At 70.5% G+C, this 84,223-nt stretch carries 77 protein-coding genes, 2 tRNA genes and 1 pseudogene (1 of these 80 running past the window's edge); 53 read left to right on the top strand and 27 right to left on the bottom strand.

Annotated features, from left to right (window positions below; translation table 11 throughout):
* The first annotated feature begins 1 nt into the window (after position 1).
* From NT132_RS14375 to NT132_RS10605, 6 genes are all read left to right on the top strand, one after another.
* The gene (locus NT132_RS14375) at positions 2-1,285 is read left to right on the top strand and encodes a dihydrodipicolinate synthase family protein (RefSeq protein ID WP_366940395.1); all 1,284 of its coding nucleotides are present in this window, start codon (positions 2-4) and stop codon (positions 1,283-1,285) included.
* 36 nt (positions 1,286-1,321) lie between these two features.
* Positions 1,322-2,335, top strand: coding sequence for an SDR family oxidoreductase (locus NT132_RS10625; protein ID WP_297788315.1), 1,014 nt, complete (start codon positions 1,322-1,324; stop codon positions 2,333-2,335).
* Positions 2,336-2,473: 138 nt separating this feature from the next.
* Positions 2,474-3,271, top strand: a complete 798-nt coding sequence (locus NT132_RS10620; RefSeq protein ID WP_297788311.1) for a sulfite exporter TauE/SafE family protein — start codon at positions 2,474-2,476, stop codon at positions 3,269-3,271.
* Positions 3,272-3,328: 57 nt separating this feature from the next.
* Positions 3,329-3,775, top strand: a complete 447-nt coding sequence (locus NT132_RS10615; RefSeq protein WP_297788308.1) for a MaoC family dehydratase N-terminal domain-containing protein — start codon at positions 3,329-3,331, stop codon at positions 3,773-3,775.
* Positions 3,772-4,176 carry a MaoC/PaaZ C-terminal domain-containing protein gene (locus NT132_RS10610; protein ID WP_297788305.1) on the top strand — a complete coding sequence of 135 codons (405 nt, stop codon included), beginning with the start codon at positions 3,772-3,774 and terminating at the stop codon, positions 4,174-4,176. Before NT132_RS10615 ends, NT132_RS10610 begins: the two co-directional genes overlap by 4 nt.
* Before the next feature lie 3 nt (positions 4,177-4,179).
* Positions 4,180-5,316: a UDP-N-acetylmuramate dehydrogenase gene (locus NT132_RS10605; RefSeq protein ID WP_297788302.1), complete on the top strand. Its 1,137-nt coding sequence runs from the start codon at positions 4,180-4,182 to the stop codon at positions 5,314-5,316.
* A gap of 429 nt (positions 5,317-5,745) precedes the next feature.
* Here the strand turns inward: NT132_RS10605 and NT132_RS10600 are convergent, their stop codons facing one another.
* Positions 5,746-6,945, bottom strand: coding sequence for a pyridoxal phosphate-dependent aminotransferase (locus NT132_RS10600; RefSeq protein WP_297788299.1), 1,200 nt, complete (start codon positions 6,943-6,945; stop codon positions 5,746-5,748).
* Positions 6,946-7,016: 71 nt separating this feature from the next.
* Between NT132_RS10600 and NT132_RS10595 the strand changes: the two genes are divergently transcribed.
* Positions 7,017-7,781 carry a coenzyme F420-0:L-glutamate ligase gene (locus tag NT132_RS10595; protein ID WP_297788296.1) on the top strand — a complete coding sequence of 255 codons (765 nt, stop codon included), beginning with the start codon at positions 7,017-7,019 and terminating at the stop codon, positions 7,779-7,781.
* 107 nt (positions 7,782-7,888) lie between these two features.
* Here the strand turns inward: NT132_RS10595 and NT132_RS10590 are convergent, their stop codons facing one another.
* Positions 7,889-9,484 carry an isocitrate lyase gene (locus NT132_RS10590; RefSeq protein WP_297788293.1) on the bottom strand — a complete coding sequence of 532 codons (1,596 nt, stop codon included), beginning with the start codon at positions 9,482-9,484 and terminating at the stop codon, positions 7,889-7,891.
* 59 nt (positions 9,485-9,543) lie between these two features.
* Positions 9,544-11,220 (bottom strand): malate synthase A, encoded by a 1,677-nt coding sequence (gene aceB, locus NT132_RS10585; RefSeq protein WP_297788287.1) that lies wholly within the window; start codon positions 11,218-11,220, stop codon positions 9,544-9,546.
* 169 nt (positions 11,221-11,389) lie between these two features.
* Here aceB and NT132_RS10580 point away from each other — a divergent pair, with 169 nt between their 5' ends.
* Positions 11,390-12,850, top strand: a complete 1,461-nt coding sequence (locus tag NT132_RS10580) for an XRE family transcriptional regulator (RefSeq protein ID WP_297788283.1) — start codon at positions 11,390-11,392, stop codon at positions 12,848-12,850.
* Positions 12,851-13,013: 163 nt separating this feature from the next.
* Here the strand turns inward: NT132_RS10580 and NT132_RS10575 are convergent, their stop codons facing one another.
* The gene (locus tag NT132_RS10575; RefSeq protein WP_297788280.1) at positions 13,014-13,508 is read right to left on the bottom strand and encodes a cupin domain-containing protein; all 495 of its coding nucleotides are present in this window, start codon (positions 13,506-13,508) and stop codon (positions 13,014-13,016) included.
* A gap of 190 nt (positions 13,509-13,698) precedes the next feature.
* Between NT132_RS10575 and NT132_RS10570 the strand changes: the two genes are divergently transcribed.
* Positions 13,699-14,976 (top strand): M18 family aminopeptidase, encoded by a 1,278-nt coding sequence (locus NT132_RS10570; RefSeq protein ID WP_297788274.1) that lies wholly within the window; start codon positions 13,699-13,701, stop codon positions 14,974-14,976.
* A 112-nt stretch (positions 14,977-15,088) separates the two neighbouring features.
* Here the strand turns inward: NT132_RS10570 and NT132_RS10565 are convergent, their stop codons facing one another.
* Both NT132_RS10565 and NT132_RS10560 read right to left on the bottom strand, forming a co-directional pair.
* Positions 15,089-16,465 carry an FAD-binding oxidoreductase gene (locus NT132_RS10565; RefSeq protein ID WP_297788267.1) on the bottom strand — a complete coding sequence of 459 codons (1,377 nt, stop codon included), beginning with the start codon at positions 16,463-16,465 and terminating at the stop codon, positions 15,089-15,091.
* Positions 16,462-17,997: a PucR family transcriptional regulator gene (locus tag NT132_RS10560; RefSeq protein ID WP_297788264.1), complete on the bottom strand. Its 1,536-nt coding sequence runs from the start codon at positions 17,995-17,997 to the stop codon at positions 16,462-16,464. The genes NT132_RS10565 and NT132_RS10560 overlap by 4 nt, the downstream gene beginning before the upstream one ends.
* A 117-nt stretch (positions 17,998-18,114) precedes the next feature.
* Here NT132_RS10560 and gabT point away from each other — a divergent pair, with 117 nt between their 5' ends.
* From gabT to rplA, 13 genes are all read left to right on the top strand, one after another.
* The gene (gene gabT / locus NT132_RS10555) at positions 18,115-19,470 is read left to right on the top strand and encodes a 4-aminobutyrate--2-oxoglutarate transaminase (RefSeq protein ID WP_297788251.1); all 1,356 of its coding nucleotides are present in this window, start codon (positions 18,115-18,117) and stop codon (positions 19,468-19,470) included.
* A 158-nt stretch (positions 19,471-19,628) separates the two neighbouring features.
* Complete coding sequence (locus NT132_RS10550) at positions 19,629-20,990, top strand: NAD(P)/FAD-dependent oxidoreductase (protein WP_297788248.1); 1,362 nt, start codon at positions 19,629-19,631, stop codon at positions 20,988-20,990.
* Positions 20,987-21,865, top strand: a complete 879-nt coding sequence (locus tag NT132_RS10545) for a universal stress protein (RefSeq protein WP_297788245.1) — start codon at positions 20,987-20,989, stop codon at positions 21,863-21,865. Before NT132_RS10550 ends, NT132_RS10545 begins: the two co-directional genes overlap by 4 nt.
* Position 21,866: 1 nt before the next feature.
* Positions 21,867-23,420 carry an APC family permease gene (locus NT132_RS10540; protein WP_297788242.1) on the top strand — a complete coding sequence of 518 codons (1,554 nt, stop codon included), beginning with the start codon at positions 21,867-21,869 and terminating at the stop codon, positions 23,418-23,420.
* 24 nt (positions 23,421-23,444) lie between these two features.
* Positions 23,445-24,809: an NAD-dependent succinate-semialdehyde dehydrogenase gene (locus tag NT132_RS10535; RefSeq protein WP_297788239.1), complete on the top strand. Its 1,365-nt coding sequence runs from the start codon at positions 23,445-23,447 to the stop codon at positions 24,807-24,809.
* 43 nt (positions 24,810-24,852) lie between these two features.
* Positions 24,853-25,296 carry a pyridoxamine 5'-phosphate oxidase family protein gene (locus NT132_RS10530; RefSeq protein WP_297788237.1) on the top strand — a complete coding sequence of 148 codons (444 nt, stop codon included), beginning with the start codon at positions 24,853-24,855 and terminating at the stop codon, positions 25,294-25,296.
* Positions 25,297-25,323: 27 nt separating this feature from the next.
* A complete protein-coding gene (locus tag NT132_RS10525) occupies positions 25,324-26,229 on the top strand; it encodes a hypothetical protein (protein ID WP_297788236.1) in 906 nt (301 codons plus the stop codon).
* The gene (locus NT132_RS10520) at positions 26,226-26,681 is read left to right on the top strand and encodes a hypothetical protein (protein ID WP_297788234.1); all 456 of its coding nucleotides are present in this window, start codon (positions 26,226-26,228) and stop codon (positions 26,679-26,681) included. The genes NT132_RS10525 and NT132_RS10520 overlap by 4 nt, the downstream gene beginning before the upstream one ends.
* A 141-nt stretch (positions 26,682-26,822) precedes the next feature.
* Positions 26,823-26,895: transfer RNA gene (locus tag NT132_RS10515), tRNA-Trp, on the top strand.
* Positions 26,896-26,940: 45 nt separating this feature from the next.
* Positions 26,941-27,213: a preprotein translocase subunit SecE gene (gene secE / locus NT132_RS10510; protein WP_297788231.1), complete on the top strand. Its 273-nt coding sequence runs from the start codon at positions 26,941-26,943 to the stop codon at positions 27,211-27,213.
* 45 nt (positions 27,214-27,258) lie between these two features.
* Positions 27,259-28,356, top strand: coding sequence for a transcription termination/antitermination protein NusG (gene nusG / locus NT132_RS10505; RefSeq protein WP_297788223.1), 1,098 nt, complete (start codon positions 27,259-27,261; stop codon positions 28,354-28,356).
* A 99-nt stretch (positions 28,357-28,455) separates the two neighbouring features.
* Entirely contained in the window at positions 28,456-28,887 is a 432-nt protein-coding gene (gene rplK / locus NT132_RS10500; RefSeq protein WP_297788221.1) for a 50S ribosomal protein L11, read from the top strand.
* Between the two features lie 13 nt (positions 28,888-28,900).
* Positions 28,901-29,593 carry a 50S ribosomal protein L1 gene (rplA, locus tag NT132_RS10495; RefSeq protein WP_297788215.1) on the top strand — a complete coding sequence of 231 codons (693 nt, stop codon included), beginning with the start codon at positions 28,901-28,903 and terminating at the stop codon, positions 29,591-29,593.
* Positions 29,594-29,726: 133 nt separating this feature from the next.
* Here the strand turns inward: rplA and NT132_RS10490 are convergent, their stop codons facing one another.
* Together NT132_RS10490 and NT132_RS10485 are read right to left on the bottom strand one after the other, a co-directional pair.
* The gene (locus NT132_RS10490; protein ID WP_297788212.1) at positions 29,727-29,948 is read right to left on the bottom strand and encodes an acylphosphatase; all 222 of its coding nucleotides are present in this window, start codon (positions 29,946-29,948) and stop codon (positions 29,727-29,729) included.
* A gap of 40 nt (positions 29,949-29,988) precedes the next feature.
* Entirely contained in the window at positions 29,989-30,645 is a 657-nt protein-coding gene (locus tag NT132_RS10485) for a LysE/ArgO family amino acid transporter (RefSeq protein ID WP_297788205.1), read from the bottom strand.
* Positions 30,646-30,713: 68 nt separating this feature from the next.
* On the opposite strand from NT132_RS10485, the gene NT132_RS10480 reads away from it, so the two are divergent.
* The gene (locus NT132_RS10480; protein ID WP_297788202.1) at positions 30,714-31,622 is read left to right on the top strand and encodes a LysR family transcriptional regulator ArgP; all 909 of its coding nucleotides are present in this window, start codon (positions 30,714-30,716) and stop codon (positions 31,620-31,622) included.
* Here the strand turns inward: NT132_RS10480 and NT132_RS10475 are convergent.
* The 4 genes from NT132_RS10475 to NT132_RS10460 form a co-directional block, all read right to left on the bottom strand.
* Positions 31,609-32,565, bottom strand: coding sequence for an NADP-dependent oxidoreductase (locus tag NT132_RS10475; protein ID WP_297788358.1), 957 nt, complete (start codon positions 32,563-32,565; stop codon positions 31,609-31,611). The two genes, NT132_RS10480 and NT132_RS10475, sit on opposite strands and share 14 nt — an antisense overlap.
* Before the next feature lie 174 nt (positions 32,566-32,739).
* On the bottom strand, positions 32,740-33,258 hold the full coding sequence (locus NT132_RS10470; RefSeq protein ID WP_297788200.1) for a MarR family transcriptional regulator: 519 nt from the start codon (positions 33,256-33,258) through the stop codon (positions 32,740-32,742).
* Complete coding sequence (locus NT132_RS10465) at positions 33,255-34,946, bottom strand: MDR family MFS transporter (RefSeq protein WP_297788193.1); 1,692 nt, start codon at positions 34,944-34,946, stop codon at positions 33,255-33,257. The genes NT132_RS10470 and NT132_RS10465 overlap by 4 nt, the downstream gene beginning before the upstream one ends.
* Positions 34,947-35,108: 162 nt before the next feature.
* Positions 35,109-35,816: a YqaJ viral recombinase family protein gene (locus NT132_RS10460; RefSeq protein ID WP_297788184.1), complete on the bottom strand. Its 708-nt coding sequence runs from the start codon at positions 35,814-35,816 to the stop codon at positions 35,109-35,111.
* 452 nt (positions 35,817-36,268) lie between these two features.
* Between NT132_RS10460 and rplJ the strand changes: the two genes are divergently transcribed.
* The 3 genes from rplJ (at position 36,269) to NT132_RS10445 (ending at position 42,322) form a co-directional block, all read left to right on the top strand.
* Complete coding sequence (gene rplJ, locus NT132_RS10455; RefSeq protein ID WP_297788179.1) at positions 36,269-36,757, top strand: 50S ribosomal protein L10; 489 nt, start codon at positions 36,269-36,271, stop codon at positions 36,755-36,757.
* 50 nt (positions 36,758-36,807) lie between these two features.
* The gene (gene rplL / locus NT132_RS10450; RefSeq protein ID WP_297788171.1) at positions 36,808-37,188 is read left to right on the top strand and encodes a 50S ribosomal protein L7/L12; all 381 of its coding nucleotides are present in this window, start codon (positions 36,808-36,810) and stop codon (positions 37,186-37,188) included.
* A gap of 193 nt (positions 37,189-37,381) precedes the next feature.
* Positions 37,382-42,322 carry an ExeM/NucH family extracellular endonuclease gene (locus NT132_RS10445; RefSeq protein WP_297788169.1) on the top strand — a complete coding sequence of 1,647 codons (4,941 nt, stop codon included), beginning with the start codon at positions 37,382-37,384 and terminating at the stop codon, positions 42,320-42,322.
* A 50-nt stretch (positions 42,323-42,372) separates the two neighbouring features.
* On the opposite strand, the gene NT132_RS10440 is transcribed toward NT132_RS10445, so the two are convergent.
* Entirely contained in the window at positions 42,373-43,404 is a 1,032-nt protein-coding gene (locus NT132_RS10440; protein ID WP_297788355.1) for a LacI family DNA-binding transcriptional regulator, read from the bottom strand.
* A 277-nt stretch (positions 43,405-43,681) separates the two neighbouring features.
* On the opposite strand from NT132_RS10440, the gene NT132_RS10435 reads away from it, so the two are divergent.
* The 9 genes from NT132_RS10435 to NT132_RS10395 all read left to right on the top strand — a co-directional run bounded on the left by NT132_RS10435 (position 43,682) and on the right by NT132_RS10395 (position 54,766).
* On the top strand, positions 43,682-45,004 hold the full coding sequence (locus NT132_RS10435) for an ABC transporter substrate-binding protein (RefSeq protein WP_297788167.1): 1,323 nt from the start codon (positions 43,682-43,684) through the stop codon (positions 45,002-45,004).
* Positions 45,005-45,088: 84 nt separating this feature from the next.
* Positions 45,089-46,429: a carbohydrate ABC transporter permease gene (locus NT132_RS10430; RefSeq protein ID WP_297788165.1), complete on the top strand. Its 1,341-nt coding sequence runs from the start codon at positions 45,089-45,091 to the stop codon at positions 46,427-46,429.
* Positions 46,429-47,400 carry a carbohydrate ABC transporter permease gene (locus NT132_RS10425; protein ID WP_297788162.1) on the top strand — a complete coding sequence of 324 codons (972 nt, stop codon included), beginning with the start codon at positions 46,429-46,431 and terminating at the stop codon, positions 47,398-47,400. Before NT132_RS10430 ends, NT132_RS10425 begins: the two co-directional genes overlap by 1 nt.
* A gap of 347 nt (positions 47,401-47,747) precedes the next feature.
* Positions 47,748-48,977 carry a multidrug effflux MFS transporter gene (locus NT132_RS10420; protein ID WP_297788352.1) on the top strand — a complete coding sequence of 410 codons (1,230 nt, stop codon included), beginning with the start codon at positions 47,748-47,750 and terminating at the stop codon, positions 48,975-48,977.
* Between the two features lie 35 nt (positions 48,978-49,012).
* Complete coding sequence (locus NT132_RS10415; RefSeq protein ID WP_297788160.1) at positions 49,013-49,666, top strand: phosphatase PAP2 family protein; 654 nt, start codon at positions 49,013-49,015, stop codon at positions 49,664-49,666.
* A 114-nt stretch (positions 49,667-49,780) separates the two neighbouring features.
* A complete protein-coding gene (locus NT132_RS10410) occupies positions 49,781-52,210 on the top strand; it encodes an FdhF/YdeP family oxidoreductase (protein WP_297788158.1) in 2,430 nt (809 codons plus the stop codon).
* Positions 52,211-52,283: 73 nt separating this feature from the next.
* On the top strand, positions 52,284-53,858 hold the full coding sequence (locus NT132_RS10405; protein ID WP_297788156.1) for an SDR family oxidoreductase: 1,575 nt from the start codon (positions 52,284-52,286) through the stop codon (positions 53,856-53,858).
* Between the two features lie 9 nt (positions 53,859-53,867).
* Complete coding sequence (locus tag NT132_RS10400; RefSeq protein WP_297788149.1) at positions 53,868-54,341, top strand: MogA/MoaB family molybdenum cofactor biosynthesis protein; 474 nt, start codon at positions 53,868-53,870, stop codon at positions 54,339-54,341.
* Positions 54,341-54,766, top strand: a complete 426-nt coding sequence (locus NT132_RS10395) for a molybdenum cofactor biosynthesis protein MoaE (RefSeq protein WP_297788147.1) — start codon at positions 54,341-54,343, stop codon at positions 54,764-54,766. Before NT132_RS10400 ends, NT132_RS10395 begins: the two co-directional genes overlap by 1 nt.
* Positions 54,767-54,883: 117 nt before the next feature.
* Here the strand turns inward: NT132_RS10395 and NT132_RS10390 are convergent, their stop codons facing one another.
* From NT132_RS10390 to NT132_RS10365, 6 genes are all read right to left on the bottom strand, one after another.
* The gene (locus NT132_RS10390; protein ID WP_297788145.1) at positions 54,884-55,117 is read right to left on the bottom strand and encodes a MoaD/ThiS family protein; all 234 of its coding nucleotides are present in this window, start codon (positions 55,115-55,117) and stop codon (positions 54,884-54,886) included.
* The gene (locus NT132_RS10385) at positions 55,117-55,380 is read right to left on the bottom strand and encodes a DUF6457 domain-containing protein (protein WP_297788142.1); all 264 of its coding nucleotides are present in this window, start codon (positions 55,378-55,380) and stop codon (positions 55,117-55,119) included. The genes NT132_RS10390 and NT132_RS10385 overlap by 1 nt, the downstream gene beginning before the upstream one ends.
* Entirely contained in the window at positions 55,377-56,012 is a 636-nt protein-coding gene (locus tag NT132_RS10380; RefSeq protein ID WP_297788140.1) for an NTP transferase domain-containing protein, read from the bottom strand. The genes NT132_RS10385 and NT132_RS10380 overlap by 4 nt, the downstream gene beginning before the upstream one ends.
* Positions 56,013-56,118: 106 nt before the next feature.
* The gene (moaC, locus tag NT132_RS10375; RefSeq protein ID WP_297788139.1) at positions 56,119-56,595 is read right to left on the bottom strand and encodes a cyclic pyranopterin monophosphate synthase MoaC; all 477 of its coding nucleotides are present in this window, start codon (positions 56,593-56,595) and stop codon (positions 56,119-56,121) included.
* Positions 56,592-57,830, bottom strand: a complete 1,239-nt coding sequence (gene glp / locus NT132_RS10370) for a gephyrin-like molybdotransferase Glp (RefSeq protein WP_297788138.1) — start codon at positions 57,828-57,830, stop codon at positions 56,592-56,594. The genes moaC and glp overlap by 4 nt, the downstream gene beginning before the upstream one ends.
* A complete protein-coding gene (locus NT132_RS10365; protein WP_297788137.1) occupies positions 57,827-58,954 on the bottom strand; it encodes a ThiF family adenylyltransferase in 1,128 nt (375 codons plus the stop codon). The genes glp and NT132_RS10365 overlap by 4 nt, the downstream gene beginning before the upstream one ends.
* Positions 58,955-59,064: 110 nt before the next feature.
* Between NT132_RS10365 and NT132_RS10360 the strand changes: the two genes are divergently transcribed.
* The 5 genes from NT132_RS10360 to NT132_RS10340 all read left to right on the top strand — a co-directional run bounded on the left by NT132_RS10360 (position 59,065) and on the right by NT132_RS10340 (position 62,850).
* Positions 59,065-59,457: a TOBE domain-containing protein gene (locus tag NT132_RS10360; protein WP_297788135.1), complete on the top strand. Its 393-nt coding sequence runs from the start codon at positions 59,065-59,067 to the stop codon at positions 59,455-59,457.
* Positions 59,458-59,460: 3 nt separating this feature from the next.
* Entirely contained in the window at positions 59,461-60,255 is a 795-nt protein-coding gene (modA, locus tag NT132_RS10355; RefSeq protein ID WP_366940397.1) for a molybdate ABC transporter substrate-binding protein, read from the top strand.
* 14 nt (positions 60,256-60,269) lie between these two features.
* A complete protein-coding gene (locus NT132_RS10350; protein ID WP_297788346.1) occupies positions 60,270-61,061 on the top strand; it encodes an ABC transporter permease in 792 nt (263 codons plus the stop codon).
* Entirely contained in the window at positions 61,058-62,140 is a 1,083-nt protein-coding gene (locus NT132_RS10345; protein ID WP_297788133.1) for a sulfate/molybdate ABC transporter ATP-binding protein, read from the top strand. Before NT132_RS10350 ends, NT132_RS10345 begins: the two co-directional genes overlap by 4 nt.
* A 113-nt stretch (positions 62,141-62,253) precedes the next feature.
* Positions 62,254-62,850: an N-acetyltransferase gene (locus tag NT132_RS10340; RefSeq protein WP_297788132.1), complete on the top strand. Its 597-nt coding sequence runs from the start codon at positions 62,254-62,256 to the stop codon at positions 62,848-62,850.
* Positions 62,851-63,343: 493 nt separating this feature from the next.
* Here the strand turns inward: NT132_RS10340 and cydC are convergent, their stop codons facing one another.
* From cydC to NT132_RS10320, 4 genes are all read right to left on the bottom strand, one after another.
* Positions 63,344-65,047: a thiol reductant ABC exporter subunit CydC gene (cydC, locus tag NT132_RS10335; protein ID WP_297788130.1), complete on the bottom strand. Its 1,704-nt coding sequence runs from the start codon at positions 65,045-65,047 to the stop codon at positions 63,344-63,346.
* The gene (gene cydD, locus NT132_RS10330) at positions 65,044-66,831 is read right to left on the bottom strand and encodes a thiol reductant ABC exporter subunit CydD (RefSeq protein ID WP_297788128.1); all 1,788 of its coding nucleotides are present in this window, start codon (positions 66,829-66,831) and stop codon (positions 65,044-65,046) included. Before cydD ends, cydC begins: the two co-directional genes overlap by 4 nt.
* Before the next feature lie 224 nt (positions 66,832-67,055).
* A complete protein-coding gene (cydB, locus tag NT132_RS10325) occupies positions 67,056-68,087 on the bottom strand; it encodes a cytochrome d ubiquinol oxidase subunit II (RefSeq protein ID WP_297788126.1) in 1,032 nt (343 codons plus the stop codon).
* Between the two features lie 11 nt (positions 68,088-68,098).
* Positions 68,099-69,544 carry a cytochrome ubiquinol oxidase subunit I gene (locus tag NT132_RS10320; RefSeq protein ID WP_297788124.1) on the bottom strand — a complete coding sequence of 482 codons (1,446 nt, stop codon included), beginning with the start codon at positions 69,542-69,544 and terminating at the stop codon, positions 68,099-68,101.
* Positions 69,545-69,751: 207 nt separating this feature from the next.
* Here NT132_RS10320 and moaA point away from each other — a divergent pair, with 207 nt between their 5' ends.
* Positions 69,752-70,795, top strand: coding sequence for a GTP 3',8-cyclase MoaA (moaA, locus tag NT132_RS10315; protein WP_297788343.1), 1,044 nt, complete (start codon positions 69,752-69,754; stop codon positions 70,793-70,795).
* 1 nt (position 70,796) lies between these two features.
* The gene (gene fdhD, locus NT132_RS10310; RefSeq protein ID WP_297788122.1) at positions 70,797-71,648 is read left to right on the top strand and encodes a formate dehydrogenase accessory sulfurtransferase FdhD; all 852 of its coding nucleotides are present in this window, start codon (positions 70,797-70,799) and stop codon (positions 71,646-71,648) included.
* Positions 71,649-71,652: 4 nt separating this feature from the next.
* Here the strand turns inward: fdhD and NT132_RS10305 are convergent, their stop codons facing one another.
* Positions 71,653-72,264: a helix-turn-helix domain-containing protein gene (locus NT132_RS10305; RefSeq protein WP_297788120.1), complete on the bottom strand. Its 612-nt coding sequence runs from the start codon at positions 72,262-72,264 to the stop codon at positions 71,653-71,655.
* A 76-nt stretch (positions 72,265-72,340) separates the two neighbouring features.
* Here NT132_RS10305 and NT132_RS10300 point away from each other — a divergent pair, with 76 nt between their 5' ends.
* The 4 genes from NT132_RS10300 (at position 72,341) to gnd (ending at position 75,509) form a co-directional block, all read left to right on the top strand.
* Entirely contained in the window at positions 72,341-73,258 is a 918-nt protein-coding gene (locus NT132_RS10300; protein ID WP_297788118.1) for a diacylglycerol kinase family protein, read from the top strand.
* 10 nt (positions 73,259-73,268) lie between these two features.
* Complete coding sequence (locus NT132_RS10295; RefSeq protein ID WP_297788116.1) at positions 73,269-74,003, top strand: DUF1361 domain-containing protein; 735 nt, start codon at positions 73,269-73,271, stop codon at positions 74,001-74,003.
* A gap of 115 nt (positions 74,004-74,118) precedes the next feature.
* Complete coding sequence (locus NT132_RS10290) at positions 74,119-74,379, top strand: DUF6458 family protein (RefSeq protein ID WP_297788114.1); 261 nt, start codon at positions 74,119-74,121, stop codon at positions 74,377-74,379.
* A 74-nt stretch (positions 74,380-74,453) separates the two neighbouring features.
* Entirely contained in the window at positions 74,454-75,509 is a 1,056-nt protein-coding gene (gene gnd, locus NT132_RS10285; RefSeq protein WP_297788112.1) for a phosphogluconate dehydrogenase (NAD(+)-dependent, decarboxylating), read from the top strand.
* A gap of 16 nt (positions 75,510-75,525) precedes the next feature.
* Here gnd and NT132_RS10280 read toward each other — a convergent pair whose 3' ends face one another.
* Complete coding sequence (locus tag NT132_RS10280; protein ID WP_297788109.1) at positions 75,526-76,293, bottom strand: SDR family NAD(P)-dependent oxidoreductase; 768 nt, start codon at positions 76,291-76,293, stop codon at positions 75,526-75,528.
* Between the two features lie 101 nt (positions 76,294-76,394).
* On the opposite strand from NT132_RS10280, the gene NT132_RS10275 reads away from it, so the two are divergent.
* Positions 76,395-77,249 carry a helix-turn-helix transcriptional regulator gene (locus NT132_RS10275; protein ID WP_297788107.1) on the top strand — a complete coding sequence of 285 codons (855 nt, stop codon included), beginning with the start codon at positions 76,395-76,397 and terminating at the stop codon, positions 77,247-77,249.
* A 75-nt stretch (positions 77,250-77,324) separates the two neighbouring features.
* On the opposite strand, the pseudogene NT132_RS10270 reads toward NT132_RS10275, so the two are convergent.
* A pseudogene (locus NT132_RS10270) lies at positions 77,325-77,732 on the bottom strand (SulP family inorganic anion transporter); the annotation flags it as partial.
* A 316-nt stretch (positions 77,733-78,048) separates the two neighbouring features.
* Here NT132_RS10270 and NT132_RS10265 point away from each other — a divergent pair.
* The 6 genes from NT132_RS10265 (at position 78,049) to NT132_RS10240 (ending at position 81,993) form a co-directional block, all read left to right on the top strand.
* Positions 78,049-78,642, top strand: a complete 594-nt coding sequence (locus NT132_RS10265) for a PadR family transcriptional regulator (RefSeq protein WP_297788105.1) — start codon at positions 78,049-78,051, stop codon at positions 78,640-78,642.
* Between the two features lie 2 nt (positions 78,643-78,644).
* Positions 78,645-80,366, top strand: coding sequence for an AarF/UbiB family protein (locus NT132_RS10260; protein WP_297788102.1), 1,722 nt, complete (start codon positions 78,645-78,647; stop codon positions 80,364-80,366).
* 80 nt (positions 80,367-80,446) lie between these two features.
* Positions 80,447-81,070, top strand: a complete 624-nt coding sequence (locus tag NT132_RS10255) for a DUF6518 family protein (RefSeq protein WP_297788100.1) — start codon at positions 80,447-80,449, stop codon at positions 81,068-81,070.
* A 39-nt stretch (positions 81,071-81,109) separates the two neighbouring features.
* The gene (locus NT132_RS10250; RefSeq protein ID WP_297788098.1) at positions 81,110-81,454 is read left to right on the top strand and encodes a DUF2200 domain-containing protein; all 345 of its coding nucleotides are present in this window, start codon (positions 81,110-81,112) and stop codon (positions 81,452-81,454) included.
* A gap of 45 nt (positions 81,455-81,499) precedes the next feature.
* Positions 81,500-81,817: a hypothetical protein gene (locus NT132_RS10245; protein ID WP_297788096.1), complete on the top strand. Its 318-nt coding sequence runs from the start codon at positions 81,500-81,502 to the stop codon at positions 81,815-81,817.
* 84 nt (positions 81,818-81,901) lie between these two features.
* A tRNA-Ser gene (locus tag NT132_RS10240) sits at positions 81,902-81,993 on the top strand.
* Positions 81,994-82,044: 51 nt separating this feature from the next.
* Here NT132_RS10240 and NT132_RS10235 read toward each other — a convergent pair.
* Positions 82,045-84,223, bottom strand: partial view of a transglutaminase domain-containing protein gene (locus NT132_RS10235; protein ID WP_297788094.1) — the 3' portion only. Its footprint extends 35 nt past the window's final position; the window shows 2,179 of its 2,214 coding nt (coding positions 36-2,214); the start codon falls outside the window, past its right edge; it ends in the stop codon at positions 82,045-82,047.

The following is an 84,223-nucleotide window of genomic DNA, read 5'->3' as shown; positions in this document are numbered from 1 at the left end:
CCTGTCGCTCGATGAGCGCGGCTTCCGCAGCAACATCCGCCACTGGATTGACGGTCTCAAAATCCGCGGGCTCTTCATCAACGGCAAGCAGGGCGAGTTCTTCTCGATGTCGCTGGATGAGCGCAAGCGGGCCTTCGACATCGCCGTCGATGAGATCGGCACCAGTGCAGGCTCGATCCTGTCCTGCTCGGACCAGAACATGGACACCGTCGTCGAACTGGCGCGCTATGCCGAGGCAATCGGCGCCGACTTCGTTGTCGTGCATGCGCCGGTACTGCATTTCCTGAAGGCGCAGGATGAGACCCTTTACGCCTACTACAAGTACATTTCCGAGCGGGTGAACATCGGCATCGCCATGTGGAGCCATCCGGATTCGGGTTATCTGATGAGCCCGGAGTTGTGCGCGCGGATTGCCGAACTGCCCAACATCGTCGCCATCAAGTACAGTGTGCCGCGCGAGATGTATGTGAAGCTCACGCAGATGGCTGGCGACAGGATCATCGTCTCCACCGCCGGCACCACAAGCCCGCCTTGCGTCATGGCAAAGCCCGCGGCCATCGCCGCGACGAACGCATCCACGTCGCACGCGAACTGCTCGTCGCTGAATGCCTCGAACCCGGTCGCGTCGAGCCTTCGCAGCACGTCGAGGTCGGCGGGTCGCTCGCTCGCCATGAGCGTGCGGAATTCGGCGACCTGCGGGTGGCCACCCTTGCGGGTGCTCATGACCTCGTCGCGGGTGAAGCCGCCGCTGATCGTGGTCAGGAGGAGCAGTGCCCGCCCGGCGGTGACCTCGTCGAATCCGGCGGCGATCATCCGTTCCACGACGATCTCCGCGGGGCGGATCGCGGCGACCGCCGCCGCGGATGCGGTGTGGAAGTGCACCGCCAGCGCACCCGAGGCCAGGAGCGCGCGCCGGGTGCCTTCCGCGAAGGCGCGGCACGCGTCCTGCCAGTGGGCATCCGGATCGATCTCGATGCGGGCGAACTCGCGACCGAAGGCATCGGCAGCGAGGAGTTCGACGAGGCCCTCGCGGCCGTGGACGTGGTGGTTGAGCGCCTTCCGGTCGACGCCGAGCGCGTCCGCCACCTCCTGCATCGTCAGGGTGGCCGGGTCGAGTTCGCGGGCGACCGCGACGATGGCGGCTGCATCCAGCCCCGCGCGCTCGCCACGTCCGCGCTGGCGGGGCGCATGCGTGCGTTCGGATGCGGTCATGGTGGCTCCATTCTGCCCCGAAGACGATTGCCCGGGCGCACCGGAAGGAGTAGAATTTCCCGGACGGGAATAAAGTACTCCCGTCCGGAGAACGCACCAAGGAGTGACGATGTCGGAGAACAAGGTCCTGACCGCCAACAGCACGATCGGCGAGTGGCTCGAGCACCCGGTCGGCGGTGACATCGTCCGCGGTTTCCTCGCTCAGTCCGGCGCGTCCGAGGAGTCCCTCGCACCCGTAAAAGGTCTGCCGCTGCAGCAGCTCGTCGCCCTCAGCCAGGGCCAGCTGCCCCAGGCCGCCATCGACGGCATGGTGATGCAGGCCAACGGCGGCGTCATGCCGGCCGACGATGCTCCCACCGGGTGGGTCGAGACGGCCACCCCGGGTCGCTTCTCCGGCAAGACCGTCATCGTCACCGGTGCCGCCTCCGGCATCGGCCGCGCCACCGCATCCCGCATCGCCCGCGAGGGTGGACGCGTGGTCGCCGTCGACATCTCCGCCGACAAGCTCACCGAGTTCGCCGGGTCGCTCCCCGAGGCGCAGATCGTCACGGTCGCCGGCGACATCACCAAGCAGGACGACATCGACGCCATCGTGGCCGCGGCCGGGGAGCGCATCGACGCCCTCGCGAACGTCGCGGGCATCAACGACGACTTCTCGCCGCTGCACGAGACGAGCGACGCCATGTGGGATCGCGTCATCGGAATCAACCTCACCGGCTCGTTCAAGCTGTCTCGGGCCGTCCTGCCCGCCATGATCGCCGCGGGCGCCGGCTCGATCGTGAACGTCACGAGTGAGGCGGGCCTGCGCGGCAGCGCCTCGGGCAACGCGTACACGACTTCGAAGCACGGCGTGATCGGCATGACCAAGTCCGCCGCCGTCATGTACGGCCCCGCCGGGATCCGCGTGAACGCCGTCGCTCCCGGTGGCGTGGCCACCGGCATCCCGTTCCCGCCGCACGTGTCCGAGGCGGGTCAGGCGCGCCTGCAGCCGTTCCAGGCGCAGATCCCCACGCTCGCCACGGCCGAGCAGCTCGCCGCATCCATCACGTTCCTGCTGTCCGACGACGGCGTGAACATCAACGGTGCGATCCTCGCCTCCGACGGCGGCTGGTCCGCGCAGTAACCCCCCGCGAGACGGTACTGGGCCCCGAGACCCTGGGTAGACCCCACGGTTTCGGGGCCCAGATGCCATTTCGGCGTCAGGGGGCCCGGATGCGGTGGCGAAAAGTGCGCGTAACGCGTGGGCGATAGGCTCGGCCGAGTGACTGACGCTGGACGCACCCGGACCCCTGCCTTCATCCTCACCTGCATCGGCACCGGCCTGCTCGCCGGGCTGCTGTCGGGACTGTTCGGGGTCGGCGGCGGCACGGTCATCGTGCCGCTGCTCGTGATGTTCCTCACCTTCAACCAGCGGCTCGCCGCCGGCACCTCGCTCGCGGCTATCGTCCCCACCGCGGCGGTGGGCGTCATTTCCTACGCACTCAACGGCTCGGTCGACTGGGTCGCCGCGATCCTGCTCGCCATCGGCGGCATCGTGGGCACCCAGATCGGCACCCGTCTCATCCACCACATCTCGCAGACCGCCCTGCGCTGGACCTTCGTCGGCTTCGTGGCCGTCGTGATCGTGAGCCTGTTCATCGTCATCCCCTCCCGCGACGCGGTGCTGACGCTCACCGTGTGGTCGGGCATCGCGCTGGTCGTCGTGGGTCTGCTCACCGGCATCCTGTCCGGGTTGATCGGTGTGGGCGGCGGCGTCGTCGTGGTCCCGGTGCTCATCCTGCTGTTCGGGGCGAGCGACCTCGTCGCGAAGGGCACGTCGCTGCTGTTCATGATCCCGGCGGCCATCTCCGGCACCATCGGCAACCTCCGCCGCAAGAACGTCGACCTCGTCGCCGCCGCGTGCGTCGGCGTCGCCGCCTGCACCACGACCGCGCTGGGTGCGTGGCTCGCGACCCTCATGTCGCCGCTCGTCGCGAACATCCTCTTCGCCGCCTTCATGGTCTTCATCGGCACGCAGATGGCGATCAAGGCCGTCAAGGGCCGCGCCAAGAAGGACTGACGTTTTCCCCGGGCCCCGCCCCGGAGCTCGATCAGCCCCGCTCGGTAGGATGGGAGGATGCCCGTCAACCCCGAGCTGGTCGGCCGCGAATTCGCCCCGACTCCTCCGTACCTCGTCGGCCGGGAGAAGGTGCGCGAGTTCGCCCGCGCCGTCTTCGCCACCGATCCGCAGCACACCGACCCGGCCGCCGCGGCCGAGCTCGGCTACCCGGACGTCGTGGCGCCGCCGACCTTCGCCATGGTGGTGCAAGACGTGGCGCTGCAGCTGCTGCTCGCCGAACCCGACTCCGGCATCACGCTCGAGCGCACGATCCACGCCGAGCAGCGCTTCCGTTACACCCGGCCGATCGTCGCCGGTGACGAGCTCGTCGGACGGATCGCCGTGACGGGCCTCCGCGCGATCGGGACCGGGGCGATGGTCACGAGCGAGACCGAGATCACGGATGCGGCCGGCGCCCACGTCGTCACCGCCACCTCGGTGCTGCTGATCGGGGGAGACGAATGACCGACCTCGAGAAGGGCCAGGTCGTCGCCGAGCGCGACGTCCACCTCACCCGCGAATCGCTCGTCCGGTATGCCGGCGCGTCCGGCGACTTCAACCCCATCCACTACCGCGACGACGTCGCCCAGCGCGTGGGCCTCCCGGGCGTCCTCGCGCACGGCATGCTGACGATGGGGCTGTCCATCGAGACGCTCGTGCCGTGGCTCGGCGATGCCGGCCGCATCCTGGAGTACGGCGTGCGCTTCACCCGTCCCGTCGTCGTCGACCCCGAGGCCGGAGCCGACGTGCACGTGGTGGCCACGGTGGGTGCGGTCGAGGACGACGCGGCCCGCATCGACCTCACCGTCTCGGCGGGCGAGACCACCGTGCTCGGCAAAGCCCAGGTCCGCATCCGCCTCGCCTGATCCATGCCCGACATCGATCCCCTCCCGCTCTCCGAGCTCACGACGCTGCGCACCGGTGCCGCGCCCCGTCGCATGATCGACGCCACCACCCGTGAGGAGCTGATCGACGCGCTCCGCGGGGTGTGGGCCGACGGTGACCCCTGGTTCGTGCTCGGCGGCGGCTCCAATCTGTTCGTGGGCGACGAGCCGTTCGACGGCACAGTCATCCGCATCCTCAGCCGTGGTATCGAACGTGTCCCCGGGGCGCGGCCGGGCACCGCGCGGCTGCGGGTGCAGGCCGGCCACGACTGGGACGACCTGGTGGCGCAGACCGTGGCCGCGGGGCTCGCCGGCATCGAGGCCATGTCCGGCATCCCCGGCACCGTGGGGGCGGCGCCGGTGCAGAACGTCGGCGCCTACGGGCAGGAGATCGCGCAGACCCTCGTCGAGGTGGAGTTGATCGACGAAGCCACCGGCGAGGTCTCGGTCGTCCCCGCCGCCGACCTCGCACTGGGCTTTCGCACCTCGGTGCTCAAGCACCACTACGGCTCGGTCGCGGAACGCCGTGCCGCGATCCTCTCGGTCACGCTGGAGCTCACGCAGGTGGGCCACGGCGAGGTGCCGGTGCGCGGGAGCCAGCTGCGGCGTGCGTTGGGGCTGGACCCGGATGCGGCGGTCTCGCTCGCCTGGATCCGCGACCATGTGCTCGCCACGCGGGCGGCGAAGGGCATGGTGCTCGACTCCGAGGACCATGACACCTGGTCGGCCGGATCGTTCTTCCAGAACGCCATCGTCACCGAGCAGTTCGCCCGCACGCTGCCGGACGCGTGCCCGCGCTGGCCGATGCAGCCCGACGTCGAGTCGGTGCTCGTCATCCCGCTCGACGACTACAACGGCGCCGTGCCCGCCCCCGAGCCGCAGCCGGTGGACGTGAAGGTGAGCGCCGCCTGGCTCATCGAGCAGTCCGGCATCCGCAAGGGATTCTCCCTGCCGCGCTCGCGCGCCGCCGTGTCGAGCAAGCACGCGCTCGCCCTGACGAACCGTGGCCGTGCCCGCGCCGCCGACATCGCGGAGCTCGCACGGTTCATCCAGCAGCGGGTGCAGCAGGAGTTCGGTCTGCTGCTGCAGCCCGAACCCGTGCTCATCGACGTCGACCTCTAACTGAGCCTCGCCGCGTCGGCGCCGTGCGGCCCGGCGCTGGGCGCTGTCGCGATACGGTTCGGCCGTCGCGAATGGCGGGTGCGCGCGAGACATCGCGCTTTTGCGACGGGTGGGCGCCGGGGGTGCTGTCGCGGCACGGTGGCGGGGCGACCGGGCGGGTGCGGGGGCGGAGGCGCTGCGGCACGGTTCGGCCGTCGCGAATGGCGGGTGCGCGCGGGTGGCATTGCGCTTTTGCGACGGGCGAGTGCCGGGGGTGCTGTCGCGTTCCGGTTCGGCCGTCGCGAATGGCGGATGCGCGCGCGAGACATCGCGCTTTTGCGACGGGCGAATCGGCGTCGCGTGGACGCGGCGCTGGAGCGGCCACGGCACCGACGCGACGGGCGAACGGGGCGACGATCCGGATGCGGCGGCGACCCGCCGCATCCGGATTCAGGCGAAGAGGCGCTGCAGGCGCTGGACGCCCTCGAGGAGCGCGTCGTCGCCGAGGGCGTACGACAGGCGCAGGTAGCCGCTGGGGCCGAATGCCTCACCGGGCACCACGGCCACCTCCGCCTTCTCGAGGATGAGGTCGGCGAGTTCGAGCGAGTTCGTCGGGGTGACGCCGTCCCACTCGCGTCCGAGGAGGCCGGTCACGTCGGGGTAGACGTAGAACGCGCCGAGCGGGTTCGGCACGGTGACCCCGGGGATCTTCGCCAGTTCCGTCACGATGAGACGGCGGCGGCGGTCGAACGCCTGCCGCATTTTCTCGGCCTCGACCTGCGGGCCGGTGAGCGCCGCGAGCGCCGCGCGCTGCGCGATGTTGTTGACGTTGCTCGACAGGTGCGACTGCAGGTTGGCGGCGAGCTTGATGGCGTCGGTCGGGCCGACCATCCAGCCCACGCGCCACCCGGTCATGGCGTAGGTCTTCGCGACCCCGTTGACGAGGAGGGTCTGACCGGCGAGCTCCGGCACCGCTTCGACGATCGAGACGGCACGGGCGCCCTCGTAGACGAGGTTCTGGTAGATCTCGTCGGTGATGACCCAGATACCGTGGGCGAGCGCCCATTCGCCGATCTCCTTGGTCTCCTCCGGCGTGTAGACGGCACCGGTCGGGTTCGAGGGGGAGACGAACACGAGCACCGTGGTGCGGTCGGTGCGGGCGGCCTCGAGCTGGTCGACCGTGACCTTGTACTCCTGCTCGGCACCGGCGAACACCTCGACCGGGACGCCGTCGGCGAGCCGGATCGCCTCGGGGTAGGTGGTCCAGTAGGGCGCCGGCAGCAGCACCTCGTCGCCGGGGTTCACCACGGTCTGGAACGCCTGGTACACGGCCTGCTTGCCGCCGTTGGTGACGACGACCTGCGCCGGGGTCACCTCCAGGCCCGAGTCGCGGAGTGTCTTCGCGGCGATCGCCTCGCGCAGCACGGGGAGACCCGCGGCGGGGGTGTAGCGGAAGTTCGCCGGGCTCTTCAGCGCCTCCGCCGCCGCATCCACCACGAACTGGGGCGTCGCGAAGTCGGGCTCCCCGGCCGCGTAGGAGATGACGGCGCGCCCAGCGGCCTGCAGGGCCTTGGCCTTGGCATCGACCTTGAGGGTCGCCGATTCGGCGATGGCGGAGAGCTTGCGGGAGAGGGGGGCGCGTTCGGTCACGGTAAAAGCGTAGTCGCGCGGGCAGCCTCGCGCGGGGCCGTGACGGGGCCGCGCTGTGGAACGATGACAGGATGCGTGGCATCCAGCTGTGGACTCTCGACGGCATTCCCGAGATCCGGCCCGGCGACGACCTGGCTCGGATCATCGGCGATGCGCTCGCGGCGGACGAGGACGGATGCCGGGACGGTGATGTTCTCGTGGTCACGAGCAAGATCGTGTCCAAGGCGGAGGGGCGGATCGTCGCCGCATCCGACCGGGACGACGCCATCACGGCGGAGACGGTGCGCGTCGTCGCCACCCGCGGCACCACCCGCATCGTGGAGAACCGCCTCGGGGTCGTGGGCGCCGCGGCCGGCGTCGACGCCTCGAACACCCCCGAGGGCACCGTGCTGCTGCTGCCGCTGGACCCGGACGCCTCGGCCCGGCTGCTGTGCGCGGCACTGCGAGAGCGGTTCGGCGTGCGGATCGGCGTCATCGTCAGCGACACCCTCGGCCGCGCCTGGCGGCTCGGGCAGACCGACGTCGCGATCGGCGCCGCCGGCCTCACGGTGGTCGACGACCTGCGCGGCACCACGGACACCCAGGGGCGGTCCCTGGCGGTGACCGTGCCCGTGGTTGCGGACGAACTCGCCGGTGCGGCGGACCTGGTCAAGGGCAAGGCCACCGGCCTCCCCGTCGCGGTGGTGCGGGGGATGAGTCGGATCGTGACGGATGCGGTCGACACTCCGGGTGCGCGCACCCTGCCCCGCACGGGTGAGGCCGACATGTTCCGCCTCGGCAGCGACGAGGCGTACGCCCAGGGTTACGCGGCCGGCGCCGCCGCATCCACCCCCTGACCCCGCCCCGTCCGCCAGGGGGAGACACCGAAATGGGTTCTGGGCCCCGAGACGGTGGGTAAACCCCACGGTCTCGGAGCCCAGAACCCGACTCGCGGTCAGCGGACTCAGGTGAACTGATTCATCGTGTTGTCCTTGCCGCCGGCCTTGAGGGCCGCGTCGCCGGCGAAGTACTCCTTGTGGTTGTCGCCGATGTCGCTGCCGGCCATGTTCTGGTGCTTGACCGTGGCGATGCCCTCCCGGATCTCGCGACGCTGGACGCCCTTCACGTATGCCAGCATTCCCTCGTCGCCGAAGTAGCCCTTGGCGAGGTCATCGGTCGACAGGGCCGCCGTGTGGTACGTCGGCAGCGTGATGAGGTGGTGGAAGATCCCGGCGCGCGCCGAGCCGTCCTTCTGGAACGAGCGGATCTTCTCGTCGGCCAGCTGTGCGAGCTCGGTGTCGTCGTAATCGACGTTCATGAGGTCGGCGCGGTCGTAGGCCGAGACGTCCTTGCCCTGCTCCACGAGCAGGTCGTACGCCTGCTGTCGGAAGCTCAGCGTCCAGTTGAACGACGGGCTGTTGTTGTAGACGAGCTTCGCGTTCGGGATCTCCTCGCGGATCGCGTCCACCATGCGGGCGATCTGCTCCACGTGGGGCTTCTCCGTCTCGATCCACAGCAGGTCGGCGCCGTTGCGCAGCGACGTGATGCAGTCGAGCACGCACCGCTCCTCGCCGGTGCCCTGACGGAACTGGTACAGGTTGCTGGCGAGCCGCTTCGGCCGCAGCAGCGTGCCGTCGCGCTTGATGACGACGTCGCCGTTGCCGAGCTCGTCCTGCGTGATCTCTTCGACATCGAGGAACGCGTTGTACTGGTCCCCGAGGTCGCCGGGCTCGGTCGTGACAGCGAGCTTCTGCGTGAGGCCGGCGCCGAGCGAGTCGGTGCGGGCGACGATCACGCCGTTGTCGACGCCGAGCTCGAGGAAGGCGTAGCGCACGGCGTTCAGCTTTGCGATGAAGTCCTCGTGCGGCACGGTGACCTTGCCGTCCTGGTGACCGCACTGCTTCTCATCCGAGACCTGGTTCTCGATCTGGATGGCGCAGGCGCCCGCCTCGATCATCTTCTTGGCGAGCAGGTACGTGGCCTCGGGGTTGCCGAAGCCGGCGTCGATATCGGCGATGATCGGGACCACGTGCGTCTCGTAGGTGTCGATCTGCGACTGGATGAACTCCACCGCGGTCTCGTCGCCGGCGGCGCGCGCGTCGTCGAGCTTCGTGAACAGCAGGTCGAGCTCACGGGCATCCGCCTGGCGGAGGAACGTGTACAGCTCTTCGATGAGTGCCGGCACCGCGGTCTTCTCGTGCATCGACTGGTCGGGGAGGGGCCCGAACTCCGAGCGGAGAGCGGCGACCATCCAGCCCGACAGGTAGAGGTAGCGCTTGTTGGTGGTCTTCAGGTGCTTCTTGATCGAGATGAGCTTCTGCTGCCCGATGAAGCCGTGCCAGACGCCGAGCGACTGCGTGTACACCGACGAGTCGGCGTCGTACTCCGCCATGTCTCGGCGCATGATGTCCGCCGTGTACTGGGCGATCTCCAACCCCGTCCGGAAGCGGTTCTGGGCCCGCATCCGGGCGACGGCCTCGGGTTCGATCGCATCCCAGCTGGGGCCGTTCTGCTCCTTGAGTGCCCGGATGGCGTCGATGTCGTCCTGGTAGTCAGTCATGTTCTCTTCCTTGCTGGTCGTGACGGGTCGGCTCGCGTGAGCCATGACGGGGGTGGCGCCTAGTCGGCCTCGGTGAGGAACTTCGCGTACGCCGGAAGCGTCAGGAACGCCGGGAACTCCCGGCCGAGCGCCACCTCGCGGAAGACCTCCGCCGCGTCGTCGAACCGGTCGCCGTCGCGGCGCTCCACCTCGGCGAGCACCTGCGTGATGAGTCCCTCGATGTAGTCGCGAGTGATCTGATCGCCCTCGGCGGTGGAGTGGTCCTGATGGATCCACTGCCACACCTGGGAGCGCGAGATCTCGGCGGTCGCCGCATCCTCCATCAGGTTGTCGATGGCGACGGCGCCCAGGCCCCGCAGCCACGCCTCGATGTAGCGGAGCGCCACCGACACGTTGTCCCGCACACCCTGTGCGGTCACGGGACGACCGATGTGGACGTCGATTAGGTCGGCCGCGGCCACCTGCACCTCCGGGCGCTGCCGGTCGAGCTGGTTCGGCCGGTCGCCCAGCACCGCGTCGAACTCGGCGCGCGCCACCGGGATCAGGTCGGGGTGGGCGACCCAGGTACCGTCGAAGCCGTCTCCGGCCTCACGCTTCTTGTCGGCGGCGACCTTCTCGAACGCCTGCGCCGTGACCTCCGGGTCGCGCCGGCTAGGAATGAACGCGCTCATCCCGCCGATCGCGAAGGCGCCGCGCTTGTGGCAGGTCTTCACGAGCAGCTCGGTGTAGGCGCGCATGAACGGCACCGTCATCGTGACTTCGCTCCGGTCCGGCAGCACGAACCGTGCGCCGCGGCCGCGGTAGTTCTTGATGATCGAGAAGATGTAGTCCCACCGACCGGCGTTGAGTCCGGCGATGTGGTCGCGCAGCTCGTACAGGATCTCCTCCATCTCGAACGCCGCAGGCAGCGTCTCGATGAGCACCGTCGCGCGGATCGTGCCGTGCGGGATGCTGAGGTACTCCTCACTGAAGGTGAAGATGTCGTCCCACAGCTTCGCCTCCTCGCTCGATTCGAGCTTGGCGATGTAGAAGTAGGGTCCGGCGCCGTTCGCGATCAGCCGCGCGGCGTTGTGGAAGAAGTAGAGCCCGAAGTCGACGAGAGAGCCGGATGCGGCCATGCCACGCCCGGTGCGGTCGACGAACCGGATGTGGTTCTCGGGGAGGTGCCAGCCGCGCGGGCGCATCACGATCGTCGGCGTCTCGGCGGCGCTGACCGCGTACTGCTTGCCCTCGGGGCTGGTGAAGGAGAGCTGCCCGCGGATCGCGTCGAACAACGACAGCTGACCTTCGATGACGTTCTTCCAGGTCGGGCTGGTGGCGTCCTCCTGGTCGGCGAGCCAGACCTTCGCGCCGGAGTTCAGTGCGTTGATCGTCATCTTGGGGTCGGTCGGCCCGGTGATCTCGACGCGGCGGTCCTCCAGACCGGGGCCGGCCCCGGCGACGCGCCAGCTCGGGTCGTTGCGGATGATGGCGGTGTCGGCGCGGAAGCTCGGGTCGTGGCCGTTGCCGATCTCGTAGCGGCGCCGCATCCTGTCCGCCAGCCGGTCGCGTCGACGTGCGTCGAAGCGGTGGTGCAGCTCGGTGAGGAACGTGACCGCGTCGGGGGTCAGGATCTCGTCGTAGCGTTCTCCGAGACGACCGAGGATCTCGATGGTCGGGCGGAACGATGTCGAGATGGCGCCGGTGGTCGGGGTGGAGGTCGTCTCGGGCGCGAGGGCCGTGGCGGTGGGATTCATTGCCCTGTCTTCCTGTGTCGAGGTGGTGGGGGTGAGTCGCCCGGATCTGGCCGGACGACCCTGTCCCGGCGGGTCGTGTCACCCACTCTGCGTGAAGATCTCGGGTCGCTCCGAACATTTGTGAGGAGAAGTTTGCGGAAATTTCTGCTGCTGTGACACAATCGCCGGCATGACGATCGCAGAAGAGCTCGCCGACGACGCCGAAGCCGATGCGCTGACCATCGGCCGCCGCATCCGCCAGCTGCGCACGCAGCGCGGTATGACGCTGGAGGAGCTCGCCGCATCCGTCGACCGGGCACCAAGCCAGCTGTCGATGATCGAGAACGGCAAGCGGGAGCCGAAGCTCACCCTGCTGCGCGCCATCGCGAAGTCGCTCGGCACGTCGATCGACGCGCTGCTGGAGGCGGAGCCGCTGGATGAGCGGGCGTCGCTCGAGATCTCGCTGGAGCGGGCGATGCGCGGCCAGACGTTCCAGGCGCTCGGTATCGAACCGTTCCGGATCGGCAAGGCGATGCCGGATGAGGCGCTGCGCACCATGCTGGCGCTACAGTCCGAGATCGAGCGGCTGCGGGATGAGCGCTCCGCCACGCCGGAGGAAGCGCGGCGCGCCAACGTCGACCTCCGTCACCTCATGCGCGAGCAGAACAACTACTTCGGCGACCTGGAGCAGCACGCCCGGTCGCTTCTGGATGCGGTCGGTCACCCCGGCGGACCGCTCACGCAGCGGACGGCCAGTGACATCGCCGCCCACCTCGGGTTCACGCTGCACTACGTGCCCGATCTGCCGCAGACCACGCGCAGCGTCGCCGACCTGAAGCACGGCCGGCTGTACCTCTCCAGCCGCGTCGCGGCCAAGGGTGACTCCCGCACCGCGGTGCTGCAGGCACTGTCGAGCCGCATCCTCGGTCACCGGGAGCCGACGAGCTATGCGGAGTTCCTGCGTCAGCGGGTCGAGACGAACTACCTCACCGGCGCCCTGCTCATCCCGGAGGCCCACGTCGTCCCCGCGCTGCAGGAGGCGAAGGCGAACCGGGCGATCTCGATCGAGGACCTCCGCGACGGCTACTCCGTCTCGTACGAGACGGCCGCGCACCGGTTCACGAACCTCGCCACCGTGCACCTCGGCATTCCGGTGCACTTCCTCAAGGTGCACGAGTCGGGCACAATCACAAAGGCGTACGAGAACGACGATGTGAACTTCCCCACCGACCGGCTCGGATCCATCGAGGGGCAGATGTGCTGCCGGCGGTGGACGAGCCGGGTGGTGTTCGACGTCGACGACCGGTTCAACCCGTACTACCAGTACACCGACACCGGCAACGGCACCTACTGGTGCACGGCCCGCGTGGAGAACTCCAGCGAGGGTCAGCACTCGGTGAGCGTCGGCGTGCGCTTCGACGACACCAAGTGGTTCCTCGGCCGCGATACCCCGAACCGGGGCGTCTCGAAGCACTCCGTGGAGGTGTGCTGCCGCCGCGCCCCCGCCGACCTCGAAGCGGCCTGGCGGGAGAACGCCTGGCCGAACGTGCGGACGCCGCGGACGCTGCTCGCGACCCTCCCCACCGGCGCCTTCCCCGGCGTCGACACGACCGAGGTGTACGAGTTCCTCTCCGCGCACGCCCCGCGCTGAGTCCTCGACCGGTTTCGCCCGTCGCGAATGGGGGGTGCGGATGCGGCGCACTGGACATCTGCGACGGGTGAACGCGCAGGGCGGCGCGGGGCATGGCGCGAACGCGCAGGGCGGCGCGGGGCATGGCGCGAACGCGCGCATAGCAGGCGCGCGGGGCGCGGGGTCAGGCGTCGCAGTGGCTGAGATCGGTCTCGGCGAGCGGGTCGCCCTCCGGGATGAGGTACGTCACCCACAGCACCACGGGCACATCGCCCTCGTTGCGGCCCTCATGCACGTACCCGGGTCCCTCGATGATCGCGTCGCCCGCCGCATAGATCGCAACGCCGCCCGGGTGGTTGGGTGCGTAATGAGTGAGGGTGCCCTCCTTCACGACGGCGATGAGCTGCCCGTCATGGCAGTGCTTCCCGGTTCCGGCGCCTGGTTCGATGGTGATCTCGCGGAACGTCACCCCGACCCCGTCGGTGCCGGCGTCGACGGCGACCGCCACCGGTCCGTCGATCTCCCCGGCGGCGTGGTCCACCGCGCTGACCGGGCTGGGCGTCGTCGGTGATCCGGTGGGGGAGGCGGTGGGTGCCGACCCCGGGGTGCCGGTGCACGCGCTGAGGGCCAGCGCGGCGGCGAGGACGACCGCGGCGCGCCAGATCGGTCGAACGGTCACGGTTCCCCCACGCTCGCCCCGCCGAGCGCGCGACGTCGCTCCGATCGTGGCGCCTGCGCGCCGCCGCCGCAACCCCGCGGCGAGACTTCACCTGTGTCACGTATCAGCGGGGAATACGGGACACACGTGAAGTCTCGGCGGGAAGGGCCCGACGTACGATCGAAGGGTCAGCCCGAGGAAGAGGTCCGCCGTGCCCGAAGCACTCGCCCATGCCGAGGATCTCGCCGCGTTCGTCGCGGCCTCGCCCTCCAGCTACCACGCGGCGGCGGAGGTCGCTCTGCGGCTGACGGATGCGGGCTTCACCGCGCTGGACGAGCACGAGGCGTGGCCGGCGCCCGCGGGAGGACGGTTCCTCGTGGTGCGCGACGGGGCCGTGCTCGCCTGGGTCGTGCCGGAGCGGGCGACGCCCGCGACGCCGGTGCGCATCTTCGGCGCCCACAGCGACTCGCCCGGGTTCAAGCTCAAGCCGCAGCCGACGACCGGCTCGCTCGGCTGGCTGCAGGCCGGGGTGGAGATCTACGGCGGCCCGCTGCTGAACTCCTGGCTCGACCGCGAACTGCGCCTCGCCGGCCGGTTGGTGCTCGACGACGGCTCGGCCGTGCTCGCCGCGACGGGTCCGCTCCTCCGCCTCCCGCAGCTGGCGATCCACCTCGACCGCGAGGTCAACGACCACCTCGCCCTGAACAAGCAGTCGCAGACGCAGCCGGTGTGGGGGCTGGGGGATGCCGAGTCCGCCGATATCCTCGGCGAGCTCGCGGCGGATGCGGGGGTGGATGCGGCCCGCATCCGCGGCTACGACATCGTCACCGCCGACGCGGCGCCGGGTGTCGTGTTCGGCCGCGACGACGTGTTCCTCGCCGCCGGGCGCCTCGACGACCTCGCCTCGGTGCACGCCGGGGCGGTCGCGCTCGCCGCGGCCGCGGACGGGTACGACGCGGGCCACATCGCGGTGCTTGCCGTGTTCGACCATGAGGAAGTCGGCTCCGGCACCCGGTCGGGTGCGGCAGGACCGTTCCTCGCGGACGTGCTGGAGCGGATCCAGCTCGGGCTCGGCGCCGACCGCGACGCGCAGTTGCGCTCGCAGGCGGCGAGCTGGTGCGTGTCGAGCGATGTCGGCCACGCCGTCCACCCGAACTACGCGGAGAAGCACGACCCGGTGGTGCGCCCTCGCCTCGGGTCCGGTCCCCTCCTCAAGATCAACGCGAACCAGCGCTACGCCACCGATGGTGTGGGCGCCGCCGCCTGGCATGGCTGGTGCGCCGAGGCCGGGGTCGTCTCGCAGGAGTTCGTGTCGAACAACACCGTGCCGTGCGGGTCGACGATCGGCCCGATCACCGCGACTCGGCTCGGCATTCGCACCGTCGACGTCGGCATCCCGATCCTGTCGATGCACTCGGCCCGGGAACTCGCCGGCGTGAGCGATCTGCTCGATCTCGCGCGCGTCGCCGAGGTCTACTTCCGCGGCTGACCCTGCCCTGGGCTCCTGCCCGCCCGCTTCGGGTGGCAGCTCTGGCGGGATGCGGGGGCGTGATGCCGCGAGTCCTGCCACGTGAATGACCCGCGGGCCGCGGGCACGAGCCTCAGTGCCCGGAGATCGCGTCGGCGATCCGGGCCAGGCCCGAGGTGCGGTCGGAGCCGGATGCGGCCTCCGCCCGGTCCGCGGCGCGGTAGGCGGCGTAGATTCCCCGCACGGCGAGCCACCGCAGCGGCTCCATCTCCCAGGTCTTGGCCCGGCGGCCGACCCAGGGCAGGCGCACCCGTTCGGTGTCGTGCCCGAGGATCAGGTCGGCGAGGGTACGGCCGGCGAGATTCGTCGCGGTCACGCCGGTGCCGACGTATCCGCCCGCCCAGCCGAGGCCGGTGCGCGGATCGTGGCCGACGGTCGCGGCCCAATCCCGGGGCACCCCCAGCACCCCCGACCAGGCATGGGCAATCGGCACCTCCCGCGCCACCGGGAAGAAGTCGCGCAGCAGCGTGGTCAACTGCGCCACCGTGCGCGCGGCGGTGACGCCGTCCGCATCCACCCGGGAACCGTACCGATAAGGCACACCGCGTCCGCCGAACGCGATCCGGTCATCCGCCGTGCGCTGCGCGTACATGTACACGTGCGCCATGTCGCCGAGGGTCGCACGGCTGTCCCAGCCGATCTCGTCCCACAGCTCGGCCGGTAGCGGGTCTGTCGCGATCATCGACGAATTCATCGGCAGCCAGGTGCGGTGCTCGCCGCGGAGCCCCGCAGTGAACCCCTCCGTCGCGCGGATGACGTGGGTCGCGCGGACGTCGCCGCGGTCGGTGCGCGCGACACCGGGGGTGATCTCCCGCACCCGCGTCTGCTCGTAGATCGTGACGCCGCGTCGCTCCACTGCCGCCGCGAGCCCTTGGACCAGCCGGGCGGGATGGATGCGGGCGCAGTGCGGGTGCCACAGCCCGCCGAGAGCGCCCGCCACGCGCACCCGCGACGCGGTCTCGTCCGCATCCCACAGTTCCAGGTCGGTGCCGGGCCATGCGGACTCGGATGCGGCGAACGCACGCAGCCGCGCGCGCTGCGAGGGCGTGCGGGCGACCGTGAGCTCGCCGCCCTTGTGCGCTCCGATGTCGATGCCCTCCCGGGCAGCGACCGCGAGCACCTCGTCCACGGTGTCGTTCAGTGCCCGCTGCTGCGCGATCGCCGCGTCCCGGCCGTGCGTCCGGGCGTACCGCTCGCGGCCGCCGGTGACGGAGTTCGTCAGCCAGCCGCCGTTCCGCCCGGACGCGCCGTAGCCGGCGAAGCGCGCCTCCAGCACCGCGATGCGCAGATCGGGTCGAGCCTCGCTCAGGTAGTAGGCCGTCCACAGGCCGGTGTAGCCGGCGCCGACGATGCACACGTCGACGTCGAGGGAGCCGGGGAGCGGCTGCCGCGGCGCGGGCGTACCGCCCAGCTGGCGCCACCAGAACGAGACCTCGCCGTTGACGCTCACACGGTCTCTCCGAGGACCGTCAGTGCGAGCCACAGCCGGGCGCGCTCGGGGAAGGCGGACAGGTCGGTGCCGAGCACGCGCTCGATGGTCGCCAGTCGTGCGCGGAGGGTGTGGCGGTGGACGCCGAGCGCCTGCGCCGCACGGTCGTGCGAGGCGTCCTGATCCAGCCACGTGCGCAGGGTCAGCACGAGCTGCGCGCCGTGCGTCGTGTCGTAGTCGTGCAGCGGGGCGAGCTCCGCCCGAGCGAGGACCCGGGCGTCCTCGCCGGCGAGGGCGCGGACGAGGCCGTCGCTCGTCCGCGCGAACTCGCTCACCCCACCGGAGCCGTGATCGCGAGCGATGCGTGCCTGTCCCGCCGCCGCCGCGAGAGCGTCGTATCCCACCGGGTCGGAGAGGCCTACCGTCAGCGTGAACCGGTCGGCCGCGCGACGGAGCAGCTCGACCCCGGCGGGAGAGGCGACGAGGACGAGCCCTGCCTCGGTGCGTCCGAAGAACAGGAGATCGCCCTGCCTCTCCACCTGGTCCTCCAGCCACTCGGTGACGTCTTCACGGTGCGCGGTGGCCGCATCCGTCATCGCCACGCGCACGGGTGCCGCCGGCAGCCCGCCCCACATCTCGCGGGCGACGCGGCGGGCTGTGGTCACTTCGCCCTCGAGGAGGGATGCGGTCAGGCCCGCGCGGAGCGATCCGCGGGCGCGGAGGAGGCTGCGGCGCTGCTCCAGGGCGAGGCCCGCCATTGCCACGGCCATCGTGACGACGCCGCGGGCCTCCGCATCCAGGTCCGCTGCGCCGATCGCGAGGACGCCCCGCAGGTGTCCGCCGCGGCCGAGCGTCTGCAACTGCATGGCGTGCCCGGCGACATCCGTCGCGGCGCCGGCGCGGGTACCGCGCGCCAGCACGCCGGCGACCTCCGACTCCAGCTCGGTGCGGGCGGCGGTCGGCATCGCACCGGCCGGATGCTGGTGGGTGAGCGTCCCCGCCGCGTCGAACAGTCCCACCCAGGCATCGAGGCGCCGGGAGAGCTCGTCCAGGGTCGCCGACAGCCCGTCATCGCGGAGCGCCGCGAGCGACAGCGCCCGCTGGGCGTCGAGCGCCCAGCTGCGCCGGGCGTACTCCTGTGCCGCCAGCACCTGCGCCGTGGTACGGGCGACGGCGATGAACGGGGTGCGGTAGGGCACCTCGAACAGGGGGAGACCCGCGGCCGCGCACGCGGCGACCAGCCCCTCGGGCACGCCGTCTCGCACCACCTCGGTGCCGAACCCGAGGGCGGCGACGCCGCGGATGCGGAGCCGCGCGACGTAATCCTCATAGGTCGCCGCATCCGCGTCGAGGAACTGCGTCCCCGTCGTCAGCAGCGCCAGGTCCTCCGACAGGAACGGTGTCGGGTCGGCGAGATCCGAGCTGTGCACCCCGCGCAGCCACCGGTCCAGCACGTCGGGGGGTAGCTGCTCCTCCTCGGTCGCGAGGCGCAGCCCCAGCTCGCCGCGACGCAGCAGCGTCCGCAGCGTGGGCTCCTCGACGGGTCTGCTCATAGAGGGATCCTCTCGTGCGGCGCGGGTCGCACCGTTGTCCATCGTGGCGCATCCGGGGGTCCTCGGTATACACGGGGGCGGATGCTGCCGTATCCGTCCCGGCCCTACGCTCGCGGCATGACCCTCACCGACGTGACCTCTGCTCCCCTCGGGGGACCGGCCCTGCCGCAGGAGCGGCGGCTTGTGACCGCGATCCCCGGCCCGCGCTCCGCGGCGCTGCTGGAGCGGAAGGCCGCGGCGGTGTCTGCGGGCGTCGGCCACACAGTGCCGATCGAAGCCGTCGCCGCCGGCGGAGGCGTCGTCGTGGATGCGGACGGCAACTCGCTCATCGACCTCGGGTCGGGGATCGCTGTCACCACGGTCGGCAACGCTCACCCGAAGGTCGTCGCCGCGGTGCAGGCGCAGGTCGCGCAGTTCACCCACACCTGCTTCATGATCTCTCCGTACGAGTCGTACGTCGGCGTGGCCGAGGCGCTCAACCGCCTCACCCCCGGCGACCACGCCAAGAAGTCGGCGCTGTTCAACTCCGGTGCGGAGGCCGTCGAGAACGCGGTGAAGATCGCGCGCAAGCACACCGGCCGGCAGGCCGTGGTCGCATTCGACCACGCCTACCACGGCCGCACGAACCTCACCATGGCGCTCACCGCCAAGGCCATGCCGTACAAGAGCGGCTTCGGCCCCTTCGCCGGCGAGGTGTACCGCGCCCCCGTGTCCTACCCCTTCCGTGACGGCCTCGACGGCCACGCGGCCGCCCGGCAGGCGATCGCCCTGATCGAGAAGCAGATCGGCGCCGGCAACCTCGCCGCCGTCCTCATCGAGCCGATCCAGGGCGAGGGCGGGTTCATCGTTCCCGCCGACGGCTTCCTGCCGGAACTCGTGCGCTGGTGCCGCGAGAACGGCGTCGTGTTCATCGCCGACGAGGTGCAGACCGGGTTCGCCCGCACCGGTGCGATGTTCGCCAGCGAGCTGTTCGGCATCGTGCCCGACCTCATCACCACCGCGAAGGGCATCGCCGGGGGGCTCCCGCTGGCCGCCGTCACCGGCCGCGCCGAGATCATGGATGCCTCGCACGTCGGCGGCCTCGGCGGCACCTACGGCGGCAACCCGATCGCGTGCGCCGCGGCGCTCGCCGCCATCGACGTGTTCGAGAACGAGGGGCTGATCGAGCGGGCGCAGCAGGTCGGCGCCGTACTCACCGAGCGCCTCACCGCACTGCAGACGGGCGACCCCCGCATCGGCGAGGTCCGCGGACGCGGTGCCATGGTCGCGGTCGAGTTCGTCGTCCCCGGCACCACCGAGCCGGATGCAACCCTCGCCGGCGCCGTCGCCCGCGCCGCCATCGCGGAGGGCGTCATCGTCCTCACCTGCGGCACCTACGGCAATGTCATCCGGTTCCTGCCGCCGCTGTCGATCCCCGACGAGTTGCTGCACGAGGGCCTGGACGTCGTGGCCGCCGCGCTGGCGGCGTCATGATCCGCCGAGTCACCCCTCTCGCGCCGACCCACCCCGGTACGCGCGGCATGCATCGGGATGGCTCGTAGGGATAGGGGTGGCCCGGCGGAGAAGCCGGGCGCAGAGTAGGCACAGCAGCAGCGCAGCAGTGACGACGAGGACATGAAGGAGCGAGTGACATGAGCACCGAGATCACGAGGGACGTCGTCATCGTCGGCGCGGGCGCGGCGGGCCTCACCGCCGCGAACGATCTGCGCGCACAGGGACTGTCCGTCGCCGTGCTGGAGGCGCGCGACCGCGTCGGCGGGCGGCTGTGGACCGACGTCATCGACGGCGCCACGCTCGAGATCGGTGGACAGTGGGTCTCGCCCGACCAGGACGCCCTCATCGACACGGTCGCCGACCTGGGCCTGGAGACCTACAGCCGCTATCGCGACGGCGAGAGCGTGTACATCGGACCGGCGGGGGAGCCGAAACGCTTCAGCGGCGATGTCTTCCCGGTGGCGCCGGAGACCGCGGCCGTCATCGAGGAGATCACCGAGCGCCTCGACGCCATGGTCGCCGAGATCGATCCCGACCGTCCCTACGCGCACCCTCGCGCCGCGGAATGGGATGCCGTCTCCTGGGATGCCTGGCTCCGTGCCCAGACCGACGACGACGAGGCGGTCCGCAACCTCGCTTTCGCCACCGGCTCCGCCATGCTCACCAAGCCGACGCACGCGTTCTCGCTACTGCAATCGCTCCTCATGGCCGCATCCGCCGGCTCGTACTCGCACCTGGGGGACGCCGATTTCATCCTCGACAAGCGGGTCGTCGGCGGACTCCAGCAGGTGCCGCAGCTGTTGGCCGAGCGTCTCGGCGACGACGTGCATCTGAACAGCCCGGTCCGCACCCTGGAGTGGGGCGATGACGGCGTCACCGCGCACACCGACGACCTCATTGTCCACGCCCGCTACGTCGTCCTCGCCCTCGCGCCGGTGCTGTACCCGCGCATCTCGTTCGTCCCGCCGCTCCCGCGGCTGCAGCAGCAGATGCACCAGCACCTCTCGATGGGATTCGTCATCAAGGTGCACGCCGTGTATGAGCGGCCGTTCTGGCGGGAACAGGGGCTCTCGGGCACCGCGTTCAGCCCCTACCAGGTCTGCCACGAGGCGTACGACAACACCAACCACGGTGACGAACGCGGCACCCTCGTCGGCTTCGTCTCCGATCTCAATGCCGACGATCTGTTCCGGCTGGATGCGGCGGAGCGCAAGGCCCGCATCCTCGAGTCGCTGGCGCACTACTACGGCCCCGAGGCGCTCGATCCGGTCGTGTATTACGAGAGCGACTGGGGCGCCGAGGAGTGGACCCGCGGGGCGTACGCCGCGAGCTTCGACCTCGGCGGGCTGCACCGGTACGGCGCCGACCTGCGCACTCCGGTGGGCCCCATCCACTTCGCCTGCAGTGACCTGGCCGGCGCCGGATACCAGCACGTGGACGGGGCGATCCGGATGGGTCGCCTGGTCGCCACGAACATCGGCGAAGCCGCCCGCGCATGAACGGCGTCCTGGTCGGGTACACGGCCACCCCGGCCGGGGCGGACGCCCTGGCTCTGGGTGCGCGGCTCGCTCATGCCACCGGCGCGCGGCTCGACATGGTGCTGGTGCTCCCGAGCGATGACCGCAGCGTCATCACGCCGACCGATCCCGGCTACGACCGGCATCTCCGCCACACCGCGGAGGGCTGGCTGCGTGAGGCCGTCGAATCGCTCCGGGATGCGGTGCCCACCCGTGCGCACATCCGGTACGGCGAGTCCTTCGCCGCCGGGCTCGTGGCGGCCGCGGCCGAGTTCGACGCCGGCGTCATCGTCGTCGGTGCCGGCAACGGGGGCCTCCGCGGGCGACACCGCGTCGGCACCGTCGCCTCCGAGCTCCTGCACTCCGCCGACGTCACCGTGCTCCTGGCGCCGGCCGGTGCGCACGACATCCCGGTGGATGCCGGCATCCCGCGCATCACGGCCGCCCTCGGCACCCGCCCCGGCGGGGACGTACTGATCGAAGAAGCCGTCGCGCTGGCCGCGGCCGCGCGCGCCGACCTCCGCCTGGTGTCGCTGGCCACCATCGACCTCCCCGCCGGGGTGGACACCGGGGTCATCCGGCTGACCGGCGTCACGCACGCAGACGCCGTGCTCGCGCAAGCACGGGCGGCGCTGCCGGCCGGGGTGGAGGCGGAGGCGATCGTCGGTACTGGCGAGAGCGTCGAGGATGCGGTGCAGCACCTGGACTGGACCCCCGCCGAGATCGTGATGGTCGGCTCCAGCCGGCTCGCGCAGCCGCGGCGACTCTTCCTCGGCTCGACGGCGGCGAAAATGCTGCACGTCCTGCCGGTCCCCATGGCGGTTGTGCCGCGGACGCGCGGCGGACAGGGAGCATGACATGAGCGCACCCGACCAGCAGGCCGCCTCCGCCGATCCGGTGGTGACCGGCGGACTTTCGCAGAAGGGGCTGTCGGCCGGCACCGTCGGCCTCATCGGCGCCGTCGTCATCGGCATCTCCTGCATCGCTCCGGCGTACACGCTGACGGCTGCCCTCGGCCCCACGGTGTCCGAGGTCGGCGTGCAGGTGCCCGCCATCATCCTCGTCGGGTTCATCCCGATGCTGCTCGTGGCGTTCGGCTATCGCGAGCTGAACAACCGCATGCCCGACTCCGGGACCTCGTTCACCTGGGCCGCCCGCGCCTTCGGGCCGTGGGTCGGGTGGCTGGCCGGATGGGGGCTGATCGCGGCGACCATCCTGGTGCTGTCGAACCTCGCCGGCATCGCCGTCGACTTCCTCTTCCTCCTCATCGCGCAGGTCACCGGCGCCGAGGACATCGCCGGCCTCGCCGCCAATCCGTTCATCAACGTCGTGGTGTGCCTCGCGTTCATGGCGGGTGCGACGTTCGTGTCGTACCGCGACATGCAGACCACGCAGAAGCTGCAGTACGTGCTGGTCGGCTTCCAGGTCGTGGTGCTGGTGATCTTCGCCGTCGCCGCCCTCGTCCAGGCGGCGAACGGCAGCGGGTTCGACCCGACGCCGTTCGACTGGTCCTGGTTCAACCCGTTCGCGGTGTCCTCGTTCAGCGCGGTCGCCGCGGGCCTCTCGCTGTCGATCTTCATCTTCTGGGGGTGGGATGTCACCCTCACGATGAACGAGGAGACGAAGGACCCGGACAAGACGCCGGGACGCGCCGCCACCATCACCGTGGTGATCATCGTCGCGCTGTACCTGCTGCTCGCGGTCGCGCTGATCATGTTCGCGGGGGTCGGGACGGGCGAGTACGGTCTCGGCAACCCCGACATCCAGGACAACGTCTTCTTCCACCTGTCCGGGCAGATTCTCGGGCCGCTCGCCGCGCTCGTCTCGCTCGCCGTGCTGACCAGCTCCGCATCCAGCCTGCAGTCGACCTTCGTGTCGCCCGCGCGCACCCTGCTCGCGATGGGACACTACGGCGCACTGCCGAAGCGGTTCGCGGCCGTCCACCCGCGGTTCTTCACCCCCGGGTTCGCGACGCTCGTGTCGGCGCTCGTCGCGTCGGCGTTCTACGCCGTGATGCGCTTCCTCAGCGAGAACGTGCTCTGGGACACCATCACGGCGCTCGGCATGATGATCTGCTTCTACTACGGGCTGACCGCGTTCGCCTGTGTCTGGTACTTCCGCAAGCAGTGGTTCGACTCGGCGCGGAACGTGTTCTTCACCTTCCTGTTCCCGCTCGTCGGCGGCGCGGTGCTAGCGGTGCTGTTCGTCACCACCCTGATCGACTCGATGGACCCCGACTACGGCAGCGGATCGAACGTCTTCGGCGTCGGCCTCGTCTTCGTGCTGGGCGTCACCGTGATCCTGGTGGGCGTCGTGGTGATGATCTGGCAGTCGATCGTGCGCCCCGACTTCTTCCGCGGCAAGACCCTGTCCCTCGACGCGCCGCCCAGCCGGCGCCATCGGGCACACTGAGACCACTCACACGAAGGAGCACGCATGAGCGAATACGCGGTCGTGAACCCCGCCACCGGTCAGACGGAGGCGACGTACCCGAGCCACACCGACGCCGAACTCGAACAGCGCATCGCCGCGGCGGATGCGGCCTTCCGGACGTGGCGGTCCCTTCCGGTGAGCGAGCGCGCGGCGGGACTGCGCCGGGTCGCCGAGCTCCACCGCGAACGCAAGGACGAGCTGGCGGCGATCATCGTGCGCGAGATGGGCAAGCCCCTCTCGCACGCCGAGGGGGAGGTCGATTTCGCCGCGGACATCACCGAGTTCTACGCCGACCAGGCGGAGAAGATCACCGCCGATCAGCCGGTCGACATCCTCGGCGAGGGCACCGCGGTCGTCCGCAAAGCCCCGCTCGGCGTGCTGCTGGGCATCATGCCGTGGAACTTCCCGTACTACCAGGTCGCCCGGTTCGCTGCCCCGAACCTCATCCTCGGGAACACGATCCTGCTCAAGCACGCCCCGCAGTGCCCGGAGTCGGCCGCCGCCATCGAGCAGATGTACCGGGATGCCGGCCTCCCCGAGGGTGCCTACCTCGACCTGCGCATCAGCAACGAGCAGGCAGCGGCCGTCATCGCCGACCCGCGCGTGCAGGGCGTCTCGGTGACGGGATCCGAGCGTGCCGGCGCCGCGGTGGCCGAGACCGCCGGGCGCAACCTCAAGAAGGTCGCACTGGAGCTCGGTGGCTCCGACCCGTTCATCGTGCTGTCCACCCCGGACCTCGACGCGACCGTGGCTGCGGCCGTCGAGGCACGGCTGGACAACAACGGACAGTCCTGCAATGCGCCCAAGCGCTTCATCGTCGTCGACGACCTCTACGACGCGTTCCTGGAGAAGTTCACCGCCGCGATGACCGGGCAGGTCATGGGTGACCCGTTCGCGGCCGACACCACCCTCGGCCCGCTGTCGTCGGTCGCCGCCGCCGAGCGGCTGGCGGAGCAGGTCGAAACGGCCATCTCGCAGGGAGCCCGTCTCGTCGCCGGCGGCGACCGTGACGGGGCGTTCTTCCCGCCCACCGTGCTCACCGATGTGACCCCGGAGATGGACGTGTACCGGCAGGAGCTGTTCGGCCCCGCCGCGGTGGTCTACCGCGTCTCGGGTGAGGACGAGGCTGTCGCGCTCGCCAACGACACGACCTACGGGCTGGGATCGTACGTGTACACCACCGATCCGGAGCAGGCCGATCGGGTCGCCGACCGGATCGATGCCGGCATGGTTTACATCAACTGCGTGCTCGCGGACTCGCCCGAACTTCCCTTCGGCGGCGTGAAGCGTTCCGGTACGTCTCGCGAGATGGGGCTGCTCGGCGCCGACGAGTTCGTGAACAAGAAACTGGTGCGTACCGCGCCGTAGGGTCGCGCTGGTGCGGGTGCACGTCCCGGAGGAGGATGGGGCTATGAGCGAGTACGGAACGGCATCCGACGCGGTCGAGCGGATGGACGACGCGCAGTGTTGGGAACGGCTGGCCACCCAGGAACTCGGACGCCTCGTGATCCGCGTGGGGGAGGTGCTCGACATCTTCCCGGTGAACTACGTCATCGATGACGGCGGGCTGGTCTTCCGCACCGCCGAGGGGAGCAAGCTGTTCGGGCTGACGGTCAACGACGAGGTGCTCTTCGAAGTCGACGATCACACCGACGACGCGGCGTGGAGCGTGATCGTTCGCGGCACCGCCCACCGTCTGGAGAGCTCGGCGGACGTCGCCGCTGCAGACGCCCTGCCGTTGCGGCCGTGGATCCCGACGGTGAAGTTCAGCTACGTCCGCATCGTTCCCACCTCGCTTTCGGGACGCGCCTTCCACCGCGGACCGGAACCGGACTGGTCTACCCACAGCGCCTGAGACCGTCGCACCGCTATCCTCGGCGTGATGAGCGACGAGGTTCCGGAGACACAGGAGGCGGTGTCTGACGCGCCTCCTGCCGAGTGGGCGGATCCGCCGGCCCGACGCCGTCGACGGCGGTGGCCCTGGTTCCTCGCCCTGGCGATCGTGCTCGTGCTGGCCGCGGTCGCGGGGGGTGTGTGGCTCCTCCACGAGGCTCGCCTCCGCGCCGACGCCGAACGCGCCCTCACGTCGTCGCAGCAGGAGCTGATCGCCACGACGGTCGAGGCGCAAGCCGAGACTGACGCGCAGATCGCGGCGCAGCGGGAGGCGTACCGGACCGACCTCGCCGGCTGGCAGGCCGACCAGGCGGGGGCGCAGGAGTGGGTGCAGTCCAACGACGCGCCCGCGCCCTCCCGCGCGAATCCAGGCGGCACCCGCATCCCGGGCGACGACCCGGATGGGCAGGGGTTCCTGGACTCGATCGGCGCCACCGACGTCCAGGTGTTCTTCGACGCGGGCGGGGAGAACTGCGGCTACAGCAACGGGGGCGACGATCCCTTCAGCTACAGCGCTGGCGGATGCTACGACACCCGCTTCCGCAACTGGCTGTTCCTGGCGTGGGAACCGGGTGGCGAGCGGCTCGTGTGGCCGATCTTCGTCCACGAGGCGATGCACTGGTACCAGTACGCGAACTACTACGCGCTGTTCCTCTCGGCAGAGCGCGGCGGCATCGGGCACGACTCCTACGTCGGCGTGGTGGAGAGCGATGCCAGCTGCCGTGCGGTGGCGGTCTACGGCATCGACCGGGACGACTACGCGGACTCCTCCTCGCCCTGCGACGTCGACGGCTGGTACGAGGGATGGCTGCGAGACCAGCTCGCCGCGCTCGGGGTGCGGGTGAGTGAACCGGTCGCCGCGGACTATGAGGTCCGCGAGGTGATCCGGCCGTGACCCGCACCCTGCCCCGCCTGACCGCGCTCGCCGGATGCGGTGCGCTCGTTTTCGCACTCGCGGCGTGCGCGGGACCCGACCCCGAGGTGGTCACGAAGAGTGCGGAGGCGCTCTTCACCGAACTCGTCGATGCCACCGGGGAGCTGGACGCGCAGACCCTCCGTACCCTCGAGGTCGCCCCGCCGGCAGAGGTCGCCTGTCCCGACCGGGACGAGGCGCTCCAGCGCGCCTATGTCGCGACCGGAACCCTCGCCATCGAGGCGGAGGAGAGCGACGTCGCCGACGTATTCGACACGGTCGGCGACCGGCTGGATGCGGAGCGATGGGACGCCATCGGCACCGACCGGGACCTCACCCAGCGAGCGTGGGCGGACGACGACGGGATCGTCGTCTCGGTCACTGCGGCGGGCTCGATCGTCACGGTCGCCGTGTTCACGCCGTGCCTGGCGTGACCGGCCGCATTCGCGACCGGTCTGCCCATGCCGTACACTGAATCATGCAGTTGAAGTCTGCATTCTTTCGCCGTGCCCGCGTCTGGGCGTCCCCCAACAAGGATCACGGCTGGAGTGCGGGCTCGAGGTCTCCGGACCTCTAGGGCGGTAGCTCAATTGGCAGAGCAGCGGTCTCCAAAACCGCAGGTTGCAGGTTCGATTCCTGTCCGCCCTGCGCGTCAGCGCATGCTGACACACGGTAAGCGATTCAGGTGGGTTCATGGTCCAGGACGCCTCGAAGGGCGAAGTCGTCGCGTCCAGCGGCGGCACGCGGGAGAAGAAGCCGAACTTCTTCGCACGCATCGTCGTCTTCATCCGTCAGGTTTTCGCCGAACTCCGCAAGGTCGTCACACCGACCCGCAAGGAGCTGCTGAAGTTCACGGCGGTCGTACTCGGCTTCGTCGTCGTGATGATGGCCGTGGTCTACGGCCTCGACACACTGTTCGTCTGGTTGACGACGGTGGTCTTCGGCACCCCGGTCGGCACGGCCTGACCCCCGACGCGGCCCCCGCCGCAGTAGGAACGAGAGAGTACGCAAGTGTCTGAGAAGTATCGCGACGACATCGATTGGGCGACCGCCGCCGAGCAGTCCAGTGAGGACGACGAGGCGCAGGAAGGCAGCATCCTCGCTGTCCAGGAGCGCGCGTCGGAGTCTGCGGAGCACCTCGCTGTGCACGTCGAGGACGACGACGAGAACGACGACATCGAAGGCAGTGAGGACATCGACATCGACGACCCGGAGGCCGACGCCATCGTGAACGACGCACTCGAGATCGACCAGGCTGCGGAAGCCGAAGCCGCCGCGGAGGTGCTCACCGACGCCCTCGCCGAGGATGAGGCCGAGCGCGAGGCGGAGGCGGCCGACGAGGTCACCCCCTACGACGGCCCCGACGTGAACGGTGAGCCTGACGCTCCCGTGCTCGACGCCGAGTTCGTCGACGAGGTCGCTACCGCGGCCGATGTCGTCGAGTCGGTTGAGGACGACGAGTCCGCCGAGGACGACGAGGACGCCGACGTCGACCCGTACGAGGCGTTCCGCACCGAACTTCGCGCTCTGCCCGGCAAGTGGTACGTCATCCACTCCTATGCCGGCTTCGAGCGCAAGGTGAAGGCCAACATCGAGCAGCGCAAGTCCACGCTCGAGGTCGAAGAGGACATCTACCAGGTCGAGGTCCCCATGGAGGACGTCGTCGAGATCAAGAACGGCCAGCGCAAGATGGTTACGCGCGTCCGGATCCCCGGCTACGTGCTCGTTCGCATGGAACTCAACGAGGACACCTGGTCGGTCGTGCGTCACACCCCCGGTGTCACCGGGTTCGTGGGTAACGCGCACAACCCCACGCCGCTCCGTTTCGAAGAGGCCTTCAACATGCTGAAGTCTCTCGTGCAGATCACCGAGACGGCCCCCGCCAAGGGCGGCGCCGCCAAGGGCTCGCCCACCCAGGCCCGGGTCATCCCGGCCGAGGTCGACTACGAGATCGGCGAGACCATCACGATCAAGGAGGGCTCGTTCGCGGGTCTTCCCGGCAGCATCAGCGAGATCAAGCCGGAGAGCGGCAAGCTCACCGTCCTCGTGTCGCTGTTCGAACGTGAGACCCCGGTCGAGCTGTCGTTCGACCAGGTCACCAAGCTCTAACAGACTTCCCGGGTCCGCCCGGGAGAACCGCTGTCCGGAAACGCCGGACGTGCGGGAGAACCGGATGCAGCCGCATCCCGTTCGACGAAAGGAAAACACATGGCACCCAAGAAGAAGGTGACCGGCCTGATCAAGCTCCAGATCAAGGCCGGCGCTGCCAACCCGGCGCCGCCGATCGGCCCCGCGCTCGGTCAGCACGGCGTCAACATCATGGAGTTCTGCAAGGCGTACAACGCGGCGACCGAGGCCCAGCGCGGCAACGTCATCCCCGTCGAGATCACCGTCTACGAGGACCGCAGCTTAACGTTCATCCTGAAGACGCCCCCGGCAGCCGAGCTGATCAAGAAGGCGGCTGGCGTCGCCAAGGGTTCGGCGACCCCGCACACCACCAAGGTCGCGAAGCTGACCAAGGCTCAGGTGCGCGAGATCGCCGAGGCCAAGCAGCCTGACCTGAACGCGAACGACATCGAGGCCGCCTCGAAGATCATCGCCGGCACCGCCCGTTCCATGGGCATCACGGTCGAGGACTAAGGGGATAACGAACATGGCTACCAAGTCCAAGGCATACGAAGCAGCGGCCGCCAAGATCGACCGCTCCAGCTTCTACTCCACCTCTGACGCCGTCGCACTGGCGAAGGAGACCGGGTCGAAGAAGTTCGACTCCACCGTCGAGGTCGCGCTGAAGCTCGCCGTCGACCCGCGCAAGGCAGACCAGATGGTGCGCGGCACCGTCATGCTGCCGCACGGTACCGGTAAGACCGCTCGCGTCATCGTGTTCGCGACCGGCCCCGCCGCCGAAGCCGCCATCGCGGCCGGTGCGGACGAGGTCGGTGGCGGCGAGCTCATCGAGCGTGTCGCCGGCGGCTGGACCGACTTCGACGCAGCCGTCTCCACCCCGGAGCTCATGGGCCAGGTCGGTCGCCTCGGTAAGGTCCTCGGACCCCGCGGCCTCATGCCGAACCCGAAGACCGGCACCGTGACCCCCAACCCGGCCAAGGCCGTCGAGGAGATCAAGGGCGGCAAGATCGAGTTCCGCGTCGACAAGCACGCCAACGTGCACTTCATCATCGGCAAGGCCTCGTTCACGGCCGACCAGCTGCTCGAGAACATCACCGCCGCGATCGATGAGGTCGTCCGGTTGAAGCCGTCGAGCGCCAAGGGCCGTTACATCCAGAAGGGTGCGGTGTCGACCACGTTCGGCCCCGGCATCCCGCTGGACGTCAACGCGCTCGCCTGAGCTCGTCTCGCATCGAAGGGCCCCGCCGTCAGGCGGGGCCCTTCCGCGTTCCGCGCCGCCCGGGGTCACCCCGTGGCGCGAATCTCGAAGCCGGCCTCGCCGGTGGGCGCGGCATCCGCCACCTGCGTCTCGGTCACCCGAGCTCCGGGGGGGGGGGAGGGGGGGGGTCCGCTGCCGCCCAGGCGAGGACCGCCTCGACGGCGGCGGTCTCTCCCTCGAGCTCCGCCGCGACCGAGCCGTCGGCGCGGTTGCGCACCCAGCCACTCACCCCCTCGCGGTCGGCGACCCGGCGCAGCGAGTAGCGGTAGCCGACGCCCTGCACGGTGCCGCGCACCGTCACCCTCACGCGTGTCATGGCTCCATCCTGTCCCCGACGCCGGCTGCCGCGCGCCGGCTTAGTGAGGGAGCACCAGCGATATCCCGAGGGCGATCATCATGATCGCGATGGCCGCATCCAGAATGCGCCACGCCCTGGGCGTCGACAGCCAGCGGCTGAGGTAACGAGCACCGGTGGCGAGCCCGAAGAACCAGAGCACGCTTCCGAGAACGGCACCCGCCGCGAACCACCAGCGCAGGTCGCCGTGCGTGGTGGCCACGGCGCCGAGGAGGAACACCGTGTCGAGGTAGACGTGCGGGTTCAGCCAGGTCAGCGCCAGGCACGTGAGCGCGACGGCGGTGCGGCTCCGGCGTGTGCGGGTCGCCGTACCCGAGCCGTTCGCGTGGGGTGCCGTCGGCCGGTCCTCGTCGACGGTGGCCAGGGTCTGCCCCGAGGGTCGCCACGCCCGCCGTGCCGCGAGCAGCCCGTAGGACACGAGGAACACCGCACCCGCCCACCGGACCGCCTCGATGAGCCACGGCGCCGCGGCCAGCAACGCCCCCAACCCCGAGACTCCGACCACGATGAGGATCGCATCGGATGCGGCGCAGATCGCCGCCACCAGCACGACGGACTCCCGCCGCAGGCCCTGGCGCAGCACGAACAGGTTCTGCGCGCCGATGGCGACGATGAGCGAGAGGCCGAGTCCGAGGCCGGCGAGGAGAGAGGCGAGCACCCTTCGACCGTAGGGCTCCAGACAGATTCAGCCCAGTTCAGGATTCTGCATCCACCTAAGCTGTCCTTATGTCGATGCTTCCCGCCGACCTCGCACGGACTCTCGCCGCCGTAGTGGACGAGGGTACGTTGGAGGCGGCCGCGCGCCGGCTGCACGTGACCCCCTCCGCCGTCAGCCAGCGCATCCGGCAGCTCGAGCAACGCGTGGGGCAGGTGCTGCTGGTGCGCAGTAAACCTGCCCGCGTCACCCCGGCGGGTTCGCTCATCGTCCGGCTCGCCCGGCAGACGGCGCTGCTGGAGCAGGACACGCTCACGGCGCTCGGCGGTGCGGTCGGGGCGGAGGAGCGCATCAGCATCCCGATCGCGGTGAACGCGGATTCGCTCAGCACCTGGTTCCTCGGCGGCCTGGCTCCGCTCTCGCGGGATCTGCCGGTGGTCTTCGACCTGCACCGGGACGACCAGGACTTCACCGCGGAGCTCCTGGAGAGTGGCACCGTCATGGCCGCCGTCACCTCGCGCGCGGAACCGGTTGCCGGCTGCCGGGTGCGTCCGCTCGGGGTGATGGTCTACCGCGCGGTCGCCACTCCGGACTACGTGGCGCGGTTCCTCGCGCCAGCGCCGGAGAAGGATCCGGATGCGGACGCGCTCGTGGCCGCGCCGCTCGTCGATTTCGACCGCAAGGACGACCTGCAGTCACGCTGGCTGCGCGATCGGGGCGTCGATCCCGCGAGGCCACCGCGGCACTATGTGCCGGCCTCGCACGACTTCGCCCAGGCCGTCTCGCTCGGCCTCGGCTGGGGGATGCTGCCCGACCTGCAGGCGCGCGAGGCGCTCGAGGAGGGCGCGCTCGTGCCGATCGGGGGAATGTCCATCCGGGTGCCGCTCTACTGGCAGCAGTGGAACCTGCGCTCGGAGACCCTGGATGCGGTCGCCGACGCCATCGCCGCGCGAGCGGCGGTGGCGCTCAGTCCTCGCTGATCTGCAGCACCGTCTTGCCGCGGGTGCGGCCCTGTTCGAGTGCCGCGTGGGCGGCGCCGGCGTCATCCAGCGGGAACACCTCGTGGATGAAGACCTGAATCGACCGCGAGTCGAGCAGGCGCGCGAGAGTCGCCAGCACGTCGCCGTCCGGGATCACCCGGTAGGACGTGGCTCGCACACCCGCCGTCGCCGCCGCATCGAGGAACCCCGGCCAGGAGCCGGTCGGCACGTTGATGTAGAGGCCGCCGGGGCGGATGACCTGCATGGATCGCGTTCCGGTGTCATCGCCCTGGGCGTTGCCGACGAGATCGATGACGACGTCGACGTCCCGGAGGATCTCCTCGAAGCGTTCCGACGTGTGGTCGATGACCTGCGCGGCACCGAGCTCGTGCAACCACGCGGCGTTGTTCGCGGAGGAGGTGGCGATCACGTGCGCACCGAAGTAGGCCGCGAGCTGCACGGCGAAATGGCCGACGCCTCCCGCGCCGGCGTGGATCAGCAACCGCTGGCCCTCATGCGCATGGGCGGTCTCGACCACCAGTCCCCACGCCGTGAGGGCGGCGAGTGGCACACCGGCGGCCTCGACGTGGGAGAGCGCGGCGGGCTTGCGCGTCACCGACTGCGACGGCACGACGACGTACTCCGCGTACGAGCCCCCTGAGCGGGGGAACGGCACCATGCCGTAGACCTCGGTTCCCACCGGCAGCGGGTGCGCCTCGTAGGGGGTGCGGACGACCACGCCGCTGAAATCGAACCCCAGCACGGCCGGAAGGGTGAGGTGCGCGGACACCCCGGCGCCGGCGCGGGTCTTCGCATCGATCGGGTTGACGCCCGCGGCGACCACGCGCACGAGCAGTTCACCCAGCACGGGATGCGGCACGTCGACCTCGGCGCTGTGCAGCACCTCGGGCGCGCCAGTGCGGTCGATGAGCGCCGCCCGCATCCGGTCCGGCACGGGGGGTGCCGCCTCGGACGGGGCGAGGGGTGAGGATGCGGTGCGCAGTGGACGAGATCGCATCGGAGACTCCTTCCACGTGCGTGTCGACGATGGCAACGCGTGCCGGGGGATGCAGACCCCAGTCAAGCGCGCCATTGTCTCGACGGTGTTACGTCGCCACTACGAGGCGGAGTCGGGTGCCTCCGGCCAGGCATCGGTGGAATCCGGATGCGGGACCGCGCCGTCCGCCAGCGCGTGCACGAGCGTGGTGAGCCGGTCGATGGACGCCAGCGGCCAGTCGCCGAGGGCCGACATGAGCATCTCTTTGTAGGGCTCGCGGGCGGCGGTGAGCCGTTCCGTGCCGAACGGCGTCGTCTCGATGAGGCGCGCGCGTCCGTCCTCCGGATCAGGGGTGCGAGCCACCATGCCGAGCGCCTCGAGCTCCGACACCTGGCGACTGACGAGGCCCTTGTCTGCCGGGATCTTCTCGGCCAGGCATGACTGGGTGATCGGTCCCAGCCGGTCGATCCAGGTGAGGGTCTTGAAGGTCGCCGGCAGCATCCCGGGGCTGGCGGTCGCGGCAGTCTGCGCGTACACGCGCCGGAACTCGCCCATCAGGTGCGCGAACGCCTCTTCGAGGTCGCCGACCGCCCGGCGACGAGTGTCGTCGCCGGGGCGGTCCGCCGGAGCCTCGGTCATCGCGTCTCGGACTCGCTGCTTCCGCGGGCCGCATCCGACGCCGAGGGCAGCCGGATGCTGCCGGTCCCGGCGAGCGCTTCCATGGCCTCGGGCACGGAGACTGTCGCGAGGTCGGCCTCGCTGGCGGAGATCCGCTCGGATGTCGTCATGGTGGTCAGTGGCTTGTTGGGCAGGAACACGATGGCGAGCAGGCTCAGCACCGCGACCGGCACGCCGATGAGGAACGCGTGGGAGATGCCGTTGGCGTAGATGTCCTCAATGATGACACGCAGGGAGTCGGGCATGGTGGACACGGTCGGCAGCGACCCGGAGGCGAGCGCCTCGGCCCATTTCGGGCCGTTCTCGCCCAGCCCCGCGATCGCGGCCATGATGTCGTCGGAGCGCTCGCCCATGAGGTCGGTCACACGCGTGGCGAGCGCGGCACCCATGACGGCCACGCCGATCGTGCCGCCGAGGCTCCGGAAGAACGTGACCCCGGAGCTGGCGACGCCGACCTCGGTGGGCTTGGCGGTGTTCTGCACGACGAGCACCAGGTTCTGCATGGTCATGCCGACGCCGGCGCCGAGCAGGAACATGTAGAGCGACACGAGGGCGAAGTTGGTGTCGTAGTGGATGGTCGACAGCAGGTACGAGCCGGCGATGAGCAGGACGGCGCCGAAGATGAGGAACGGCTTCCAGCGACCCCACCGGGTGATGAGGGCACCGACCACGATCGAGCACACCAGCAGGCCCGCGATCATCGGGATGGTCATGAGGCCGGCTTCGGTGGGCGTGGCGCCACGGGCGAGCTGCATGTACTGACCCAGGTACACCGAGGCGCCGAACATCGCGATGCCGGTGGAGATGGAGGCGATCACCGACAGCGTGAAGGTGGGGTTGCGGAAGAGGGTCAACGGGATGAGCGGCTCCTTGGAGCGCAGCTCCACCACGATGAACAGCGCGGTCGCGACGATGGCGCCGCCGACCATCCACATGGTCTCGGTGCTCCACCAGTCGAACGAGTCGCCGGCGAGGGTCACCCAGATGAGCAGCAGCGAGACTGCCGCGGCCAGCAGCACGATACCGACGTAGTCGATCGAGGTCTTCTTCTTCGCGCGCGGGATGATCTTCAGCGTCCGCTGCACGATGATCAGCGCGGCGACGGCGAAGGGGAGCGCGACGTAGAAGTTCCAGCGCCAGCCCCACGCGTCGGTGATGAGGCCACCGAGCAGCGGACCGCCGACGGTGGAGACCGCCATGACGGCACCGAACAGGCCCATGTAGCGGCCACGCTCACGCGGGCTGATGATGTCGGCCATCAGCACCTGGCTGAGGGCGGCGAGGCCACCGGCACCGAGACCCTGCACGGCGCGGCAGGCGATCAGCATCGTCGGGTCCTGTGAGAACCCGGCGATCGCGGTCGCGACGACGAAGATGACGATCGCGAGCTGGAACAGCACCTTGCGGTTGAACAGGTCGGCGAGCTTGCCCCAGATCGGGGTCGAGATCGCCGTCGTCAGTAGGGTCGCCGTGACGACCCAGGTGAAGGCGCTCTGGTCGCCGTCGAGGTCGTGGATGATGACGGGCAGCGACGTGGACACCACGGTCGAGGCCAGCATCGACACGAACATGCCGAGCAGGAGGCCGGAGAGGGCCTCCAGCACTCGGCGCTGGGACATCGCCGGCGGCGCGGCGGGAACTGAAGACATGCAGGATCCTTCGAAACGGCGGGGAGGGGGATGCGGCATCATCGACGCGACAGTTGACCAACGTCAAAAGTTGAGCGGGGTCAACTGTAGGGGAAAGGTTGAGGCAGGTCAACAATCAGCGTGGCCGATCCGCGGTCGCCGCCGGTGGACGGGTCGCGTCGACTATTCGGCGATGAGGGCGAGCGCGCGATAGGCGTCGCGCGGGCGCGCCGTCGCCGGGGTGACCGGTGCCGAGATGAGGGATGCGGACGCGCCGCGGGCCGCATCCGCGGTCGATGCCGGGCGGGCGTGGGTGCGCCGGTAGAGCTCGTCGATGAGCGCGGTGGCGAGTCCGACGAGCCGCGCGATCTCGGTCTCGTCGCGATCGACCCACGCGCAGCGGGGCTCGTCGCCCACGGGCACGAAGTCGTCGTGCTGCTCCCAGGCGACGAGCGTGCGCTCGGCGCCGAGCACGTACTGCTGCCACCACACCTGTCGCAGATACCCGCGGGGGATGGAGCGCCAGGCCTTGTTCGTGGTCTTGATCTCCGCGAGCAGGATGCGGCCGTCCGCATCCGTGCCGACGCCGTCGGGGGTCGCGAGGTGGCGCTTCTCGGCCGCGGCATGGAACAGCGCCGACGACGGGTTGATGCCGTGGGTGGCGGCGACCCAGGCGGCGATCTCAGGCTCGCGGCGGCGGCCGTGGGCGGTGTACGCGTTGCCGGAGAAGCGTGCCCCGCCGCCGAGCTTGGCATCCGCGGCGCGGGCGATCGCCCGTTCGCTGGTGAGGCTTGCGACGTCCGTCGCGGTGATCCCGCGGGACCGCGCCCGGATCCAGGCGACCCGATCGCGGGAGTCCGCGACGATGCGGGCGGCGAGTTCCGGGGTCACCCTCCGAGCGTACGCGCCCTCTCCCGCTCTCTCCGTCCGACCCGCCCGCGAGTGCCGAGTGCCCGGATCGCATGGCGCGAGATTCGGACATGTCGCCAGATTCGGACATGTCGCCAGATTCGGAGGGTCTCCCGCATCCGGGCCCGAATATCGCGACATGCCCGAAACTCGTGACGCGCTGGGGGAGAGGAAAGGAGGGGAGAGGGTCGGGATTTGGGGATGCGGGATGGGCGAGGTATGGTGGGGGAAGCCGAAGACCGCTGGTCATCGTCGTGCGTGAGAATGCATGTCGATCGAAGCTCTGCAACGCAGGGGCCCGCGCAGGTGTACGAATGTCTCCCCGGGTTCTCCCGAATGAAGCTCCGTGCCCTTGCGCCGGAGCTTTTGTCGTCTGCGGGTCGAGGCCGGCGTCTCACCACCGTGGGACGCCTCGTACACACCAAGGAGTGACCATGGCGCAGAAGGATGCATCGGTCGCCGAGCTCACGAAGAACTTCGAGAACTCGAACGCCGTCCTGCTGACCGAGTACCGCGGTCTGACGGTTGCCCAGCTCAAGCAGCTGCGTAACACCATCCGTCAGGACGCGCAGTACGCCGTGGTGAAGAACACGCTGACCAAGATCGCCGCGAACAACGCGGGGATCACCGCGCTGGATGACGACCTCAAGGGTCCGTCGGCTGTCGCGTTCGTGCACGGTGACTTCGTCGCCACTGCCAAGGCTCTGCGTGACTTCGCCAAGGCCAACCCGCTTCTTGTGATCAAGGGCGGCATGTTCGAGGGCAAGCCCCTCGACGCCGACGAGGTCAACAAGTACGCCTCGCTCGAGAGCCGTGAGGTTCTGCTGGCGAAGGCTGCGGGCATGATGAAGGCGACGATGGGCAAGGCTGCCGCCACCATCGACGCGCTTCGCGAAAAGCTGGAGACCGCTGAGGCCGCGTAAGCGACCGGCGATTTCTTTCCCACAAACCCCATCTATCTAGGAGATACATCATGGCGAAGCTCACCACTGAGGAGCTGCTCGAGCAGTTTGCCGGCCTGACGCTCGTCGAGCTCAGCGATTTCGTGAAGGCGTTCGAGGAGAAGTTCGACGTCACCGCTGCTGCTCCCGTCGCCGTCGCCGGTGGCGCGGGCGGCGCTGCTGCTGAAGAGGTTGAGGAGAAGGACTCCTTCGACGTCATCCTCGAGGCTGCTGGCGACAAGAAGATCCAGGTCATCAAGACGGTCCGCGAGCTCACCTCGCTGGGCCTCGGCGAGGCCAAGGCTGTCGTCGACGGTGCCCCGAAGGCCGTGCTCGAGGGCGCGACCAAGGAAGCCGCCGAGAAGGCCAAGGCCGCTCTCGAAGAGGCCGGCGCGACCGTCACCCTCAAGTAAGACCTCTTACTGCGTCGAAGGCCCCTGGATGCTGCGGCATCCGGGGGTCTTCGTGCATCCCGATGTGCGTGAATCGGGGATGAGAGAAGTCTCCCGTGCTGTTCACACGATCGTCATAGGTCCCTCACGCGTCGGTTCGGAGCGCGATCTAGCCTCTGAGAGTTCCTTCCCCCCCGAAATTCTCAGGAGACTCATGTTCGCCTCACAGGGCCGCCGCGTCACGGCACGCGCAGCAGCGGCAACCGGAGCGGTGCTCGCCGCTGCACTGCTCACTCCGCTCCCCGCGTCCGCCGCCACCCCGGCGGATGTCCTCATCAACGAGGCGTACCTCAAGGGGGGAAGCAGCGGCGCGCCCTATCTGAACAAGTTCATCGAGCTGTACAACGCCGGCGAGACCGCGCAGGACCTCACCGGTTGGTCGCTGCAGTACCGCTCCGCGACCGGGACGGATGCGGCGAACGCCGTCGTCGCGCTGAGCGGCACGATCCAGCCCGGTGACTACTTCCTCGTGCAGGGCGCGCAGAACGCCGCGAACGGCGCCGCGTTGCCCGCCGCGGACCAGGTGACCTCGTTCAACCCGGGGGGCCAGAACGGCGTCGTCTGGCTCGCCGACACGGCGACCGCGCTGAACCCCGGCATCGGCGACGTGGCGGGCGCCGCGAACGTCATCGACCTGATCGGCTACGGCGCCGCCAACACGTTCGAGACGGCGGCGGGTCCGGATGCGGGCGGCAACAGCACGCCGAACTCGCTCGTGCGCACGGGTTTCGCCGACACGGACGACAACGCCGTCGACATCACGGTGTCGACGACCGTGACCCCCCAGGCCTCATCCGGGGCGACTCCCACTCCGACGCCCACGCCCACGGAGACCGGCAGCCCGTCGCCGACACCGACGGATACGGCGGCCCCGTCGCCCTCCCCGACCGCCACGGCGCCCGCTGACGTCACCCCGATCGCCGCGATCCAGGGCTCCGGGGACACGAGCCCACTCGCCGGGCAGACCATCACCGCCCGGGGCGTGGTCACCGCCGCCTACCCCTCGGGCGGGTTCAACGGCTTCTACCTGCAGACCCCCGGTACCGGCGGGTCTGAGGCCACCACTCCGGGCGCCTCGGATGCCGTGTTCGTCTACGGCTCGTCCGCGGTCGCGAAGGTCGCCGTCGGCGATCATGTCGAGGTGACCGGAGCGGTCTCGGAATACAACGGCATGACGCAGATCTCGCCCACCGCGGCGAACGTCGCGGTCCTCGACGAGCCGGCCGACGCCGTCACCCCCGCATCCGTCGGTTGGCCCACCACGGACGCCGCTCGTGAGGCACTGGAGGGGATGCTGCTCGCACCGCAGGGCGCGTTCACCGTGAGTGACACCTACGACACCAACTACTACGCCTCGATCGGCCTGGCGGCCGGAACGAGCCCACTTCTCACGCCGACCGAGATCGCGGCGCCCGGCACCGACGCCTATGACGCCTCAGTGGCCGACAACGCGGCGCGCGCGGTGACCCTCGACGACGGAGCCTCACTCAACTTCAACTCCGCCGCAAACAAATCGATCCCGCTGCCCTACCTCTCCACCACGGCACCGGTACGGGTCGGCGCGGACGTCACCTTCACCCAGCCGGTCGTCCTCGACTACCGCAACGGCCTGTGGAACTTCCAGCCCACCCAGCAGCTGACGGTAGCCAACGCCGCCCAGGTGCAGCCCGCGACCTTCGAGAACACCCGCACCGCGTCGCCCGCTGATGTCGGCGGGGACATCCAGATCGCCGGCTTCAACGTGTTGAACTACTTCCCCACCACGGGGGAGGATGCGGTGGCCGCGGGTGCCACGTGCTCGTACTACAACGATCGTGCGGGCAACCACATCACGGTCAACACCTGCACCGCCGGTCCCGGGGTGCGTGGCGCCGCCGACGACGTGAACCTTTCGCGCCAGCAGGCCAAGATCGTCGCCGCCATCAACGCGCTGGACGCCGAGGTCGTCTCGCTCGAGGAGATCGAGAACTCGACCATCGCGGGCGAGGAGCGGGACGCCGCTGTCGCGACCCTCGTGGCCGCCCTCAACGCAGACCTCGGTGCCGAGGAGTGGGCGTACGTGCCCTCGCCGGCCGCCGTGCCCGGCGGCGAGGACGTCATCCGTACCGCCTTCATCTACAAGGTGGCCGCGGTCGAGCCCGTCGGGGACGCGGTCATCGACGACGATGCGGCGTTCGACAACGCCCGGCCGCCGCTCGCGCAGGCCTTCACCGGCGCAGGGGGCAGCCCGGACGACGCCTTCGTCGCCATCGTGAACCATTTCAAGTCGAAAGGCTCCGGCACAGGCGCGGACGCCGACACGGGCGACGGACAGGGGGGATCCAACGCTTCCCGCGTCGCGCAGGCGGAGGCGCTGATCGACTTCTCCGACGCGATGCAGGACACGGCGGGCACAGACCGGGTGTTCCTCATCGGCGACTTCAACGCCTACACGCAGGAGGACCCGATCCGGGTGCTCACGGGGGCGGGATATGTCGACCAAGGCTCGAAGACCGGCAAGTACACGTATTCGTTCGACGGCGCGGTCGGCTCGCTCGACCACGTGCTCGCCTCGCCCGCTGCGGACGCCGCGGTCACCGGGGTGGACATCTGGAACATCAACTCCGGCGAATCGATCGCTCTCGAATACAGCCGGTACAACTACAACGTCACCGATTTCTACGACGACTCGCCCTACCGATCCAGCGATCACGACCCGATCGTGGTCGGCGTCGATCTGCCGGACGCGGCGCCGGATGTCACGTTGAACCTGCTCAACATCAACGACTTCCACGGCCGAATCGACGCGAACACGGTGAAGTTCGCGGGCACGGTCGAGCAGCTGCGCGCGCAGTACGGTGACGAGAACACCCTGTTCCTCTCCGGCGGCGACAACATCGGCGCCTCGCTCTTCGCCTCGGCGGTCGCCGGCGACCAGCCGACCCTTGACGTCCTTGATGCGCTCGACCTGCGGGCGTCGGGTGTCGGGAACCACGAGTTCGATCAGGGGATCGACGACCTGCTCGGCCGCGTGTCCGACGAGGCCGACTTCCCCTATCTCGGGGCGAACGTGTACACGAAGGGCACCACCGAGCCGGTGCTGCCCGAGTTCGCCACCCTCGAGGTGGACGGTCTCACCGTCGCTGTGATCGGCGCCGTGACCGAGGAAACCGCATCCCTGGTCTCACCCGACGGCATCGCGGACCTCGAGTTCGGCGACCCCGTCGAGGCGGTCAATCGGGTCGCGGCGGCGCTGACCGACGGCAACCCCGGCAACGGCGAGGCGGATGTGCTCATCGCCGAATACCACGAGGGAGCCGTGGACAGTGCCTCGACGATGCACGACCTCGACGACGAGCTCGCCCTCGGCGGCGCGTTCGCCGAGATCGTTACGGAGACCTCCGCCGCGGTGGATGTCATCTTCACCGGCCACACCCACAAGTTCTACGCCTGGGATGCCCCGGTGCCCGGCACCGACCGCACCCGGCCGATCGTGCAGACCGGGAACTACGGCGAGAACATCGGTCAGGTGGTGCTGCAGCTGGACGGCGAGACCGGGGACGTGCTGTCGTACACCGCCGGGAACGTCGCTCGCACGAGCGCAGACGATGCGACCCTCGCCCAGACGTACCCCCGCGTGGCCGAGGTGAAGCAGATCGTGGATGCGGCTCTCGCCGCGGCCGACGAGATCGGTGGCCGGCCCATCGGGTCCGTCACGGCGGACATCACGACGGCATACACCGGCGGTACCTCCTCACCCGACGGCTACACGGTTCCCGTCAAGGACGGTGTCCCGCAGGGTCGTGACAACCGGGCTGCGCAGTCGACTCTCGGAAACCTCGTCGCGGATTCGCTGGTCGCCTCACTATCGGCACCGGAACGCGGTGGGGCGCAGATCGGCCTCGTGAACCCGGGCGGCCTCCGTGCCGACCTGTTCACCGGCGCCGACGGGGTGATCACTTACGCCGAGGCCAACGCGGTACTGCCCTTTGTGAACAACCTCTGGACGACCACCCTCACCGGTGCGCAGTTCAAGGACGTCCTCGAAGAGCAGTGGCAGCCCGATGGCTCTTCCCGGCCGTACCTGCAGCTGGGCGTCTCCGCCAATGTGTCGTACACCTCCGACCCGTCCGCCCCGCGCGGCCAGCGGATCACCGGCATCTGGATCGACGGTCAGGCGATCGACCCGGCGGCGTCGTACCGCGTTGGCTCGTTCAACTTCCTGCTGACCGGTGGAGACAACTTCACGACGCTCGCGGAGGGCACCGACACCCGCGACTCGGGGCTCATCGATCGTGACGCCTGGATCGCGTACCTGAGCGACAACTCACCCGTCTCGCCCGATTTCGCCAGCCGCAGCGCCCAGGTGACCGGGGTCCCCGAGACCGTCGCCGCGGGCGCCACCGTGACCTTCACGGTGGCGGGACTCGACCTCACCTCGCTCGGATCTCCCGCGAACAGCACGCTGGAGGCGCAGATCGGCGACACGATCTACCCGCCGATCCCCGTGACGAACGGATCCGCGACCGTGTCGATCACGGTGCCCGCCACCGCATCCGGCCCCGTCGAGGTGCTCCTCACGGCCCCCGACAGTGGCACCGAGGTGCGGGTCCCGATCACGGTGCTCGCTCAGACGGGTGAGCCCGGGGGCGGCCTTCCGGGAACGGGCGAGCCCCCGGTCCCCGGCCACCCGGCACCGCCCGCCGTGCCCGGTGTAACCGCTCCCGTGTCGGCGCTGATCGCGGCGCTACAGAACGCCATCCGAGTTCTGGACCAGATCTTCGCCGGCGGGCTCATCACGATCCACGTGGGGACACAGTACTCCGGCCAGTGGGTCGCGGTCTGGCTCCGCTCCGACCCGGTGTTCCTGGGCTGGCATCAGGTGGATGCGGCGGGCAACGTGTCTGCAACTCTGCCCGCCGGGGTGACCGGCAGCCACCGCCTCATCGTCCAGGACGCCGACGGCGATGTCATCGGCTGGCAGGCGGTGTCGATCCGCGCGCTGGCCGCGACCGGCGGGGGAGGGGACGCCGCCGGCGGCATGGCGCTGCTCGCCACGCTGCTGCTGGGCGCCGGGGCCACCATCACCGTCCGGAGCCGGCGCCGACGCGTCTGAGTCCGCGGCGCCGAATGGAGAGGGGAACCGGTTGCGGCCGGTTCCCCCTCTCACGCCTCGTCGATCCGCGGGACGGCGCCGCGGCCGATCGGCGCGGTGGAGCTGCGCACGATCAGGCGTGGCTTGATGATCACGTCCTGCGGCGCCGCATCCGGGTCGTCGATCTGCTGCACGAGCAGATCCACCGCGCGGGCGCCCTGCTCGCGCGGCACCTGCTGCAGGGTGGTCAGCGCGAACATGTCGGCGTACTCGTGGTCATCGATCCCGATGACGCTGAGTCCCGCCGGGACGAGGATGCCGAGACGCCGTGACGCCACGATCGCACCGATCGCCACCTCGTCGCAGGCCGCGACGATAGCGGTGGGGCGGGAGCGGGCGTCGCTGAGCAGGTCGACCGCGGCGGCGTAGCCGGCCGGCATCGACAGTTCCGACGGCATCCGCCGTACCTCGTGCGTCAGCCCGGCGTCCTCCATGGCGAGTCGATACCCCTGCACCCGGGCGGACTCCACGTGCTGGTCCCGGGTGACCGATCCGCCGCCGAGGAAGGCGATGCGGCGATGCCCCAGCGCGAGCAGGTGCTCCGTGGCCCGCCGGGCGGCGTCCTCGTCGTCGATGGTGACGACACTCGTGCGCGGGCCGACGCCGATCACGCTGACCACGGGCTTGCCGAGCGAAAGCATCCGGTCGAGTTCGTTCTCCTCCGGCTCGAGCCCCACGGCGATCAGTCCGTCGAATCGCTTGCGGGCGAGGAAATCGTCGAAGATCCGGCGACGGCGCTCGGATCCCGGCGTCGCGTCGTAGAGGGTGAGGTCGAGGCTGCGCTCGAGCAGTGCCGATTGGATGCCTTCCAGCACCTCCGCGAAGAACCAGCGATTCACGTACGGCATCACCACGCCGATGTTCTGCGTGCGCCCGGTGGCCAGCCCCTGCGCATTCGTCGATGGCACGTACCCGAGGGACGCGGCAGCGGAGGAGACGCGTTCCCGCGTCGTCTCGGACACGTAGCCGGCACCGCTGAGGGCGCGACTGGCGGTGGACTTGGACACACCTGCCAGGCGTGCGACGTCTGCAATGCCGCTCACGTTCGTCGCCTCCTCGCTGACCGTCTCGTGGACCGTCCACATGATAGGCGACAACGCCGGAGTTGTGGAACCGGTTGCTGCGGGACGTGAAATCACGGGAGCGCTCTCATCGTCGGTCATCGCCCTCGGGAGCGCTCCCATTGCCACCTTTACCGAGTCGTGATGGACCTGTATTGTGATGGCGACCCGATTCACATACGGTTGCGTGGAATCGGTTCCCGAGTGGATCTGATGTGGCGGACTTCGACGTCCGCCGCTCAATGAGGAGAGGAATCACATGCTCAGTACACAGCGGCGCCGCATCCTGGTGCCCATCGCCCTCGCCGGCGTTGCCGGCCTGGCGCTGGCAGGTTGCGCCGAGAGCTCCAGCGGAGGCTCGTCGGAGAGCTCGACGGTCAAGATCTCGGGCGGTATCACCGGCTCCGAGGCCGACCTGCTGAACGAGTCGTTCGCTTCGTTCACCGAAGAGACCGGCATCAAGGTCGACTACACCGGCGACAAGAGCTTCGAAGGAAACATCGTCACCAAGGTGGCCGGTGGCTCCGCCCCCGATATCGCCATCGTTCCCCAGCCGGGTCTGCTCAAGAGCCTGGTGGAGACCGGCGAGGTCAAGGAAGCCCCCGAGGCCGTCGTCACCAACGTCGACGAGAACTGGTCCGAGGACTGGAAGAAGTACGGCACCGTCGACGGCACGTTCTATGCCGCCCCGATGCTCGCCAACGTCAAGGGATACGTCTGGTACTCGCCGGCGAGCTTCGCCGAGTGGGGCGTCGAGGTCCCGACCACGTGGGATGAGATGCTCACGCTCACCCAGACCATCCAGGAGAAGACCGGCACGGCACCCTGGTGCGCCGGTTTCAGCTCCGGTGACGCCTCCGGCTGGCCGGGCACCGACTGGATCGAGGACCTCGTCCTCCGTCAGTCCGGCGCCGACGTGTACGACCAGTGGGTGGCTGACGAGGTCAAGTTCACCGACGCCCCGATCAAGGACGCGTTCGACGCCCTCGGCACCATCCTGCTCGACCCGAACTACGTCAACGCCGGCTTCGGTGACGTCAAGAGCATCAACTCCACCGCGTTCGGTGACGTCGCCGCGAAGATCGCGGACGGCAGCTGCGCCCTGACCCACCAGGCCTCGTTCCTGTCGTCGAACTTCCTCGACGCCAAGACGGCTTCGGGCGAGACCCCGACGGTCGCGCCCGACGGTGACGTCTACGCCTTCCTGCTCCCGGGCTTCGAGGCCGGTGGCGACACGTACGTCGAGGCCGGTGGCGAGTTCGTCGCCGCGTTCTCCGACGACGAGAACGTGCAGAAGGTCCTCGAGTTCATGTCGAGCGCTGAGTTCGCCGACGCCCGCGTGAAGCTCGGTGGCGTCATCTCCGCCAACAAGAACGCCGACCCGTCGCTCGCCTCCAGCGAGTTCCTGACCGACGCGATGACGACGCTGCAGGACAGCAGCACCGTCGTTCGCTTCGACGCGTCCGACCTGATGCCCGCCACCGTGGGTTCTGGTTCGTTCTGGAAGGGCATGGTCAACTGGATCGACGGCAAGTCGACCGATGACGTGCTCGCAGAAATCCAGGCTGGTTACGACAACTAATCAGCTGACAAGATCGGTGGGGTCGCTCGGTGACGAGCGGCCCCACCGCTCTCGCGAGAACCACCGAGGGGAATAGGGGAGGACATGTCCACGCCCACCAAGACCGACGTGCCGCCGGTCACATCATCGGCACCCGTGCCGCGGCAGAAATCCGCGACGGCCAAACGAGTCGCGGCGGTCGTCGCGGTCATCTCGGCGGTCGGACTCGTCGCCATGCTGATACTGCTCCTGACGGGGACGGGTAACGACGACGCGTCGCCCACCACCATCGGGGTCTCACTCAACGGATTCTTCGTCTGGCTCGGCGGTCTCAACCCGCTGCTGCAGATTCCGATCGTGATCATCGCCTTCGGCGTGCTCGTGGCCGTGATCCTCGTGCTCATCGAATTCGCCCCGCGGCCCGGACGCGGTTACTTCTGGCTCCGTCTCGGCGCCAGCATCCTCATCCCGATCATCGCGTTCATGCTGCTGCGGCCGTATCAGAACGCTGTCGTGTACGTGGTCGCCATCGCGCTGTTCGCCGGCGCGCTGCTCTTCTTCGCGGACTACCGCGCCCGCGCCGGTGCGGGATACGCCTTCCAGCTCGTCATCTTCCTGGCCCCGGCAGCGGCGATGCTGCTGGTCGGCCTGGTCTACCCGGCCATCTCGACGATCATCAAGTCGTTCTACGACAAGACCGGCGACAACTTCGTCTGGTTCGAGAACTACGTCTGGACGTTCACCAACCCGGACGGGTTCTGGTCGGTCATCAACACCCTCATCTGGGCGGTGGTCGCACCGCTCTTCTCCACCGTCATCGGCTTGGCCTACGCCGCCTTCATCGACCGTGCCCGCGGTGAGAAGGTGCTGAAGGTCTTCGTCTTCATGCCGTACGCGATCTCGTTCGTCGGCGCCGGCATCATCTGGAAGTTCATCTACGACTACCGCCAGGGCGACCAGGTCGGTCTGCTGAACGCGATCCTCACCATGTTCGGTGCGGAACCCGTCAGCTGGCTCGACGCGCAGCCGCTCATCAACACCTTCGCCCTGCTCGCGGTGTTCATCTGGACCCAGACCGGATTCGCGATGGTCATCCTCTCGGCGGCGATCAAGGCAGTGCCGACCGAGCAGCTGGAAGCCGCATCGCTCGACGGCGCGAATGCGTGGGAGAGATTCCGCAACGTCACGGTTCCCGGCATCCGCTCCTCGCTCATCGTCGTGCTGACGACGATCACCATCGCGTCGCTGAAGGTGTACGACATCGTCGCGGTCATGACCGGTGGCCGTTCCAACTCGACCGTTCTCGCCTTCGAGATGGTCAACCAGCAGCAGCGGTTCCAGAGCTACGGGCACTCCTCGGCGCTGGCAGTCGTGCTGTTCATCTTCGTGCTGCCGCTCATCATCTACAACGTGCGACAGATGCGTAAGCAGAAGGAGATCCGCTGATGGCTACCGTCGACACTGTTCCGACGCTCGGCGGCGGGTCCAAGCGGCAGGAGGCGCGCCGGACACGCAAGGGCGAGAGTGAGGCGCAGAAGCGACTCACGTCCCGTGGCGCCACGATCACCGCGGTCGTCATAGCCGTGCTGTGGACCATCCCGACGTTCGGACTGTTCGTCACCTCGTTCCGTCCCGGCGCAGACTCGACCTCGACCGGGTGGTGGACGGTCTTCGTCGACCCGAGCTTCACACTCGAGAACTACGCCCAGGCCCTCACGGCCGGCGGCACGTCCCTGACCCTCGGTCAGTCGTTCATCAACTCGCTGGCGATCTCGATCCCCGCGACGGTGTTCCCGATCGCGATCGCCGCGCTCGCGGCCTACGCCTTCGCGTGGATCCCGTTCAGGGGCCGGGGCGTCGCGTTCGTGGCGGTGTTCGCGTTGCAGATCGTTCCGATCCAGATGGCCCTCGTGCCGCTGCTGACGATGTTCTCGCGCGGTCTCACGATCGGCGACATGAACATCTTCCCGGGCTTCGGTCTGCGTGACGTCGACCACAGCTTCGCGACGGTGTGGATCGCGCACGCGATCTTCGCGCTGCCGCTCGCGATCTTCCTGCTGCACAACTTCATCTCGGAGATCCCGGGCGAACTCATCGAGGCCGCGCGTGTCGACGGGGCGGGCCACGGCCAGATCTTCTTCCGGATGATCCTGCCGCTGGCGATGCCCGCCATCGCGTCGTTCGCCATCTTCCAGTTCCTGTGGGTGTGGAACGACCTGCTGGTGGCGACGATCTTCGCGCCGTCGTCCTCGCTGCCACTGACGCAGACGTTGAACTCGCTGTCGGGCACCTGGGGCAACCAGTGGTACCTGCAGTCGGCGGGTGCGTTCATCTCGATCATCGTCCCGTTGATCGTGTTCTTCGCGCTGCAGCGGTTCTTCGTTCGCGGCCTGCTGGCGGGTGCGACCAAGGGCTGAGCCCTCGCCCGCCCCTCGCCTGACCGCCAGATGGCATCTGGGCCCCGAGCCGATGGGTAAACCCCACCGGCTCGGGGCCCAGAACCCGTTTCGGCGGGAAGCGTCGGCGTGACCGGGATCGGGATCCGCTACCATTGATCGGTCCCTCCGAATCGTTTCGAGAGGGCTCCGCCCCCCGAATTTCGAAGTGGTCGCCCGTGCACGAAAACACCCCCGCAGACGCCGAGACCGGATCCGTCCGCACCGCGACCGGGTCCGTCCGCACCGCCACCGGATCCGTCCGCATTCCTCGCACCCCGACGGGGGCGATCCGGACTCTCGGACCGAACCCGCGCACGGCGCCGATCATGCTGCATCCCGGCGATGCCTTGTCGGCCAAGCGCCGGCTCGTCTATGTGCTGCTGCTCGGTGCGCTCACCGCGCTCGGTCCCTTCACGATCGATCTGTACCTGCCGGCGTTCCCGACGCTGGAACAGGACTTCGACACCACGGCCGCCGCGATTCAGCTGACCCTCACCGGCACCATGATCGGGTTCGCGGTGGGCCAGCTCATCGTGGGCCCGCTCAGCGACAAGGTCGGTCGCCGCCTGCCCCTGCTCATCGTCACGGCGGTGCATGTGGTCGCGAGCACCGCCGCAGCACTCGCGCCCGACCTGCTGCTGCTCGGCGGTGCACGGGTGCTCATGGGCGCGGGGGCGGCCGCGGGCGGTGTGGTCGCCGCGGCCATCGTCCGCGACCTCTTCGGCGGCAAGCGCCTCGTCGTCATGCTGTCGCGGCTCGCGCTCGTCTCCGGTGTCGCCCCCGTGCTCGCACCCCTGGTCGGGTCGTGGCTGCTGGGCGTCATGCCATGGCGGGGTATCTTCATCGTGCTCGCCGTTTACGGCGCCGTCATGCTCGTCTGCTCGCTGTTCCTGCTGCCCGAGACGCTGCCCAAGGCCCGGCGCCGAGATCGCGGCACCACCACGGTGGGGCAGCGGTATCGGCAGGTGTTCGGTGACCGCGTCTTCGTGGGCGTGCTCATCATCGGCGGGATGAGCTTCTCCGGGCTGTTCTCGTACCTGTCGGCGTCGTCGTTCCTGTTCCAGGACACCTACGGCTTCGACGCCCAGCAATACGGCCTGCTGTTCGCGGCGAACTCGGTGGGTGTCGCGGTGGGCACGCAGCTCGCCGCTCGTCTCGCGGCGCGGTTCGGCCCGCAGTGGGTCTTGGCATTCTCCACCGCGGCGCTCCTGATTTCGGCCGCGGCGATCGTCGTCACCGACCAGCTGGGCTGGGGCCTGTGGGGCACCGTCGTGCCGCTGTTCGTCTTCATGACGGCGGCCGGGTTCACCTTCCCCTGCGTGCAGGTGCTCGCGCTCGACCGCCACGGGAGTGCCGCAGGCACAGCGCAGTCGATCATCGGAGCGACGAACTTCGGAGTGGCCGGCGTGATCTCGCCGCTGGTCGGGTGGATCGCGAAGGATGCCGGCATCACCGCCACCACCATGGCCTCGGTCATGGTCGGATGCTCGGTCATCGCCGTGGCCTCCCTGTGGTTCGTCGTGCGGCCGCGCACCGTGGAGTTGCTCACACCCTGATCCCCGCTCCAACTCCGACCCCGCAGAATGGGTCGATGGAACTCTCGCGCGTGCCCGTCTCCCGCCTGTTGATCGCGGGATTCGTGTTCCTCGCGCTGGCGTGCGGTCTGGGACTGTGGGTGCTGCTGCGCGGCGACACCCCGTTCACCGTGGACTCGTGGTGGAACGTGCTGCTCGCGCAATGGCGTGTGCCGGTCGTTGTGAGCTTCTCGCTCGCGATGGGAGTGGTCGGCGGCGTGTGGGCGAGTGTCGTCATCACCGCGGTCGGCGCCGTCCTGCTCCTCCTTCTCCGGCGTCCGTGGGGCGCACTGTTCCTCGTCGTCACGCAAATCCTGAGCGCCGCGCTGGTCCAGGTCCTCAAGCACCTCTTCGGGCGCGCGCGGCCGGAGGACATCATTGTGATCAGCGACTACGGCTCGTTCCCCTCCGGGCACACCGCCAATGCGGCGACACTCGCGGTCGTGGCGCTCATCCTGTTCCCCCGAGCATGGGTGGCGGTCGTCGGCGCCGTGTGGGTCGTCCTGATGGCGTTCAGCCGCACCTACCTGCATGCCCACTGGGCCAGCGACACACTGGGCGGCACCCTCGTCGGCGTGGCCGCGGTGCTCCTGGTGGCCGCGCTGTTCGCGGCAAGGCTCCGCACCGAACCACGATCGCGGGCCGAACCGGTGACCCGCGCATCCGCCTGACCCCGGAGGCGGCCGCGGGTCCTGCGCCGCACACTCACGGCGCCTGCACGATCCGCCTTTCCGTTCCGAGAAAGGACGGCCGTGCGCGCCCCGCGTCGGGCCTACGATCGAGGTATGGCGACGAAGCCCCCTACCTCAGACATCGACGAGACCCAGCTGCGCGTGACGAAGCGCAAGAAGGTCGCGGTCGGCGTGCCCGCGGTCCTTCACTCCCTGGCCATCGCGCAGGAGCAGATGGGGGTGGTCCGCAGCGTCCGTACCCTGCTGCGGGTGAACCAGAAGGACGGCTTCGACTGCCCCGGCTGCGCATGGCCGGAGAACGACCATCGCCACGTCGCGGAGTTCTGCGAGAACGGCGCGAAGGCCGTCGCCGAGGAGGCGACGATCCGGCGGGTGGAACCGGCGTTCTTCGCCGAGCACTCCATCGATGAGCTGCGCGCGCACGACGACTGGTGGCTCGGTCAGCAGGGACGCCTCACGCATCCGATGGTGCTGGAGGAAGGGGCGACCCACTACACCGCGATCTCCTGGGATGCTGCCCTGCAGCAGATCGCCGATACCCTCCGCGGCCTCGCCGACCCTGACGAGGCGATCTTCTACACGTCCGGGCGCGCGTCCAACGAGTCCGCGTTCCTCTATCAGCTGCTGGTGCGCGGCCTCGGCACGAACAACCTGCCCGACTGCTCCAACATGTGTCACGAATCGTCGGGCTCCGCGCTCACCGAGACCATCGGCATCGGTAAGGGCACGGTGTCGATCGAGGACATCTACGACGCGAAGCTGCTGATCGTGGCCGGCCAGAACCCGGGCACGAACCACCCGCGCATGCTGAGCGCGCTGGAGAAGGCCAAGCAGAACGGCGCGAAGATCATCGCCGTGAACCCGCTGCCGGAGGCCGGACTGATGCGGTTCGAGAACCCGCAGACGGTCCGCGGCGTGCTGCTGGGCGGCACCCCCATCGCCGACCGGTTCGTGCAGATTCGCCTCGGCGGCGACCAGGCACTGTTCCAGGCCATCGGTAAGCACCTGCTCGAAGCAGAGGCCCGTGATGGCGGCGTCCTCGACCACGACTTCATCCACGCGCACACCAGCGGCATCGACGCTTACCGTGACGCCATGGCCGCCGCATCGTGGACCGAGTTCGAGGCGGCGACGGGACTTCCCGAGAGCGAACTGCGCGAGATCGCCGAGGCCGTCCGCACCTCGCCGTCGACGATCGTCTGCTGGGCGATGGGTCTCACGCAGCACAAGCACTCGGTGCCCACGCTCCGCGAGGTCGTCAACGTGCTGCTGCTGCAGGGCAACATCGGGCGTCCCGGTGCCGGCGTGTGCCCGGTCCGAGGTCACTCCAACGTGCAGGGCGACCGCACCGTGGGCATCTACGAGAAGCCCTCGGATGCGTTCCTCGACGCGCTCGAGACCGAGTTCTCGTTCGCGCCTCCCCGCGAGCACGGCTACGACACGGTCGCCGCGATCCGCGCCATGGATGAGGGGAAGGCGCGGTTCTTCATGGGGCTCGGCGGCAATTTCGTCTCGGCGACGCCGGACACCGAGATCGTCGAGCGGGGCATGGCGAAGCTCGACCTCACGGTCCAGGTGTCCACGAAGCTCAACCGGTCGCACGTGATGACGGGCCGCCGCGCGATCATCCTGCCGACGCTCGGCCGCACCGACCGCGACCGCCGCGGCGGACGCGAGCAGCGGGTGTCCGTGGAGGACTCCATGGGGGCCGTGCACTCCTCCCGTGGGCGCCTCACGCCGCCCACGGGGGACATGCTGAGCGAGGTCGCGATCATCACGCGCCTGTGCGACCTGCTGTTCGGCGATGGCGAGCAGCCCGACCGCACCCCTTCCCACGGCGGTGACGTCGACCGCCACCAGGTGGAGCGGCTCCCGCACGAGGAGGCCACCGGCCCCGATGCGCCGCACGTCGAACACTCCGGGAACGCCCCGCGCGCCGACTGGGCCGCGCTCGAGACCGACTACGCGCTCATCCGGCGCCACATCGAGAACGTCATCCCGGGCTTCGAGGACTACGAGGAGCGCATCGATAAGGGCCGCACCTTCTTCCTGCCGAACGGCCCGCGCGATGAGCGCCGGTTCGCCACGACGGACGGCAAGGCGCACTTCACCGCGAATCCGCTGGAGTATCCGCACATCCCCGCGGGGCGCCTGCTGCTGCAGACACTGCGTTCGCATGACCAGTACAACACCACGATCTACGGCAAGGACGACCGCTACCGCGGCATCCACGACGGCCGCCGCGTAGTGCTCGTGAATGCCGACGACATCCACGACCTGGGCTTCCAGGACGGTGAGATCGTCGACCTCGTCTCCGAGTGGACCGGCGCAGACGGGCGGATGCAGGAGCGCCGCGCCGACGAATTCCGCATCGTGGCGTACTCCACCCCGCGCGGGAACGCCGCCGCGTATTACCCGGAGACGAACGTGCTCGTCCCCCTGGAATCGGTCGCCGACACCTCCGGCACGCCCACGTCGAAGGCCGTCATCGTGCGCCTGGAACGGCGCGTGGCCAGCGCCTGAGCGCGCGCTACCCCGGCCAGGCCGGTGCCGCAAGGCCGGGGCAGGTCGGGGCGGCGCCGCCTAACGTTGCCGGATGACCTCCCTCAGCGCTCCCATCGGCACCGAGCCCGCCCTCCGTGCCGCACCGCGGGAGGACGGCACCACACCGCGCGCCCTCGTGATCGGCGCGACCGGGTACATCGGCGGGCGCCTCACGCCGCGACTCGTGGCCGCCGGCTACCGGGTGCGCGTGCTGGCCCGCAACGCCGCCCGCGTCAGCGGATTCGCCTGGAGCGACGACGTCGAAGTAGTCGAGGGATCCGCGGACGACCGCGAGGCGCTGGCGCGCGCGACAGCCGACGTCGACGTCCTCTACTACCTCGTCCACTCCATGGGCGCGGGGAAGGATTTCGAGGCCGCGGACCTTCGTGCCGCGCACAGGGTCGCGGAGGCCGCCGCCACCGCATCCGTGGCCCGGATCGTCTACCTCGGCGGCCTGCATCCGACGGACGTTCCGCTGTCGCCGCATCTGCGCTCCCGCGTGGAGGTGGGCGAGGTGTTCCTCGGCAGCGGGGTGCCCACGCTGGTGCTGCAGGCCGGAGTGGTCATCGGATCGGGTTCTGCGTCGTTCGAGATGGTGCGGCACCTCACCGAGGTGCTGCCGTACATGCCGGCGCCGCGTTGGGTGCGAAACCGCATTCAGCCGATCGCGGTCCGCGACGTGCTGCACTACCTGCTGGGCGCCGCGCGGGTCCCCGCCGACGCGAACCGCGCCGTCGACATCGGCGGGCCGGACGTGCTCCGCTATGGGCAGATGATGAACGGGTACGCGCTGGAGGCGGGTCTGCGACAGCGCGCGATCGCCTCGCTGCCCGTCCTCACGCCCGGTCTCGCCTCACACTGGGTGAACCTCGTCACCCCGGTGCCGCGGGCGATCGCCCGCCCCCTCATCGCGTCGCTCGAGAATGAGTGCGTGGTCAAGGACCGCGCCGTCGACGACCTCATCCCGCGGCCCGAGGGCGGTCTCACGCCGTACCGCCGGTCGGTGCAGCTGGCACTCGGTCGGGTCGGCGCCGACGCGGTGGAGACGAGCTGGCAGGACGCCGAGGTCTCGGGGCTCCCGAGCGACCCGCTGCCGAGCGATCCGGATTGGTCGGGACGGACGGTGTTCACCGACACCCGCACCGTGCACACCACCGCATCCGTGGAAGACGTGTGGCGGGTCATCATCGGGATCGGCGGGCAGAACGGCTGGTACTCGACACCGTTGCTGTGGGCGGTGCGCGGCTGGATGGATCGGCTCGTCGGGGGTGTGGGCCTCCGCCGCGGTCGGCGGAGCCGCACCTCGGCCGCCGTGGGCGACGCCATCGACTTCTGGCGGGTCGAGGCGGTGGAACCCGGACGGATGCTGCGACTGCGGGCCGAGATGAGGGTGCCGGGGCTGGCATGGCTCGAGCTCGGCGCTGTCGCCGACGGCGACGGCACCCGATACGAGCAGCGGGCAGTGTTCTTCCCCCGTGGGCTCGCCGGTCGTGCCTACTGGCTGCTCGTTCTCCCGTTCCATGCGCTGATCTTTCCCGGGATGGCCGCACGGATCACCGCGACGGCGGAGAGCACCGCGGTCGCCCACAGCTCGCCGGACAGGCCCCGAGACGAGCGCGGGCAATAGGCTGAGGGAATGCGGCGGGCAGTGGTGATCACGGTGTCGGACCGGGCTTCGGCCGGTGCGCGCGATGACCAGTCGGGGCCCATCGGTGTGGGGCTGCTGCGCGACGCCGGCTGGGACTGCGCCGACGCGGTGGTGGTGCCCGACGGCGCGGACAGCGTCGAGCAGGTGCTCCGGGCTCACCTCGCCGACGGGGCGCGGCTGATCATCACGACCGGGGGGACCGGCGTCTCCCCGCGCGACGAGACCCCCGAGGGGACGGCGCGGGTGCTCGACCGGCTCCTGCCGGGAATTGCCGAGGAGCTGCGCCGCCAGGGCGCGGCCGAAAAGCCGGCCGGCATGCTCACCCGCGGACTCGCCGGTGTCGCCGGCGCCGCGCTCATCGTGAACCTGCCGGGGAAGCCCGCCGCGGTCGCCGACGGCCTTCCGATCGTCCTCTCGGTCGCCGCGCACGTCATCGACCAGCTGGCCGGAGGGGACCACTGATGCCCGTCGCCCTCGCCCGTGTCACGACCGAGCCGCTCAATCTCGACGCACATCTGCAGGCGGTCGATGATGCCGCATCCGGTGCCGTCACCACGTTCCTCGGGCGGGTGCGCGACAACGACCCGGACGCGGCGACCACCGTCGTCGCGCTGGAATACTCCGCCCACCCGGATGCGGAAGCGGGGCTCCGCGCCCTGACGGAACGCGCCATCGGCGAGACCGGCGCGATCGTCGCGGTCAGCCACCGGATCGGACGTCTCGAGGTGGGGGATGCCGCGGTCGTCATCGCGGTCGCCAGCGGGCACCGCGACGAAGCGTTCACCGTGTGCCGTGAGGTGATCGAGGCGATCAAGCGCGAGCTGCCGGTGTGGAAACGTCAGGTGGAGTCCGACGGCACCACGGCGTGGAAGGGTCTCGGCGGCTGACCCGCGGTCCGCGCGGGTTCACGTCCGCGAGACCACATCCGTTGCGCGAGACCACATCGGATCGGATGTGGTCTGGGCGGACGGATGTGGTCTCGGCGTCGCCGGGTCGCGCGGCGCTCAGCCGCCGGCGAACGGCGGCAGCACGTCCACCAGGGTGTCATCGGTGAGGACGGTGTCGTCGTCGACGCGCGAGCCCTCCACCAGCACGGCGCAGCGGGGAAGGATGCCGCCGAGCCCGGGGCGTTCGGTCGCGAGCGCGGTGCGGAGGTCGCCGAGCGTCGCCTCGGCCCGGGTCTCCTCGGCGCGGCCGGCGAGTTCCTCGGCGGCGGCGAAGTACCGCACGCGCGCCATCAGTCCTCGTTCCAGCCTGCCGCGAGGTCGGTCACCGCGTCGAGGGCGTTGCGCACCTCTTCCGGGCCGCCACCCGCGCGCCCTGCGGCGAGACCCGCGGCGAATGCGCTGAACGGTGCCGCCGGGCGTGCGACGCCGCGTGCGACGTCGGCGGCGAGGTCGAGGATCGCGGCGATGGGCAGGTCGTCGGCGTCGAGGCCCAGGCGCTCCCGGAGCGCGGCGGCCCAGGCGTCCAGGGCTTCGGGTGGCAGATGCGTGCTCATGTGTCCTCCTCGGGGGTGGGCGTCGGTGCGGTGTCCGCGCGGCGTGCCCGTTCCAGATCCTCCCACGTGTCCACATCGGCGACCACGCCGTCGGGCACGCGGACGACGGCGATCGCGAGGTCGTCGAGCAGCGCCCGCATCGGCGCATCCCGGCCGGCGCCGGGGAGGGATGCGGCCGCCCGCCGGAGCGCCGCGGTCCGGTACGCACCGGTCAGCCACTGCGGCCTCGATCCGGCATCGGCCAGGCACACCCCGTCGGTGTCAGTGGGGAACAGTGGCAGATCGTCGAGGAGACGCCGGACCGCCGCATCCGGCCGGGCGAGGTCGCAAGCCAGCAGCAGCGTCCACTCCGGGTCCGGGGTGCCGGCGGAGGTGTGGAGCGCGGAGGCGTGGAGCGCGGCGATGACGGCCGCCGCAGGCCCGCCGAACGGCGGATCCTCGCGCACCCACCGGACCGGCAGCGCGTCGTCCAGCACCGGGCCGACGACGACGATCGGGTCGGCGCCCGCCTCGCGCACCGCATCCACGGCCCGCTGCAGCAGCGTCCGCCCGCCCACTTCGAACAGCGGCTTCGCGGCGCCGTCCACGCGCGCCCCGCGACCGCCCGCGAGCAGGATCGCCCCGACCCTCACCGCATGTCCCGAAATCCGCAGAACATGTCCCGTTTTCTGCCGCTCTGACCCCGCCATAACGGCAGAAAGTGGGACATGGCGGATGCGGTGCCGCCCGGGAGAGCGGTCATTCCTCGCCGGGGCGGGTCCAGGTGCCGGACTTGCCGCCCTCTTTGCGGATGATCCGGACCGTCTCGATCGAGGTGCCCTTGTCCAAGCCCTTGACCATGTCGACGATCGTGAGCGCGGCGACCGACACGGCTGTCATCGCCTCCATCTCGACGCCGGTGCGATCGGCGGTGCGGACGGTCGCCTCCACGGCGACGCCCTCATCGGTGATCTGCAGGTCGACCGTCGCGCCGTGGACGCCGATGACGTGCGCGAGAGGCAGCAGCGCGGGGGTCTGCTTCGCCCCCTGGATGCCGGCGATACGCGCGACCGCGAGCACGTCGCCCTTCGGGACGCTGCCGTCGCGGAGCGCGGCGACGACCTCGGGCGCGCACCGCACGAACCCGCGGGCGGTCGCCGCGCGCACGGTGGGTTGCTTCGCGGTGACATCGACCATCCGGGCGTGGCCGGCCGCATCCAGGTGGGTGAAACTCATGACACCAGCATGACATCGACGGGATCTCCCGCAGCGACCTCGCCGACCTCGGCGGGGACCACCGCATAGGCCTCGGCGCGGGCGAGTCCGCCGGCGAGGTGCGAGCCGGAGCCGCCCGCCGTCGCGGGGCGGACGGTCCACCGGGCAGGATCGCTCTGATCGATCGCCGCGGGCAGGTACTGACGTCGCCCGGGCGGGGTGCGCCAGCCGATCGCTGCGGGAAGGCGCAGCACCGGACGGTGGATGCGGGTGCGCCCCTGCATCCGGAGGAGCGCCGGCCGCACGAACACCTCGAACGACACCGCCGAGCTCACGGGGTTGCCGGGCAATCCGAACAGCAGCGCACCGTCCGCGAGGCGGCCGAATCCCTGCGGCTTCCCCGGTTGCATCGACACCTTCGTGAAGGCCACGTCGCTGCCGGAGAGGACGTTTTTCACGACCTCGAAGGCGCCCTCGCTGACCCCGCCCGAGGTGACGACGACCTCTGCGCCGGCCTCGGCGGCCGCGGCCAGCACCGCGAGGAACGCGGCATCCGTGTCGTCGACGGTCTCTCGGAGCACCACCGCCGCGCCCGCATCGCGGACGAGGCCGGCCAGCAGTTCGCTGTTGGACTCCGGGATCTGGCCGCGGCGGAGAGGCTGTCCGGGCGGCACGAGTTCCGACCCGGTGGCGACGACAGCGACGCGGGGCCGGCGGGCGACCACCGCCTCCGCGATGCCGGCCGCGGCGGCCGCGCTCAGCTGCAGGGGCGTCAGCAGCGTCCCGGCGGCGATCACTTCCTCGCCGGCGCGGAGGTCGGCCCCGCGGCGGCGGATGTGGGCGGCGGGCTGCGGGGCGCGGAGCACCGCGATCTCGCCGAGTGAGTCCGCGAGGCCGGCAGCGGTGTCTTCGAACGGCACGATCGCATCGGCGGATGCGGGGACGGGGGATCCCGTCATGATGCGGGCGGCCTGCCCCGCCTCGAGGTCGGGGTCGAGCTCGGTGCCGGCGGGAAGATCTGCGACGACGGTGAGGTGCACCGGGCGCTCGGGCGCCGCATCCGCCACCTCCGCGTGCCGCACGGCGAACCCGTCCATGGCGGAGTTGTCGAAGACGGGGATGTCGACCTGCGCGGTGAGCGCGTCGTGCAGGGTGGAGCCGGCAGCATCCCGGAGCGGAACACGCACCGGCGGGGTCGGGCGGACCGCGGCGAGTACGTGCGCGAGCTGTTCCTCGACGCTTCGCAGGCCGCTCATGCGGTCGCCGCCCATGCCGCCAGCGCGTTCATGCCACCGGGGAGGACGGATGCGGTCGCCCCGGCGCTCCGGAGCGCCTGTGCGGCCCGCTCCGCCCGGATCCCCGCCTGGCACACCACCAGGAACGGCCCGGGGCCGAGCGCCGCGGCGTCGGCGAGCACCTCGCCGAGCGGGACGAGCAGGGCGCCGTCGATCACGCCCGTCGCGGTCTCGGCGGGCTCCCGCACGTCGAGCACGGTGATGTTCCCCCCGCGCGATTGGGCGGTGGCGGCGACGTCGGGGAGCGTTGAACTCGCCACGAGTGCCCGCTCGTGAGCGGGAGCGGGAGCGGGGGCCGGCGTCGGCGGCGCCGTCGCGCGTGCGGGGCGGAGGGGAACCTCGCGCTGACGGGCACGGAGCGCGTCGATGAGCAGGATGCGGCCGAGGAGCGGGTCGCCGATGCCGGTGAGGAGTTTGATCGCCTCGATCGCCATCATCCCGCCGACCTGGATGCACAGCGCACCCAGCACGCCGACCTGGGCGCACGAGGGCACCTCGCCCACGCCCGACGGCGGATGCAGGTCCGAGAGGACCACGGGCTCCACCCCTGCGGGTGGGGCAGACCAGAACACCGTCACCTGCGCGTCGAACTCCTGCACGGTGCCCCACACCAGCGGCACGCCGAGCTGCTCGCATGCGGCGGCGACGGCGGCGCGGGTCTCGAAGGTGTCGCTGCCGTCGATGACGACGTGCGCCTCGGCGAGCAGTCGCGCCGCGTTGCCGGCGGTGAGCCGCTCCCGCACCGGATGGACGACGGTCTCCGGGGACAGGTCGGCTGCGGCACGGATGGCACCGTCGACCTTGGGGTGCCCCGCATCCGAGACCCGGTGCAGCACCTGCCGCTGCAGGTTGGAGACCTCCACGACGTCATCGTCCACGACGATCAGCTCGCCCACCCCGGCGGCCGCGAGGGCCAGCACGGTGGGGGAGCCGAGGCCCCCGGCGCCGATCACCGCGACCCGGGAGGCGGCCAGCCGCCGTTGCGCCCGTTCGCCGAACCCCGCGAGCACGGCGTGCCGCGCGGTGCGGTGATGTTCGGAATCCGACAGGGCGTCGACCGGCTCGACCAGCGGCGGGAAGGGCATGCCCCCAGGCTAGACCGGCGGGCGACAGCGGGATCCGGATTGCGTCGGACACCCGCATCCGCGGGGATATTCCGCGATTATTTACGCGTTAGCGGGGATACAGTGGACGAATGCAGAGTTTCAAGGTGTCGCAGGCCGCGCGGCTACTGGGGGTCAGCGATGACACGGTACGCCGGTGGGTCGACCAGGGGATCCTCCCGGTGACCGCGGCGAGCCCGGTCGAGATCCCCGGGGACGCGCTCGCCCGTCGGGCCACGGAGCTCGCCGCCGCGGCAGCCGACCCCACCGATGTGCTCTCGAGCGCCCGGAACCGGTTCGTCGGCCTCGTCACCCGCGTGCAGATGGACGGCGTCATGGCGCAGGTCGACATCCAGTCCGGCCCGCACCGCGTCGTCTCCCTCATGTCCGCGGAGGCCGTACGGGAACTCGGGCTCGAGCCCGGGTCGCTGGCCGTCGCGGTCGTGAAGGCCACCACCGTCATCGTCGAAACCCCGAAGGACTGAACAATTCGACGCCTCCTCACCGCGACCGCCGCGCTCGCCGCCACCACCCTGTTCCTGGCGGGCTGCGCGAGCACCCCGGCCGCCCAGACCACACCGACCGCGAGTGCCGCTGCCACGCCGGAGCTCAGCGGCAGCCTCACCATCTCTGCCGCCGCGTCCCTCAAGACCGCGTTCGACGAGATCGCCGCCGCGTTCGAGGCCCAGAACCCGGGCGTGGACATCGCACCGATCACGTACGACGGCTCCTCGACGCTCGCCACCCAGATCATCGAGGGTGCCGCCGTCGACGTCTTCGCCTCGGCGGATGAGAAGAACATGCAGAAGGTCGTGGATGCGGGACTCGCCAGCGATCCGGAGCTGTTCGCCTCCAACACGCTCGTCATCGCCGTTCCCGCAGGGAACCCCGCAGGGATCGCATCGCTCGCCGATCTCGCCGACCCCGCGAACACCGTCGTGCTGTGCGCCGCGGAGGTGCCGTGTGGCGCCGCCTCGCAGACCCTGCTGCAGAACGCCGGCCTCACCGTCACACCCGCGAGCCTGGAGCAGAACGTCACGGCGGTGCTGACCAAGGTCGCCGCCGGTGAGGCGGATGCGGGCCTCGTCTACGCCACCGACGTGATCGGCAACGACGATGTCGAGGCGATCGTGCCCGATGGCGCGAAGGATGTCGTCAACCACTACCCCGTGGTCGCCCTCGATGCGGCGACGAACGGCCCCGTCGCGGCGGCGTTCGTCGCGTTCGTGCTCGGCGGCGAAGGTCAGGCGATCCTGTCCGATCTGGGATTCGGCGCGCCGTGAGTCGCGGCGGCGGGATGCGGGGCTATGCGCCCCGCATCCTCACGCTGCCCGCCGTCATCGGTCTCGGCTTCCTGCTCGTGCCGCTGACGGCGCTGATCGGCCGGGTCGAATGGTCGACCCTCTGGGTGGACGTCACCGCCCCGGCCGCCGTGTCGGCGCTCGCGCTGTCCCTCGGCACCGGGGTGATCGCGACGGTCGTGTGCGTGATCCTCGGGGTGCCGCTGGCCCTTCTGATCGCGCGCAGCGCCCCGCGGCCCGCCGCGGTCCTCCGCGCCCTCGTGACGGTGCCGCTCGTGCTGCCCCCCATGGTGGGCGGCGTCGCACTGCTCTTCCTGTTCGGCCGGAACGGCGTGCTGGGCGAGGTGCTGCAGAGCATCGGCATCCGGCTGCCGTTCACGACCGCCGCCGTCGTCATGGCACAGGTGTTCGTCGCGCTGCCGTTCCTCGTCCTCTCTGTGGAGGGGGCGCTCCGGGCGACCGGCACCGGCTACGAGCAGGCGGCGGCCTCCCTCGGCGCCGGGCGCTGGACGATTCTGCGACGCATCACCCTGCCCCTCGCCGCCCCGGGACTCGTCGCCGGCACCGTGCTGTGCTTCGCCCGCGCCATCGGCGAGTTCGGGGCCACGGCGCTGTTCGCGGGCAATGCGCCGGGGGTCACGCAGACCATGCCGCTCGCGATCTACACCGCGTTCAACGGCGGCGGGGTCGGGCAGGGCACCGCCGTCGCGCTGTCGCTCCTCCTGCTCATCGCGGCCATCGCGGTGCTGCTGCTGGTGCGCGCCTGGCGGCCGGAGGCACTGCGATGACGGACGCAGCCGCGGCCCTGGATGCGGCGATCACCGTGCAGCACGGCGCGCGGTTCACGCTCGACGCGGCACTCCGGGTTACGCCGGGGGAGACCGTAGCGGTCATGGGTCCGAGCGGCGCCGGCAAATCGACGCTCCTCGGTGCGCTGGCGGGACTCATTCCGCTGGCGACAGGTCATGTGCGCCTCGGCGACCGCGAGCTGTCCACCCCGCGCCGCAGTGTCGAGCCCGCCGCCCGCGACACCGTGCTGCTCGGGCAGGATCCGCGGCTCTTCCCCCACCTCAGCGCCCGTGACAACGTCGCATTCGGGCTGCGGGCGCGCGGCGTGCCGCGAGACGACGCGGCCCGCCGCGCCGAGCACCTGCTGGAGCGCGTGGGGCTGCCGGATGCGGCACCGCACCGTCCGGCGGATCTCTCCGGCGGTCAGCAGCAGCGGGTCGCGCTCGCCCGCGCCGTGGCCGCATCCCCTCGTCTCGTGCTCCTCGACGAGCCGCTGACCTCCCTCGATCCCGGAACCGCGGGCGACATCCGGGTGCTCCTGGTCGAGCTGCTGCGCGCCGTCACCTGCGTCGTGGTGACCCACGATGCGGTGGATGCGGTCGCGCTCGCCAATCGGCTGCTGGTCCTCGAGTCGGGCCGCGTCTCGCAGGCGGGAGCCGTGCGCGAGGTCTTCGCCGCGCCCGCGACGCCGTTCGTCGCGGGGCTTGCCGGCCTCAATCACGTGACGGGCGCGGTCCGCGACGGTCTCTGGAACGCCGGGCCGCTTCGGGTGCCGGCCGCGGGCATGCCCGACGGCGATGCGGTCGCCGTGTTCTCGCCGAGCGCGGTGCGGGCGCTCGGCGCTCTGCCGGTCGCGGATCGCGCCGGTGCTCAACAGCTTTCGGAGCACGGCGTAGTCCGGTGGGCGGCGCAGGTCACCCGGGTCGAGCAGACGCTCGGCGGGGTGCGGGTGTTCACCGCCGAACCCGCGCTCGCCTTCGACGTCCCGTTCGACGCCTGGGCGCAGCATCCGCTGGCCGCCGGAGAAGGGGTGGAGCTGACGCTCGACGTCGCACGCGTCCGGCTGCTGCCGCGCTGAGCCGCGGTGCCGCGCCTTGGCATCGGTGTCGAGCAGTGGTGTCGAGCTGTGGTGTCGAGCTGTGGTGCCGGCGCCGCAGTCGTCTCGGCGCCGCGGCGCAGTATCGTGTCGCCGTGAGCCGCATCCGTCCGTTCCATCCCGGCGACGAGCCCGCACTGGCGGAGATCTGCCTGCGGACCGCCGACGGCGGGGGCGATGCGACCGGCGTCCTCGGCGATGACACGATCTGGGCCGACATCTTCGTCCTGCCCTACGTAGCACGGCATCCGGATGCCGCGTTCGTCGTGGCGACCGACGACGGCCGCGTCGCAGGCTACGCGGTGGCGGCGCCGGACACGCGCGCGTTCGCGGAGTGGTTCCGCACCGAATGGTGGCCCGCACACGGCGCCCGGTTCGCGCGGCCCGGCGCCACCGCGCGGGAGCGCGAGATCCTCGGTTACGCCGACCGGCGATCGGGAGCGGGGGAGACCTACGCCGAGGAATACCCCGCGCACCTCCACGTCGACCTGCTCCCGGAGCTCCAGGGCCAGGGATGGGGGCGGCGGCTCATCGCCGAGGTGATCGCCGCGCTCCGCGCCCAGGGCGTGCCCGCCCTCCACCTCGTGGCGACGGCCGAGAACGCCGGTGCCCTGGTCTTCTACGACCGGCTCGGGTTTCACCGGCTCCCGTCGGAGCCCGGGTCGCAGGCGTTCGGGATGCGGCTCGACTGAGGCCCCGCATCCGGGCTGGGGATGCTGGCTCACCCGGGCCGTGCATCCCGGCCGTTGTCGTCGACCGGTCCGACACAACGGCGGAGATCGTGATTCGGGCAGGCTGTCCCCTCGACACGACGGCGGAGATCGTTCTCGCCGACCGGCGGAAGCCCCGCGTGTCGCCGCATCCGGCTCATGATGTCCGCCGTTGTGCCCCCGACCCGGGACCGGATCCCGGCCCACCGCAGCAGCATGTGCAGCGGCCGTGACCTGCCGTGCCGTCCTTCGGAGGTTGCCCGGACCCCCGCACCGTCGTTCGGATCTCTTCGGGGTCGCTCGAGCCGTCGTTCGGATCTCGGGCGGGATACGCCGGCTGGAGGTGGGAGAGGCGGACGAATGGGCGGCGATCTCCGAACGACGGCGCGCGTGCGAGCGGCGATCTCCGAACGACGGCTCGGGGGAGGGACCGGATCCCCGAACGCGGGCTCGGGGTGCGACGCACGCCGGGGCCTCAGACGACGGTGCGGCCGTCCTCGAGATGCACCTCGCGGTCGACGAGGCCAGCCGGCACGGCCACATGGGAGATGAGGATCACGGCGCGGCCGGGATCGACAGCGCCCAGCAGGTCGGCCAGCAGGGCGTCGGATGCGGCCGGGTCGACGCCCGCGGTCGGCTCGTCGAGCACGAGCACGGGGAAGCCGGTGAGGAGGGCCCGGGCGAGCGTGATCCGCTGCGCCTGACCGCCCGAGGTGAGGATGCCGCGCTCGCCGAGGGGGGCATCGAGGCCGCCGCGCTCCCGGGCCCAGTCGCCGAGGCCGACCCGTTCGAGCACGGCCCACAGCTCCTCGTCGCTCGCGCCGTCCTGCGCGAACAGCAGGTTCTGCCGCAGCGACTCATCGAACAGATACGGGTCCTGCTCGCACAGGCCGATCGTCCGGCGTAGGTCGTCGCCGGCGAGCTCGCGCGCCTCGCGGCCACCGATCCGATATGAGCCCTCGTAGTCGAGGAAGCGCACGAGCACGTGCGCGAGGGTGGTCTTGCCCGCGCCGCTCGGGCCGGTCACGAGCACCCGTTCGCCCGGGGCGACGTGCAGGTCGATGTGCCGCAGCATCCCGGCGTCGCCGCTCTCGCCGCTGCGGGCCGGCCAGCGCGCACGGAGGCCGGACAGGTGGATGCCGTCGCCGAGCGCCGGTGCGACACCCGTGGGTGTCGGCTCGTCGCGGGGGAGTCCGTCCGGGATGCGATTGGGCACCGTGTCGGCGACGCGCTCGGCCGCGGCACGCACCTGCCGCCAGGAGGCGAGGGCGAGGGGGACCGGACCGAACACCTCGAACACCGCCATCGGCAACAGCACGACGACCGCGAGAGCTGGCCCGGTGAATCCGCCCTGCCCGAGGTGCGGCAGCGCGAGCAGCAACGCCACGAGCGAGGCGATGCCGGCGAGGAGCGACACCGCGCCCGAGGTGAGCCCCTGCGCCCCGGCCCGTCGCACGGTGGCGCGCCGCAGTGCATCGTCGGCGTCGCGGACGCGGGCGTGCGCCGCATCCGTCGCATCGAACGCGGTGAGCACGTCGAGCGAGACGAGCTCGTCGAGCAGCGCGTCGGCGAGGCGGGCGCGGAGGCCGGCGACCTGACGCTCGGCGCGTGCGCCCGCGGCCCAGCCGACCCACACCGCCAGCGCGAACGCGACGATCAGGCACGCGGCGAGGACGACGGCCGCGAGGGGCGAGAGGAACGCGACGAACACGACGCTGGCGATCGACGCGAGGCCCGCGACCGACAGCGGCAACACGACGCGGAGGGAGAGGTTCTGCAGTTCGTCGACGTCGTCCACGAGGCGGGAGAGCAGTGCGCCGCGCCGGGCGGTGCCGAGCCCGTCGGGGGCGAGCGGCACGATGCGGCGGACGAGTCCGGCGCGCAGTGTCGCCAGGCGGCCGAGCGCGGCGTCGTGGCTCGTCAACCGCTCCAGGTAGCGGAACACGCCGCGCCCGAGCGCGAACGCCCGGACGGCGACGACGACCGCCGAGATGTACATCACCGCGGGCTGTTCCGCGGCACGCGTGATCAGCCAGGCGCTCGCGGCGAGCAGCGCGATGGCGCTGACGGCGGTGCCGAGGCCGGAGGCGATCGCCCACCGGAACTGCCGGAGCGGCGGCTGCGCCGCCCGCAGTACCTGACGCGTCGCGGTGTCCGGCCGTGCCGTGGCCCCGCTCATCGGCCTTCCGCCATCCGCGCGGGGGCGGTTGCAGCGACATCGGGGGCGGCCGACGCTGCCACGACTGCCGGTGCGTGCGAGGCAGCGGGAGGCGCGAGGGTCAGGATGCGGTCGGCGATCGCCCGCGCGGACGTCCGATGCGAGATGAGCAGCACGCCGGCGCCGCTGTCGGCCTCGGCGCGCAGCATCCGCCAGATCTCCCCCTCGGTCTGTGCGTCCAGGGCGCTGGACGGCTCGTCGAGCACGAGGACGTGCGCCCGCCCGGACCGCAGTCGGTACAGCCCGCGGGCGATCGCGACGCGCTGTGCCTGACCGCCGGAGAGCCCCGACCCGGTCGCACCGAGGGTGAGGTCCGCGGGCACGTCGACGCGGGCATCGCGCAGGCACGCGTCGATGCGCGCGGCCTCCGGCGCGGCGTCGCCGAGCGCGACGTTCTGGCCGACGGTGCCGGCCATGAGACCCGCCCACTGTCCCACCCAGGACAGGATGCGGCGGGCATCGGCCGCGACCTTACCCGTGACCCGGATCTCGCCGTCGGCGGGGGCAAAGCCGAGCAGGGCCGCGAGCAGGCTCGACTTGCCCGCGCCGCTCGGACCCACGAGGAGCACGATCTCACCGGCGCGGACGTCGAGGTCGATCGGTCCGATGAGGCGGTCGCCGCGCGTGACCGTGAGGCCGCGGGTTGACAGCAGCGGGGCGTCCCGGTCGGTGAGCTGCGCTCGCTCACCGACCCCGGGCGTTTCGTCTCGCTGCGCTCGCTCAACGGCCGGGGAGTCAGCGACCGCGGATATGGATGCGGCGTCGAGGGTGTCGAAGATCTCGTCGGTGGCCGCGACGCCCTCGGCGGCGGCGTGGAACTGCACCCCCACCTGACGCAGCGGCAGGTAGGCCTCCGGGGCGAGGAGAAGCACGAACAGGCCGACCAGCAGCGGCATCTCGCCGCCGAGGAGGCGGAAGCCGATGGTCACCGCGATGATCGCCACCGAGATCGACGCGAGGAACTCCAGCGCGAATCCGGAGAGGAACGACACTCGCAGCACCGCCATCGTCTCGCGCTTGTAGTCGCGGGTGACGGTCTCCATGCTGTCCGCGGCCCGGTGCTGTCGGCCGTAGATCTTCAGCGTCGACAGCCCCGCGACGGTGTCGGCGAACCGGGTCGCGAGCCGGCGGAGCGTGCCGTACTGCGTGTTCTGCACGGCGCGGGTCGCCATGCCGATCAGCACCATGAAGATCGGGATCAGTGGCATCGTGATGATCACGGTGAGGCCCGACAGCGGATCGGACACGAGGATCGCGAGCACGAGGATCGGCATCGTGACCGCCGTGGCGACCAGCTGCGGCAGATACCGGCCGAAGTAGGCGTCGAGCGCCTCGAGTCCGTGCCCCGCCGTGACCGCGAGGGCGGCGCTGTTGCGACCGGTCAGCCAGCCGGGGCCGAGCTTCTCGACGGCTCGGACGAGGCCGTCCCGCAGCTGCAGCGACGCCCGGGCGGCACCCCGCGCCGACGTGCGCTCACCGGCCGCGATGAGAAGGGCGCGCAGCACCACGAGCACCGCGCCCAGACCGACCCAGGGGAGCAGCGTCTCCACGCGCTCGCCCTCGATCGCGCCCACCAGGGCTCGGGTGAGCGCATAGGCGAAGCCGATAGTCGTGCCGGTCTGCGCCAGCACGATCGCGGCGGTCGTGACCAGGAACCCGCGGGATGCGGTGCTGTACCGCAGCAGGCGGGGGTCGATGGGACGGTTGCTGACACGCGGGGGCGCGTCGACCGCATCCGTACTCACTGTTCGATCCTGCCTCATCATGGCTGAGAGCCAGCCTCTGTTCGCCGCCCGCCGCCCGCCGCCCGCCGCTCGCCTCTGTTCGCCGCCCCGCCGCCCGCGGCCCGCTCACCTGTCGCATCCTGCGATGTCCACCCGCACGTGGCGACAGGTGAGCCGGAGGGAAGCCCGCTCACCTGTCGCCAACGGCGATCTGCGACCGCAAGAAGCGACAGGTGAGCGACGGCTCAATGCACGCCGGCGGCGGCCTTCTCGATGTGCGAGCGGGTGACGCGCTTGCGGAAGACCCAGTACGTCCAGCCCTGGTACAGCAGCACCAGCGGCAGGAAGATGATCGCCGCCCACGACATGATCGTCAGCGTGTAGTCCGTGCTCGACGCGTTCTCGATCGTCAGGCTGAAGGCCGGGTCGGTCGTCGACGGCATCACGTTCGGGAACAGCGCCAGCCACAGGGTCAGCACCGCGAAGGCGACCGTGCCGGCACCGAAGCCGAACGCCCAGCCCTCGCGACCCGCGCCGTTCGCGACGAGCGAGGCGATGAGCAGCACCGCCGCCACCGCAGCGCAGACGATCACGAGCAGCAGCGCCGGGGCGCCCGCGGATGCGGCGTTCAGCACGGTCCACAGGAGGAACAGGGCCGCGATGACCACGGTGAGAAGGCCCGAGCGGCTGGCGAGGCGGCGGGCGTCCGCCCGCACCTGACCGTCGGTCTTCAGTGCGACGAAGTACACGCCGTGGGTGAAGAACAGCAGCAGGGTGGTGAGACCGCCCAGCAACCCGTAGGGGTTCAGCAGGGTCAGGAGCGACCCGACGAACTCGTGGTCCTGATCCAGCGGCACGCCCTGCACGATGTTCGCCACCGCGACGCCCCAAAGGAAGGCGGGGAGGGCCGAGCCGACGACGATCATGCGATCGAAGCCGCGCTTCCACCGCAGCGAGTCGCGCTGGTGCCGGTACTCGAACGAGACGCCGCGGGCGATGAGCGCCAGCAGGATGAGGAGCAGCGCCAGGTAGAACCCGCTGAACAGCGTCGCGTACCACTCCGGGAACGCGGCGAACAGGCAGGCGCCGGCGACGATCACCCAGGTCTCGTTGAGGTCCCAGACGGGGCCGATCGTGTTGATGACCTGGCGGCGCGAGACGTCGTTCTTGCCGAGGAAGGGGAGCGACATGCCGACGCCGAAGTCGAAGCCGTCGAGCACGAAGTAGCCGACGAACAGCACGCCGACGATGAAGAACCACAGGTATGCGAGATCCATGACCACTGCTCCTAGTAGACCGTCGTCGGGACGGGGGTGTCGGTGTCATCGGACGCCGCATCCGGGTCCGGTATCGGGTCGGGACCCTTCTGGGCGGCTTTCTTGATGAGACCGAACTCGACGACCGCGAGGGCCGCGTAGATCGCGGTGAACGCGACGAGCGAGATTGCGACGGTCCACCCGGGGACACTGGGGGACACGCCGTCCTCGGTGAGCATCAGCCCGAACACGATCCAGGGCTGGCGGCCCATCTCGGTGAACACCCAGCCGACGAGGCTGCCGAGCAGCGGCAGCGGAGCCGACCAGATCGCCACGCGCCAAGCCCAGCGGGGAACCGGGCGGGTGGCCTTGCGCCGCGTGATCCACAGCCCCACGACCGAGATCACGGCGGCGAGCGCGCCGAAGCCCATCATCCAGCGGAACGCCCAGTAGGTCACCCAGATGGTCGGGGCGAAGTCCAGGCCCTCGCCGCCCAGCTGCTGTGCGAACTCCGGCCACTGTGCGGTGTACTGCGCGTTCAGGTCGTTGATGCCCTCGACGCAGGCGGTGAAGTCGTGCTCCGAAAGGAAGGCCAGCAGATACGGCACGCGCAGCGACCAGATCTCGCTCGTGCCGTCCGGGGTGCCGAGGGAGAAGAGTGAGAAGGATGCGGCCGGACCGCAGGCCGTGTCGTACAGTGCCTCCGCCGCGGCCATCTTCATGGGCTGGGTGGCCACCATCTGCAGGCCCAGCAGGTCGCCGGACACGATCACGCCGACGAACGCGACGAGCATGCCCCACATGCCGAAACGGAGGGCAGGAAGCATCGCCTCGGCGTGCTGATGGCGCACCAGGTGCCAGGCGGCGACCGCGATCACGACGGCTGCGGCGAACATGAACGCGGAGAACATGGTGTGCGGGAAAGTGGCCAGCGCGACCCGGTTGGTCAGCACCGCCCCGAAGTCCGTCAGCTCGGCGCGGTGCCCGTCCGTAGCCATCGTGTACCCGACCGGGTTCTGCATCCACGCGTTCGCCGCGAGGATGAAGTAGGCCGACAGGGTCGCTCCGATCCACGCCATCCAGATGGTCGCGAGGTGGAGCTTTCGGCTCAGCCGATCCCAGCCGAAGATCCACAGGCCGATGAAGGTCGCCTCGAAGAAGAAGGCCAGCAGACCCTCGAACGCCAGCGGCGCCCCGAACACATCGCCGACGAACCGCGAGTAGGACGACCAGTTCATGCCGAACTGGAACTCCTGCACGATGCCGGTGACGACCCCCATCGCGAAGTTGATGAGGAAGATGGTGCCGAACAGGCGCGTCAGCTGCAGCCACTTCGGCTGGCCGGTGCGCACCCACACGGTCTGGAAGATCGCCACCACGAGCCCCATGCCGATCGTGAGCGGCACGAACAGGTAGTGGTAGAGGGTCGTGAGACCGAACTGCCACCTGGCCAGGAGAAGCGGATCGAGGAGGTCCATTGATCGTGCCCTTCTCCGCGCCGGCAACGGTGCACCGACCCTCAGCCGGATGCCCGGACACGGTTCCCTCCGATTCTCGCCCCGTCGTGCGGAAAAAGGCGACCGAGAGGACCGTGAATAATACGGCCGCCCACCCCTCCGGGGCGCGTACGCTCGGAGCATGCAGCGTGTCAGGGGAGCCGCGTCGTGACGGCGTTGATGGTCGGCATGCCGCGCGCCCGCCCAGCGGTCGCTGCGACGGGCCCGGCCGCGATCGGCGACCCGCTCGTCGACACGCACGGCCGGGTGCACCGTGACCTGCGCATCTCGCTGACCGATCGGTGCTCGCTGCGCTGCACGTACTGCATGCCGGAGCAGGGCAACGAGTGGCTCGCCCGCGAGAGCATCCTCACCCTCGAGGAGATCGAACGGATCGCCCGGGTGGCCGCCGCAGACGGCATCAGCACGTTCCGCCTCACCGGCGGGGAGCCGCTGCTGCGCCGCGACATCGTCGACGTGGTGCGCCGGCTTTCGGCGATCGAGGGACCCGCGGGGCCGGTGCAGATCGCGATGACGACGAACGGCATCCGACTGCCCGAGGTGCTGCCCGATCTCGCCGCGGCGGGCCTTAGCCGTCTCAACATCTCCATCGACACGATCCGGCGGGACCGGTTCGCCGCGCTCACCCGCCGCGACCGGCTCGACGACGTGCTCGAGGGGATCGCCGCGGCAGCCGCATCCGGGCTCGCCCCGCTGAAGCTCAACGCCGTCGCCATGCGCGGCGTCAACGACGACGAACTCGTCGACCTGGTCGACTTCGCGATCGGACAGGGCGCGCAGCTGCGGTTCATCGAGCAGATGCCGCTGGATGCCGGACACACCTGGGATCGCACGCAGATGGTCACGCGCGACGAGATCCTCGCCGCGCTCGCCGCCCGGTGGACGCTCACCCCCGTCCCCGGTCGAGGGGGTGCGCCGGCGGAACGGTGGACCCTCGACGGCGGACCGCACACCGTCGGGGTCATCGCCTCGGTCACCGCGCCGTTCTGCGGCGACTGCGACCGCCTGCGGCTCACCGCCGACGGGCAGCTGCGCAACTGCCTGTTCTCGACCACCGAGTTCGACCTGGTGCCGGTGCTGCGGCAGGGCGGCACGGACGAGGACATCGACCGGATGCTGCGCTCCTGCGTGGCGCGAAAGCTCCCCGGTCACGCCATCGACGACCCCGGTTTCCTGCAACCGGCCCGTGGTATGAACGCGATCGGAGGCTGACATGGGACGCATCACGGCACGTCGTCCGGTGGTGAAGATCCGGCTGGGCGAGGAACCGACCCGGCGGGCCGATGTGCTCGCCGTGGAGGAGCCGCTGGAGATCCGCGTGGCGGGGAGCCCCCTCGCGATCACGATGCGCACCCCCGGCCACGACGTCGAGCTCGCCGCGGGGTTCCTGGTGTCGGAGGCCGTCATCGGGCGCGGCGAGGAATTCCACGGCGCCATCCACTGCGGCGGTCCCGGCACCGGCGGCAGGGAGAACACGTACAACGTGCTCGATGTCACCCTGGCGCCCGGGGTGACCCCGCCGTCACCCGACATAGCCCGGAACTTCTACACCACGAGCTCGTGCGGCATGTGCGGGAAGGCGTCGATCGACGCCGTCGAGACGGTGTCGCGGTACGACGTCTCGACCGACGACGTGACCGTGGATGCGGCGATCCTCACCACCTTCCCCGATCGCCTGCGCGAACAGCAGGCAGTGTTCGACAAGACCGGCGGACTGCACGCCGCCGCCCTGTTCGACGTGGACACCGGCGAGCTGCTCGTGCTCCGCGAGGACGTCGGCCGGCACAACGCCGTCGACAAGGTCGTCGGCTGGGCCGTGCTGAACGACCGGCTGCCGCTGCGGCGCACCGTGCTTCAGGTGTCGGGCCGGGCGAGCTTCGAACTCGTGCAGAAGGCCGTGATGGCCGGCATCCCCCTGCTCGCCGCGGTCTCCGCGCCGTCGTCGCTCGCGGTCGAGCTGGCGGCCGCGTCCGGGCTCACCCTCGTCGGATTCCTCCGCGGCACGTCGATGAACGTCTACAGCGGGGTCGAGCGGGTGCGGGTGCCGGAGCACGCCGCGCTCTGACGCGTCAGCGCGCCAGGTGCACCACGCACCGGGCCGGATCGCACGAGGGTGCCATCTCGGCGACGTGCAGCGGACCGCCGGCCTGCGACAGCACGCCCTCCATGAGTCCCAGGTGCACCGAGCACAGGGTGGTGCGTGCCTGAGCCGTGGACGACGCGTGCGGGCAGGGGGAGAGGTCCACGGTGAGTGTCGTCTCGTCGATCACCGGGTCGAACCCGGCCTCGCCGAGGTCGTCGACCAGGGCATCCAGCTGGTGGACGGCATCGGTCGGCAGGCCCTCCGCGCCGGTGTCGGTCCACGGCATGATGCGACGCATCAGGTCGCCGCGGACGGCGGCCTCCCGTGCCTTCCGGAGGGCGATCGGGCTGCGGCCACCCTGATCGGCGGATGCGGCGCTGTAGAGGACGCGCGGACGGCCCCGGGTGGTGCGCTTCTCCGGCTCGGCGACGACATAGCCGCTGTCGATGAGGCGCTGCAGGTGCTCGCGCACCGTGTTCGCGTGCAGGCCGGTGGTCTGGCACAGCTCCGCGATGGTGCGCTGCGGTCGCTCCTGCAGCATGTGCAGGACCTGCACGCGGGAATAGCTCGAGATGGCGCTGTACGCCGGCCGGGTCATGCCTCCATTATCGGTCCGCCCGGGGCATTCCGGCCCCGGTTTGCCGAAGACCGGGGGAACAGAGCAGGGTGGGGCCATGACGCAATCGCAGGTCGGCATCGTGTTCAACCCCAGCAAGATCTCTCGAGCGGATCTGGAGAAGGCCTGGCAGGAGGCCGGGGCGGATGCGGCGGTGTCCTGGTTCGAGACCACCCCGGAGGATCCGGGGCAGGGGCCCGCGCGCGACGCGCTGGCTGCGGGGTGCGACCTGGTGGTGGTCGCGGGCGGCGACGGGACGGTCCGCGCGGTGGCCGAGACGCTCGCCGGCACCGGTGTGCACCTCGGCATCGTGCCGCAGGGCACCGGCAATCTGCTTGCCCGGAACCTCGGCATCCCGCTGACCATCGGTCCCGCGATGGCGCGCATCGTGTCGGGCGAACCGCGCACGATCGACGTCGGCTGGGTGGAGACCGACGGCGGGGAGCGGCACGCCTTCGTCGTCATGATCGGGTTCGGCCTGGACGCGCAGATGCTCGCCGAGACCGACGACGATCTGAAGTCCCGTGCCGGGTGGCTCGCCTACGTCGAGGCGATGGGACGCGCGCTCGCCGCATCCGATGTGCTGGAGCTCACCGTCACGGTCGACGACCGCGAGCCGCAGCAGACGCAGGCACACACGGTGCTCGTCGGCAACTGCGGCACGATCCAGGGCGGCGTGACGCTGCTCCCGGATGCGGCGCCCGACGACGGGAAGCTGGACGTGCTCGCCATCAGCTCCGACGGGATGCTGCAGTGGATGGACACGCTCCGCTCGATGGTGTGGGAGAACGGGCTGCTGCGGCTGTTCGACCGTGACCGGAAGGCCGCGAGCACCGAGACCGTCGACCATCACCAGGCGCAGACCGTGCGGGTGGAGCTCCCCGAGCCGCGGGCGTTCGAGATCGACGGGGAAGAGGTCGGCGAGGTGCGCAGCTTCACGGCGAGCATCGACGCCGGGGCGCTCACCGTCCGATGAGGCAGGGCCGATGAGCGTCGCGATCCTGGTCGCGGTGGCCGCCGTGGTCGTGATGAACCTGTACGCGGCCGTGCTGGTGTGGCTGCGCGCAGCCGTGTACGGCGTGACCCTCTACCGGCCGATGCTGGTGAACATCGGGCTGTCCGCCATCCCGGTCTTCGCCGCGGTCCTCGCGATCGCGGGTCTCTTCGTCCTTACGCCGGTGCTCTCGGCCGCCGCGGGGGTGTCGGTCGGCCTGTCGATCGGCATCCTGTGGGGCTATCTCGTGGTCGGCACCCTGCTGTGGTTGCTGTTCTTCCCGAACTCCATCTACCTGATCACCGAACTCAACTTCAGCCACCGGCGTGACGACGATCCGGTGCCGCTGTGGTTCGACATCGTGCAGACCCTCACGCTCACCCTGTCCGGTATCGCGAACGCGGTGCTGAGTCTCGCCGTGGTGCAGACCGGCTTCATCCTCATCGCCGCGCCGAACCAGGGGACGCTGCCGCCCTCGGGCAGCTGGATCTTCGCCGCCGTGCTCATCGTGCTGGGGGCCGTCGGGGTGTACCTCGGTCGGTACCTGCGGTTCAACAGCTGGGACGTGCGGCATCCCGCCGGGATGCTGCGGAAGCTATCCGCCCACCTGCGCCAGCGCGGCAAGGCGCTCGAGTCCGGCGGCTTCGTTCTCACCCACGCGCTACTCATCTCCGTCGTCTACACGCCGCTGTATCTGCTCGCGTACGCCGGGTTCGTGTCCGCCTGAGCCGGAACGCCGACCGCCGCCGGATTGTCAACCCCTCCACTCCCTGTGGCGCCGGACTGGCAGCATCACCGTGGTCGGTGCACCCGCACGGTGGTGCGCCCGAAAGGAGAGCGTGATGAGTATCGGAGCAGGAATCGTTCTGATCGTGATCGGCGCGATCTTGGCGTTCGCGGTGAACGTGGACGTGGAGTTCCTCAACCTCGACCTGATCGGCTACATCCTCATGGGTGCCGGTGTCGTGGTCGTCATCATCGGCATCGCGCTGCTCGCGCGTCGTCGCACCGCCACATCCGTCACCCGCACCTCGGCCGACCCCACCGGCCGGGAGCGCGTCACCGAGCGCTCGGTCAGCGCGGACGACGACCCCCGGATCTGACGCCCGCCTGCCGTCGCCTCCCGTCGCGGCTCTAGACTGCGGCGGGAGGCGCGGCGCGCCCGGGAGGAGCAAGCATGCAGCTGGGGATGATCGGCCTCGGTCGGATGGGTTCGAACATCGTGCGACGCCTGGAACGGGCGGGTCACGAGTGCGTCGTCTACGACGTGAACGCGGCGGCGGTGGCCACCCTCGAGGGTGAAGGATCGACCGGTGCCACCTCGCTCGCCGACCTCGCCGCCAAGCTCGAAGCGCCGCGCGCGGTCTGGCTCATGATCCCGGCCGGTCTCACCGGCAGCGTGGTGGAACAGGTCTCCGCCGTGCTGGAGCCCGGCGACGTGATCATCGACGGCGGCAACTCCAACTACCGCGACGACGTCCGCCGCGCGGCAGCGCTGAAGGACCGCGGCATCCACTACATGGACGTCGGTACGAGCGGCGGCGTCTTCGGTCTCGACCGCGGCTACTGCCTCATGGTCGGCGGTCCCGACGAAGCGGTGGCGCTCCTCGACCCGGTGCTGCGCACCATCGCCCCGGGCGAGGGCGACATCCCTCGCACCCCCGGGCGGACCGGCGAACTCGCGCCGGAGGAGCTCGGCTACCTGCACTGCGGGCCCTCGGGGGCGGGGCACTTCGTCAAAATGGTCCACAACGGCATCGAGTACGGCATCATGGCCGCGCTTGCCGAGGGCCTCAACATCCTCGAGAACGCGGATGCGGGCGTGCGCGAGGCATCGCACTCGGCCGAGGTGGCGCCGCTCGAAGATCCCGAGTTCTATCAGTTCGACATCGACGTGCCCAAGGTTGCCGAGGTGTGGCGCCGCGGCTCGGTGATCTCCTCGTGGCTGCTCGATCTCACCGCGGCCGCGCTGGAGGAGAACCCCACGCTCAGCGGGCTCGCCGGGCGCGTGTCCGACTCGGGCGAGGGGCGCTGGACGGTCAAGGCCGCGGTCGACGTGGGCGTTCCGGTGCCGGTGCTCGCCGCATCCCTGTTCGAGCGGTTTGCCTCTCGGGGCGAGGACCACTATGCCAACCAGCTCCTCTCCGCCATGCGGCTGCAGTTCGGCGGACACCAGGAGCTGCCCTCCGGCGACAAGCTCGAGGCGGGCTCGCGGAAGTCCGACTCCGCCTGAGCCTGACGCACGGCGGTCACGGACGGGCGTTGTGCGGGTCGGCGGCGTTGAGCGCCTCGACGACCGCGGGGTACTCGCCGCGGGTCTCTGCGTAGCGCAGGAACTTCACACTCTCCACCTGGATCTCGGTCGCTCCTGGCTGGGTCGACAGCAGGGTCATGACCTCGTCGGCGAAAGCGTCCAGCGGCATGGCGACGGCGCTCGTTTCGTGACCCGGCATGAGCGTCGTGCGGACGGCGGGCGGCACCAGCTCCTGCACCTGGACACCGGTGCCCGCGAGTTGCAGTCGGATCGACTCGCTCAGCATGTGGATGGCCGCCTTGGTCGCGTTGTACGTCGGGGTGACGCGCAGCGGCGTGAAGGCGAGGCCGGAGGACACCGTGAGGATGGTGGCGCCCGGCCGCGATGTCAGCTGGTCGATGAACGCGGCGATCAGCCGGATCGGACCGAGGAGGTTGGTGGTGACGGTCTCCTCTGCGGTGTCGAGGAATCCCGCCGAGGTCCAGTCCTCGGCACGCATGATGCCCGCCATCGGGATGAGGACGTTGAGATCGGGGTGACGGGCGATCACGTCGCGCGCGGCGTCGAGGATGCTGCTCGGCACGGTGGTGTCGATCACGATCGTGTCGATCCCCGGGTGATCCCGGGCGATCTGTTCGAGCACGTCGGCGCGGCGCCCGCCGACGATCACGGTGTTCCCCGCGGCGTGCAGGCGTGTGGCCAGGGCGAGGCCGATGCCGCTGGTGGCGCCCGGGATGAAGACGGTGTTTCCGGAGATGTTCATGCCTCGAGCGTGCCCCGGTGCCGGGCGGGCATCCAGGCCCGCCTCATCGGGGGATCGACGGTCCCTGGTTGCGCCGGCGGCACGGGGGGGAGGATGGGGGCATGGATCGTGCTGCCGTGGCCGAGTACCTGCGTCGACGCCGAGACGCCCTGCGCCCGTCCGATGTCGGCCTGAGCGAGGGCGCACGCCGCCGGACGGTGGGACTTCGGCGTGAGGAGGTCGCGCAGCTGGCGACCATGTCGACCGACTACTACACCCGCTTGGAGCAGGCGCGCGGTCCGCAGCCGAGTCCGCAGATGCTGGCGGCCCTGAGTCGGGCGCTGCGGCTGTCGGATGACGAGCGCGATTACCTGTTCCGCATCGCCGGTCACAGCGTGCCCGATAGGCGCTCCTCATCCGCGCATGTGGCGCCCGCGCTGCAGCGGGTCTTCGACCGGCTCTCGGACACACCCGCCCTCATCATCTCGACCCTCGGTGAGGTACTGGCGCAGAACGCTCCTGCGGCAGCGCTGCTCGGAGATCGCGAGAGTGACATCGGCTGGCGCCGGTATGAGGCCTATCGGTGGTTCACCGATCCGGAACGGGAACGGGCACGTTACCCGGAGGCGGACCGTGCCCGCCAGAGCCGGGCGCTGGTCGCGTCGCTCCGCGTGGCGTACGGGACCATGGGTCCCTCGTCCACCGCGGCAGAACTCGTGACCCGACTGCAGCGCGAGAGCCCGGAGTTCCGGGAGCTGTGGGACCTGCAGCTGGTGGCGCAGCGGTTCACCGACCACAAGGTGCTCATCCATCCCGAGGTCGGTGCCATCGAGGTCGACTGTCAGGTGCTGTTCACCGAGGACCGGGCCCAGGCCCTTCTCGTCCTGACCGCGGAACCCCGCAGTGAATCGGAGGAGAAGCTCCGGCTCGTCGGCGTCCTCGGCATGCAGCGGTTCACGACGGCCGCCGGGGGCTGACAGGACCCCCGCTCAGAGGCGTTCGTCGACGGCCGCGGCCGCCGCATCCACGCGCTCGCGGCGGATCATCATCGCCAGCAGCGCCGAGCGCGGGATGAACCGCATGAGCTTCGCCACGCCGAGGAGCCCCAGCACGATCTGCAGGATGCCGGCGAGGATCACGGTCGCGATGAGGTAGTCGAGGCCGTGCTCCCGCACGAGCAGGGCGATCACGAGAGCGACAGCGCCCGTGGCGGCCGTGATCATCGCGGGGCGCCCGCCGAGGAAGGCGATCGCGATCGCCATGACGAACGACGAGAACAGCCCGACCCGCGGGTCGACCCCGGCGATGATCGAGAACGCGATCGCCTCCGGGATGAGGGCGAGCGCGACGACGAGCCCGGCGAGCACCTCCCGGGTGAGGATGCGGGGACTGCGCAGCGCCTGCCACACGGTCGGCTCGATCCGGTCGTGGTTCGCGGGCGCGGGGTCGGCGACGGTCATGGGACTCCGGAGGCGGGGGGGCTCGGACCGGACACGGCGGGCACATCGCCGGGCCTGGCCGGCGGAAGCGGGCGGGCGTCGCGACGACGCATCCGGTGAAATCTGCCGCCGGGGCGCGGCCCGCCGCCTGTCACGAGAATCGGGGATGTCGCGAGAATCGGGCGCTCCGCGCCGATTCGGCCCGCATCTGGTGACATCCCCGAATCCCGTCACCCCGTTTGCGGACGCACGGCGAACACCCAGCCCCAACCCTTCCCCCGGGCTTGTGAGCGATATATCGTTCAGTATCGCTAACCGATCGACCCAGGAGGTCATCATGAACGGTTCTTTCCCCGGAGGCATGTTCGGAACGGGAGCAGGCGGACAGGGCTTCGGCGCCGATTTCGGTGCCGGCCTCGGCAACGCCGCATCCGGTATGTGGGAGGCGATGGACCAGCTGCGTACTGCGTTCGACAAGCGTGTCGGACCGCGCATGGGTCGCGGCGACGTGCGCGCCGCGGTCCTGGCCCTGCTCGCCGAGCAGCCGATGCACGGCTACCAGATCATCCACGAGATCGAGGAGCGCTCCGGCGGCAGCTGGAAGCCGAGCGCAGGCTCGGTCTACCCCACGTTGCAGCTTCTCGCAGACGAGGGCCTCATCAGCGCCGAGGAGGCGAACGGCCGGAAGACCTACTCGCTTACCGAGGCGGGACGTGCGGAGGCCGAGGATGCGGCCGGCAAGCCCGCGCCGTGGGAGAGCTCGGGCCTGCGTGACAGCGGCCGGGCGACCGCGCTGCCGAAGGCCGGCATCGAACTCGCGCAGGTCGCGGCGCAGGTGGCTCGCAGTGGCGACTCCGCGCAGGTGCAGCAGGCCATCGAGGTGCTGGAAGACGCGAAGCGCAAGCTCTACGGCATCCTCGCCCAGGGGTGAGCGTGCCGACGGCAGGTCGGCGTCCGGATGGATCCGTCCCAGGCGCCGTCCCCACCCGTGCGCGGTACCGTCGGATCCTCCGGTTCGCCGGGCGGCATCTCGTGCAGACGTGGTGGTACGAGCTGTTCCTGCCCCGGGTGGGACTCGGCGGCATCGCCGAACGCACGCGTGAGCGTCGGATGCGGCGGCTGGCGCAGCGATTCCACGCCCTCGCGGTCGAACTCGGCGGGCTCATGATCAAGGTCGGCCAGTTCCTGTCGTCGCGCCTCGATGTGCTGCCGCCGGAGATCACGCGGGAGCTGGAGGGCCTTCAGGACGAGGTGCCCGCCGTGCCGTTCGCCCACATCCGCGGGGCGGCCGAGGCCGACCTCGGGATGCCGGTGGAGCGCGCCTTCGCCTGGTTCGACGAGACGCCGGTCGCCGCCGCCTCCCTCGGACAGGCGCACCGCGCGCGGCTGCATCCGGACCTCGCCGCGGACGTCGGATTCGCCGACGTCGTGGTGAAGGTGCAGCGTCCGGGGATCGACGAGATCGTCGAGGTGGACCTCGCAGCCCTACGGCGGGTGGCCGGGTGGCTCAGCCGGGTGCGGGTCGTCGCCGACCGGGTCGACACGCAGGCCCTCGTCACCGAGTTCGCCCACACCAGTCTCGAAGAGGTCGACTACCTGCACGAGGCGGCGGGCGCCGAGCGGTTCGCCGCCGACTTCGCCGACGACTCCCGCGTCGCCGTGCCGGATGTCGTCTGGGAGCGCACGACACGGCGGGTGCTGACCCTCGCCGACGTCACCGCGCTGAAGATCACCGACGTGGATGCGCTCCGCGCCGCGGGCATCGATCCGTCGGAGGTGGCCTCGACGTTCGCGTCGGTCATGTTCGACCAGCTGTTCACCCACGGCTACTTCCACGCCGACCCGCACCCCGGGAACATCTTCGTCACCCCGTTCGGGACCCCGGGCGCCGACGGCGCCCCGGCGTGGCGGCTGACGTTCATCGACTTCGGCATGATGGGCGAGGCCTCCCCGACGCTGCGGAGCGGCCTCCGGCGGGTGCTCATCGCGGTGGCTGCCCGCGACGGCGCCGGCATGATCGCCGCCGCGCAGAGCCTCGGGGTGCTCTTGCCCTCGGCCGACACGCGAGAACTGGAACGAGCTCTGACGCAGCTGTTCGCCCGCTTCGGCGGCATGGGCTTCGCCGAGCTCCGCGACGTCGACCCGCGGGAGTTCCGCGACTTCGCGGTCGAGTTCGGCGACGTGGTGCGGTCGTTGCCGTTCCAGCTGCCGGAGAACTTCCTCCTCATCATCCGCTCGATGTCGCTCGTGTCCGGCGTGTGCAGCTCGCTCGATCCCGCGTTCAACCTGTGGGACTCGGTCGAGCCATACGCCGCACAGCTGCTGCGCGACGAGCGCGGCAACGTGATCCAGGACGCGGCGCGGCAGGCGATGTCCATGGTCGGGGTGGCCGCGCGCCTGCCGCAGCGACTGGACGCGGTGATCACGCGCGTTGAAGAGGGTCGTGTGTCGGTCGACACGTCGGGGCTGGAGCGCCGCGTCGTGCGGCTCGAGTCGCTCGCGCGCCGCATCCTCTCCGGCATCCTGTTCACCGCCCTGCTCGTCGGGGGAATCATCCTGCGTGGACAGGACCAGCTGTTCGGCACCGTGCTCATGGTGACCTCCGCCCTGCCGCTCCTGCATGCGCTGTTCGCGGGGGTCGCGGGCAGGCGGTGACACCAGGATCATCCGCCAGGCGGATGCGGGTCCCCCCGCAGGGGGATGCCCGCAGCGGCGCCCCTTCCTAGCCTGGGAGCATGACCGAGGCGATCACCGTCCCTGCCCGTGCGGCGTGGCTGTCCTGGCGCCTCCCCGGCGTCCTCGTCCTCAGCCTCGTCCTCGGCGGGGCGACGTCGTGGGGACAGTTCCTGCTGCCGGACTGGATCGTGTCGATCGCGAACTCGTCGAGTGGGTGGACGCTGATCACGGCGTTGCTGGTGTTCGTGGCGCGGCTGCCGCTGTGGCCCTCGGTGGTGGCCGGCGCCGGCAGTTTCGTGCTGCTCACCGTCGGGTACGCGGTCGTGTCGGACTGGCGCGGGTTCTCCTACGACCCCACGTTCTTCGTGGTCGTCGGGGTCATCGTCGGCCCGTTCGTGGGGGCGGCGGCGGCGTGGATCCGCGGCCGCGGCGTCCCCGCGGCGCTGGCCTCCGCCCTGCTCGCCGGTATCGGCGTGGGGGAGGCGGTCTACGGGGTCACCGTCGTCGCGGACAGCACGAGCCCGGTGTACTGGTGGATCATCGGGTCGGCCGGCGTCCTGCTGCTCGGGGGGATGACCGGGTGGCGACTGCGTGGCGTGCACCCGCGTGTGATCGCGGTCGTCGGAACGCTCCTGGTGGCGGGTGCCTTCCTCGCGACGTACACGACGTCCTGGTCCTTCTGACAGGTGTCGTGATCGGGGCGCGCTGACTACGCTGGCGGCGTGCACCGGATCTTCACGACCAGCTTCGCGTCGGTTTACCCGCTGTATGTCGCGAAGCTCGAGCGCAAGGGCCGTACCCGCGCCGAACTCGACGACGTCATCGCCTGGTTGACGGGCTTCGACGACGCGGCACTGCGCGCGCACCTGGATGCGGGGAGCACGTTCGAGGAGTTCTTCGCGGCGGCGCAGCTGAACCCGGATGCGGAGCGGATCACCGGTGTCGTGTGCGGGGTGCGCGTCGAGCAGATCGCGGATCCGCTGATGCAGCGGATCCGCTACCTCGACAAGCTCGTCGACGAGCTCGCGCGGGGTAAGGCCATGGGTAAGGTCCTCCGGCACGCTTGAACCGGACCCGTTGCGAGGACCGGCCGAGCTTCGTAGCGTGGGTGGATGTCCCCGCACACGACACGGCACGCCACCCTCCTCGCCGGGGTGGTGGGTGTCCTGGCCGGCGCCGCCGTCGGCGTCGCGCTCGGCCTGCTCCTGCACAGCGTGTGGATCGGTGTCGTCGCCGGCGTCGTGCTGGCGATCCTCGTGGCGCTGTCACTGCGGCGATGGTGGCTCACCGGCGGCAGCGCCCGCGCGGACACCACCGGCCCGGCAGGGGTGGGACGCCCGGCCACCTCGCTTGGCGGCGGTCTTCCCGGCTCCGTCGGCCCGGCCGTCGAGATGCCGCCCGCGCCCGGCACGGACCGCCCCTCGCATTGAGCGGGAAGCAGGGGCCGGCGGACCCCCGCCAGGCTGGCGGCCAGGCGTCAGAGCACGAGCCCGGCGATGGTAAGCTCGACGATTGGAAGTGTGTCCGAGCGGCCTAAGGAGCATGGCTGGAATCCATGTAGGCGGGGTAACTCGTCTCGCAGGTTCAAATCCTGTCACTTCCGCCACACGATGAGCGTCATCCCCCTGCGGGATGGCGCTCATCGCTTTTTTCGCGGTCAGCCGCTGCCGCCTGCCAGCGCCGTTCCGGGCCGTACCAGAAGCGATCGCGGCGCGAGCAGTGCCCCCCACCGGCGCGCCGTCGGGGCGGCGGCGAGAAGGCTCGCGCGGACCGTCGAGGCCGCGGCCGCAGCCCCCGCGGCCTCCTCGCCGGGAGGGGCGTAGGCTGCCCGCTCCACGGCGCGCACGAGCGCCGCGACCGCGTCGGGGTCGGCGCCGGCGGCGCGCAGGCGCTCGCCGAAGCCGCGGGGGGAGTCGCTCGCCGGGGCGAGGATGCCGAGATCGATCGCCGTCTCCTGCACGAGCACCCAGGATGCGGCGGCATCGCCCGCCCGCATCCGTCGCCGTCGCCGGATCGCCCCCGCCATGCCGGGAGCGACCAGGACGAGGAGCGCGATCACCGTGATCCCGCCCGCACCCGCCCACGCCCGCGCGGTGTCACCCGCGGCGGCAGCGGACGGGGCGCCGCCAGGGATGTCCTCGGGCGTGCGGCCGGGTGCCACGGAAGACGACGGTGCGGTGGTGGGGGCGTCGGCCGCGCCGGGGGACGCCGTGGCAGACGTGCCGCCCGAGGTTGAGAACCGGGGCGGAGCGCCGAGGCTGTTGGTCGGCTCGAACCCCACCCAGCCGATCCCCTCGAAGTACACCTCCGGCCAGGCGTGCAGCAGGTTGCTCGTCACCGCGTAGACGGACTCGCCGTCGACGAGCTCGCCGGTCGCCGTTCCCGGCAGGTAGCCGACGACGATCCGGCTCGGCATGCCGAGCGTTCGCGCCATCAACGCGAACGATGAGGCGAAGTGCACGCAGTATCCCTCGCGCACCCGGAGGAACTGCGCGATCGCCGCCACCCCGGCGCCGTCGAAGTCGTCGGCGACCGGTGCCGTCAGCGAGTAGGAGAACTCGCTGGAGCGGAACCATCGCTGCAGCGCAGCCGCCGCGTCGTAGTCGCTCGCCGCCCCGGCCGTCACCTCGAGAGCCAGCTCGGCGACCTCCGGCGGAGTGTCGTCGGGCACGGTGCGGTAGCGGCCGGCGACGTCGGAGTCGCGGGCGGACGCAGCACGGATCTGATCCAGCGACGGTTGCACGCGGGTGCTCACCACGTCGAAGCTCTGCCCCACCGAGTCGGCGTTCAGTGCCACGACCGTCCGGTTGTCCTGCTGCAGGCCCCACGTGCCCTCGAGCCCGTCGATGCCGGTCGCCGCGAACGGGACCGGCAGGTAGCCGCTGCGCAGGCTCGCGATCTCGATGTGCGTGGCGACCTCCACGAGCGAGACGTCGGAGTCGGCGATGACCGGCTCGAATCCGTTCTCCACCGGGTCCAGGGCGCCGCCGTCCGGCCGCCACCGCTCGCCGTCGAAGCCCGACAGCGTCGCCGCGCGCAGGTAGGGCGCCCCGCCCGCCGACGAGTGGACCGTCAGCACGTCGACCGGGTCCGGCCGGCGCAGGTCGTCACCGAACCGCAGCGACGCGTCGATCCCGATGCTGCCGCCGCCACCCACTGTCACCCGCTGCACCGGGGTCGGCAGCAACGGCGTCGCCACGAACGCCACCACCACCGCGATCGCACCGACCGCCAGCGCTCCCGCCGACGATCCGCTCCATACCCGGCGGTCCCGGCCGGGCCGGGTGCGCACGTCGGTCCACAGCAGCAGCAGGATGCTGCCGGCCAGCAGCACCACCTGCCCGCCGTCGAACCGACTCGGGACCGCCACCGAGGGGGCGAGCCCCACGGCCAGGAGAGCGACCGCGGCGAGGAGTGGCAGGCGCGTGGCGATGACGACGTAGTCCAGCACGATCGCCAGGGCGCCGGTTGCGGCGACGAAGAAGAACGACACCGGCAGGCTCGCCGGCAGCGGCGCGACCCCGGTCGTCATTTCTCCGACCGTCTGCTGCACCAGGTCGGCGGCGAAGCCCACCGTGGCGGGGGAGGGGATCACCGCGAACCATGCCGCGTCTCGGAAGAACACCGCCGTCAGCGCGCACACCCACACCACGGCCTCGGCGAGCGGGGCGACGGGCGCGGGCCAGCGAAGGCCCCGGACGAGCACGCCCACGCCGAGGAGGAGGGCGGCCAGAGCGAGGCCGCCCGGCAGCCAGGGGCCCGGTTCGATCACCCGCAGCGACGGCAGCAGCGCCGCACACACCGCGAGCTCCACCGCGAGCGCGGTCGACAGCCGT

Source organism: Microbacterium sp. (assembly GCF_026393345.1).
Classification (GTDB): domain Bacteria; phylum Actinomycetota; class Actinomycetes; order Actinomycetales; family Microbacteriaceae; genus Microbacterium.
This window is presented reverse-complemented; position numbering and strand designations above follow the sequence as displayed.

What these genes read in the sequence shown, in the direction of transcription:
- NT132_RS10290 (WP_297788114.1), top strand. Translation starts at nt 74,119, where the DNA reads ATGAGTATCGGAGCAGGAATCGTTCTGATCGTGATCGGCGCGATCTTG.
- NT132_RS10475 (WP_297788358.1), bottom strand. Translation starts at nt 32,565, where the DNA reads ATGCGGGCGGCGCTCATCGACCGCACTGGCGCGCCCGAGGTGCTGCAC.
- rplA (WP_297788215.1), top strand. Translation starts at nt 28,901, where the DNA reads ATGGCTACCAAGTCCAAGGCATACGAAGCAGCGGCCGCCAAGATCGAC.
- NT132_RS10560 (WP_297788264.1), bottom strand. Translation starts at nt 17,997, where the DNA reads ATGAGCAGACCCGTCGAGGAGCCCACGCTGCGGACGCTGCTGCGTCGC.
- rplJ (WP_297788179.1), top strand. Translation starts at nt 36,269, where the DNA reads ATGGCGCAGAAGGATGCATCGGTCGCCGAGCTCACGAAGAACTTCGAG.
- NT132_RS10465 (WP_297788193.1), bottom strand. Translation starts at nt 34,946, where the DNA reads ATGTCTTCAGTTCCCGCCGCGCCGCCGGCGATGTCCCAGCGCCGAGTG.
- NT132_RS10470 (WP_297788200.1), bottom strand. Translation starts at nt 33,258, where the DNA reads ATGACCGAGGCTCCGGCGGACCGCCCCGGCGACGACACTCGTCGCCGG.
- NT132_RS10365 (WP_297788137.1), bottom strand. Translation starts at nt 58,954, where the DNA reads ATGCCCTTCCCGCCGCTGGTCGAGCCGGTCGACGCCCTGTCGGATTCC.
- NT132_RS10430 (WP_297788165.1), top strand. Translation starts at nt 45,089, where the DNA reads ATGTCCACGCCCACCAAGACCGACGTGCCGCCGGTCACATCATCGGCA.
- NT132_RS10300 (WP_297788118.1), top strand. Translation starts at nt 72,341, where the DNA reads ATGACGCAATCGCAGGTCGGCATCGTGTTCAACCCCAGCAAGATCTCT.
- NT132_RS10280 (WP_297788109.1), bottom strand. Translation starts at nt 76,293, where the DNA reads ATGAACATCTCCGGAAACACCGTCTTCATCCCGGGCGCCACCAGCGGC.
- cydC (WP_297788130.1), bottom strand. Translation starts at nt 65,047, where the DNA reads ATGAGCGGGGCCACGGCACGGCCGGACACCGCGACGCGTCAGGTACTG.
- glp (WP_297788138.1), bottom strand. Translation starts at nt 57,830, where the DNA reads ATGAGCGGCCTGCGAAGCGTCGAGGAACAGCTCGCGCACGTACTCGCC.
- rplK (WP_297788221.1), top strand. Translation starts at nt 28,456, where the DNA reads ATGGCACCCAAGAAGAAGGTGACCGGCCTGATCAAGCTCCAGATCAAG.
- gnd (WP_297788112.1), top strand. Translation starts at nt 74,454, where the DNA reads ATGCAGCTGGGGATGATCGGCCTCGGTCGGATGGGTTCGAACATCGTG.
- NT132_RS10530 (WP_297788237.1), top strand. Translation starts at nt 24,853, where the DNA reads ATGAGCGAGTACGGAACGGCATCCGACGCGGTCGAGCGGATGGACGAC.
- aceB (WP_297788287.1), bottom strand. Translation starts at nt 11,220, where the DNA reads ATGAATCCCACCGCCACGGCCCTCGCGCCCGAGACGACCTCCACCCCG.
- NT132_RS10410 (WP_297788158.1), top strand. Translation starts at nt 49,781, where the DNA reads ATGGCGACGAAGCCCCCTACCTCAGACATCGACGAGACCCAGCTGCGC.
- NT132_RS10435 (WP_297788167.1), top strand. Translation starts at nt 43,682, where the DNA reads ATGCTCAGTACACAGCGGCGCCGCATCCTGGTGCCCATCGCCCTCGCC.
- NT132_RS10385 (WP_297788142.1), bottom strand. Translation starts at nt 55,380, where the DNA reads ATGAGCACGCATCTGCCACCCGAAGCCCTGGACGCCTGGGCCGCCGCG.
- cydB (WP_297788126.1), bottom strand. Translation starts at nt 68,087, where the DNA reads ATGGATCTCGCATACCTGTGGTTCTTCATCGTCGGCGTGCTGTTCGTC.
- NT132_RS10275 (WP_297788107.1), top strand. Translation starts at nt 76,395, where the DNA reads ATGGATCGTGCTGCCGTGGCCGAGTACCTGCGTCGACGCCGAGACGCC.
- NT132_RS10545 (WP_297788245.1), top strand. Translation starts at nt 20,987, where the DNA reads ATGAACGGCGTCCTGGTCGGGTACACGGCCACCCCGGCCGGGGCGGAC.
- rplL (WP_297788171.1), top strand. Translation starts at nt 36,808, where the DNA reads ATGGCGAAGCTCACCACTGAGGAGCTGCTCGAGCAGTTTGCCGGCCTG.
- NT132_RS10415 (WP_297788160.1), top strand. Translation starts at nt 49,013, where the DNA reads ATGGAACTCTCGCGCGTGCCCGTCTCCCGCCTGTTGATCGCGGGATTC.
- NT132_RS10245 (WP_297788096.1), top strand. Translation starts at nt 81,500, where the DNA reads ATGTCCCCGCACACGACACGGCACGCCACCCTCCTCGCCGGGGTGGTG.
- fdhD (WP_297788122.1), top strand. Translation starts at nt 70,797, where the DNA reads ATGGGACGCATCACGGCACGTCGTCCGGTGGTGAAGATCCGGCTGGGC.
- moaA (WP_297788343.1), top strand. Translation starts at nt 69,752, where the DNA reads ATGCCGCGCGCCCGCCCAGCGGTCGCTGCGACGGGCCCGGCCGCGATC.
- NT132_RS10615 (WP_297788308.1), top strand. Translation starts at nt 3,329, where the DNA reads ATGCCCGTCAACCCCGAGCTGGTCGGCCGCGAATTCGCCCCGACTCCT.
- moaC (WP_297788139.1), bottom strand. Translation starts at nt 56,595, where the DNA reads ATGAGTTTCACCCACCTGGATGCGGCCGGCCACGCCCGGATGGTCGAT.
- NT132_RS10595 (WP_297788296.1), top strand. Translation starts at nt 7,017, where the DNA reads ATGCGTGGCATCCAGCTGTGGACTCTCGACGGCATTCCCGAGATCCGG.
- NT132_RS10550 (WP_297788248.1), top strand. Translation starts at nt 19,629, where the DNA reads ATGAGCACCGAGATCACGAGGGACGTCGTCATCGTCGGCGCGGGCGCG.
- NT132_RS10445 (WP_297788169.1), top strand. Translation starts at nt 37,382, where the DNA reads ATGTTCGCCTCACAGGGCCGCCGCGTCACGGCACGCGCAGCAGCGGCA.
- NT132_RS10525 (WP_297788236.1), top strand. Translation starts at nt 25,324, where the DNA reads ATGAGCGACGAGGTTCCGGAGACACAGGAGGCGGTGTCTGACGCGCCT.
- NT132_RS10350 (WP_297788346.1), top strand. Translation starts at nt 60,270, where the DNA reads ATGCGGGGCTATGCGCCCCGCATCCTCACGCTGCCCGCCGTCATCGGT.
- NT132_RS10480 (WP_297788202.1), top strand. Translation starts at nt 30,714, where the DNA reads ATGTCGATGCTTCCCGCCGACCTCGCACGGACTCTCGCCGCCGTAGTG.
- NT132_RS10405 (WP_297788156.1), top strand. Translation starts at nt 52,284, where the DNA reads ATGACCTCCCTCAGCGCTCCCATCGGCACCGAGCCCGCCCTCCGTGCC.
- NT132_RS10610 (WP_297788305.1), top strand. Translation starts at nt 3,772, where the DNA reads ATGACCGACCTCGAGAAGGGCCAGGTCGTCGCCGAGCGCGACGTCCAC.
- NT132_RS10305 (WP_297788120.1), bottom strand. Translation starts at nt 72,264, where the DNA reads ATGACCCGGCCGGCGTACAGCGCCATCTCGAGCTATTCCCGCGTGCAG.
- NT132_RS10255 (WP_297788100.1), top strand. Translation starts at nt 80,447, where the DNA reads ATGACCGAGGCGATCACCGTCCCTGCCCGTGCGGCGTGGCTGTCCTGG.
- NT132_RS10540 (WP_297788242.1), top strand. Translation starts at nt 21,867, where the DNA reads ATGAGCGCACCCGACCAGCAGGCCGCCTCCGCCGATCCGGTGGTGACC.
- NT132_RS10605 (WP_297788302.1), top strand. Translation starts at nt 4,180, where the DNA reads ATGCCCGACATCGATCCCCTCCCGCTCTCCGAGCTCACGACGCTGCGC.
- NT132_RS10420 (WP_297788352.1), top strand. Translation starts at nt 47,748, where the DNA reads ATGCTGCATCCCGGCGATGCCTTGTCGGCCAAGCGCCGGCTCGTCTAT.
- NT132_RS10320 (WP_297788124.1), bottom strand. Translation starts at nt 69,544, where the DNA reads ATGGACCTCCTCGATCCGCTTCTCCTGGCCAGGTGGCAGTTCGGTCTC.
- secE (WP_297788231.1), top strand. Translation starts at nt 26,941, where the DNA reads ATGGTCCAGGACGCCTCGAAGGGCGAAGTCGTCGCGTCCAGCGGCGGC.
- NT132_RS10345 (WP_297788133.1), top strand. Translation starts at nt 61,058, where the DNA reads ATGACGGACGCAGCCGCGGCCCTGGATGCGGCGATCACCGTGCAGCAC.
- NT132_RS10295 (WP_297788116.1), top strand. Translation starts at nt 73,269, where the DNA reads ATGAGCGTCGCGATCCTGGTCGCGGTGGCCGCCGTGGTCGTGATGAAC.
- NT132_RS10580 (WP_297788283.1), top strand. Translation starts at nt 11,390, where the DNA reads ATGACGATCGCAGAAGAGCTCGCCGACGACGCCGAAGCCGATGCGCTG.
- NT132_RS10625 (WP_297788315.1), top strand. Translation starts at nt 1,322, where the DNA reads ATGTCGGAGAACAAGGTCCTGACCGCCAACAGCACGATCGGCGAGTGG.
- NT132_RS10395 (WP_297788147.1), top strand. Translation starts at nt 54,341, where the DNA reads ATGCCCGTCGCCCTCGCCCGTGTCACGACCGAGCCGCTCAATCTCGAC.
- NT132_RS10590 (WP_297788293.1), bottom strand. Translation starts at nt 9,484, where the DNA reads ATGACTGACTACCAGGACGACATCGACGCCATCCGGGCACTCAAGGAG.
- NT132_RS10400 (WP_297788149.1), top strand. Translation starts at nt 53,868, where the DNA reads ATGCGGCGGGCAGTGGTGATCACGGTGTCGGACCGGGCTTCGGCCGGT.
- NT132_RS10390 (WP_297788145.1), bottom strand. Translation starts at nt 55,117, where the DNA reads ATGGCGCGCGTGCGGTACTTCGCCGCCGCCGAGGAACTCGCCGGCCGC.
- NT132_RS10490 (WP_297788212.1), bottom strand. Translation starts at nt 29,948, where the DNA reads ATGACACGCGTGAGGGTGACGGTGCGCGGCACCGTGCAGGGCGTCGGC.
- NT132_RS10265 (WP_297788105.1), top strand. Translation starts at nt 78,049, where the DNA reads ATGAACGGTTCTTTCCCCGGAGGCATGTTCGGAACGGGAGCAGGCGGA.
- NT132_RS10360 (WP_297788135.1), top strand. Translation starts at nt 59,065, where the DNA reads ATGCAGAGTTTCAAGGTGTCGCAGGCCGCGCGGCTACTGGGGGTCAGC.
- gabT (WP_297788251.1), top strand. Translation starts at nt 18,115, where the DNA reads ATGACCCTCACCGACGTGACCTCTGCTCCCCTCGGGGGACCGGCCCTG.
- NT132_RS10535 (WP_297788239.1), top strand. Translation starts at nt 23,445, where the DNA reads ATGAGCGAATACGCGGTCGTGAACCCCGCCACCGGTCAGACGGAGGCG.
- NT132_RS10425 (WP_297788162.1), top strand. Translation starts at nt 46,429, where the DNA reads ATGGCTACCGTCGACACTGTTCCGACGCTCGGCGGCGGGTCCAAGCGG.